This window comes from Tropicimonas sp. IMCC34043, from assembly GCF_003390845.1.
GTDB lineage: Bacteria > Pseudomonadota > Alphaproteobacteria > Rhodobacterales > Rhodobacteraceae > Tropicimonas.
The window spans coordinates 1,358,849-1,472,707 of sequence record NZ_QMEK01000001.1; the positions used below are offsets into that span (position 1 = coordinate 1,358,849).

A 113,859-nucleotide genomic window follows, 5' to 3' on the forward strand; every position below is an offset into this window, starting at 1 on the left:
GCAGCGCGCACCTGCCGCCGGGCAAGATGTCGTCCTACATCTTCAATCTGAAGCCCGGCGACAAGGTCACGATCTCGGGTCCGTTCGGCGAGTTCTTTGCCCGCGACACCGAGAAGGAAATGGTGTTCGTCGGCGGCGGTGCCGGCATGGCGCCGATGCGCAGCCACATCTTCGATCAGCTCAAGCGGCTGAATTCGAAGCGCAAGATCAGCTTCTGGTACGGCGCCCGGTCAAAGCGCGAGATGTTCTTTGTCGAGGATTTCGATTCGCTCGCGGCCGAAAACCCGAACTTCGACTGGCACGTCGCGCTGTCGGATGCGCAGCCCGACGACAACTGGACAGGCTACACCGGCTTCATCCACAACGTGCTCTACCAGCAATACCTAAAGGATCACCCGGCGCCGGAGGATTGCGAATATTACATGTGCGGCCCGCCGATCATGAACCAGTCGGTGATCAAGATGCTGCTCGATCTGGGCGTCGACCGCGAAGACATCATGCTGGACGATTTCGGCGGCTGAGCCGGCGGGACCGCAAGCAGATCCACGGGGGGCCGGTGCCGAAAGGTCCCGGCCCCTTTCCTTTGCAGGCCCGGCATCCCTGCCCTGCAGTCAGGGCCCGCGGCCTTCCGCCCAATCCGGAACGGAAACTGTTGCGGACACGGGGAATTGAACCGCGCTAGAATGGATCGAAGCTCCGGCAGGCGGCACGACCCACCGCCCCGGAATAGAGGAGAAAGAGTGGACCAATGCACCGCAAGACCGAACATCCGATCAGCCACGAGAACCCGCATACGCACAGCCAGTCGCTCGAATCGAACATGATGCCGAGCGGGACCTCGGCCACGGCCCAGATGGTGCTGGACGACAAGGGGGGAGAAATCTACTCGGTCCGTCCCGCCGATTCGGTCCATCATGCCTCGGAGGTGCTGAAGGCCCACAACATCGGCGCGGTGCTGGTACGCGACCAGAACGGCCATATGGTGGGGATCCTGACCGAACGCGACATCGTGCGCGGCTTTGCCGAACTGCCGGGCGAGACTTATAGCAAGCAGGTCGAGGATCTGATGACGAAGGATGTCATCACCTGCGCCGCCGGCGATCACGTGTTCGAATTGCTGCACGTGATGGTCAAGGGCAACTTCCGCCACCTGCCGGTGATGGATGGCGACCATGTGCTCGGCGTGATCTCGATCCGCGACGTGGTGAAGTTCCGCCTGCAGGAGCTGGAATACGAGGCGCTGAAGCTGAAACAGATGATCGTCGGCTGACCCCGCGATCCCGGTACCGTCGCGGCCCAGCCCAGAGTTCCGAACCGGCGCCGTACCAGCGACCCCTCGCCTCTATCGGCCTCGGGCGGGGGCGCAAACGCGCCCCAACCCTGTGGCCGCGCGCGTCCCTCCTAACTGACGCCATCCATCAGCACATAGACGTCGATTGGCGGGACGACCGTATGTTCCACCTGGGACCGGGTGGCGGCCTCGCTGCTGACCGCGGCCTTCATCCGGTCGAGGTCGACCCCCTCGCAGAGGAGTGCGACCCGATCCGCCTCGGCATGACGCAGCACGCGGTAGCTGTCGCAGAACTCCGCAAAGATCTTCTTGCGCATGTCGCCGCCCTTCAGCCAGGTGTCCATGTTCCCCACCGCGTGGCTCAGGATTACCGTTGTCATCCGCCGTCTCCTCCCCTGTTCTGCGCCGGCGATCCCGGCGCTGAAACCAAGGTTAACACAATGTGACGTCGATGGCTGTTACGTTCCGGGGATCGGCAAGGTGCGGGGCGCGGCGCCGTCAGCGCACGGCGGTCGCCGCGGCTGCGTTCGCGTGCTCGGCCAGATCCCGCGCGATGGCGAAGGCCCCCTTGATCTTGTCGGCGTTGCTGGCCCAGTCGCGGCGCACGATGATCTTGTTGTCCTTGATCTTTGCGGTTCCGCCCTGGTCCTGAACGAAGGCCACCAGCCCGGCGGGATTGGCGAACTTGTCGTTGTGGAACTGGATCGTCGCGCCTTTGGGTCCGCCGTCCAGCCGGGCGATGCCGGCGCGTTTGCACATCGCCTTGATCCGCACGATCAACAGCAGCGTATTGACCTCTTTCGGCAGCTTGCCGAAGCGGTCGATCAGTTCGGCCGCGAAGCCTTCGAGCTCGACCTTGGTGGTCAGCGCCGAGAGCCGCCGGTAAAGCCCGAGACGCACGTCGAGATCGGGCACATATTCCTCGGGGATCAGCACCGGCACGCCAAGGTTGATCTGCGGCGCCCACTGGCCGTCGTCGTCGGTCAGACCTTCGAAGTCGCCGGAGCGGATCCGGGAAATCGCCTCTTCCAGCATGGTCTGGTAAAGCTCGTATCCGACCTCGCGCATCTGGCCGGACTGCTCCTCGCCCACCAGATTGCCGGCCCCGCGAATATCGAGGTCCTGCGAGGCGAGCGTGAATCCCGCCCCGAGGCTGTCGAGCGAGCCGAGCACCCGCAGCCGCTTTTCCGCCGTCGCGGTCAGCTTGGCCCGCGGCTTGGTGGTCAGATAGGCATAGGCCCGCGTCTTGGCGCGCCCGACCCGGCCGCGAATCTGATAAAGCTGCGCCAGCCCGAACATGTCGGCCCGGTGCACGACCATGGTGTTGGCGGTCGGAATATCCAGACCCGATTCCACGATGGTGGTGGCCAGAAGCACATCGAACTTGCCGTCATAGAAGGCGTTCATCCGGTCATCGAGCTGCCCTGCCGCCATCTGGCCATGCGCCACCACATAGCTGACCTCGGGCACCTGTTCGCGCAGGAACGCCTCGATCTCGGGCAGGTCCGAGATGCGGGGGACGACATAGAAACTCTGCCCGCCGCGATAATGTTCGCGCAGCAGCGCCTCGCGGATGGTGATGGCGTCGAATTCGGACACGTAGGTGCGGATCGCCAGCCGGTCGACCGGCGGCGTGCCGATGATCGACAGATCGCGCACCCCCGACAGCGACATCTGCAGCGTCCGCGGGATCGGCGTCGCGGTCAGCGTCAGCACATGGACGTCCGAGCGCATCTCCTTCAGCCGTTCCTTGTGGGTGACGCCGAAGTGCTGTTCCTCGTCGATGATCAAGAGGCCGAGGTTCTTGAACTTCACCGCCTTGGCAAGCAGCGCATGGGTGCCGATGGCGATATCGACCGAGCCGTCGGTCAAACCCTTGCGGGTCTCGGCGGCCTCCTTCGAGGACACGAAGCGCGACAGCGGCCGCACCTTGAGCGGCAGGCCGCGGAACCGCTCGGCAAAGCTCTTGCCGTGCTGACGAGCGAGCAGCGTCGTCGGCGCGATCACCGCGACCTGCATCCCCGACATCGCGGCGACAAAGGCCGCGCGCATCGCCACCTCGGTCTTGCCGAAACCGACATCGCCGCAGATCAGACGATCCATCGGCATCCCCGATCCGAGGTCGGTCAGCACATCCTCGATCGCCTTCAGTTGGTCCTCGGTCTCCTGATAGGGGAAACGGGCCGAGAATTCCTCCCAGATGTGATGCTCGGGCTCCAGCACCGGCGCCTTGCGCAGCGCGCGTTCGGCGGCAATGCGCATCAGCTTGTCGGCGATCTGGCGGATCCGCTCCTTCAGCTTGGCCTTCTTGGCCTGCCAGGCGCCGCCGCCGAGCCTGTCGAGCAACCCCTCTTCATGGCCGAAGCGCGACAGCAGTTCGATATTCTCGACCGGCAGGTAAAGCCGCGCGCCTTCGGCATATTCGAGATGGATCATCTCGTGATCGGCGCCGAGCGCATTGACGATCTCGAGGCCCTTGTAGCGGCCGACACCGTGATCGACGTGCACGACCAGATCGCCGGGGCTGAGCGACTGCGCCTCGGTCAGGAAATTCTCCGCCCGGCGTTTGCTGCGCGGCTTGCGGATCAGCCGGTCGCCCAGAACATCCTGTTCCGAGATGACCGTCAGCCCCTTGCCCTCGAAGCCGTGTTCCAGCGCCCAGACCGCAAGGTAGAGCCCGCCCTTGCCCTCGGGGATGTCGCGGTCGTCGCGGATCTCGGTCAGGCCGAGGACGCCCTCGTCCTCCATCAACCCCTTCAGGCGTTCGCGCGCGCCCTCGGAATAGCTGGCGACAACGACATTGCCATGGTCGCGTTTTGCCCGAACATGATCGGCGAGGGCCGCAAAAAGATTGACGTTTTCCAGCTTTCGCTCGGGCGAGAAGTTGCGCCCGATGCGGCCGCCCGCGTCGATCACGCCCGGCCCGACGCCCTGCGGCAGCGCCGAAAGCCGCAGCATCCGGTGGTCTGCAATGGCCGCAGCCCAGGCCGCATCGTCAAGATACAGCCCCTGCGGCGGTGCGGGTTTATAGACGGAATCGAGCCGCGCCCGCGAAGTCATCGCCTCGCGCCGGTTGTCATAGCTGTCGGCAATCGAGTCCCAGCGCGCGATGCGGGCAGCCTCGCCCTGATCGTCGAGAATGATCGTGGCGCCGGGGAGATAGTCGAAGATGGTCTCGAGCCGGGTGTGGAAGAACGCCAGCCAATGTTCCATCCCGGCGTGTTTGCGCCCGGCGCTGACCGCCTCGTAAAGCGGATCGTCGCTGCCCGCGGCACCGAATTCGATGCGATAGGTCTGGCGGAACCGGGTGATCGACGCCTCGTCGAGGATGACCTCGGACACCGGCGCCAGATCGACCGAGTTGAGCTTTTCGATGGTGCGCTGGGTCGCGGCGTCAAAGCGGCGCGCGCCGTCGAGAACATCGCCGAACAGATCGAGCCGCACCGGACCCGCGTGTCCCGGCGGGAAGATGTCGATGATGCCGCCGCGCACGGCGTAATCGCCGGGTTCGGTTACTGTCGGGGCCTGCGAGAATCCCATGCGCGCCAGGAACTGGCGCAGGCCCGCCTCGTCGATCCGGTGGCCGACCCGGGCCGAGAACGCGGACTCGCGCAGCACTGCCCGCGCGGGCACGCGCTGGGTCGCGGCATTCAGCGTCGTCAGCAGGACGAAAGGGCCCGGCACGCCCGCGGCAAGGGCCGCAAGCGTCGCCATTCGCGCCGCCGAGACATCGGGGTTGGGCGAGACCCGGTCATAGGGCAGGCAGTCCCAGCCCGGAAAATCCAGCACCACGGCATTCGGCGCGAAGAACGCCAGCGCCTCGCGCATCGCCGCCAGCCGCTTGTCGTCGCGCGCCACGTGCACGACGGCCGCGCCCTTTTCCAGTTCGCGCGCCAGCAGCCAGCCGTCGAACCCCTCCGGCGCGCCGCCGGCGATGATATGTGCGCCCTTGCTCATGACCGATGTCACCTAGGCCAGCCGCGGCCGGTGTCAACCGCGAACCGTCCCGCCGACCCGGCCGTGTGGTGCCGGGCCGTCAATGCCGCCGCGACCGGCTCAGCAGAATTGGCACCAGAATCACGAGGATCACGATCCGGGCAAAGTGGTGCGTCGCGACGTATGCCGGATCGTAGCCGAGCGCGAGGCCGATGGCCGCCATCGCCTCGACCCCTCCCGGCGCATAGGCGATCCAGACCTGCCCCAATGGCAACCCGGTCAGGAACGCCGTCAGGCAGGCAAAGGCAATCGACATCGCAAGGGTCGTGCCAATCAGCACAGCCCCAGCGCGCCCCATGGCCAGCAGCTGCCGCCCCGAGATCGACGTCAGCCGCGTGCCAAGCACGGTTCCGGTGACCACGAAGCTTGCAAAGATGGCCCAGCTCGGCGCGGGGCCATTGGCCAGTCCGGCAACGTGGGCGCTGGCGCTGAGGATCATGCCGATCAGCAGCGACGCGGCCGGGATTCTCCACCGCGCCGCGGGGATGCTAAGGCCGAGCGTCAGCAGCAGAATCACGGTCAGCGCGAGAGGTTCCATCGCCGCCGAACGGACAAGCCCGACCGACGGTGCGTCCATTACCGTCGCCAGCGGCGGCACGACGGCCACAAGCACCAGAAGGCGAATGACCTGAAGGATGGTAATGGCCGTGACATCGCCGTGACCGTCAAGCGCAATGGCGATGGCGTTCGACATGGTGCCGGGCGCGCTGGCCAGCAGCGCGGTTTCGGCATCCAGACCGAACCAGTTGCGAAGGATCGCCGCCCCCGCCAGCAAGGTCGTCAGCAGCGACACCGCCAGCAGCAGCAGACTGATGGACCAGGAGCCGAGTTGGCTCAGCGCATCGGCCTGAACGCCGGCGCCGAGCGAGATGCCGATCATGCCAAAGGCCACGTCGCGCAGCCGACCCGGAACCGCCATGGCAAGACCCGCGGTTGCAGCAATGGCGACCGCGATGCTCGACCCGATCAGCGCGGCGGCCGGCAGACCCAGCAGGGTGGCGCAGACGGCGCCGGCCAGACCGATGGCACCGGCCAGAATGCCTTTGCGAACAGCGTCGTTCATCGTGTCGTTGTCTTCAGCAAGTCTGGCGACCTAGTCCTGTGCGCATTTCGGTTTGCCCGACTGTGGGGTCTTTCCAGACTCTTGCGGGGCGTGGCGAGGCGCAGGCAGTCAAAGCGCCGGGGCATGACCTTGCCCTCACTCTACGACCGGCACACCCGCACGCGCCGGCCTGACGACCCGTGGTCCCGGCCCGCCAGCGGCAGGCCGGTTCCCTGTTGCCTCAATCGTCGCTGTCGGGCAGCGTCCGCGCGCGTCGGCCGAGCCAGATCGGCAGCACGACGACGACCAGCGCGAGACCGTAGAGCATGACGCTTTTCCAGTTCTCGATCAGGATGCCCCAGTCGCCGCCCGAGATCGACAGCGCCCGGCGCAGGTTGTCTTCGAACAACCCGCCCAGAACGAAACCGAGGATCACCGGGGCGAGCGAGAAGTCGAGCTTGCGCAGGAACCAGCCAAAGATGCCGAGCCATGTGATCATGAACAGATCGAACGGGTTGCCGACGATGGAATAGATGCCGACGAAGGCCAGGATCGCGATCAGCGGCGTCAGGTAGTGCTGCGGAATGGTCAGCATCCGCGCGAACAGACCGACGAGCGGCAGGTTGATGATGAGAAGCGCGATATTGCCGACGTACATCGAGGCGATAAGGCCCCACGCAATCTCGGGCCGCTGCGCGAACATCAGCGGACCGGGCTGAATGTTGAACATCAACAGCGCCCCAAGCAGGATCGCTGTCGTTCCCGATCCCGGGATCCCCAGTGTCAGCATCGGCACCATGGCACCGCCGGCCGAGGCATTGTTGGCAGCCTCGGGCGCCGCAAGTCCGCGGATGTCGCCGGTGCCAAAATTCTTGCCGCCTTCGCCGGCGATCCGCTTTTCGGTGCCATAGGCGACAGCGGACGCCACCGACGCCCCGGTGCCCGGCAGCACGCCGATGAAAAAGCCGATCAGCGAGCAGCGCAGGATCGTCCACTTGGTCGCCATCAGGTCGGACCAGCGCACGAAGCTGTTGTCGACCGGAAGCGTCTTGAGCCGGCCCGTCACCTGCTGTTCGACCAGATGCAGCAGTTCCGCCATGCCAAAGAGGCCGACGACCACGATCAGGAAATCGATGCCGGCGAGGATATCGGGGATCCCGAAGGTAAATCGGGCGACACCCGTATTGCTGTCGATGCCGACGGTCGCCAGCATCAGGCCGATCAGGGCGCCGAGCAGCGTCTTGACCGTGCTCTTGCCGACCAGCGAGGCCAGCGAGGCAAAGGCGAAGACCATCAGCGCCACATAGTTCGCCGGCGAGAAGGTGACCGCGAATTTCGCCAGCAGCGGGCCGAACAAGGTCATCAGGATGACCGCGATGGTGCCGCCGACGAAACTGGCGACAGCGGACAGGGACAGGGCCCGCCCCGCCTCGCCCTTCAGCGCCATCGGGTGACCGTCGAGCGTTGTCATCACGGCACCGGAATCGCCTGGGACGTTCAGCAGGATCGACGAGATCCGCCCGCCGTATTCCGCGCCATAATAGATCCCGGCCAGCAGGATCAGCGCGCTTTCGGGCGGAAAGCCAAGGCCATAGGCAATGGGCAGCAGGATCGCGACGCCGTTGATCGGCCCAAGGCCGGGCAGCGCCCCGATCAGGGTGCCGGCAAAACAGCCCAGCAGCACCAGCATCAGGTTGAACGGCATCAGCGCGACGCCAAAGCCTGTCGTCAGGCCGGAAAGGACCTCTCCCATCAGGTTGCTCCTTCGCCGGATGTCGGACGTTGGGTGAAGACCTCGATCAGGTCCCCGCTGGGCAGGTTCAGATCCAGCAGGCTCACGCAAAGCAGATAGCCGAAGACCCCGGCGCAGACGCCAAAAATGGCCGACCGCCTCCAGGTGGCCCCCAGCATCCGCGCCACAATCAGACCGAACAGAATGGTCGAAACGATGAACCCCAGCGGCTCGTATAGCTCGGCATAGGCGACCAGCAGCACGATCATCGCCGCAAGGCGGAACCATGTCTGACGTGCGACGCCGATGCTGTCGGTGTCAGGCTTCCACAGGATGACCAGGATGCACAGTGTGGCCACGACAGACAGGATCCGCGGCCAGCTTTCCGGCCCGAGGGGGTCGTATTGAAACGGGGCCTTGATGATGGTGAACGCAATGAAACCATAGATCAGCGTCACGATCAGAAGGACCCCGGCGAAAATCCGGTCGGCCATGGGCACACCTTTGGAAAATGGGGGCAGAAATCGGCCCGGCGGACGGTGTCGCCGGGCCTTCGGTCACGACATTACTGGATCAGGCCCGCTTCGGACGCGATCGTCCGCAGGGCGTCCATGCGTGTCTTGATGGAGGCCTGAAGCTCCTCCCCCGCAAGGTTCAGCGGCAGCAGACCCTTGTCGTTCTGGATCTTGGCCCATTCCTCGGTGCCATAGGCGGTTTTGAAGGCGTCGACCCAGGAGTTGTAATCCGCGTCAGACACGTCCTTGCCCATGTAGAACCCGCGCAGGATCGTCCATTCGACGTCGAAGCCCTGTTCCTTTGCGGTGGGAATATCGGCGAACGGCACATCCAGACGCTCGGGGGCCAAAACCGCGAGAACGCGCATGGTGCCTGCTTCCAGATGCGGAACCATTTCGCCGACGTCGCCCATGTAGACGGCAATCGAACCGCCCAGCAGGCCGGCAATCGCATCGCCACCGCCGTCGAACGCGACGTATCGCATGGCCATCGGCGATGCACCGGTCTCGCGGATCAGCAATGCCGCCTTCATCCAGTCCTGCGACCCGACCGAGCCGCCGGCGCCGATCACCGTTCCGGCAGGGTCCGCACCAAGATCGGCCATAAGCTGGTCGAGCGAGGTGTATTTGCTGTCGTCCCGCACCACGACGGCGCCAAAGTCCGCACCGGCAGTGGCGACGAACCGCACGTCATCCTCGGTGAAGGCGCCATATTTGCCGGTGGCGATGTTCAGAAGCGATCCGGTCGAAAACGCCACGATGGCGTTCGGATCGTCCCTGCGGGTCGTGTTGAAGAGGTTGTAGGCCACAGCGCCGATGCCGCCGGGCATGAACGTGACCTGCATCGGTCCCCCGAAATGGTCGGCCAGACCGGCCTGGGCGACACGGCAGGTGACGTCAAAACCGCCACCGGGCTTTGCCGGCGCGATGCATTCGGGTTTGGTGACGTCGGCAAATACGACGGTGGGCAGGGTCAGGCTGGCGGCTACCAGCAGGCCGCCGCAGAAGCGGATCATCGTCATAGGGTCTCCTCCCATTGAGACTTTTGTTTTCGGTCGGGCAAGGCCCTGCACCAACGTTAACAATGATGCCTGTCGCGACGCTGTTGCATGGCTGTTGCGGACCTGACCTGAACCTGACCGGACCCTGACCTGCCCTTCCCGCCACGGGCATGTGGCTATACCGGCGCCACGCGGGTCTGTAGACTGGCCGCATGCGCATGCTTCTGGTGGAAGATAACGACGACCTGGCCGAGACGATCATCGATCGCCTTCGGTCCGAAGGTCATTCCATCGACCGCGAATCCGATGGCGACGAGGCGAACGCGCTGCTGCGCCACGCGCGGTTCGACATCATCCTGCTCGATGTGAACCTGCCGGGCCGCAGTGGCTATGAGACGTTGCGGTCGATGCGCGCGCGCGGCGACCAGACCCCGGTGCTGATCCTGACCGCGCGCAGCCAGATCGACGACCGGGTGATCGGGCTGGATGCAGGCGCCGATGACTACATGGTCAAGCCGGTCGATTTTCGCGAATTGTCGGCGCGCTGCCGCGTGCTGGCACGGCGGCGGGCGGGCAACGCCAGCAACGTGTTTTCCGCCGGCGATCTGACATTCGACCGGGCGGCCAAGCGGGCAACGGTGCGCGGACAGGATGCCGAACTGCGCGCCCGCGAGATCCAGTTGCTGGAAATCCTGATCGACAACCTCGGCCGGATGCTGACCAAGGAAGAGGTCGCCGACAAGCTCTACAGCTTCGACGAGGCCCCCAGCCTGAATGCCGTGGAACAGCTGGTCGCACGCCTGCGCAAGAAGCTCGATGGCACGCCGCTGGTCGTCAAGACCGCCCGAGGATTGGGGTACATGGCCTATGTGGCCGAGGATTGATCGCACCTTTTCACTGCAGAGACGTCTGCTGACGATGATGGCGCTGGGGTTCCTCGGCCTGCTGCTGATCATCTCGGCCCTGCTCTGGCGGTATTCGCGCGCAGCCTCGAACCACACCTACGACCTGCTTCTGGCAGGTGCGGCGCTGTCGGTACTGGAACGCGTGTCCTCCGGACCGAGCGGCATCACCGTCGATCTGCCCACATCCGCGATGGATATTCTGGCGCTCGCCCCCGATGATCGGGTCGTCTATCGCGTCTATTCCATGACCGGAGGCGAGATCACCGGAACACCGGCGTTGCCCGGACCGCGCGACGACAGCCCAAGTTCGCAGCCGGCGTTCTATGACGCGGAGTTTGGCGCGCCGTTCCGATTTGTGCAGCAGGGACGACAACTGATCACGCCCGGCGGTCAGGAATGGGTGGTCGTCCAGATCGGCCAGACGCGGGCGGCCAGAACGGCGCAGCAATGGTCGCTGTTCCTGAACAGCATGGCGGGGCTGGCGGCGGTTTCGCTGATCGGCCTCGGGTTTGTCTGGCTCGCGATCCGCACAGCGCTTGCCCCGCTGCGCGAGCTTGCCATGGACCTGCGCCGGCGCGATCCCGACGACCTGTCCCAGATCGAAGGCGACCCGCCGCGCGAGATCCGCAGCCTCTTTGATGCAATCAACGGCTTCATCGCGCGCCTGCACAGCAACCGAAGACTGACCGAAACCTTCATCGCCGACGTCGCCCACCAGACCCGCACGTCGCTGTCGGCGTTGCAGGGACAACTGGGGCTGGCAGCGGATGCGACGAGCTTCGAGCAGATGAAACGACGTGTCATCAAGGCAGAAAGCCACGGCAAACGCACGGTGCGCCTGACCAACCAGTTGCTTGCCCATGCGATGGTCATCCACCGCTCGGAAACCGGCACCCTTCGGCCCGTCGCGTTGAAACCGCTGGTGACCGAGCTTCTGACCGACATGCATCGCGACCTCGACATGCGCGGCGTGACCGTGACGCTCGACGCAGATGCGCTGGCCCCGGGCGAGGATCTGGTGCGCGGCGACGCGGTGTCGATCCGCGAGGCATTGTCGAACCTGCTGGAAAACGCCCGCCGCCACGGTCCGCCCGACAATACCATCGACATCATGCTGGAATCCTGCGGCCCCGACTGTCTGTCGCTGATTGTCGAGGACGCAGGGCCCGGCATCGCCCCCGCCGACCGCGGGCGCGCGACCGAACGGTTCACCTCGATTGCGCGCGACACCGCCGGATCGGGACTTGGGCTTTCCATCGTGCGCGCGGTCGCGGACAGCCACGATGCCCATCTGCTGCTCGGAACCTCCCGGCACGGCGGGCTGAGAGCGGAGATCAGGTTCCGCCGTCTCCTGACCGTGCAGACAGGAAGGGCCGTCCTTGCGGCAACCGCGACCTGCCTTGCGCTGTTGCTCTGCGCCCCCCCGGCACAGGCCGAGGCTCAGACGGTGCTCACGATTGCCAGCTCCACCGACGCCCCGACCATGGTCCCGCTGATTGCGGGCTTCGAGGCGCTGCATCCGGGCGTCGAGGTTGCCTACCTCGAATACCAGACCGTCGATCTGTATCAGGACATTCTGAACGCCGCCCCGGACGACATGCCTGATCTGGTCATCAGCTCCGCGATGGACCTTCAGGTCGATCTGGTGAACCGCGGCCTCGCGCGCCGACTTGCCATCCCCGAGGCGTTCAACCCGCCCGAATGGGCGGTCTGGCGGTCGGAGCTGTTCGGGTTCACGTTCGAGCCCGCGGCCATCATCTATAACCTCGAGGCGATCGAGGCCGGATCGCTGCCGCAGGAACACCGCGAACTGGCAAATTTCATCCGCGACAACGAGGATAGCCTTCAGGGCAAGATCGGCACCTACGATCTGCGCCGGTCCGGCATCGGCTATCTCTATGCAACACAGGACGTTGTGCAGGGTCTTCAGGCGCAGCGCATGACCGAGGTGATGGGCCGCGCCCATGTCAGGACCTATTGTTGCACGTCCGAGATGATCGAGGCGACCGCGCGCGGCGATCTCGCCATCGCGATCAATACCATCGGATCCTATGCGCTCGGCGCCGCCGCGTCGGATCCCCGTATCGGCGTTCACTTCATGAGCGACTACAATCTTGTCATGGCGCGCACGGTGTTTGTCCCGCAGTCCAGCCAGCACCCTGACCTGGCCCAGCAGTTCGTCGCGTTCATGTTGTCGGACGGGCAGAAGATCATGGCGGACCAATCCGATCTGATCCCGATTCAGCCATTCGTGGCGCGTGACAACGTGGCGCCGTCGGGCCTTGCCGACCTTCCCGGCAGCTTCCTGCCGATCCGCCTTGGCCCCGGCCTGCTGACCTATCTCGACGCCCGCAAGAAGGCAGAATTCCTGTCGAACTGGGATGCCGCCGTCGAGGAATGACGGATCCGGGACATCTCGTCGTTCCATTCACGCAGGACAGCGCCCGGCAGTGGTGACGGCAAGTTTCTCAGGCGCTGGCACCACTGCCGGGCGCTCTGGCGCGGGAAAGGACGCAAGTGACCCCGAGGCCGCCAGACCGTCGGATCTCTGTTCGGTCACATCGGGCTCGGCAGGTTCTGCAGCATGCCCCAGAACGCAGTGGCGAAGATCGCCGTCATGCCGATCACCTGATTGAGCAACCGCTGCCATGCCAGCATTTCATGCATCCCCTGCCCGTCGGCTGCCCGGATCCGCCGCGCCGTGCGCACCGACAACGCGAAGACGCAGCAAATCGGCAGCGCCAGCAGAAACACCGCCTGGGCCAGTTCGATCCCATAGAGGAACCCGAGCAGCGCCAGCGTTGTCAGTGCAAAGCAGGCAAGCCCCAGTATCCAGGCCCCGCCGCTGTCGGCTGCCCGCAACAGCCGGATCACCTGCACCCGCACCATGTCGACAAGCTCCGCCTCGGCCTCGGCGCCATCGCGACGGGCGCGCAGGATCATGCCGTAAGGCACACCGAGAACGTAATGGATGGCCAGCGACCAGGTTGCGACGACGACGATCCAGTACCAAAGGTTCGAGAACGACCGGGTGTCGATCATGTCGAAAGTCGTGTGGTACCAGTCCTGCACCTGCCCGCTCTCCTTCAGACCGTGCCCTCCCCCCTGCCGGCCAGTCAGGGTCCAGAGCCTGACCTACAAGCCCCGCCCATGTCACGCAAGTCCCGGTTTCCGCAGGCTTCCCCCGGGTGGCTTCCACTGCGTCCGACTGGCGCGCCTCAGGGCTGGCGCTTGTGGCTGCCGTGAAAAGGTGCAACCTGACCGCGACAGGCTCAGGCGCCGGGTGACCGGCGCCGCACTTTTGCCGAGACCGAAAGGAGCGCCCCGCCATGCATCCGATCCTCCCCGCCTTTCCCGCGAACCGCCCCCGGCGGCTGCGCCGCACCGAGCAGCTACGCGCGCTGGCGCGCGAGACATTGCTTGCCCCCGGCGATCTGATCTGGCCGATCTTCGTGCGCGACGGACAGGGCGTGGCCGAAGAGATCGCATCGATGCCCGGTGTGTTCCGCCGTTCGGTCGACCGGATTGTCGAGGCGGCGGCCGAGGCGGCCGAGCTGGGCGTCTCGGCGGTCTGTCTGTTTCCTTATACCGACCCGTCGCTGAAGACCGAGGATTGCGCCGAGGCGTGGAACCCCGACAACCTGTGCAACCGGGCCATCCGGGCGATCAAGGCCGAGGTGCCCGACATCGCCGTCATGACCGACATCGCGCTCGATCCCTACAACAGCAACGGCCACGACGGCCTTGTCGTCGACGGGATCATCATCAATGACGAGACGGTCGAGGCGCTGGTGAAGATGGCGCTGGCACAGGCCGAGGCCGGGGCCGATATCCTCGGGCCGTCCGACATGATGGACGGACGTATCGGGGCGATGCGCACGGCGCTCGAGGCGGCGGGCTATCGCGATGTCGCGATCATGTCCTATTCGGCAAAATACGCCAGCGCCTTCTATGGTCCGTTCCGCGATGCGGTCGGCGCCTCGGGGGCACTGAAGGGCGACAAGAAGACCTATCAGATGGATCCCGCCAACAGCGACGAGGCGATGCGGCTGATCGCGCGCGACCTGGCGGAAGGGGCCGACATGGTCATGGTCAAGCCCGGCCTGCCCTATCTCGACATCTGCAGGCGCGCCAAGGACATGTTCGGCGCCCCGGTCTTTGCCTATCAGGTGTCGGGCGAATATGCGATGATCGAGGCCGCGGCCGCGAATGGCTGGATCGACGGCGAGAAGGTGATGATCGAAAGCCTGCAGGCGTTCAAGCGCGCCGGCTGCGACGGCATCCTGACCTATTACGCCCCGCGGGTTGCCCGGCGTCTGCGCGCCGGATAGGCCACGCCGGCAACACCTCGCCGGTGCAAATGCCATTTGCCCGGCCGGCCGGGTGACAGATCGGCGCAGTTTGCCTATACTGCGCCGAAACCGGCCGTTCAGTGTCGGGCCAGAGGCACACAGGCAGACCCCGGAGAGAGTTTCCATGCAATCGTTTCTGCCACTATCCCGCCGACGTTTTCTGGCGGTTTCGGCCGCGGCCACGCTGGTTGCGGGCTGCGACAACTCGGTGGGCACGGACGGTGCGACCCGGATCGACAACCGTGTCAATGCCACACGCGATTTCCTGTTCCGCAGCTATCCCGGCACCCGCGAGCTTGAAACGAAGGCCGCGGGCGTTCTGTGGATGCCGCTGGTCACCAAGGCGGGGTTCTTTGTCGGCGGCGGCTATGGCACCGGCGCACTCAGGATCAGCAACATCACCGTCGATTATTACGAGGCGATCCAGGCCAGCGCCGGGTTGCAGATCGGCGCCCAGCAATATGCCCATGCATTGTTCTTCATGACGCCCGAGGCGCTGGTCGCCTTCCGGACCTCGCCGGGATGGTCGGCGGGGGCGGATGCCACCTATGCGCTGATCGATCAGGGCGGCAACCTGTCGGCCCAGACCCTTATCTCGCGCGATCCGGTGATTGCGCTGGTCTTCGGCCAGACCGGGCTGATCGTGGGCGCGACGCTCGAAGGCACCAAATACCGCCGCATCGTTCCCTGAGGCCTGCCTGCGTCAGGCCTGTTGGGCCTGTTCCGCATGATATCGCCTTGCCGCATCGAGCAGCGAGGCAAGGTCGGGGTCTGCAATGCCGATGGCGTCGAACTGCCGGGCCAGGGTCTCGATATAGGCAAGACTGGTGCCAATGATGCCCTTGCCGGTCGCGATATATCGGATCTGGTCCTCGCGCGGCAGGTCCGGCACGATCGAGGCGGCAGAGCGGTCGGCGACAAAGGCAAGCGCCTGCACGGTGCCGAAATCGGTCTCGGCCGCGACCATGGTGGCATGATATCCCGGCGCAATCCTCTCGCGGCGCCAAAGCCGGTCGGTTTCGGCCTCGCGATCTGCCTCGGCAATGCAGAACACCAGTCCGTGGCATTCCACCCCCACATCGAGCCCGGCCATCAGCCCCGGCACCTCGGCCGTGCCGCGCACGCCCAAAGTATCGAGCAGACAGAAGCGTCGGGCATACCCTTCGATCCGGGCGCGTCGCACATCGGTGAAGGCGATCGCGGGGTCCCACATCAGCGATCCATAGGCAAAGACCCACATGTCGCCCTTCGGCCAGCTGGCCAGCGTGTGCTTGCGGCAGGCCTCGCGATCGGCCTCGCTGTGACACCAGCCTGCCGGCACGCCGCGGGCCGCCAGTTTTGCCTCCATTTCCACAGGTTCGAAGTCCCGAAAAAAGGACTGCTCGGACGGGGTGACCAGCCCGCGAAGTTCGGGATGGTGGCGGAATGGATCGAGAGGCGCGTCGATGGCGGGGGCGAACATGGGCGGTTCCTGGCAAATACAGTCCCGATGCATGCAGCAGCGGGTGAACGGTATATAAGGCAAAACCGCGCCCGGGTCCTGTGCACTGAGCCACAGGGCCTGTGACCGCATCGCACCCAGACTGAATGAAAAAGGGCCCGGGGTGCGCGTCATGCGCCTCCCGGGCCCTGGCAGGCCGAACCGAAGCTCGGGCCTATTTCTCGACGGTCACGCTGACCATATAGTCGGGGTCCTTGACCGCGCCGTTGCCAGCCTGGCTGCCCTTCTTGATCGCGTCGACCACATCCATGCCCTCGATCACCTGTCCGACCACCGTGTACTGACCGTTCAGGTGCGAAGCCGCGTCGAACATGATGAAGAACTGGCTGTTGGCCGAATTCGGGCTTTGCGACCGCGCCATGCCGACGGTGCCGCGTTCGAACGGCAGCTTCGAGAATTCGGCCTTGAGGTCGGGCATGTCCGAGCCGCCGGTGCCGACACGAGACAGCTCGCCGCCCTTCTTGCCGAACTCGACATCGCCGGTCTGGGCCATGAAGCCGTCGATCACGCGGTGGAACACCACCCCGTCATAGGCGCCCGATTCTGCCAGCGCCTCGAGCCGCGCGACGTGTTCGGGCGCCACCGCGGGCAGCAGGTCGATGACGATGCGGCCTTCGGTCTGGCCGCCGACCTCGATCACCAGATTGGGCCCCGGCCCGTCCTGGGCCGCCGCCGCCGGACCATGGGCGCCCGAGCCGAAGATGAAGAAGGCGGCAAGAACGGCGAGCCCGATGGCAAAGAAGCCGCCCGCCAGAAGACGATTATTCCGCATCGGCCGCCACCTTGACGCTGATCATCACGTCGGGCTCGCGCGGCGGCTCGCCACGGGTGATGGCATCGACATGCTCCATGCCTTCGATCACCTGGCCATAGACGGTGTACTGGCCGTTCAGGAAATCGTTGTCGCCGAAGTTGATGAAGAACTGGCTGTTGGCCGAGTTCGGGTTCTGCGACCGGGCCGCACCAAGCGAGCCGCGCGCATGCGGCAGGCGGGAGAATTCGGCCGGAAGATCCGGCAGGTCCGACCCGCCGGTGCCCGCACGGCGCAGGTTGCCGCCGGTCTTGCCGTGTTCGACATCGCCGGTCTGAGCCATGAAGCCGTCGATCACGCGGTGGAACACAACCCCGTCATAGGCCCCTGCACGGGCAAGCGTCTTCATCCGCTCGGTGTGCTTCGGCGCCACGTCGGGCAACAGTTCGATCACCACAGTGCCACCCTTCAGTTCCATGAGGATGGTGTTCTCGGGATCCTTGATATCGGCCATCGGGCCCTCCTTACTGACAGCATGGCGGGTATGTTCCCCGCGCTTCGGCGCGACCCTAAACCGCGTGAGCGCAAACCGAAAGCCCATAGCTGGCGCCCAAGGGTTGCGATAGAGCTGCGCCGAACCTGACAAGGGAGCACGCATATGACCTGGAAGACCCTCGACGACATGGACCTGGCCGGAAAGACGGTTCTGATCCGCGTCGACATCAATGTGCCGGTCGAAGACGGCAAGGTGACGGACGCGACACGGATCGAACGGATCGTGCCGACGATCAAGGACGTGCTGGCAAAGGGCGGCAAACCGGTGTTGCTGGCCCACTTCGGCCGGCCCAAGGGCAAGGTTGTGCCCGAGATGAGCCTGAAGGTGACGGTGCCGACGCTGGAAGAAAAGCTCGGGATGCCGGTGACTTTCATCGAGACCCCGACCCGCGCGATCATCGACGCCGAGCCGCAGGACAAGGTGATCCTGCTGGAGAACACCCGCTTTGACGCCCGCGAGGAAAAGAACGACCCCGAGCTGGCCGATTTCTATGCCTCGCTTGGCGACATCTATTGCAACGACGCGTTTTCGGCCGCCCACCGGGCGCACGCCACGACCGAAGGCATCGCACGCCGCCTGCCCTCCTGCGCGGGGCGCCAGATGCAGGCCGAACTGACAGCGCTCGAGGCCGCACTCGGCAGCCCCAAGCGTCCGGTTTGCGCCGTCGTCGGCGGTGCCAAGGTTTCGACCAAGATCGACCTGCTGAGCAACCTGATCGAGAAAGTCGATCATCTGGTGATCGGCGGCGGAATGGCCAACACCTTCCTCGTCGCCCAGGGTGTCGAGGTCGGCAAGTCGCTGGCCGAACGCGACATGGCCGATACCGCCCGCGCGATCCTCGAGAAATCGAAGACCACGGGGTGCGCCATTCACCTGCCGATCGACATCGTGGTGGCCCGCGAGTTCAAGGCCGGTGCGGAACACGAGATCCTTCCCGTCGACGAATGCCCGGCCGACGCGATGATCCTCGATGCCGGGCCCGAGACTGTCGCGGAACTGAAGACGATCTTCGCCGATTGCAAGACCGTGGTCTGGAACGGCCCGCTTGGCGCCTTCGAGATCGAGCCCTTCAACATGGCGACCTTTGCAGCCGCCCGCGCCGCAGCCGAACTGACCGCGGTGGGCAAGCTGATCACCGTCGCGGGTGGCGGCGACACGGTGTCGGCGCTGAACCAGTCGGGGGCTGCCAAACACTTCACCTATATCTCGACCGCTGGCGGCGCCTTCCTCGAATGGATGGAAGGCAAGGTCCTGCCGGGGGTCGCCGCTCTCGGCTGAGGCGATTCCACAAACGTTTCAGGGGCCCGGCGGTTCAACCGCGGGGCCCCTTTTCATTCCGGGAAACCGCCCGACGGCCCGCGCCGGACATTCCCACCCCGCATGGCAGATTTGCGAAACATGGCTTCAAACGCGGTTTTCGGCCCAAAAAGCCCGACTTCTGGGCTGAAAGCTGCGACTTAGCGCCATCATTCCGGTATCGTGGTTGCGCTGCCGCCGCCATGCTCGTACCCCCCGATGGAATCCACAAACATGAGGGATCGGATCCATGAAATCCACCAGAGTTGTCAGCAAGATCCTCGCCAACTACGAAGGCGAGACCCCGGGCGTTAAGGCCAACCTGTGCCGGATGCTGATGGCCGGAAAACTGAGCGGCACCGGCAAGATGATCATCCTGCCCGTCGACCAGGGATTCGAGCATGGTGCAGTCCGTTCGTTCGGCCCGAACCCGGCCGGTTACGACCCGCACTACCACTACCAGCTGGCCATCGACGCCGGGCTGAACGCCTATGCCGCGCCGCTCGCCTCGCTCGAAGCCGGTGCCGACACCTTCGCAGGCCAGATCCCGACGATCCTCAAGGTCAACTCCGCCAACTCGCTGATGTCGGGTACGGCCGCCAAGGATCAGGCCGTGACCGCCTCGGTTGACGATGCGCTGCGCATCGGCGCCTCGGCCATCGGCTTTACCATCTATCCCGGCTCCGACGCGATGTTCGGCATGTTCGAAGAGATCGTCGAGATGCGCAAGGAAGCGGCCGCCAAGGGGATCGCGACCGTGATCTGGTCCTACCCGCGCGGCGAAGGCGTAACCAAGGACGGCGAAACCGCGATCGACGTCGGCTCCTATGCCGCCCACATCGCTGCCCTGCTTGGCGCCCATATCATCAAGATCAAGCTGACGACCGACCACATCATGCAGGACGAGGCCCGCAAGGTGTTCGACGAACAGCACATCGACATCTCGACCCTGACCGCGCGCGTCAAGCATTGCGTCGACGCCTGCTTTGCCGGCAAGCGGCTCGTCGTTTTCTCGGGCGGTGCCAAGAAGGGCGCCGACAGCGTCTATGACGACGCCCGCGCGATCCGCGATGGCGGCGGCAACGGCTCGATCATCGGCCGCAACTCGTTCCAGCGTCCGCGCGAGGAAGCGCTGGCACTGTTCCAGAACCTGGTCGACATCTACAAGGGCAAAGCCTGACCCCAGGTCTGAGCCACGACTTGTTCCGGCCCGGCGCGTCATCGCGCCGGGCCGTTTTCTTTGCGGCCCCGCATTTCGGCCTGCGCAAGTCAGAAATGGTTCCCGGCAACGCCAGTGCTGACAGCAGCCCCTCTGCTGTGGTGGCCATTCCGGGCGCGGACTTGGATGGAACATGCCCCGGTGCCGGACGTTGACCCGGTATCCCATCACACAAACCAGAGGTGCATTATGTCAGATCCGGGTGTCGATATCGAAGTCCAGAAAAAGCGTCACAAGGGGCCGCTGATCGGCATGGCCGCTGCGGTGGTCTTCGCATTGGCCGCGATCCTGTTCTGGGCGCTCGCCTCGGGCGGCGACAGCGACGACACCGAAATGCCGCCCACGGCCCCTGCCGCAGCCGAGTGATCGGAGCGGCCGTCTGAACGGCGCGGTGCCCCGTCCGAAATGTTGCCGAAAAGGCGCACAAATGGCCGAACAGTTGCCTTGCGGCAGGTTCGGCGGCCGCTTGAGATTACAGGGGATTTTCAGGGCGAATCGTCTGTGCGATTGTCACTGGACGGGTCGCCGTCAGAGCGGCCGATTGAGGCGACACAAGGCAGAACGGGCAATCAGATGGTCAGCAGTTCGGCGCGTCCGGCGGTGAAATCCGCGGTCTTCCTGACCCTCACCTTCTCGCTTGGGATGTATTTCACCTTTGCAGCGGTACAGGGCGATTACGGCCTGTTCCGCCGTATCGAGGTCGAGGCCGAGACCCGCGCGCTGCTGAAAGAGCGCGCCGACCTGCAGGCCCGCGTGGCCGAGATGCAGAACAAGACTCACCGTCTGTCCGAGGATTTCCTCGACCTCGACCTGCTGGACCAGCAGGCGCGCGACGTGCTGGGCCTGATCCGGCCCGACGAGATCGTGATCCGCTGACCCGGCGTCGCCAACCCGAACCAAGTCACGCATCGCACACCCGTCGGCACAGCATCGGTCGATCCTGATCTACCCTCGGTTGAAGCAATCGCCAGATTCCACGCGTCGCGTCGACAAAGACCCTGATTTGACCCGATATTCGGCGCCAGGCGACCAGCGTCCCGGCCAGCGCATGACGGGTTTTCCCCGTTGCGGACGCCGCGGCGATTTTTCAAATGCTTTGCCTCCGGGGCTCTGCTAGACCATAATTCAACATTAAACTATTTCCTGGCGAGGGAGGCCACGCGGATGGCAGTTCGACGGACCACCAAGAAGCCCAACGTCTCCAAAGAGGAGCTGCTCGGCTATTATCGTGACATGCTGTTGATCCGGCGCTTCGAAGAGAAGGCGGGTCAGCTCTATGGCATGGGACTGATTGGCGGCTTCTGCCACCTCTATATCGGCCAGGAGGCCGTGGTGGTGGGAATCGAGGCGGCAGCCGAAGAAGGCGACAAGCGCATTACCTCGTACCGCGACCATGGCCACATGCTGGCCTGCGGGATGGACCCCAAGGGGGTGATGGCCGAACTGACCGGACGGTCGGGCGGGTATTCCCGTGGCAAGGGCGGCTCGATGCACATGTTCTCGAAAGAGAAGCACTTCTACGGCGGCCACGGCATCGTTGCCGCCCAGGTGCCGCTTGGCGCCGGGCTTGCCTTTGCCGACAAGTACAAGGGCAACGGCCGGGTGAGCTTTGCCTATTTCGGGGATGGCGCAGCCAACCAGGGGCAGGTCTATGAAGCCTACAACATGGCCGAGCTTTGGGATCTGCCGGTGATCTTCGTGATCGAGAACAACCAGTATGCCATGGGCACTTCGGTCGCCCGCTCGACCAAATCCAAAAGCCTGAGCGACCGTGGCCTTGCCTATGGGATCGAGGGCGAGGAAGTCGACGGAATGGACGTGCTGGCGGTGAAGGCCGCGGCCGAAACTGCGGTCGCCTACTGCCGCTCCGGCAAGGGCCCCTATATCCTCGAGGTCAAGACCTATCGCTATCGCGGCCACTCGATGTCGGACCCGGCCAAGTACCGGACCCGCGAAGAGGTGCAGAAGATCCGCGAAGAACGTGACGCCATCGAATCGGTGCGCCAGCTTTTGCTGACCGGCAATCACGCGACCGAGGACGAGTTGAAGGCGATCGACAAGGAAACCAAGGACGTCGTCAACGAGGCGGCCGAGTTCGCCAAGGAAAGCCCGGAACCGGCGCTCGACGAGCTCTGGACCGATATCTACGCCGACGAAGTACCGCAGCACGCCTGATCCGCGACCGGGAGAAAAACACACATGGCAACCGAAGTACTGATGCCCGCCCTGTCGCCGACCATGGAGGAAGGCACGCTGGCAAAATGGCTGGTCAAGGAGGGCGACGCCGTCTCCTCCGGTGACATTCTGGCCGAGATCGAAACCGACAAGGCGACGATGGAATTCGAAGCGGTCGACGAGGGGATCGTCGGCAAGATTCTGGTGGCGGCCGGCACCGAGGGCGTGAAGGTCAACACGCCGATCGCCGTGATGGTGGAAGAAGGCGAGGACGCCGACGCCGCGGTGGCCAGCGCCCCCGCCAAGGCCGAGGCCGAGGCCGATACCCCCGCCCCCGCCGCAAAGGCCCCCGCCGCCGCAGCAGAGGCTCCGGCCGCCGCCGCGCTGGCAGGCAAGGTGCCCGACCCCGATTTCCCCGCCGGCACGCCGACAAAGTCGATGACCGTGCGCGAGGCCCTGCGCGACGCCATGGCCGAGGAAATGACCCGCGACGAAAACGTCTATCTGATGGGCGAGGAAGTTGCCGAGTATCAGGGCGCCTACAAGATCAGCCAGGGACTGCTGGACAAGTTCGGCGCCAAGCGGGTGATCGACACGCCCATCACCGAACACGGCTTCACCGGCATCGCGGTCGGCTCGGCCTTTGCCGGCCTGCGCCCCATTGTCGAGTTCATGACCTTCAACTTTGCCATGCAGGCGATGGACCAGATCATCAACTCGGCCGCCAAGACGCTGTACATGTCCGGCGGCCAGATGGGTTGCCCGATCGTGTTCCGCGGCCCGAACGGGGCCGCCGCCCGCGTCGGCGCCCAGCACAGCCAGGACTATGCTGCCTGGTATGCCATGGTTCCGGGCCTGAAGGTCGTCATGCCCTATTCGGCCGCCGACGCGAAGGGCCTGCTGAAAACTGCGATCCGCGACCCGAACCCGGTGATCTTCCTCGAGAACGAAATCCTCTATGGCCGCAGCTTCGAGGTGCCGGTGCTGGAGGATTTCACCATTCCCTTCGGCAAGGCACGGATCTGGCGCGAGGGCAGCGATGTCACCATCGTGTCGTTCGGCATCGGCATGCACTTCGCGCTTGAAGCCGCCGAAAAGCTGGCGGCCGACGGTATTTCGGCCGAGGTGATCGACCTGCGCACGCTGCGCCCCATCGACTATGACACGGTGCTTGCCTCGGTGATGAAGACCAACCGCTGCGTCACCGTCGAGGAAGGCTGGCCCGTGGGCGCCATCGGCAACCACCTGTCGGCCTATATCATGACCCATGCCTTCGATTACCTCGATGCGCCGGTCCTGAACTGCACCGGCAGGGACGTGCCGATGCCCTATGCCGCCAATCTGGAAAAACTGGCGCTGGTGACCACCGATGATGTGATCGCCGCCGTCAAATCCGTGACCTACCGCTGAGGAACGCGCCATGCCCACCGAAGTTCTGATGCCCGCCCTGTCTCCGACTATGGAAGAAGGCAAGCTGGCGAAATGGCTGGTCAAGGAAGGTGATACCGTCGCCTCGGGCGACATCCTGGCCGAGATCGAAACCGACAAGGCCACGATGGAGTTCGAGGCGGTCGACGAAGGCATCGTCGGCAAGATCCTTGTCTCCGAGGGGACCGAAGGCGTGCCGGTCAACACGCCCATCGCCGTCATGCTGGCCGAGGGCGAGACCGCCGCCGACATCGGCGCGGCCTCGACACCCGCCCCCGCGGCCGCCGCGGGCAACGAGGCGGCCCCAGAAGGGGCCTCCGAGGCGCCCGCCACCCCGGCACCGGCAGCCCCCGCCGCCAGTGACGGCAGCCGCATCTTCGCCTCGCCGCTTGCCCGCCGGATCGCTGAATCGAAGGGCATCGACCTTGCCACCGTCGCCGGGTCCGGCCCGCACGGACGCATCGTCAAGGCCGATGTCGAAAACGCGAGCCCTGCCGCCGCCAAACCGGCACCTGCCGCCGCCGCGGCCGCACCCGCGCCTGCGGCGCCTGCCGCAGCAGCGGCCCCCGCCGGCCCATCGACCGCCACCGTGCTGAAGATGTACGAGGGCCGTCCCTATCAGGAAATCGCGCTCGACGGGATGCGCAAGACCATCGCCGCGCGGCTGACCGAAGCCAAGCAGACGATCCCGCATTTCTATCTGCGCCGCGATATCCGGCTCGACGCGCTGCTGAAGTTCCGCGGCACGTTGAACAAGCAGCTCGAGGCGCGGGGCGTGAAGCTGTCGGTCAACGACTTCATCATCAAGGCCTGCGCGCTGGCGCTGCAACAGGTGCCGACCGCGAACGCGGTCTGGGCCGGCGACCGGGTGCTGCAACTCAAACCCTCGGATGTGGCGGTTGCCGTCGCCATCGAGGGCGGGCTGTTCACCCCGGTTCTGAAGGACGCCGAGATGAAGTCGCTGTCGGCGCTGTCGGCCGAGATGAAGGATCTGGCGAAGCGTGCCCGCGACCGCAAGCTTGCGCCGCATGAATACCAGGGCGGAACCTTCGCGATCTCGAACCTCGGGATGTTCGGGATCGACAATTTCGATGCCGTGATCAACCCGCCGCACGGCGGCATCCTGGCCGTGGGTGCCGGCGTGAAAAAACCCGTTGTCGGCGCGGATGGCGAGGTGACCGTGGCCACGGTCATGTCGGTCACCCTGTCCGTCGATCACCGGGTGATCGACGGCGCGCTTGGCGCGGAACTACTGAAGGCAATTGTCGAGAATCTGGAGAATCCGCTCGGCATGCTCGCCTGACCGACCCTGTGTGGGGCTGGCGGCAAGGCGAAAAGCTGCGCTCAAGGTCCACATGACCGAAGCGCCCGACCATGACGTGAGGGAAAATGAAAACAGGTTCCCTTCGCCAGGCCGGGCGCCGCGCGGTCGATAGGGTTTCGGCCCTCTTCCGCAGGTTTCTGGCCCTGCCCGCCCCCTGGCCGCCGGTCATTGCGACGGTTCTGGTCATTTTGCTTGTCTGGGCGATCCCGGCCAGCAACGTCGGCGTCGGCGATCTGACCCAGAACGACGAGTTCCTGACGCTCGACCGTTCAACGTCCTTTGTCCGGCATCACGACTGGATGAACGTCTATTCGCTGAACGCGGTCTCGTTCCGCAAGCCGCCGCTGCAATACTGGATGAGCGCGCTTCTGATCGAGAACGGGATGGATCTGGTCCCGGCGCTGCGCTGGCCGTCGGTCCTGTTCGGTCTGGCGACGCTGGTTGCAACAGCGCTTCTGGCCGCGGCGGTGATGCCCGCGAACCTCTGGGCGATGCCCGCCGCGGTGCTGCTGACGGCCAGTTCCGACCGCTTCTGGAAAGGGTCCGTTTCGGCGATCCTCGATTCGGGCGCGATCTTTTTCTCGGTGCTTGCAGTCGCCGCCACGATTCTGGCGCTGCGCCGACCGGGCTGGTGGTATGTCGCGGCGGCGGCCATCGGACTGGGGGCGTTGCAGAAGGCGCCGGTCGCGCTGGCGTTCGTGGCTCTCTACCTTGTGTTCCTGTGGCTCACCGCGCGCTGGCACCCCTGCGGGTTTCGCAAGATCACGGGCGACAGGCACTTTCGGCGTAGCCTCGGTCTGGCGCTGGTCCTGGCGCTGTCCTGGCATGTGTTCCAGCTTGCCCAACACGGAATGGTTGCCATCACGGAGAGTTTCGGCGACCAGATGATCGGGCGGTTTTCCCCCTCGGCCGAAGCCGGTCTGATCCGCACCCCGGGCGAGGTCCTGAACCACCTTCTGGGAAGCGAGGATGTGCTGCGCGGCCTCGGCCTGCTGGCCCTGATTGTGCTTCCCTGGCGATTGAAGCGGTTCGAGCTGCTGCCGCTGCCGCTGATCGTGCTCTGCTATGCCACGGCGATCGCCTTCGCGACGGGCTTCATCTCGTATCGATACTCGATCTTCTTCGTGCCGTTCCTGTCGGTCGCGCTGGCGGCCGTGCTGCTGACGCTGCCTTTGGCGCCACGGTGGCTGACGGCTATCGTGATCGTGATCTCTCTTGCAGCCGGCGGACCGTTCAAGACCCGCGGCAGGCTCAGCGTCGATCCTGCCGCCGATACCCGCGCACAGATCGCCATCCTGGCCAGCGCCGGGCACAGCAATCGCCCCGACGACTCGCTGGTGATCTGCGGTTGGGGGGATGGCGATCATCTGCCGCCGGGCGCGATCAGCTACTACGCCTCGGAAGGTCGCCCTTTCATCCGCTTGTCCGACCCGGCGGAACTTGCGCGGCTCGCCGCCGCTGGCAACATTCCGGGCGGGATCCACGGCGTCTGCACCGCAGACCAGCTCGCACAACTCAAGGACGATCTCGTCGGGCTGGAAATTCTCGACACGCAGGAAGATTTTCGCCACTGGGCCGCTGCGGGGGCCATCGCGGGGGGCGGGTGACAGGTGTTGCCCTCGGGCGCCTGACCCCGGGTCCGGGTTTGTATCCCACCGCCCATCGAGCCGCCGATGCCGCGCCCGCCGTGCGCAACGGCCCGTTTGGGTGTGGCGGATTGTTTGCCCCGCTGAACCGGACCAATGTTCAACTTATGTTTCCCTTCGCGGGCTTGTCCTTTCCGCAGCGGCCAGCTAGCCCTGTTGCGGTGCTGCGGTCGGCGAGAAGGCCCCGAAGAAGACCCGGCAAAGGGATATGGAATGGGTGATTTCGGCAAGAGTTTCGAATTGCTGCGCGATGTGGCGGCACCGCAGTGGCAGGCGCTGACAGGGCATGCCTTCTTCGAAGAGCTGGCGCTTGGTACCCTGCCCGAGCCCGCCTTTGCCCGCCATCTGGCGCTGGAATACCACCGGCTGGTGCATCTGGCCCGCGGCTGGGCGATTGCCGTCTCGCGCAGCGAATCCGCCGAGGAAATGCAGATCGCGACTCTCGTGCTCTCGGGTCTGGTTCTGGACGAGATCGACCTGCAGGCCGCGGCCTGCCTGGCCTGCGGGCTCGACGATGACGATCTGGTCGAGGCAGCGGCGGCGCCCGCCACCTGTGCGGCAAGCCAGCCGGTGCTGGAGGCGGCGATGACCGGCGATCTGGCGGATATCCTGGCCGCAATCGTGCCCGGCATGTTCGCCCGCGCCGAGGTCGGCCGCTGCCTTGTCGAGGCGGGTGCCGAAACGCCCTTTGCCGGCTGGATCGAAACGTTCGCAAGCCCCGAATACCGCGCCACCTGCAATGACATCGGCACGCTGCTGGACGCAGCCCTGGAATGGCGACTCGGGGCCGACCCGACGGCAAGCCCGCGCTGGAACGCCGTCTGCGCCCGTTTTGCCGCCGCCGCCGCCGGCGACCGGCTGTTGTGGGACAGTGCACTGCGGGGCTGATCCGCTGCCTGCGCGTACGGGCCGGGCGCGCGGGAGTGCGGGCTTCCGCGGCTCCCGGGACACCCCGACGCTTGCGGCCTCGCGCCCTACCGCTCATAAGGTCAGGGAAATTCCCTAACGAGCCGGGCCATGGACAGCGCCTCCCCCCTTCTTGACATCACCTTCTGGTTAACCGCGGCAGCCATCCTGTGTCTGCTGGTCTTTTCTGCCTTCTTTTCGGGGACCGAAACCGCCCTGACCGCCGCCTCGCGCGGCAAGCTGCGCAGCATGGCCGACAAGGGAAACCAGGGCGCTCAGGCCGCCCTTGACCTCAAGGAGGACAACGAACGCCTGATCGGCGGCATCCTGCTTGGCAACAACCTGACCAACATCCTGGCGACGTCGCTGGCCACCGCCATCTTTACCCGCGCCTTTGGCGACAGCGGCGTGGCGCTGGCGACGCTCGTAATGACGGTGCTGGTGCTGGTGTTCTCCGAGGTACTGCCCAAGACCTATTCGATCATCGACCCGGAAAGAGCGGCGACCCGGACCGCACCGCTGATCGGCCCGGTGATCGTGGTGCTGTCGCCGCTGGTCGCCGCGGTGCGGCTGATCGTGCGCACGGTGCTGCGGATCTTCGGCATGAACGTCGATCCCGATTCCATGCTGAGCGTCAGGGAAGAGATCGTCGGCGCGCTGCAGATCGGCCATTCCGAAGGCGTGGTCGAGAAGGAAGACCGCGACCGGCTGCTTGGCGCGCTCGATCTGAGCGAGCGTATGGTCGAAGAGATCATGTTGCACCGCAGCCAGATCGAGATGGTCGACGCCGATGCCGACCCGCAGGCGATCTTCAGCCAGTTGCTGGCCTCGTCCTTCACAAGGCTTCCGGTGTACCAGGGCGAGCAGGAAAACATCGTCGGCGTGGTGCATGCCAAGGACTTGCTGCGCGAGGTCGACAAGCTTCTGCGCGAACCCGGCGACAGCGCGAGCGCGCTTGGCAACCTGAAGATCATGGAGATTGCCAAGGAACCCTATTTCGTCCCCGAGACCACGACGCTCGACGATCAGATGCGCGAGTTCCTGCGCCGGCACACGCATTTCGCGCTGGTCGTCGACGAATACGGTGTGCTCGAGGGGCTGATCACGCTCGAGGACATCCTCGAGGAGATCGTCGGCGAGATCACCGACGAATTCGACCTCGACGCCGCACACCCGCTGCGGCGGAGCGAGAGCGGCGACTATCTGATCGACGGGGCGATGACGATCCGCGACCTGAACCGCGCGACAGACTGGCAGTTGCCCGACGACGAAGCCAACACCATCGCGGGTCTGGTGATCCACGAGGCCCAGACCATCCCGACCGCGGGCCAGGTGTTCTCGTTCCACGGTTTCCGGTTCGAGGTGGTGGCGCGCGAAGACAACCGCCTGACCCGGCTGAAGATCCGCCCGCTCTGAACGATCCGGGGCGCTATTTGCCCCGGAACAGCCCGCCCATGATACCGCGCACCACCGCCCTGCCCGCCTGCGTGCCGACCTGACGGGCAAAGGATTTGGCAAAGGCCTCGGCCGTGCTGTCGCTGCGCGAACCGCTGCGCCGGCTGACGGGCTTGGCGGTCGATTGTTCGACACGGGTTCCGGTATAGCGCCGGCCGGCGCGGTATTCGCGGTCGGCGGGCGGCGCATCCTGCTCGGCCGCCTCGTGGCGTTCGGCCTCGGCCGCGGCCGTGGCGGCGCGGGCTGTCAGGATCTCGTGCGCGCTTTCGCGGTCGATGGCCGTGTCGTACTTGCCGGCCAGCGGCGATCCGGCGACCAGTACGGCCCGCGAACCGACATCGATTGCGCCAAGCCGGCTGGAAGGCGGGCGGATCAGGGTGCGTTCGGCCACCCCCGGCGCGCCCTTCGGTTCCAGGAACGAGGTCACCGCCTCGCCGGTGCCGACCTCGCGAATCGCTGCTTCGATGTCAAAGGCGGGGTTGTCGCGATAGGTCTCGGCCGCCTGCTTCAGCGCCCGGCGGTCCTGCGCGGTAAAGGCGCGCAGCGCGTGCTGCACCCGGTTGCCAAGCTGGCCGAGGATGTCGCCCGGCACGTCATCCGGGTTCTGGGTGACGAAATAGACCCCGACGCCCTTCGAGCGGATCAGCCGCGCGACCTGTTCGACCTTGTCGACCAGCGCCTTAGGGGCGTCCTCGAACAACAGATGCGCCTCGTCGAAGAACAGCACGAGGCAGGGCTTTTCGGGGTCGCCGACCTCGGGCAGGGTCTCGAACAGCTCGCTCAGCAGCCACAGCAGGAACGTCGCATAGAGCCGGGGCGCCGTCATCAGCCGGTCGGCGGCAAGGATGCTGATCCGGCCGCGGCCCTCGGCATCGGTCAGCATCAGATCGGAAAGCGCCAGCGCCGGTTCCCCGAAAAAGCTCGCCCCGCCCTCGCCCTCCAGCACCAGCAGACGACGCTGGATCGCACCGACCGAGGCGGTCGAGATCGCGCCATAACGCAGCTCCAGCGCCTTGCGGTTCTCGCCGAGCCAGACCAGCAGCGAGCGCAGGTCGGGAAGATCGAGAAGCGGCCAGCCCTCCTCGTCCGCGATACGGAAGGCGATGTTCAGGATCCCTTCCTGCGCCTCGGACAGGTCGAGCAACCGCGCCAGCAGCAATGGTCCCATCTCGGCCAGCGTGGTGCGCACCGGATGGCCCTGCTGTCCGAAGATGTCCCAGAAGGTGACGGGGAACGACCGATAGGCATAGTCGGTCAGACCGATCTTCGTTGCGCGCTCGGTAAAGCTCGCATGGGTCTTGGCCTGCGGGTCGCCCGGCAGGCTAAGCCCTGCCAGATCGCCCTTCACGTCGGACAGGAACACCGGCACCCCCGCGGCCGAAAACCCCTCGGCCAGGATCTGCAGGGTCACGGTCTTACCGGTGCCGGTCGCGCCCGCGATCAGGCCGTGCCGATTGCCCAGTCGCAACAGGATGTTCTGCGCCGCGCCATATGCCGCGCCACCGCCCCCAACGAAGATCCCGTCCATTGCCGTCTCCTGCCCCTGCGCGTCCTCTATCGCGCGATCCTAGCCGCCGCGCCGGCTTTTTCCAGCCCCGCCGCTGGCTCGCCCCAAGGGAAAGCAGTCTGGATTGGCTTGTTCCCGGATACCCCCGATCTGGATAAAGAAAATGCAAAGGATGGCCAAATGTGAGTTGACGGAAATGTGTCTTGGACATAGCTTTTGACGCGTCAAGTCGGCCCGTCCGACAGGGAGTCAAGATAAGGCGCACAAGCGCCGTGGGGTCACCCCACAGAAAAGGGTCCCTTCGGGCCCTTTTTTCGCCGTATCCGTGCCGCTTGAACAGCTTTCCGCCAGTGCCCGCGCGCCAGGTAGGCGCCGACGATATCGCCAAATGGTGATGATATCGCCCGTTTCTTCACTGACACCTGACGGCTCGCGTGGTACACGCGCAGCCAGAGCAACAAAAGCCGTGAAGCGATCAGAAAATGACGACACACCTGACCAACCCCCTTTCCATTCTGGCGCTGGCAGCGATGCTGGCGGCCGCCCCCGCATTGGCACAGGAGACGGCGACGACGCCACCGCCGGCCGCGCCCGCCACCGCCCCGGCCGAGGCGCCAGCCGAAAGCGATCTTGGCAAACCCTATGTCAAGGATGTCTCGGGCGATTGGGAGATCCACTGCGTCCACACCGATCTGGACGCAGATCCCTGCACGCTGCATCAGGTGCTGCGCGACGACAATGGCTCGCCGGTCGCGACGATGGAGATCGTCAACATCCCCGGCAACCCGCAACTGGTCGCCGGTCTGACCATTGTCACCCCGCTCGACACTCTGCTGACCGAACAGGTCGCATTTTCGATCGACGGCGGCCAGGCGGCGAAATATCCGTTCTCGTTCTGCACGCCGCGTGGCTGCGTCTCGCGCGTCGCGGTGACCAATGCCGAACTTGACGCCATCAAGCGCGGCAACCAGGGCAAACTGCAGATCGTGCCGCTGGCGGCGCCGGACCAGAAAGTGGACCTGGCAATTTCGCTGGCCGGTGTCACCTCGGGGTTCGATACCCTGACCGAACTGAACGCTGCCTATTCCAAGGTGGCGCAAGAGGCCGCGGCCGCCAAGCAGGCGACCGGCAACTGACGCCGACCGAGGCTTGGGACGATAAAAGCGAACGCCGCCCTTCGGGGCGGCGTTATGCGTTTCCGGAACGGAACGACGGGGCGAACCGGACACCGGGGCCAGAGCTTCGATGTGCCCGCCCGGCTCGCGCCTCAGACCCGGCGCAACGCCAGCACCGCGTTGAGGCCGCCGAAGGCGAAGGCGTTCGACAACACCACCTCGACCCGCACCTCGCGCGCCACATTCGGAACCACGTCGAGCGCGCATTCCGGGTCCGGTTCTTCATAACCGATGGTGGGGGCGATCACGCCCTGCCGCAGGGCCAGCGTGCAGGCCAGCAGCTCGACCGCGCCGGTGCCGCCGATCAGGTGGCCGTGCATCGATTTGGTCGACGAAATCATCAGATTGTCGGCGTGATGGCCGAAGGCATCGGCCACGGCGGCACATTCGGTCTTGTCGTTGGCGGCCGTCCCGGTGCCATGGGCGTTGATATAGCCGACCTCCTCGGGGTTGAGGCCGGCATCCTTCAGCGCCTCGGCAATGGCCCGCGCGGCACCCTGTTTCGAGGGCATCACGATGTCCGAGGCATCCGAGGTCATGGCAAAGCCGATCACCTCGGCAATGATGTCGGCGCCACGGGCGCGGGCATGTTCATATTCCTCGAAGACGAAGATCGCGGCCCCCTCACCCTGGACCATGCCGTTGCGGTTGGCCGAGAACGGACGGCAGGCGTCCTTGGACATCACCCGCAGCCCTTCCCAGGCCTTGACCCCGCCGAAACAGAGCATGGATTCCGAACCGCCGGTGATCATCGCCTCGGCCATGCCGGCGCGGATGAACTGGAACGCGAGCCCCATCGCATGGTTCGACGAGGCGCAGGCGGTGGCGACCGTGAAGGTCGGTCCCTTGAGGTTGAATTCCATCGAGACATGGCTCGCCGCGGCGTTGTTCATCAGCTTTGGCACCACAAAGGGATGAACGCGGTTCTTTCCCTCCTCGTAGACCGAGCGATAATTCTCGTCGAGCGTGTTCATGCCGCCGCCCGAGTTGCCCAGAACCACCCCCGAGCGCGCCGCAAGATCGCCCACAAAGCTGAGCCCGGACTGGGCGATCGCTTCGCGCGCGGACAGCAGCGTGAACTGCGTGAAGCGGTCATAAAGCGAGATCTGCTGGCGGTTGAACACCGCTTCGGGATCATAGCCGCGAACCTGACCGCCGATCTGGATCGACAGCCGCTCGACATCGCGCAGATCCAGCGGTCCGATGCCACAGCGGCCCTCGCGCATGGCCTCCCATGTCTCGGCCGCCGAGGCGCCGATCGAATTGATCGACCCCTGCCCGGTAATGACTACGCGTCTCACGAGTGGGTCTGTTCTGCGACCAGCGACGAGACCGCATCAACGATGGCAGCGACCGAGGAAATGTCGAACTCGCTGTTCTCGGGCTCGTTGGCATTGAACGGCACCTGGATATCGAAGGCCTCCTCGATCGCGAAGATGCTTTCGACCAGACCGAGGCTGTCGATCCCGAGGTCTTCCAGCGTCGATTCCATCTTCACGTCGCCTGGCTCCAGCACGGCCTGCTCGGCGATAATAGTGATCACCCTGTCCCTGACGCTCTCGGTCATGCTGTCAGTTCTCCCGATCTTGATGTTCGGCTCATTTAGTCCTTGAGGTCTGCCTTGGAAAGCAGATTTCGCAACTTCTCGACCTCGCGGATCAGCCGCGGCAGTCGGCGCAGCGCCTTGTAGCTTTCGACCTGCGTCGACATCCTGGTGGCGGGATAGCCCATCATGACCCGCCCCGCCGGCACGTTCGAAAGAACCTTGGTGCCGGCCGAGATCACCACGTCGCTGCCGATGGTGATATTGTCGACAAGACCCGACTGGCCAGCCATAACCACCCGGTCGCCGATCACGGTCGATCCCGCGACACCGGCCTGACCGCAGAACAGGCAATCGCGCCCCGCGACGACATTATGCGCAATGGTCACCAGATTGTCGATCTTGGTGCCGCTGCCGATGCGGGTGGCGCGGATCGTGCCGGCATCGATTGCAGAATTCGAGCCGATCTCGACATCGTCGCCGATCTCGACCCCGCCGAGCGAGTGGATCTTGACCCAGTTGTGAGCGGTCGCTGCGACCTCGTCGCGCATGGTTCCGCGGGCCTGTTCCATGCCCGACGCCTCGGGCGTGACAAAGGAAAACCCGTCGCCACCGACGACCGCGCCCGGCTGGGCCGTGAACCGGTCGCCGATCTTCGCGTTGGCGCATATCCGAACCCCGGCGTGGATCAGCGCGTCGTCACCCAGGCGGGCGCCGGCGGCGATGCTGACATGGGGGCCGATCCTTGCGTTGCGGCCGATCTGAACCCCGCGCGCAATTACCGCATAGGGCCCGATCGCAGCGCCTGGCCCGACCGTGGCGGAAGGATCGAGAACGGCCGTGGGATGAATGCCCTCGGGCAGATCGAGGCCCTGGTCGAGCAGCCGGGTGAGACCCGACAGCGCATAGCGCGGCCGCCCGACGAGGATCGCCGCCTCGAGCCCCAGCGCCTGCCAATCGGCATCCGCCCAGAGGATCGCCGCCCGCGCGGCCCCTTTTGTCAGCGCCTCGGCATAGCGTGGCGCCATTGCGATGGCGAGCGCGTCGGGCCCGGCGTCGCCCGGTTCGGCGGCACCGGTGACAACGAGCGCCGTATTCCCCGCCGCCGTCGCGCCCAGTGCCTCGGCAATCTCGGCAATGCTGTGACCCATGATCCGCCCTCTCCCAGCCCGTGGCATGTTCGGGCGCGAGACTTAGCCCTCGGCGGCGCGCAAGGAAACCCCGGCCTTCTGCATCGCGGTCCAAAGCCTGGCGTCGCGGCCATAGACGTCGTCGCGATAATTCATCCGCTGCTTCGGCACCGCCCAGGCGGTGCGATAGATCAGGTGCACCGGCACCGGCGGCGTGATGTTGATGCGGGATTCCTTGCCACCGTCCAGCTTGCTCTGGAACAGGGCCTTGGGGTCCGAGGTCTGCGGCGCCAGCAGGACATAGGCAAAGCCGAAAGGATCGCTCAGTCGCACACACCCGTGGCTGAAGTCGCGACGGTCACGGGCGAACAGGCTTTTGGACGGCGTATCATGGAGATAGATGTTGTAGGGGTTCGGGAACATGAACTTCACCTGACCGAGCGCGTTGCCGTCGGAGGGCGGCTCCTGCAGCCGGTAGGGGAAGGTGGCGGCGGTGTACTGCGAGAAGTTCACGCTGGCGCGGCTGACCCGGCGACCGTTCGAATCGACAAGCTGCAGCTGGCTGGCGGCGTTGGGGTTCTTCTGCAACTGCGGCAGGTATTCCTTGATCGTGATAGACCGCGGCACATTCCAGCTCGGGTTGATGATCATGAACTCCATCAGGTCCGAGAATTCCGGCGTGCGGCGGTCGGCACTATTGGAGCCGACGACGGCGCGGGTCACGAAGGTCTCCTTGCCGTTGTCGATCACCCGTGCCGTGTAGTCGGGGATATTGACCAGGATATGGCGGCGGCCAAGCGGCATGTTGAGCCAGCGTTCGCGCTCCATCCCGACCAGAATCTGGCCGAGCCGGTCTTCTGGCTGGATGTTGACCGCTTTCAGCGTGTCGGGCCCGGCGACACCGTCAGTGCTGAGCCCGTGGTCGCTCTGGAATTGCTGGACTGCCTTCTGCAGCGCCCCGTCATAGGTCGAGGACGCGCTGCGCCTGAGATATTCCATGGCGATCAGACGATTGCGCAATGCGACGACCTGCGCGCCCGACTGACCGACGGTCAGCGACTTGGCACTGACCTGCGGACCCCAGCCGCCCCGGCCAAGCACCTTTTCAAGCCGCTGCTTCTCGGCCATCAGGCTCGCATATTGCGGGGTTGCCGGCGGCAACGCGCGCAGGAAACCGGCCGGCGAGGACTTGGAGAACGCCTGCAACTGCTGCAGCGGGTCGCGTCGCGGCAGCGTGCGGACGATGCCGCTGTCGACGGAACGCGGATTGAGCATGCCGGACTGAACGTCATGCGCATATTGCAGGAACATCTTGGCCGCGAGCACCTCGGCCTGGCCAAGCGCGCGTTCGCTCGTCGCCGACTTGAGGGCCGTCTGAAGCGCTGCCGCATCATAGCGGCTGGCGGGCAGACCCTGAGCGCCTGCATTGTCGAGCGCCGTCAGCAGCGCGGCGCGGCGCTTGCCGTCGCCGCGGCCGGTGAACAACGGTTTGTAGTCCCGCCCAGCGTAAAATGTGGCGATGGCCTGATCGCCCTGCGCGGCCTCTGCGACCGCCTGTTTGAAGGCAATTCCTTGGGCATGCACCGGCGCCAGCCATGCGAACAACCAGATCAGGAGGGTCGCAAGAAGCCCCGTCGCGACGCGCTGCGGCCGGAGCCGGCGGAAATCCGTGGTCGACATAGCCAAATCCTCGATGCCCATACCCTATGATCGATCCCACGCCGGGACCGGGCAAGTCCATGCGGTTATGGCCCGAGAAGGTTACCAAATCTGGCTGTGTGGCCCCGAAACATCGCTTCGCTTGCGGTGCCACCGGGGGTGTTACCGTTGCGCGTTTAACGCTTTTTCAGCAGGTTTCTGCCTATTTCCGGTTATCCGCATAGGTTGTGGGAACAGAAGTCTTGGACGGTGGAACATTTTGTGGCATCAAGATTCTGCACCTGGGGATGAGGTGTAAAAAAGACCGCAAAGAAAAAAGCGGACGTGAAAAGAGCAACGGGACAGGCAAGAACCGATGACAGAAGTTTCGGCGACCCTTAGGGGTCTCTCTCGGCGTGGCATTCTACGTGCTTTCGCCGCAACGGCGGTTGCGGCCGCCCCTACCTTTAGCAATGCCGCGGGCTTCCTGCGGGGAGGCGGCGATATCCGGCGCCTCAAGATGTACAACGGTCGTACCGGCGAGTCACTCGACACGATCTACTGGATCGAAGGCAACTACATCAAGGACGCCAAGAAGGAGATCGACCTGTTCTTCCGCGACTGGCGCCGCAACGAAGTCAAGACCATCGATTTCCGCACCCTGGACATCATGGCGGCTTCGCACAACCTGATGGATACCAGCGAACCCTACATGCTGCTGTCTGGCTACCGCTCGCCGCAGACCAATGCGATGCTGCGGGCGCGATCGGGTGGCGTTGCCAAGAATTCGTTGCACATGAAGGGTCAGGCCGGCGATCTGCGCATGAGCAGCAGGACGATCTATCAGATGGCGAAAGCGGCGCAATCCTGCCAGGCCGGCGGAGTGGGCACCTATCGCGGTTCGAATTTCGTTCACATGGACTGCGGCGATACGCGGACCTGGAACGGCTGAGCCAACCTCTGGGACCTCACCGGTCCTGGGCACGAAGAGCGCAATGGGACACGGCTGCGGCCGTGTGCATTGTCTAGTATTGTTTTCACGTATCAGCGTTTGTTTGTGGGGCTCCGTCTGGTCTGGACGGGGGCTTTTGGGTTTTTTTGAGCTGATCGCGTGGCTGGTTCCTGCGCTCCAACCGACAAGACACGCCGCTGCCGTCGCGGCTGTTGCGATTGCGTCTCAACACGCTGACCGTGCGGCGTCCGAGTGTTGGGGCCGTGCAACCCTTGCCCTTGCGCAGTCTCGACCACTTTGTCGAAAAAGGTCTCGGCGCGGGCCTTGCAGTGCCAACGCTGCGGATCTGGCCTGCATCGCGCCGCTCCTGCCCGCCATGGGTCGAACTTCCCGCCGCGGCCCCCTCTCAGCGATCACCAATCCGGTCTTCGTCCTCGTCTTGCGACGACGATCCGGACTTGATGGCTTCCCATTCCGTATCGCAAACCTCCGGCGAACCGGCGCGCCGCAGCGAGCAGGCGCGAATCGTCGGGGTCGATGACTGCACCCGGTCCGGGCATCGCCCGCGGAAAGAGATTGCCGCATCGGCGCCGGCGACACCCTGGGCCACACCGCTCCGAAACCGCGAGCGAGGGATGGATCCCTCCGGCCCCGCAACCCTCCGGTCAAGGCGCTATGCGCGTTAACCTTTCTCCCGGAAAATCGATGCTAACAGAGTCTTAACGGCGTAGCCTCGGCGCCATGAAAACGCTCCTGTACCTATACCTCCCCCTCGCCCTCGCACTTGCCGCATGTTCCGGCGACAAGACCGATACGCCCATGCAGGTGACATCCCGCGCCGCGACCGCGACCCATGACTGCGTCGAACAGCGGCTCGGGCGGCTGCCGGTTCGCACCCTATCCCAGATGACGGGCGACGGCTGGCGGATCGATGTGCAGGTCTATGGGACACCGCCGGCCGGATGGTACCGAAAAGGGACGATCGAGCATTCCCACGGGCTGGTGTTTTTCCTTCCCGACAGCGCCAGCGACGGGATCGGTCTGCGCGAGATCGAGGACAGGATCGATCCGATCCTGCGCCGCTGTGCGGGCCATTGAACGCGCATCCCCTCAGAACGCCTCGTCCTTGACTGCCTGCATCGCGACATAGGTCGAGGTTGCGCCCACATGCGGCAGCGCCGAAAGCCGTTCGGCCAGGACCCGACGGTAGCTCTGGATATCGGCGGTGCGCACCTTGAGCAGATAGTCGAAGCTGCCGGCGATCATGTGGCAGGATTCGACCTCGGCAACCGCCTGCACCGCGCGGTTGAACGCGGAGAGCGCGGCCTCGCGGGTGTCGGTCAGCCTGACCTCGACAAAGGCGACATGGGCGAGCCCGAGCTTGATCGGGTCGAGCAGCGCGCGATAGCCGGTGATGACGCCCTCTGCCTCCAGCCGCTTCAACCGCGCCTGGGTCGGGGACTTCGACAGGCCGATGCGGCGGGCAAGCTCGGTGACCGGCATCCGGCCATCGCCCGCCAGCAGGTTCAGAATCGCCCTGTCGAAAGGGTCCAGATCGCTGCGGTTCGGGGGCATCGCGGGCGCCTTTCCTGAGAAGTCATCGAAATTCGATCCTATGGCCTGGCAATCGGCAAAAGAAGGGCGAACTGCCTGGGGCTGACGGATTAGAATGAGCCATTCTCCCCCTGCCCCGCGATGGAACCCCAGATGTCCGACCGTCCTGCTCCTGCCCGTCTCGATCCACGCCGCCTGTCCACCGAAGCCGAGGCCGACTGGCTGCCCCGCCTGAAGGAGCGCGCGGCGCTGAGCGACGCCGACCGCGCTGCCATCGTGACAAGCGCCACAGCGCTCGTCGAGGCGATCCGCGCCTCGGACGATCCCGGAATGATGGAGCTGTTTCTGGCCGAATACGGGCTTTCGACCTCGGAAGGCATCGCCTTGATGTGCCTTGCAGAAGCGCTGCTGCGGGTGCCCGATGCGCCCACCATCGACGCGCTGATCGAGGACAAGATCGCGCCCTCGGACTGGGGGCTGCACATGCGCAAGTCGGCCTCGATGATGGTCAACGCCTCGACCTGGGCCTTGATGCTGACCGGCAAGGTGCTCGACAGCGACCATCCGGGGGTGGCGGGCGTGCTGCGCGGCGCGGTCAGGCGGCTCGGCGAGCCGGTGATTCGCGCCGCCGTCGCCCGCGCCATGCGCGAGATGGGCAACCAGTTCGTGCTGGGCGAGACAATCGAGGCAGCATTGAAGCGCGCGGAAAAACGCGAGGCGCAGGGCTACAGCTATTCCTATGACATGCTGGGCGAAGCCGCGCGCACCGGGGCCGATGCGCTGCGCTATCATCAGGACTATGTGCGCGCGATTGCCGCCATCGCGACCCGCTGCAAGGGCCGGGACATCCGCGCCAACCCCGGCATCTCGGTCAAGCTTTCCGCGATCCACCCCCGGTTCGAGGTTGCCCAACGCGCGCGGGTCATGGACGAACTGGTGCCGCGGGTGCTGGAACTGGCGCGCGCCTGTGCAAAGGCCGGCATGGGCCTGACCATCGACGCCGAGGAAGCCGACCGGCTGGAACTGACACTCGATGTCTTCGCGGCCGTTGCCGCCGACCCCAAGCTTGCGGGTTGGGACGGCTTCGGGACCGTGGTGCAGGCCTATGGCCCACGCGCGGCCGCGACGATTGACTGGCTGGTGGCGCTGGCGCATCGGCTTGGCCGCCGTTTTACCGTTCGGCTGGTCAAAGGCGCCTATTGGGATGCCGAGATCAAGCGCGCGCAGGTCATGGGGCTGGACGGTTTCCCCGTCTTCACCCGCAAGTCGATGACCGATGCGAGCTATATCTCCTGCGCCCGCCAGCTGCTGCTGGCCTCGGACGCGATCTATCCGCAGTTCGCCACCCACAATGCCCATTCGGCGGCGGCAATCCTGCATATGGCGCCCTCGGTTGCGGCCTTTGAATTCCAGCGCCTGCACGGCATGGGCGAACGGCTGCACCAGATCGTCATGGACCAGAACCGTACCCGCTGCCGGATCTATGCCCCGGTCGGCGCCCATCGCGACCTGCTGGCCTATCTGGTGCGGCGGCTGCTGGAGAATGGCGCCAACAGTTCGTTCGTGCATCAGATCGTCGACAAATCCTATCCGGCCGCAAAGGTCGCCCGCGACCCGTTCGACGAAGCCGCCACAGCGCTGCAACGGCCAACGCCGGTGAAGCCCGCGTCGGCGCTGTTTGGGGCGGCGCGGCAGAACTCCCGCGGCTGGGACCTGGCCGATGCCGAGGACAGCGCCGAGATCGAGGCGGCGCGCGCGCCGTTCCGCACCGCACAGTTCCACGCGGGCGCGATCCTTGCGGGTGCCGAGGCGACTGTGGGCGGCGTTGCCGTCGTCAACCCGGCCGATCCGGGCGATATCGTCGGGCATGTGGCCGAGGCGACGCCGGACCAGATCGCGACAGCCCTGTCGGCTGCCGCCCCCTGGCAGGCGAGCCCGGAGGACCGCGCCGCAGTGCTGCGCCGCGCCGCGGATCTGTACGAGCAGAACTTCGGTCGGTTCTTTGCACTTGCCGCGCGCGAGGCTGGCAAGTCGCTGCCCGACGCGGTGGGCGAGCTGCGCGAGGCGGTGGATTTCCTGCGCTATTACGCGGCCCGCATCGACAGGCTCGACCGGCCGGCGCGCGGGGTATTCGCCTGCATTTCGCCCTGGAACTTCCCGCTTGCCATTTTCACCGGCCAGATCGCCGCGGCGCTTGCGGCCGGCAACGGGGTGATCGCAAAGCCCGCCGAACAGACGCCGCTGATCGCCGCCACTGCCGTCCGGCTGTTGCACGAGGCCGGCGTGCCGCGCGAGGCGCTGCAGCTTTTGCCCGGGCGGGGCGAGACGGTCGGTGCGGCGCTGACCTCGGATCCGCGCATCGCCGGGGTCTGCTTTACCGGCGGCACCGACACCGCACAGGCGATCCATCGCGCGATGGCCGATCACCTCGACCCCGCCGCGCCGCTGATCGCGGAAACCGGCGGGCTGAACGCCATGATCGTTGACAGCACCGCGCTGCCCGAACAGGCGGTGCGCGACGTTATCGCCTCGGCGTTTCAAAGCGCGGGTCAGCGCTGTTCGGCGCTGCGTTGCCTCTATCTCCAGGAGGATGTCGCCGAAGGCATGTTGAAGATGCTGGAAGGCGCGATGGACGAACTGCAGCTTGGCAATCCCTGGGATCTGTCCACCGACATCGGCCCGGTGATCGACGCCGAGGCGCAATCTGCGATCGAGGCGCATGTGGCAAAGGCCGCGGCCGAGGGCCGGTTGCTGCACCGCCTCGACGCCCCTGAATCCGGGTTGTTCTGCGGCCCTGCGGTCATCCGGGTGACGGGGATCGGCGATCTGCAACGCGAGGTCTTCGGCCCCGTCCTGCATGTCGCGACCTTCCGGGCGGCGGATCTGGAACAGGTGGTCGCGCGCATCAACGCCACTGGCTTTGGCCTGACCTTCGGGCTGCACAGCCGCATCGACGACCGGGTGCAGACCGTGGTCGAACGGGTTGCGGCCGGCAACATCTATGTTAACCGCAACCAGATCGGCGCCGTGGTGGGAAGCCAGCCTTTCGGCGGCGAGGGCCTGTCGGGCACCGGCCCCAAGGCCGGGGGGCCTGCCTATCTGCCCCGCTTCACCGGTGACGGGCCGGTTGCCGAGGCCCTGGACTGGACCACGCCCGCCGATCCCCCCGCGGTCGAGTCCGCGCTGCGCGAGGCGCTTCGGTCCGCCGATGCCAACCCGGTGCTGGCGCGCGAGGAGATGCCGGGGCCGACGGGGGAATCGAACGGCCTGATCACCCGGGCGCGCGGCCCGGTTCTGTGCCTTGGCCCGGGCGCCGAGGCGGTGGCCGAGCAGGTTGCCGCGGTTCGACGTGCGGGTGGCATGTCGGTTGCAGTCGAGGGCGCGCTGGCACCCGAAGCGCTGCGCGGGATGCCCGAGGGCCTTGCCGCTGTGCTGTGGTGCGGCCGTGCCGAGACTGCGCGCGCCTATCGCCAGGCACTGGCGGCGCGGTCGGGGCCGATCCTGCCGCTGCTGAGCTCTGCCAGCGACCCGGCGGTGTTTCACATCGAACGTCATCTCTGCATCGACACCACCGCCTCGGGAGGCAACGCAGCACTGCTGGCCGCCGCCGCGGGGTAAGCCACGCGGCTGGCGTGATTCTTTGTATACGCTTGCATACCGGCGGCTAACATGGCAAAGCGCAGGGAGGATGACTCTTGCATGACCCTGCGTTTCCCTCCGACGTCCCGGGCGCTGATGACCCTGCTGGCGGCCGCAATCGGCATCGCCTCGGGGCTTCTGGCGTCGCGGATCTCCATGCCGCTCCCATGGATGCTGGGGCCGATGCTGGGATGCTGCCTCGCCGCGATCATGGGCGCCCCTGTCTTTGGCCCGAACAGCCTGCGCCCGGCGGTGATCCCGGTGATCGGGGTCATGCTTGGCTCGGGCTTTCACCCCGGACTCCTCGGCCATGCGAGCGAATGGACCGGCACGTTGCTGTTGCTGCCGGCATTTCTGGTGACGGCCACGGCGACGGGCTTTGCCTTTTACCGCTATGTGGGCGGATACAAACCGGTCGATGCGTTCTTCTGCGCAGCCCCGGGCGGGCTTAACGAGATGATCATTCTGGGCACGGCCGCCGGTGGCGACGAGACGCGGATCGCGCTGGCCCATGCGCTGCGGGTGTTTCTGGTCGTGTCGGCTGTCGTTTTCAGCTTTGCGCTGGGGCTGAACATCCGCTCGGCGGGCGGCCCGGGCGCCTGGATCGGCCTCTCAGATCTGACGCTTTTCGACTATGCGGTCCTGACGGCATCGGGACTTGCCGGCGTCGTGCTCGGCCGCAGGCTGCGCCTGCCCGCGCCGCAGCTGTTCGGCCCCATGGTGCTGAGCGCCGCGGCCCACATGACCGAGGTCATCACCGTACCGCCGCCGACGATTTTCGTGGTGGCAAGCCAGATCACCATCGGCACGATCCTCGGCTGTCGCTTTGTCGGGCTCGACGCCCGGCGGATGCGGCGCGACATGGCGCTGGGGTTTGGGGCGACGCTGGTCCTTCTGTGCGTGACCTTGCTGTTCGCGGCCCTGCTCGGCCCGCTGACCGGAACGCCGCTCAGCCAGGGGGTGCTTGCCTTCTCGCCCGGCGGATTGACCGAGATGAGCCTGCTTGCCCTGACCATGGGCCAGGACGTTGCCTATGTCTCGACCATGCACGTGGCGCGGATCGTGCTGGTGATCCTTGGCATGTCGCTGGTGTTTCGCTGGATCGGCCACCGTCTGGTGGCGACAGAAACCCGCTCGACCGAGCGTTGACACGACTGTGATCGTTGCATTTTTGGCGTCCAGCCGCGGAATTTCCCGACATCACATCCTTTTTGCTGTCAACTTCCTGCGCGCTGCGGTTGTCATTGTAGTTACAACGAGCATCCGGGCCCGAGTCGAGGCCCCCGCCAAAAAAAGTCGATCAACCAAGGCCAGTGAAATGCGTGACCAGCAAACCCAGCCCGTGAAATCCCGCGTCAGCGACAAGGCTCAAAAGCAGCAGCCGCAATCCAACCCGAAAAAGAAGCAGCCTCCGCATGGCGAGCCCAAACGGCGTCCGCCCAGCATCACCGATTACGCCAGCATCTGAAGCCGGGGCTTGCGCAAGCGCTGCAGGCGGCTAGCCTCTGCGCCATGTCGACTCCCGTATCCTCGATCCGAAACCTCGGTCCGGCCATGGAGGCCGCCTGTCGCCGCGCCGGCATCGGCTCGGCCGAAGAGGTGCGCGCGCTTGGCACCGACGCCGTCTATCGCCGGCTGCTCGAAACCGGAGGGCAGCCGCATTTCATCGGTTATTACGTGATCGAAATGGGGTTGCAGGGCCGTCCCTGGAACGACTGCCACGGGGCCGAAAAGGAAGCGCTGCGCCGTCGGTTCGACGTCATCGTGGCCGCGGTCAAGGGCACCGGCCTGAGCGGAATAGAACGCCAGCTCGACCAGATCGGCACCGGCCTGCGCCGCTGAGCGCCAAAAAGCAGCGCCGCCGCGGGGATCCCGGGGCGGCGCTCTTGTCTCTATCGTGGCGCGGCTGGCCACCGACGAAGGGCTGGAATCACGCCGTCGCCGAAGACCTGGCGCAGTCTTCAGCCGACCAGTTCGAGGCCCGAGAAGTAGAACGCGATCTCGACCGCTGCAGTCTCCGGTGCGTCCGACCCGTGGACCGAGTTCTCACCCACCGACTCGGCGAATTCGGCGCGGATCGTGCCCGGCGCCGCATCGGCGGGGTTGGTCGCGCCCATCACTTCGCGGTTCTTGGCAATCGCGCCCTCACCTTCCAGCACCTGCACGACCACGGGCTCCGAGGCCATGAAGGTTGTCAGTTCGTCGAAGAACGGCCGTTCCTTGTGGACGGCATAGAACTCGCCGGCCTGGGCCTTGGTCAGGTGGATCCGCTTTTGCGCGATGATGCGCAGGCCCGCATCCTCGAACTTGGCGTTGATCTTGCCGGTCAGGTTGCGCTTGGTGGCGTCGGGCTTGATGATGGAAAGCGTGCGTTCGATGGCCATGTTTGGTGCCTCTTGTTCTGTCCGCGACCGGCCCTTTGCCAGCCGCGCAAATCCGGCGCCGCCCTAACACGGGATCTTCGGCGGGGAAAGAGCAAGCCGGGGTTTACCGCCCCGCGATCTGACGCTAGACATCCCGCAGGGTCCGCAGTTCACCCAGGCGTCGCCGGTCATGTACCATGCTAAACCTGCCTTCTGGTCGACGTTTGCGCATGAGGAACTTCTCCACGCGCGCCGGTGACAAGGGCGACCCTCCTCCGGGCTTCGGATTGCGAACGACGGACAGGCGCGCGGCAGGGTGAGGATACCTCCCATGGCACGTGAAGACATGCCTCTTTATATCGCCGATGTTTCGGCGTTTTCCCGAAACCTGCGGGCCGGGCTGGAACGTCTTGGCCAGCTTCCCGGACATCTCGAAATGCTGGGGCTGATCGCCGCTTCGGCCGGGCATCGCAACTATCAGCTTCTGAAGGCACGCACACCGGCCGCGCCGGCGCTCGACGGTCCGGCGGAAAAGGCGCTGCGCGTATTCGACGCCGAGGGCCGCATGCGCCGCTGGCCGGCCCAGACCCAGGTTCAGGCGCTGTGCCTGTGGGTCCTGTGGCACCGCCTGCCCGCGGGCTGCGAGATGACCGAGCCCGAGGTCAACGCGATCCTGCGCGCTGCCGACGGATTCGGTGACCATGTGCTGCTGCGCCGGTCGCTGGTCGACCACAAGCTTGTCACCCGCAGCCGCGACGGCCGGATCTATCGCCGGATCGAGCAGCGGCCGCCCGAAGCAGCGCGTGCCGTGCTGCGGGCGATGCTGGGGCGACCGGCACGGACCGTCTGATCGGGGTCTGCCGCCGCCGCCCGCGCGGCGGCGGCAGCGCCGCTGCGGGGTCCCGCGCCCCGGATCGGTTCGCCCGGCAAGGCGGGATGGCCGAGAACGTCACGGCCGCCGTTGACAGTCCGCCTCACCTCGGGCAGTGCCAGCCCATGCTGAAGCTCAATGATATCTCCTATTCGGTCGACGGCCGCCTCCTGCTCGATCACACCTCGGCGGTCATTCCGACCGGCCACAAGGTCGGCGTGGTCGGGCGAAATGGCACCGGCAAGACCACGCTGTTCCGGCTGATCCGCGGCGAGCTCGCGCTCGAAACCGGTTCGATCGAAGTGCCGCGTGGCGCCAAGATCGGCGGCGTGGCGCAGGAGGTCCCCGGCAACGAGGTCTCGCTGCTGGACACGGTTCTTGCGGCCGATGTCGAACGCGCTGCACTGATGGCCGAGTCCGAGACCGCGCACGACCCGCACCGGATTGCCGATATCCATACCCGGCTGAACGACATCGACGCCTGGTCGGCCGAGGCGCGGGCCAGTTCGATCCTGCGTGGCCTTGGCTTTGAACCCGACCAGCAGTCCCTGCCCTGCTCGGCGTTCTCGGGCGGCTGGCGGATGCGGGTGGCGCTAGCGGGCGTGCTGTTTGCCGAGCCCGACCTGCTGCTGCTTGACGAACCGACGAACTACCTCGACCTCGAGGGCGCGCTCTGGCTCGAAACCTACCTCACCCGCTATCCGCACACCGTGCTGATCGTCAGCCACGACCGGGCGCTGCTGAACCGGTCGGTCGGCGCGATCCTGCATCTCGAGGATCGCAAGCTGACGCTCTATTCCGGCGGCTATGACACTTTCGCCGAGACGCGCGCGGCGCGGCTTGCCTCGGCCGACGCCGAGTCGCGAAAGCAGGAGACCCGGCGCGCGCACCTGCAAAGCTACGTGGATCGTTTCCGCTACAAGGCGAGCAAGGCCAAGCAGGCGCAATCGCGGCTGAAGATGATCGAACGGCTGAAGCCGATCAGCACCCCGCAAGAGGCAGCGCTGCGCCGCTTCACCTTCCCGGTGCCAGAGGAACTGAGCCCGCCGATCATCGCGACCGAGGGCGCCGCGATCGGCTATGGCGAAACCACAGTGTTGTCGCGGCTGAACCTCAGGATCGACCAGGACGACCGTATCGCGCTGCTTGGCCGCAACGGCGAGGGCAAGTCGACGCTGTCGAAGTTTCTGGCCGGACGGCTCGAGGTGCAGAAGGGCCGGATCACCCGGGCCAACAAGCTGCGCGTCGGCTATTTCGCCCAGCATCAGGTCGACGAGTTGTTCATCGACGAGACCCCTCTCGATCACATCCGCCGGTTGCGGCCGGACGAGACGCCGTCAAAGCTGCGGGCACGGCTTGGCGGCTTCGGGATCGGGGCCGAGCAGGCCGAGACGATTGTGGCGCGACTGTCGGGCGGCCAGAAGGCGCGGCTGAGCCTGATGCTGGCCACCAACGACGCGCCGCATCTGCTGATCCTCGACGAACCGACCAACCACCTCGACATCGAGAGCCGCGAGGCTCTGGTCGAGGCGCTGACCGATTATTCCGGCGCGGTGATCCTCGTCAGCCACGACATGCACCTGCTGAGCCTTGTCGCCGACCGGCTGTGGCTGGTCTCGGGCGGGCAGGTGAAGCCGTTCGAGGACGATCTGGAAGGCTATCGCAAGCTGCTGCTGGAAAAAGACCGCGGCGACGGCCCGGCCAAGCCTGCGGCGCCCGCGCCAAAACGTGCCTCGCAATCCGAGATTCAGGATCTTCGGACAGAGGTTCGGAAATGCGAGCAACGGATGGAAAAGCTGGAAGCGATGCGCGGCACGCTTGCCACGAAACTGGCCGACCCCGCGATCTATGAAGACGAGAACCGCGGCAAGCTGGACATCTGGCAGGCGAAATATGCCGAAGTGATGGAGGCGCTCGGGCGGGCCGAGGCGCTGTGGATTGCGGCCGAGGAGAAACTGGAGGCGGCGCGGGCCAGCTGAACCGCACGCCTTACCCTGCACCATGGATCTGACATTCATCATCAGTGCCTTCGTCACGCTGTTCGTGATCATCGACCCGATCGGGATGGCGCCGCTGTTTCTGGCGCTGACGCAGGACAACACGCAGTCCGAGCGGCATGCCATCGGGTTGCGCGCCTGCGTGCTGGCCTTCGGCATCCTGACGCTGTTCGGTCTGGCCGGTGAGGCGGTTCTGAACTTCGTCGGGATCTCGTTCCCGGCGTTCCGGATCGCGGGCGGCATACTTCTGTTTCTGACCGCCCTCGACATGCTGTTCGAACGCCGCACCCAGCGGCGCGACCAGCAGGCGGGCGAAGAGACACGGGCCGACCCATCGGTCTTTCCGCTGGCAATCCCGCTGATCGCGGGGCCGGGTGCCATCACCACGATGATCCTGCTGGTCGGTCAGAGCCGGGGTCTGGACCAGCAGATCGGCGTTTTCGTGGCGATGACGCTGGTTCTGGGCGTGGTCGCGGCGCTCTACCGGGCCTCGGGGCTGCTGGAACGGGTGCTGGGGCGAACCGGCACGGTGGTGGCGACACGGCTGCTTGGCATGTTGCTGGCCGCACTTTCGGTGCAGTTCGTGCTCGATGGGTTGCGCGGCGCCGGGTTGATGGCGCTCTAGGCAGTCGCGGGTCACGGGCTGGCGCCTCGTCTGCGCCAAGGCAGGCCTTCCGGCCAGATGCCGACCGAATGGCCCCCCAAGAGACGCCTCCCGGGTCGTAACGTCTTGCGGCTACGACCGGCTCCGCTCCGGCCAAAATGCCCGCCATGAGACGCCCGGGCACTGGCGAGAGCGGACCTCCAGCCCTACATGTTCCAGACAGAAGCCGCACCGGCCGCCGTTCCGGGCGCGGTTTGGCCCGCAGGAGAGCCTGAGAATACGCCGATGACCGCCGACCAGACCGCCTCGTTCATCTATCTGAGCCTGCTTGTCGTTCTGATAGGCAGCTATTTCTTTCTGGCGCAGCGCCGCGATCTTGGCCGCAGCCTGCGGCATGCCGGGCTTTGGGCGCTGATCTTTGTCGGCGTGATTGTGGCCTACGGGCTGTGGGACGACGTGAGCAACACGGTGATGCCGCGCCAGTCGGTCTATGCCGAACAGGGCCGGATCGAGGTGCCCATGGGCCGCGACGGCCATTATCACATGGTGCTCGGGATCAACGGCACCCCGGTCCAGTTCATCGTCGACACCGGCGCCTCGGACATGGTGCTGTCGCGCGAGGATGCGAGCCGGGCCGGGATAGACCTCGATGGGCTGCCCTTTGGCGGCATGGCCAATACCGCAAACGGGCCGGTGCGGACGGCCTTTGTGCGCGTGAACGAGGTGTCGCTCGGCGGCGGCATTGTCGACCGCAACGTTCCGGCACTGGTCAGTGGCGGCGACATGCCGGGCTCGCTGCTGGGGATGGGTTATCTCAACCGGTTCTCGCAGGTCAGCTTCGGCAACGGGCGGATGGTTCTGACGCGCTAGCGTCGGGCGCCATCTGCCGCCCGACGCCTGCAGCCCTTCGTCAGCTGCGCGACGGATAGATCCCTTGCAGGACCACGCAGAACTTGAGCCCGAGGTAGGGGTTCGTGATGTCAAAGGGCTGGCCGCCACCGGCATTGTCGACCGTGACCGCAACCGAACCCGGCGCCATGTCGACAACCGTGCCGCCCGGCGTGGCATAGGCCGGGGCCGTTGGCGTCAACGCCGGAAGGCCACCAGCCGGGCTGGGCGAGTTGCCGGGCGTCGGCACCCCGCTTGGCGTGCCCTTGGCGCCGTGGCTGTGGGCCGGCATCTGCGCCACGGCGAGTGTCTGGCTGGTTCTGCCGCCCGCCTGTCCCTGAGTGACCGGCCCAAGGCCGGGGCCCTGACCGCTGTGCATCGCGATCCGGCCGCGCAGGTCCGGCAGCGCGAAGGTCGTGCGCCCGTCGCCGCCATACATGGTGCCGACGAGCGAGAACAACGCCTGGTTTTCGGCGATCGGCAGGATCTGACCGTTGGCTTCGGCCGTGAGGCGCGGGCAGAAGTTGGCCCCGGTCATGAATATCTGGCCGATGTACATTTCCTGGGCCTGAACCGCGGGGGCGGCAAGCCCGCAGGCCAGCGTCAGCACGGCAAGAGTCGTTTTCATGGCAATCTCCTTTGGTCTGATGGATCAGCGACGGGCGCGGCGGCGCGCGGCGGCGACGGCAAGGGCCAGGGCGGCCGCGCCAAGCAGCGGGGCCGAGGCCGGAAGCGGGACTGGCGCGGTCGTGTCGGCGGTCACGACCGTCAGGCTCGCATAGTCGATCGCATAGGACTCGTACTGGGCGAGGCCAAAGTCGCTTTCAGGCGAGATCGCCAACACATTGCCGGAGCCGAAGTTCAGATCGCCCAGGTCGATCGAAAAGGTCAGTGTCGTGATCGCACGCTGGTTGATCGTGCTGCCGATCACCACCGGCTCGTGATAGGTGCCGATCAGGGTGCCGTTCAGGGCGAATGTCGCCCCGACGTTGGCATCGCCGCCACCCGAGGGCTCGATGTAGATGTCGATGCCCGCCACGCGGATCTCGACACTGGCCGAGGTGGCCGTCAGCCCGCCAAGATCGAGCGGGCCGAAGGCGAGCGTGACCGTGCCGAGCGTGCCGAGGACATCGGTGCCGGCCGGATCGCCCGGGCTGGAGTTGTCAAAGCTCGGGATCGTCGCAAAGGCGCCAGCGGCGCATTCGCTGGCCCCCGCGCCCAGCCCGAAGCAATCGGCATCGCCGACGGTCTGGGTCACGGTGGTGGCGCTGGCGGACGATGCCGCAAGCGTCGACAGAAAAGCGGCAAGGCCTGCGAGCGAAAGAACTGATTTCATATCGTATCCTCCTGAACCGATGCTGCGCCCGCCGCAGTGACGGGGCGAGCGGCCATGGTTCATTGGTGGAACGTCCCTGCAAAGCCTGCGCAATTTCGCGCAGGGCGCGAGCACCCCGGGCCGTCAAAAGCCCGCAAGTTCGCCTCAATGCGTCAGGATTCGGCCTTCATCTGCCAGCGGCCCGCATCCTCGGACCAGTATTGCGCCGATACCCCGGCGCCGGTCAGCGCTTTCCACTGGCCGCGGGCGTGCTGGACCGCGGCCGGATCGTGGCCGTCGAAAAGGATGCAGACACGTTCAAGGCGCGCGGCCTCGGCGGCCGCGACGGCGGCTCCGTCGATCGCGATGAGGCAGGCCGCGCCGTTCGGTGGAGGCGCTTCGCCCGCCTCGCCCAGGGTGCCGAGCAGCACGGGCTGGTCCTCATCGTGCGGCCCGCCCTCCAGCCCGTGAGGCAGGAACTCTTCCTCGGGCCCGAGCCACAGCTTCTGGTCGAGCCAGTCAAGCCGCGCCGCGTCGCTGCTGCGCACCATGACACGCCAGCCGCGTTGCAGCGACCGGTCGAGCAGCAGGTGCAGGGTCGCCTCAAGGGGTTGGCGCGTCAGGTGATAGAACAGCACCTGCCCCGTGTGTTTTTCCAATGCCTTACTCATGCAACTTCGACCTTGTTGCGCCCATCGGCCGGGATATCCGCATACATATGGCCTAGAGGATCGCCTCAGGCCGCGCAATGCCGGTGTCCGGGCGCACCTTCGGCGACAAGCGGCTGTCGGCCCTGCGCTTTGGCTTCGCTGGCCATGTCGAGGCGCCGAAGCTGCGCCGGCTCAGCCGCGCCGGCCCGATCCGCCCAGCCGGGCCGTCGACCCCCGTACCACCAGCTCGTTCGGCAGCACGGTCTGCCGGCTTGGCAGATCGAGCCCGAGGATCAGTGGCAGCAGCATGTTGACCGCCGAGCGCCCCATCTCCTGCAGGGGCTGCCGAACCGTCGTCAGTGGCGGATGCATCTGATGGGCCAGCGGAATGTCGTCGAAACCGACGACCGAGATATCCTGCGGCACTTGCAGCCCGGCCTCGCGGATCGCCGCCATGGCGCCAAGCGCGCTGAGATCGTTTGCGGCAAAGATCGCCGTCGGCCTTTGCGGCAGCGCCAGCAACTGGTTGGCCGCATCGAATCCGCCCCTCTGGGCAAAGTTGCCCTCGGTGACCAGCCATGGATCGGGATCGAGCGACATCTGCGCGACGCTGTCGCGACAGGCCTGCAGCCGGGCGCGGGCCGAGCTTAACCGCATGTTGCCGGTAATGAAGCCGATCCGATGGTGGCCAAGCTCGGCCAGATGCCGAACCGCCAGCAGCCCGCCCTGATAGCTGTCCGAGATCACCGAAGGATAAGGCGAATCATCGGTCTGGGTATCGACCGTGACCACCGGCACCGCGGCACCGGCCAGCGTATCGAGATACTCGGACGTGTAGGGCAGGATCGCGATCACCCCGTCGGTGATCTGCTGCAGCAGGCTGACGACTTTGCCGGGAGGGGCGCTGTCGTCGGCGGGCAGCGAATAGGCCAGCATCTCGTAGCCGGCATTCCGCGCCGTGCTGCCAATGCCCAACACCAGATCGGCCGCGAAGGGCGTGTGAAGCTGCACCACCACGCCAATGATCCGGGTGCGCCCCGTCGACAGTTTTTGCGCCAGCGGATTGACGACATAGCCCATTTCGTCGGCAATGCGCAGGATGTCCTCGCGCGTCTTCGCCGAAACACCGGGCTGATTGTTGATCGCACGCGAGGCGGTCATCCGCGAGACGCCGGCGACCTTCGAGACCTCTGCGAGCGTTGCGGGTCGTTTTTTCACGCTCTGCCCTCCCCTCACCTGACCATCTCACCCAACCGCACCTGAAACCCGATCCCGGGCTGCGGTGCCACTCTTCTGCAGCGCGAACCGCGCGCCCAGCCCACAGAGGTGCCAGACCGCCCTGGCCGCGCCGCTCGCCCGCGATAGCATCGGAAAGCGCGCAGTTCCTCCTGTTTCGCGTGCAGCTGGCAGAAACTTTCCCGCCTGCAGTTCTGCGGCATCGAGCGCGCTGCCCCGCGTTTTTCTTCCACTGCTGATCGGCAATCGGTGCTGCTGCGTGGCTTGACACACCGTAACGTTACCGATACCGTAGCACATGTGACCCAAAGACTCAAGTCACCGCATGGGAGGAAGACATGCAATCCAGAGATACCGCCAAGCGCGCAAAGCTGCTGTGCAGCGCCCTTGTCGCCGGGCTGCTGCCGCTTGCAGGCAACGCCCAGGACACCAAGGAAATCACGTCGTGGGACTTGCAGACCCAGGACCGTACCGTCGCGAATATCCGCGCCGGGATGGACCGGTTCGAGGCCGCGAACCCCGGCTACAAGGTCGTCGATTCCCACTTTGCCAACGATGCCTACAAGACCAAGCTGAAGATCGCCTTTGGCGCCAACCAGCCGCCGTGCGTCTTTGCCTCCTGGGGCGGCGGACCGCTGCGGGAATACATCAGGGCCGGCGAGGTCGTGGATCTGTCGCCCTACCTCGACGCGAATCCGGCGGTTAAGGGCTATTTCATGCCGGCCAGCTATACGCCGGTGACCTTCGAGGGCGACATCTATGGCCTTCCGGCACGCGGCACCTCGATCGGCGTCATCCTCTACAACAAGGAAATCTTCGAGAAACTCGGCCTGACCCCGCCCGCGACCTGGGGCGAGCTGATGAATGTTTCCAAGGTCCTGAACGAGAATGGCATCGCCCCCTTCGCGCTGGCCAACAAGTCCAAATGGCCCGGCTCGATGTTCTATGTCTATCTCGTCGACCGCATCGGCGGACCCGAGGTGTTCCTGGCCGCAGCCGACCGCCAGCCCGGCGGCAGCTTCGAGGACCCGGCCTTTATCCAGGCAGGCGAGATGCTGCAGGATCTGGTCAAGGCCGACGGCTTTGCCCGCGGCTTCAACGGCCTCGACTATGACATCGGCGGCTCGCGCCGGCTGCTCTACTCCGGCCGCGCGGCCATGGAGCTGATGGGCAACTGGGAGATTGGCACGATCGCCAATGAAAACCCCGAATTCCTGGGCAAGCTCGGCTTCTTCCCCTTCCCCGCAGTCGAAGGCGGCAAGGGCGATCCCGCCAATGTCGTCGGCACCCTCGGCGACAACTACATCAGCATTTCAACGCAATGCCCCTATCCGGATGCGGCCTTCGACCTGCTGGTGAAGCTCACCGACCAGACCTCGACCGAGGAACAGCTTCTGGACAACATCGTCTCGCCGGTTCTCGGGATCGAGGTCGGGGATCCGACCCTGCAGGGTGTAATCGACCTTGTCGGCAAGGCGCCGAGCGTCCAGCTCTGGTACGATCAGGAACTGCCGCCGACCCTGGCCGAGGTCCACAAGGACACGACCCAGCAATTGTTCGGCCTGTCGATCACCCCCGAGGAAGCGGCTGCCACGATGGAAGCCGCGGCCAAGGCGGAAGCGAACTGATCCTTCCCTGAGCGGGTGCGGGGCCATGCCCTGTGCCCATTCCCCCCTCCCCTCCCTGCCGGTCGCCGTTCGAACAGAGCGGCGACCGGACCCCTCACCATGGAAAGGCGGTTCCGATGTCTGTCGGTGAAGCGGTTACGGCAGCCGAGAAGTTACGCCGGTCGCGCGCCGGATCGCGGCGGCTGCACAAGGCGGCTCCGACGATCTTCCTCGCCCCTGCAATCCTGCTGCTTATGGTTTTCCTGCTCTATCCGCTGCTTTCGAGCTTCCGGCTGTCGCTGCTGGACTGGAACGGCCTGGGCGACGGTGCAAGATTCATCGGCCTGCAGAACTGGGTGCGGCTGGCGCATGATACGGTGTTCTGGAATTCGGCCTGGAACAACATCCTGCTCGCGTTCTTTTCGGTCGTGGTCCAGTTGCCCATCGCCGTCGTGCTGGCGGTCGTGCTCGATGAGGCATCCAAGGGCTCACGCCTGCTCAAGATACTGTATTTCCTGCCGCTTCTGATGTCGAGCGTGGCGCTAGGCGTGCTTTTCAAGAACGTCTATGACCCGAACTTCGGTCCGATCAACGGCATCCTCGGTGCGATGGGCCTCTATTCCTGGACCCAGGACTGGCTGGGCGATCCCAACTTCGCGCTCGGGTCGGTGATCGCGGTGGTCTGCTGGCAGAACATCCCGTTCTACATGGTGCTGTTTCTGGCCGCACTGTCGTCCTTCCCGCGCGAGATCACCGAGGCCGCGCGGCTCGACGGCGCCACGGGGCGCACGATCTTCTGGCGGCTCAAGCTGCCGCACCTTCAGGGCACGTTCCGGACCGCTGTCCTGCTCGCCGTGATCGGGTCGATGCGCTACTTCGACCTGATCTATGTGATGACCGGCGGCGGACCCGAGAATGCCTCGGAGGTCATGGCGACCTACATGTATCGCACGGTCTTCAACTCGTTCGAGCTCGGCTATGGCAGCACGGTCGCCTCGGCCATGTTCCTGATCATCATGGTCATCGCCGCAGTGTCGCTGCGCATCTCCAAACGCTTCGAGACGGAGGTCTAGACCATGGCAAACCGCAATTTCCAGCCTGCCCGCGTCGCGATCCCGGTCCTCGGACTGTTCTGGCTCGCGGTCACGACCCTGCCCTTCATCTTCGTGGTCTTCACCAGCATGAAGACCCTGCAGGAGACCTATACCAACCCGGTCTGGGCAATGCCCGAACAGCTCAACCTGTCGAACTATATTCAGGTGCTGCAGGGATCGTTCCTGATCTACCTGCGCAACAGCCTGTTCGTGATTTCAGTCTCGGTGGTGCTGATCGTTCTGGTCAGTTCCATGGCGGCCTTTGCGCTGGCGCGGCTGAAGTTCCGCCTGAACGGCCCGCTGTTCGGCCTGATCGTCGCCGGCATGATCGTACCGCTTCATGTCACGCTGGTGCCGGTCTATCTGATGATCCGCACCGCCGGGCTTTATGACACGCTGTTTGCGCTGATCGGCCCCTATGTGGCGACCAGCCTGCCGATATCCGTCTTCATCCTGACCGAGTTCATGCGCCAGGTCCCGAAGGAACTTGAAGAGGCGGCGCGGCTCGACGGCTGCGGGCCATTCAAGATCTTTGCCCGCATCTTCTTCCCGCTGTCGGGTCCCGGCATCGCGACCGTCGCGATCTACAACGGGATCATGCTCTGGAACGAATTCGTCTTCGCCTATGTGCTGACCTCGTCGCCCGACAAGCGCACGCTGCCACTCGCGGTCTGGGACTTCCAGGGCCAGTACGCATCCGACATCCCGGCGGTTCTTGCCGTCGTCACCCTCAGCACCCTCCCGCTGATCATCGTCTACGCGATCGGTCAGGAGCGCATCGTCAACGGCATGATGGCCGGATCGCTCAAGGGCTAGGGAGGAACACATATGACCAGTATCACCTTGAAGAACGTCGCGAAACGCTTTGGCCAGGTCTCGGTCCTGCAAGACATCGACCTCGACATCGCCGAGGGAGAATTCTGCGTGTTCCTCGGGCCCTCGGGCTGCGGGAAATCCACCCTGCTGCGCATGATCGCGGGGATCGAGGCCACCTCGGCGGGCGAGCTTCGGATCGCCGGCGAGTTGATGAACGACGTCGAACCCGCCGACCGGCGCGTTGCGATGGTGTTCCAGAACTATGCGCTTTATCCCCACATGAGCGTCTACGAGAACATGGCCTTCGGCCTGCGTCAGGCCAAGACGCCCAAGCCCGAGATCGACGCCCGCGTGCGGGCCGCCGCCCAGACGCTTCAGATCGAGCCGCTGCTCGACCGCCGGCCAAAGGAACTGTCCGGCGGCCAGCGTCAGCGCGTTGCCATCGGCCGCGCCATCGTCCGCCATCCGGCCGTGTTCCTGTTCGACGAACCGCTCAGCAACCTCGATGCGGCGCTGCGTGTGCACATGCGCACCGAGATCGCCAATCTTCACCGCGATTTCCCCGAAGCAAGCATGGTCTATGTGACTCACGACCAGACCGAGGCCATGGCGCTGGCCGACAAGATCGTGTTGCTGCGGGCCGGCCCCGAGGTCAGGACCAGAGGCTCCATCGCCCAGGTCGGCGCGCCGCTGGAGCTGTACCATCGCCCGGCCAATCTGTTCGTCGCAGGCTTCCTTGGCTCGCCCTCGATGAACTTCCTGCCGGCCGAGCTGGTGGGCGCCGACGCCGATGGCGCCAATGTCCGGCTTGCCAGCGGCGAAACCCTGCGGGTGGCGGTCGATGCGGGTGGCCTTGCCACCGGCACCGCCCTGACGCTTGGCCTGCGACCCGAACACATGCGCCTTGCCGAAGGCTCCGACAGCCAGGCGATCCGCCGCCGCGTCCGGGCGGTCGAGAACTTTGGCGAATACAGCTACCTGTTTCTATCGGAAAGCAGCGACGAGCCGCTGATTGCCAAGATCTCTGGGGACATGCTCGACATCCCCGACGCGCCGATCGCGCTGCACGTCGATCCCGCCGAATGCCACCTCTTCGACACCAAGGGCGATGCGCTGCCTCACACCACCGCTGCGGCACCCCAAGCCGCCCGAATGGACTGATCCACATGACCGACCTTTACAAAGATCCCGCACAACCCGTCTCCGCCCGTGTCGAAGACCTGCTGGGGCGCATGACGCTGGCCGAAAAGATCGGCCAGATGCATGCGCTGTGGCTGATCCTCGAGGCCGACGGCCGCCACCAGATCCGCTCCGACCAGTTCACCGGCGCAGCCGACCCCGAAACGCTGCGCGAGGTGCTCGCCGCCGGACTTGGCCAGATCACCCGCCCGCTTGGCACTCGCAGCATCGACGCCGCCGAAGGCGTTCGGGCGCTGAACCATCTGCAGAAGTTCATGGTCGAGCAGACCCGGCTTGGCATCCCGGTGATGTCGCACGAGGAATGCCTGTCGGGGATGATGGCCGCAGGCGCAACGCTGTTTCCCTCGGCGCTTGCCTTCGGCGCCACCTGGAACCCCGAGCTGATCGAACGCGTTGGCGAAGCCATCGGCGCCGAGGCCCGTTCGGTCGGTTGTCATCAGGGTCTTGCGCCGGTGCTCGACGTCGCCCGCGACGCCCGCTGGGGTCGCACCGAGGAGACCTTTGGCGAGGATCCCTATCTGGTCGGAACCCTTGCCAGCGCCTATGTCCGCGGCCTGCAGGGCGAAAAGCGCGACCTGCTGGCGACGCTGAAACACTATGCCGGCCATTCCTCCAGCGAGGGCGGTCGCAACCATGCCCCGGTCCACATGGGCTGGCGCGAATTGAACGACACCTTCCTGCTGCCCTTCGAGATGGCGGTAAAGCTGGCGAATGCGGGATCGGTGATGCCCGCCTACCATGACATCGACGGCGAACCGAGCCACGCCTCGCACCACCTGCTGACCGAGGTGCTGCGCGACGCCTGGGGGTTCGACGGGCTGATCGTCGCCGATTATGTCGGCGTCAGCCTGCTGTACCAGCACCACGCGCTGGCCGCCGACGCGGCCGAAGCGGCGGCGCTGTCGTTCAACGCCGGGCTCGACATCGAACTGCCGGGCAACGACTGCGCCCGCGACCTGGCCGACGCGGTCGATCGCGGACTGATTTCCATCGACAAGATCGACGAGATCGTGCGCCGTGTCCTGACCGAGAAATTCCGCATCGGCCTGTTCGAAAACCCCTATGCCGATCCCGATGCGGTCGCGCTGCAGACGCCCGAGGCCGTCGCCATCGCCCGCGAGGTTGCCGAACAATCGGTGGTGATCCTCGACAACAACGGCATCCTGCCGCTGAAACCGCAGGCCAATGTGGCGGTGATCGGCCCGACTGCGGACGATCCGCTGGCGATGCTGGGCGACTACAGCTTTCCGGTGCATCTGATCACGAACGACCTGACCGGAGACGCCTCAAGCGTCATCACACCGCTGAAGGGGCTGCAGGCAGCGCTCGGGGCGGATCGCGTCCGCTATGCCCGCGGCTGCAATATCCTTGACGCACGCCGCGCCGGGGCGCCGGTCTTCCCGGGCGATGTTGACGACGCCACCAGCCTTGAGCAGGCCTCGTCGCTTTCGACCCGGCTCGACATGATCCCCGAGGCGGTCGCCGCGGCCGAGGCCGCCGATGTGGCAATCGTCTGTGTCGGCGATCTTTCGGGCATCTTCCAGACCGGAACGGTGGGCGAGGGTTCGGATGTCGACAGCCTCGTTCTGCCCGGCGTCCAGCAACAGCTGCTCGACGCGGTGGTGGCCACCGGCACGCCCGTCGTCGTCGTGCTGACCAGCGGCAGACCCTATAACCTCGGCGGGCTCGAAGAGGTCGTCGCGGCCCAGGTCATGGCCTTCTTCGGCGGCCAGCAGGGCGGGCCCGCGCTTGCCTCGGTGTTGACGGGCGCGGTCGAGCCCTCGGGCCGGCTGACGCTGTCGATCCCGAAAAACGTTGGCGCCGTGCCCTATTTCTACAACCACAGCTTCAAAAGCTCGGGCACGCCCGTCGCCCAGCATTTCGGCAGCCGCTATCCCTTTGGCCACGGCTTGTCCTATACCGACTTTGCGTTTTCCGATCTGGCGCTCGACGCCGACACGGTCGATCTTGCCACCGGCGAGGTGCGGGTATCGTTCAGTGTCCGCAACACCGGGACCCGCGCAGGCGTCGCCGTACCGCAGCTTTATGTCCGCGACATGGTGGCGAGCTTCGTTCGGCCGGTGAAAGAACTGAAGGCCTTCGGCAAGGTCGCCCTCGCCGCAGGCGACGAGGCGCGTGTCACGTTTGCGGTGCCGACCGACATGCTCGGCTTCACCGGGTCGCAGGGCGCGCGGCTTGTCGAACCGGGCAGTTTCGAGTTGATGATCGGCGCATCGAGCGGCGACATCCGGCTGCGCACGCAGGTCGAGCTGACCGGCGCGACCCGCGAGCTGCCAAGGGACTGGCGGATGCAGAGCCGGTTCGAAACCCTACCCGCCGACGCCCCCGCCGGGGCCGTCGCGATCACAGGAGAGTGACCCATGACAACCGACTTCTTCGCAGGGATCGAGCCCGTCCGCTATGCCGGACCCGACAGCACCGATCCGCTCACCTTCCGTTATTATGACAAGGACCGGATGGTGGCGGGACGGCGGATGGAGGACCATCTGCGGTTCTCGATCGCCTACTGGCATTCCTTCACCTGGCCCGGCACCGACCCGTTCGGCGGCGAAACCCTGCTGCGTCCCTGGATGTCGGGCGCCGATCCGATGACGCTGGCGCGCCAGAAGGCCGATGTCGCCTTCAGGATGTTCGAACTGCTCGATGCGCCCTACTTTGCCTTCCACGACCGCGACGTGGCGCCCGAAGGCGAGTCTCTGTCCGGCTCGATTGCCAATCTGAACGCCATCGCCGACATCTTCGAGGCCAAGATGGAAACCGCCAAGGTGCGGCTGCTGTGGGGCACCTCGAACCTGTTCTCGCACCGCCGCTTCATGTCGGGTGCGGCCACGAACCCCGACCCCGAGGTCTTCAGCTATGCCTGCGGTCTGGTGAAAGCGGCGCTTGACGTCACTCACCGGCTTGGCGGCGAAAACTATGTCTGCTGGGGCGGTCGCGAGGGCTATGAGACGCTGCTCAACACCAACATCGGGCAGGAACTCGACCAGCTCGGCTGTTTCCTGTCGATGCTTGTCGACTACAAGCACAAGATCGGCTTCGCCGGCCCGATCCTGATCGAACCGAAACCCAAGGAACCGACCAAGCATCAGTACGACTTCGATGTGGCGACCGTCTATGGCTTCCTGCAGCGCTATGACCTGCTGGGCGACGTGAAGGTGAATATCGAACAGAACCATGCGGTTCTGGCCGGCCACAGCTTTGACCACGAGGTCCGGCTTGCCTATGCCACCGACATCTTCGGCTCGATCGACATCAACCGCGGCGACGACCTGCTGGGCTGGGATACCGACCAGTTCGGCATGAACGTGCCCGAGATCACGCTCCTGATGCACGAGATCCTCAAGCATGGCGGCTTCAAGACCGGCGGGCTGAACTTCGACGCCAAGATCCGCCGTCAGTCGATCGACCCGGCGGACCCGCTGATCGCCCATGTCGCCTCGATGGATGCCTGCGCCCGCGGGCTGCTTGCCGCCGAGAAGATGCTGGAGGACCGCGCGCTCGAAGGCCCGCTGGCCGACCGTTATGCCGGCTGGAAGACGCCAGAGGCGAAGGCGATCCTTGCTGGCGAGCGCAGCCTCGAACAGGTCGCCGAAGCGGCGCTTTCGCTCGACCCGCAGCCGCGGTCGGGACGGCAGGAATACCTCGAGGGCGTGCTCAACCGCTACGTCTGAGCCGCACCTCAAGCTGGCCGGACCGCCCTCCCACGGCCCGGCCAGCACCAGAATTCTGCAGCCTCCGGGAGTTTCCTCGGGGGTCCGCGCGGGATACTGCCCACGCCCGGCGCCGTTCCGCCACGCGCGCGTTCCGCGGCCAAACCTCGTTAGGCCAGGCTGCCGCCCTTGCCGGATCAGCAGCTGCCCGATGGCGCGATCAGCCCTTGAGGCCCTCGAAACGGTCGCGGATCATCCGGTCGAGCGCCAGAACTCCCCAGCCCGAAGCGCCCTTCGGCGCAAGATCGGGGGCCGAGTTCGGCTGCGCCACGCCGGCGATGTCGAGGTGTATCCAGGGCGTGCCGTCCTTCACGAAGCGGTGCAGGAACTCGGCCGCGGCGATGGCGCCGCCCCAGCGGTTGCCGACGTTCTTGACGTCGGCCTTGTCGGATTTCAGTGCCTTGGCATAGGCGGGCGCCAGCGGCATTCGCCAGGCGCCCTCGCCCTCGGCTGCGGCCGCCTTGAGGAACCCGTCGCAGAAGCCGTCGTCGTTCGAGAACACGCCTGCGTTCTCGTGGCCGAGCGCGACAATGATGGCGCCGGTCAGCGTCGCCAGATCGACCATGCCTATGGGCTTGAAACGTTCCTGCGCGTACCACATCACGTCGCCCAGCACGAGCCGGCCCTCGGCATCGGTGTTGATGATCTCGACCGTGTCGCCCTTCATCGAGGTGACGATGTCGCCCGGACGCTGGGCGCGGCCGTCGGGCATGTTCTCGACCAGACCGACAAGTCCGACGACATTGGCCGCGGCCTTGCGCAGCGCGAGGGTCTTCATGACCCCGGCAACGACGCCGGCGCCGCCCATGTCCATGGTCATGTCTTCCATGCCACCCGCAGCCTTGATCGAAATGCCGCCGGTGTCGAACACGACCCCCTTGCCGATCAGCGCCAGCGGCGCCTCGGCGCCACCGCCGGCCCAGCGCATGACGACAACCTTGGTCGGGCTGTCAGATCCCTGCCCGACCCCCAGCAGCATCCTCATGCCCAGTTCGGCAAGCTCGGGTTCGTCCAGCACTTCGACCTCGAGCCCGATCTCGCGAAGCGCCACCAGCCTGTCGGCGAAGTTTTCGGTGGTCAGCAGGTTCGACGGCAGGTTCACCAGATTGCGGGTAAAGAAGACCCCTTCGGCCAGCGCCTGCACTGCCACCATTTTGCGCGTCAGTGCGACCGGATCGCTGACCATGACGACGGTGCGGCCCGGGGCGGGCGCCTTGCCTTCGCCGGTCTTGCAGGCATCAAAGGTATAGCCGCGCAGCAGGATGCCCAGCACCAGTTCAGACAGACGCGAGCGCGTGCCGCCAAGCACCAGCACATCGGCCTTGCCGCGCGCCTTGCCGATTGCAGCCCCCGCTCGCCGGACCTCGATCACAGTCGCGGTCTTGTCGAGCCGGACCACCTGGATCGCCGCCGCGGCCATGCCGGAGGGACAGGCAAGATCGGCCGACTGTCCGGATTTGAGATCCGAGAAGCCGTCGCTCTCGACAAACCGCCCGACCATCCCCTTGCAAAGCCGGTTGACCCGGCGGGTCGCAGCATCGAGCCGTCCCTCGCCAGAGACGAGAACGACGATGCGGCCCTCGAAGTCCTTGAGCGGCTCGAGGTCGGTAGCGACGATTTCGACCGGAGGTAGATCTGTCATTGCGGTACCTTCGCTTTCTCGTTGCTACCTTCCTAGCCCGGCTTGTTCTCCGGCGCCAGCAGCCCGCGGCGTCTTTACCTGCATCATTCAGTCCCGCCGAATGCCGGTTTCCGCAACGGCACAGCTTGGATAGGCTGGCGGCCAGGGCCCGGCGCGGGGAGGCGCCGGCCGAACACCGAGGTCCGTGATATCCGGGGAGGGATCATGTCCGACAGCGTCAGCGAGACAAAGCGCGAATTCACCCAGGCCGAGATTGGCGCGCTCGCGCATCTCTATCGCGGCGAGGTCTATCGCAGCACGATCTGGCGCACCCGGCTCGACACAACCACCAACTGGTCCGTGGTCTCGCTCGGCGCCGCATTCTCGATCTCGTTCTCCAGCCCCGAGGCCTCGGCGCTGCCGATCCTTCTGGTCGGCGTTCTGATCTTCACGCTGATGCTGCTCGAGGCGCGGCGCTATCGCTATTTCAACGTCTGGCGGGCGCGGGCGCGCTATATGGAGGTTCACTTCTATGCCCCTCTCCTCGACGACGGCAACCTGCACACCGAAGACGACTGGCAGAAGGTTCTGGCCAAGGATTACTGGCGGCCCGACTATCACATCAGCCTGCTGACGGCGATGGGGCGGCGGATCCGGCGCAACTATCTCTGGATCCTGACCATCCAGATCATGGCCTATGTCGGCAAGCTGGTGATCCATCCGACCTCGGCCACAAGCCTGCACGAGGTCATCCGCCGGGCCGATACCGGGCCCATCCCGGGCGAGGTCATTCTGGGGATCGGTGTGCTCTATCTCGGCAGCTTCCTGGCGATTGCGCAGATCACCGGATGGCGCGATGCGCAACGCTCGGTGAAGCGAAATCGCGGCCGTCCTCTGGGCTGAACGCCGGGCGCCGCGGCCCGGCCGGATCCCCCCGGTGCGGCATGGCGGCATCGTACCGCCGGACGCTGCGTGTGCGGGTTTTACGTGCCCCGGAAATTCGGTTACTCCAAAGAACCGATACCCAATCAATGCAGCGGTGGCATGGCCAGATTCGACCGATATTTCCTCTACCAGCTGATGGTGCTTTTCGGCTTCTTCTCGCTGGTTCTGGTATCGGTCTACTGGATCAACCGTGCGGTGACGCTTTTCGACGAATTGCTGTCGGACGGGCAGTCGGCCGGAACCTTCTTTACCCTCACGCTCTTTACCCTGCCGAACGTGGTGCGCATGGTGCTGCCGATCTCGGCCTTTGTCGCGGCGGTCTATGTCACCAACCGCCTTACCACGGAAAGCGAACTGGTGGTGGCGCAGGCCACCGGCATGTCGCCCTGGCGGCTGGCGCGGCCGGTCATGGTGTTCGGATTGCTGATCGCGTTGCTTATGGGGCTGCTCGTGCACGTGCTGGTGCCGGTCAGTCGCACGCTGCTTGCCGAGCAGACCAGGGCAATCGAACAGAACCTGGCGGCGCGGCTGCTGAACGAGGGGCAGTTCCTGCACCCGTCGAGCGGGCTGACCTTCTATGTCCGCGAGATCACCGCGGATAACGAGATGCTCGACGTCTTCCTGTCCGACGCACGATCGAACCGCACCCGCACCGATTATCTGGCCCGCAGCGCCTATCTGGTCCGCGACGCGCAGGACCGGCCGACCCTGGTGATGATCGACGGCACCGCACAGACGCTCAATCTGACCGACACACGTCTGACCGTCACCACCTTCGACAGCTTCAGCTATAACCTCGATTCGATGATGGAGGCGACCGGGCGCGGTCGGCGCGACGTGCGCGAATTCGGCACTCCGACCCTGTTCCGCCCGGACGCCGCGGCGCTGGAGGCGACACGCAGGGACCCGGCGGTGTTCCTATACGAGGCGCATCTGCGGCTGGCGCAGCCTTTCAATCCTCTGGTCGCGGCGTTGCTGGGGTTCTCCACCCTGATGCTTGGCGGCTACAGCCGGTTCGGGGTCTGGTGGCAGATCGCGCTGGCAATCGCGCTGATCATCTCGCTGCAGGCGATCGAGAACGTGACCGCCGACATCGCCCGTCGCGACACATCGCTCTGGCCGCTGGTCTATGTGCCGACGCTGCTGGGGTTCGGGGTGATTGCCGGGCTGCTGTCGGCAGCCGGCCGGCCCTCGATATTTTCCCGGCGCCGCCGGCAGAGGGCGGCCGCATGAAACTGCAGCTCTACTTCGCGCGCAAGTTCCTGAAGATAACGCTCGGGATCTTCCTCGGGTTTGCAGCGTTCCTGGTGATGCTCGACATGGTCGAACAGGTGCGGCGCTTCGATTCGTTCCAGATCACGCTGTTTGACGCCTTCCGTCTGTCGCTGCTGTCGGTGCCCGAGACCTTGTATTCGATCCTGCCGCTGGTGATCATGCTGGCAACGCTGGCACTGTTTTTGTCGCTGTCGCGCACGTCGGAACTGGTGGTCACCCGCGCGGCCGGCCGCTCCGCGATCCGGGCGATGTTCGCGCCGGCCTTTGCCGCGGCGGCGGTGGGCGTGCTGGCGGTCACCGTGTTCAACCCGATCGTCGCGGCAACCAAGAAGGTCTACGACCAGCGTGCCACCCAGTTTGCCGGTCAGGACGCCAGTGCCCTGTCGGTCAGCCGCGAGGGGCTGTGGTTGCGGCAGGGCAGCGACGACGGCCAGACCGTGATCCGTGCGGCCCGCTCCAACCCCGACGGATCGACGCTCTACGACGTTTCTTTCGTCGCCATGGCGCCGCACGACAGCGACGGGCCGGCAGCGATCAGCCGGATCCAGGCCAGCAGCGCGACCCTGACACCGGGGTCCTGGAAGCTGACCGACGCCAAGATCTGGCCGCTCGACGTGTCGAACCCCGAGACCGCCGCGACCTTTCGCGCCGAGTATGAGGTGCCCTCACCGCTGACCCTGGAACGGATCCGCGACAGTTTCGGCGAACCCGCGGCCATCCCGATCTGGGAATTGCCTGCGTTCATCCGGGCGCTCGACGCAGCCGGGTTTTCCGCCCGAAAACACAGGGTCTGGTTCCAGATGGAGCTTGCGCAGCCGCTGTTTCTGGCCGCTATGGTGATGATCGGTGCGGGGTTCACCATGCGCCACACGCGGTCGACCCGGACCGGATTGATGGTGATGTTCGCGCTGCTGTTCGGCTTTTCCGCCTTCTTCATCCGTAACATCGCCCAGGTTCTGGGCCAGAACGGCGACATCCCGGTCATTCTGGCCGCCTGGGCGCCGCCGATCGCGGCAGCGCTTCTGTCGCTCGGGCTGCTTTTGCATCTGGAGGACGGATGACCCGCCGCCACCGCCTTACCCTGCTTGCGGCAACACTCGCGCTTGCCCTGCCACTGCTGGCGCCAATCCCGGCTGCGGCGCAGTCGGACTCGGCGTTTTCAACGCTGATCGCCGACCAGGTCGAATTCAGCCAGGATGGCAAGCTTGTTGCCACTGGCAATGTCGAGGCGATCTATGGCGACAGCCGGCTGACCGCGAAGCGCATCACCTATGATCAGGAGGCCGACACGCTCCAGATCGAGGGGCCGATGGTCCTGACCCAGGGCGCGGATTCGATCGTGGTCGCCGACAGCGCCGATCTTTCGACCGATCTGCGCGAAGGCATATTGCAGTCGGCCCGCGTGGTGCTGAACCAGCAGTTGCAGATTGCAGCGGCCGAGGTCGACCGCACCGGCGGCCGCTATACCCAGCTCTACAATACCGTCGCCTCGTCCTGTCAGGTCTGCGCCAAACGGCCGATACCGCTGTGGCGGATTCGCGCGAAACGGGTGGTGCATGACGAGCTGGAGCATCAGATCTATTTCGACCAGGCCTGGTTCGACGTGATGGGGGTCCCGCTCGCCTATTTCCCGCAGTTGCGGATGCCCGACCCCAGCCTGAAACGCGCCACCGGCTTCCTGACGCCGAAACTCGTCTTTTCGGACCAGCTCGGCAACGGGATTAAGGTTCCCTATTTCATCGTCCTCGGCGACAGCCGCGACCTGACGGTGACGCCCTTTTTGGCCACCAATACCGCCACGCTGGAACTGCGCTATCGCCAGGCGTTCCGCAACGGGAAGGTCGAATTCAACGGCGCGATGACCGAGGACACGATCCTGCCCGGAAAATTTCGCGGATACCTTTTCGGCAAGGGCGAATTCGATCTGCCGCGCGACTTCAAGCTCGAGTTCGATCTGCAGACGGTGACCGACAAGACCTATCTGGAGGACTACGACTATTCCGACGACGACGTGCTGCAAAGCTCGGTGACCCTGAGCCGGGTAAAACGCGACCGACTGTTTTCGGCCGAGGCGATCCATTACTATTCTCTGCGCGAGGACGACAGCAACGAAACCGACCCCTATTTCGAAGGCGACCTGATCTGGGTGAACCGCAGCCACCCGGATCTGATAGGCGGCACGCTGACCACCGATCTGGTCGGCCACACGCACCTGCGCCATTCCGATCAGAATATCGTCGGCCGTGACGTCGCGCGCCTGTCCGGGCATGTCGGCTGGGAACGGGCCTGGACCCTGCCCGCCGGGCTGCGCTTTACCGGCGCGGCGGACGCCTACCTCGACTACGAGGTCGTGAGGAACGACAGCGACTATCCCGACCCGATCCAGAATTTCGTCCCCTATGGCGTGGCCGAACTGAGCTGGCCCTGGATGCGTCAGGGCGCGCGGGCGACGCATATCATCGAACCGATCGCCCAGGTGGTCTGGGCCCCGGACGACATTGAGCAGGGGCCCAACGACCAGAGCACCCAGGTCAACTTCGATCAGGGCAACCTGTGGTCGCTGTCTCGCTTTCCCGCGGGCGACGAACGCGAGCTCGGAACCCGCGCCAACATCGGGATGCGCTGGACGCGCTATGACCCCTCGGGCTGGACCGCGGCACTGACCGTCGGGCGGATCGTGCGCCAGGAGGATCTGGGACAGTTCGCCGGGATCGTGCCGCTGGAAGGCACCGTGTCCGACTGGATGTCCGCCATCACCCTGCGGCTGCCGGGAAGACTGACACTGATGAACCAGTCGCTGTTCGACGAGAGCTTCGCAGTGACGGGCAACGAGGCGCAATTGAACTGGAACATGCCGCACATGGGCCTTGGCGCCACCTATATCTGGCTGCAGCCCTATTCGGTGCCGAACCAGCCCGACGTGTCGAACGAATGGACGCTGAACGGCAACTGGAACTTTTCGGACCGCTGGGCGACACGGGTGAACTGGAACTATGACGTCGAACTCGACCGGTCTGCCTCGGCGCGCTGGGGGCTGACCTATACCACCAATTGTGCCAGCTTCGACGTCACGATGCGCCGCCGCTATACCTCGAACAATTCCGACGAGCAGGTCTTCGATTATACCTTCGCGATCGAACTGGCGGGCTTCGGTGCCTCGGGGGTCGAACGGAAATGGCCGACACGCGCGGGCTGCCGCGGTTAGAGCGGCTTGTCGTGCCGGGTCGGCTGGCATAGAACCCGAAGGACCGGCAGGCAGCAGGGCGAGGCAAGGATGCGACATTTGCGGCAGAGTCTTGGGACCGTTGTCCTTTTGGTCCTGGGCGCCGTTCTGAACGTCGCCCCGGCTCTGGCGCAGCAGGGCAGCCCTTTTGTGCCTGTCGTGATCGTCAACGACCGGCCGATTACCGAATACGAACTTGAGCAGCGGATCCTGATGCTGCAGCTGTTCCGCACCCCGGGCGATCTGAAGAAACAGGCGATGGACGGGCTGATCGACGACCGGCTGCGGCGCCAGGCCGCCGAGTCCATGAGCATCGAGATGACCGAGGAGCAGCTGACCGAGGGCATGACCGAATTCGCCTCCCGGGTGAATATGGACCTGCCCACTTTCCTCGACACGCTGTCGGCAAACGGCGTCGCGCCGGAAAGCTATCGCGACTTCGTGCAGGCGGGGATCGTCTGGCGCGAAGTGGTGGGAACCAAATTCGCTGCGCGCACCCAGGTCGGCGACACCGAGATCGACCGCGCGTTGGCGCTGTCGTCGCGCAAGGGCGGCGCCGAAGCGTTGCTGGCAGAAATCATCCTGCCGGCACGCGACGAGCAGGAAACCGCCAGCAGCAACGAGATCCTCCAGCAGATCCAGGACAATGTGAAAACCCGCGCCGAATTCGCCGCGGCGGCGCGCGAGTATTCTGCGGCCCCTTCGGCGCCCCGGGGCGGCCGGCTTGAAAAGTTCCTGCCGCTGTCGGACCTGCCGGCGCCGGTCCGCTCCCAGATCCTGACCATGGCGCCCGGGCAGATGACCGAGCCGCTGCCGGGCAACGGATTTATCGCGATCTTCCAGTTGCTGGAGCTGCGCGAGACCGGGACTGTCGAGTCCGGCAATGTGGCGCTCGAATACGCGATCTATCTGATCCCCGGCGGGCGCAGCCAGGCAGCATTGTCCGAGGCCGCCAAGGTCCGCGCGCGGGTCGATACCTGCAGCGACCTCTACGGCGTTGCCAAGGGTCAGCCCCCCGAGCGGCTGGTGATCGAGACCCGACCGCTTGACAAGATCCCCGCAAGCACCGCGATGGAACTTGCAAAGCTCGACCCGGGCGAAAGCTCGACGGCGCTGGTTTCGGGCCAGAACCTCGAATTCCTGATGCTCTGTGCCCGCACGCCGATCTTCGACGAGGAGCTCGACCGGGCAGTCGTCCGCAACAACCTGCGCAACCAGCGGATCGCCGCGTATGGCGACGGCTATCTGGCCCAGTTGAAGGCCGACGCGACGATCCGCTACCCATGACGGGCACAGGCGGAATCCTGGCCTCGGCCGCCAGCCTTCCACCGGTTCTGACCTGCGGCGAACCCGCAGGCATCGGTCCAGAGATCGCGGCCCGCGCCTGGGACAGGCTGCGGGGCACCCTGCCGTTTGCCTGGATCGGCGACCCAAGGCACCTGCCCGCCGGCACGCCGATCGCCGAGATCGCGACGCCGGCCGAGGCGGCACGCGCCGCGGAAACGGCACTTCCGGTGCTGCGCCACGATTTTCCGGCCGCGACTGTGCCCGGATGCCCCGATCCCGCCAACGCGGCCGGCGTAATTGCAGTGATCGCGCGCGCGGTCGCTTTGGTGCAAAGCGGTGCCGCCAGCGCCGTTGTAACCGCCCCGATCAACAAGAAGGCGCTGAAGGACGGTGCGGGTTTCGGCTATCCCGGCCACACCGAATACCTCGCGGCGCTCGGCGGCGTCGACCGGGTGGTGATGATGCTCGCCTGCGACACGCTGCGGGTGGTGCCGGTCACGATTCATGTGGCGCTGTCGGAGGTGCCAAAGCAGCTGACGCCGGAGCTGCTGGCCCGGACAATCCGGATCACCGCAGAGGCGCTGCGCAGCGACTTTGGCATCATGGCCCCACGGCTGGCGGTTGCGGGCCTCAACCCGCATGCCGGCGAGGGCGGCGTCATGGGAACGGAGGAACTTACCTGGATCGCACCGCTGATTGCCGATCTGCGGGCCGAGGGATTGTCGCTGCTCGGGCCGCTGCCGGCGGACACGATGTTTCACCCCGAGGCGCGGGCCCAATATGACGTCGCAATCTGCATGTATCACGATCAGGCGCTGATCCCGATCAAGACGCTCGATTTCTCTCGCGGGGTGAACGTGACGCTGGGCCTGCCGTTCGTGCGGACCTCGCCCGATCACGGCACCGCCCTTGATATCGCCGGGCAAGGCCTGGCCGATGTCCGCTCGACCGTCGAGGCGCTGTTGCTGGCCGGACGGATGGCGCGGGCGCGCGCCGCCACATGATCGGGACCGCTGCGGCAGTCGCTGCAGGGGGGCTGTCTGCCCCCCGCTTGCCTGCGGCAAGCCCCCCCGAGGATATTTTTCAACAGAAGAAGATGCCGCGATGAGTGCGATCGACGGGTTGCCGCCGCTGCGCGAGGTGATTGCGCAGCACGGGCTGGCGGCGAAGAAATCGCTCGGGCAGAACTTCCTGCTGGATCTGAACCTGACCGCGCGGATCGCGCGGATCCCCGGCGATCTGTCGGGCGCCTCGGTGCTGGAGGTCGGTCCGGGGCCCGGCGGGCTGACCCGGGGGCTGCTGTCGGAGGGCGCCGGCAAGGTTCTGGCGATCGAGAAGGACGCGCGCTGTCTGCCCGCACTGGCCGAGGTGGCCGCAGCCTGGCCCGGGCGGCTTCAGGTGATCGAGGGCGACGCGCTGGAGATCGACCCTCTGGAGCATCTCGGCCCGCCGATCCATGTGGTTGCGAACCTGCCCTATAATGTCGGCACCGAATTGCTGGTGCGCTGGCTGACGCCCGCGGTCTGGCCGCCCTACTGGTCGTCGCTGACGCTGATGTTCCAGAAGGAGGTGGCCGAGCGGATCGTGGCACAGCCGGGCGGCAAGGCCTATGGCCGGCTCGCGATTCTGGCGCAATGGCGCTGCGACGTGCGGATCGCGCTGCGCCTGCCGCCCGAGGCCTTCACCCCACCGCCGAAGGTGAGTTCGGCCGTCGTGCATTTTCGGCCACGGGACGAACCGCTCTATCCGGCCGATGCCGGGGTGCTGAGCCACGTCGTCGCCATGGCCTTCAACCAGCGGCGCAAGATGTTGCGGGCGGCCCTGAAAGGGCTTGGCGGCGATGTCGAGGCGCTGTTGGCGGAGGCGGGGCTGTTGCCGACCGAACGGGCCGAACAGGTGCCGATTTCGGGCTTTGCCGCGCTGGCGCGTGCGGTGGCCGCGCGGCCGAGTTCCTGAGGCCTCGATAACGAGGCCAAACGACCGGAGAGACCAAACAACCGGAGCGGGCCGGCGCAGGCCTATAAAAAAGCCTGCCCCCATGGGGCAGGCAGCGGTGTTGAGAAGGTCTTGCAGGGATCGGGCCGGCGCGGCTTACTCGGCGGCTTCGGTCGAGCCGTTGCTGCCGGAGTCGACGGCGGGTTCCGCCGGAGTGTCGGACGGCGTCGCGGCACCGGTTTCGGCCTCGGGCTTCGGAGCCTTGACGCGGGGCTTGCGCGGCCTTGGCGCGCGCGCCGGCTTCGGCTTGCTCTCGCCCGTATCCTTGCTTTCGGGGGTCTCCACGAGGCCGCTGTCGGCGGCGGGGGCCTCGCCGATCACCTCGGACGCCGCGCTGCGCCGCGGGGCCGCGTAATCGGACACGTGGGGTTGCGGGTCGGAATGGATCGGATCTTCGATCAGATCCGGCTGGTCATTGCCGCGCCTCTGGTTCGCATCGTTGTCGCGGCGGTTGTCGTTGCGATTACCGCGGGTGTCATTGCGATCACGGGTGTCGTTGCGGGTATCGCGATCGCGGTTGTCGTCGCGGCTGTCCCGATCGCGATTGTCGTCGCGGGTATCGCGGTTGTCGTCGCGGCTGTCATTGCCATCGTCGCCGTTGTCATAGCCGCCGTCCTGCCGGTCGCGGGGGCGGTTCTGCTGGCCATCCTGCTGGTCACGCCGGGCGTCCTGCTCGCGCTGCGCCTCGCCCAGCATCCGTGTGTAATGCTCTGAGTGCTGCTGGAAGTTTTCGGCCGCCACCCGGTCGTTCGAGACCATCGCATCGCGGGCGAGCTGGGTGTACTTTTCAATGATCTGCTGCGGGGTGCCACGCACCTTGCCCTCCGGGCCCGATGAATCGAAAACCCGGTTGACTATGTTTCCGATCGAGCGCGAGCGGTTCGACTTGGAACGCGAACGTGACTTTGATGATCTCATCTGTTTTCTGTTCCCGCCTTCTTGCGGTGAAACGGACCGTTGTCGTGCCTTGAGCAGGCGCTTTGCTGTCCTGCGGCGTGGTCCAACTTGTTATGGCTTTCGGGTACAGGGGGCAGTGCGCCCTTCGATCCGTACTGTGCCTGCTAATCATGGGACAGGTGCGCTGACAAGTCAAAAAGCGAAATTGGCCCGCGATCCAGCCGATTCACCGCCATGATGCCACATTCCGACTGCCTTTACCGCAATTGCCGGTCTGCAAGCACCACTCTGTCCCTGCCATCAAGGTCGGCGCGGACGCCGCGGATGTCAAGGCCCTGAGCGGCAAGCAGCGCCGCGACCGCCGCGCCCTGGGTCGGCCCGATCTCGACCAGAAGCCGTCCCCCGGGGGCGAGATGCGCCATCGCACCGGCGGCAATGGCGCGATAGGCGCCAAGCCCGTCGCCCTCGTCCGTCAACGCCATGCGCGGCTCCCAGAGCCGCGGCTCCGGGTCGAGGCCGGGCATCTCGTGGGCGGCTATATAGGGCGGGTTCGAGACGATCAGATCGAAGCTGCCCGAGACGGTCGAGAACCAGTCAGAAACACAAAAATCCGCCTTTATTCCAAGTGTTGCGGAATTTTCCTCGGCCACTGCAAGAGCTTTGGCCGAGAGATCGACGCCAAGCCCCGTGGCGCTGGGACGCTCCCCCAGCAGGCTCAGCAGCAGGCAACCGCTGCCGGTGCCGAGGTCGAGCACCCGCGAGAACGGTGCCTCAAGCGCCGCGGCAACCAGTTCCTCGGTTTCCGGGCGCGGGTCGAGCACGTCGGCGGTGACCCGGAACTGGCGGCCCCAGAACAGCCGCTGTCCGACGATCTGCGACACCGGGCGGCGGGCTTCGCGGGCGGCAAGCGCCGTTTCGAGCGCTTCGGGGCGGGTCAGCGGGTCGGGCAGGTGCAGGCTCAGGCGGTCGGCGGCGATGCCTTGCGAGAACGCAAGCAGCCGGCGGGCGTCACGCTCGGGGGTCTCGATCCCGGCCGCGCGCAGCCGCGCCGTCGCCAGGGCCAAGGCCCGGGCGAGCGTCGGAGCGGCCGCCCCGCTCATTCCGAAAGCTGCGCCAGCTTGCGGGCCTGATCGTCGGAAATCAGCGCGTCGATCACCTCGCCAAGGTCGCCCTGCATCACCTGATCGAGCTTGTAGAGCGTCAGGTTGATCCGGTGATCGGTCATGCGGCCCTGCGGGAAATTGTAGGTCCGGATCCGTTCCGACCGGTCGCCCGACCCGACCTGCGCCTTGCGGTCGGCGGCGCGTTCGGCGGCGACCTTGTGGCGCTCCAGATCGAACAGCCGCGCGCGCAGCACCTGCATGGCAATGGCGCGGTTCTGGTGCTGGGATTTCTCGGAACTGGTGACAACGATGCCCGAGGGCAAGTGCGTGACGCGCACCGCCGAATCGGTGGTGTTGACGTGCTGGCCGCCGGCGCCGCTCGCCCGCATGGTGTCGATGCGGATGTCCGTGGCGGGAATGTCGATATCGACCTCCTCGGCCTCGGGCAGCACCGCGACGGTGGCGGCCGAGGTGTGGATCCGCCCGCCGGATTCGGTTTCGGGCACGCGCTGTACCCGGTGGACGCCGGATTCGTATTTCAGCCGGGCAAAGACGCCCTCGCCCGTCACATGGGCAATCGCCTCCTTGACCCCGCCGAGTTCGGTCTCGGCCATCTCGATCAGGTCGAACCGCCAACCCAGGGATTCGGCATAGCGCTGGTACATCCGCAACAGATCGCCCGCGAACAGCGCCGCCTCCTCGCCCCCGGTGCCGGGCCGGATCTCGATGATCGCGGGGCGGGCGTCGGCAGCATCCTTCGGCAGCAACGCCAGTTGCAGCGCCTGTTCGTGCCGGGGCAGTCGGGCGCGCAGGGCGGGCAATTCCTCCTCGGCGAGGCCGCGCATTTCGGGGTCGGAAAGCAGCGCCTCGGCTTCGGCGATCTCGGCGCGACATTGGCGCCAGGCCTCGATCTCGGCCACCACGGGCCGCAACTCGGCATATTCGCGGGCCAGCGGCACGATCTGGCCCGAATCGACGCCACTGGCCATCTTCGCCTCGAGAAAGGCAAAGCGCGCGGCGATCTCGTCTAGTCTCTGCTCGGGAACCATGCCGCGGCCATTGCCGGATTGCCGCGCCCGGGTCAAGTGGCGGCCGCGGGGCGCGACCAGCCGTGCAATTGACAATCCCGTCGGTTCAGCGCCACTGAGGGGCATTCTCGGTTCCCCGGACGCTCAGCAGCCTGGGGATTCAAAAGGGAACACGGTGCGGCGTACCCATCAGGGACCAATTCCGTGGCTGCCCCCGCAACTGTAAGCGGCGAGCGCGACCGAACATGCCACTGGGGCCACTTGTACCCCGGGAAGGCCGGCCCGCGCAGTGACCCGCAAGCCAGGAGACCTGCCCAGAATCCGTGCCGGGAAACCGGTGCGGTGTTCCACCGGACGCCGGGGTGAGCGTCTGGCACGAAACGGCCAGGCGCAATCCGTCCGTTTCGGGCCTACTTCCCCGTCCGTCCTTTCAGCTCCGCCGCGATCCGCGGCCTGTTTGAGAGAGACGACACATGTTTGTACCTTCGCGACCCTTCCTTGCGGGAACCCTTCCGCTGGCGCTTGCCGCCGGGCTTTGCCTTGCCGGCCCTGCCGCTGCCCACTTCCAGCTGATCTATACCCCCGACCCGCTGATCGCGGCGCCCGGCGACGTGCCGGTCAAGCTGATCTTCTGGCACCCGTTCGAGAACGGCCATGCCATGGACATGGCGCCACCGCTCGAATTCTTTGCCGTGAACCGCGGCAACAGGACCGACCTGATGGACCGGCTGGTGCCCGCCACCTTCAAAGGGGCCGAGAACTCGGCCGAGGCCTTTGACGCCTCGATCCCGGTCACACGCGCCGGCGACTATGTCGTCGTTGTGGTCGCTGCGCCCTATTACGAGCAAAGCGAGGACATCTATATCCAGCAGATCGCCAAGTCCTATCTGAACCGCGCCGGCCTGCCGACCGACTGGATGGAGCCGCAGGGCCTGAAGACCGAAATTCTTCCGCTGAACAAACCGACCAACATTATTGCGGGCTCGACCTTCAGCGGGCGGGTTCTGAGAAACGGCGAACCGGTGCCGGGTGCCGAGGTCGAGATCGAATTCATGGCGGCCGAACCAGACATGGCCGCCGGCATCGCGGGCACGCCGCAGTCGGGGCCGATGCCGGGCGGCGCCGTGGTCGCCATCGCGGACGCGCAGGGAGAATTCACCTTTGGCGTTCCGAAGGCGGGCTATTGGGGCTTTGCCGCGCTCGGCTCGGGCCCCGACACCGATTTCGACGGCAAAGACCTCAGTCAGGATGCGGTGCTGTGGATCCGCGCCTGGGAGATGGAATGAGCCATGCATATCGTTGATGGAGCGCTGTCAAACCCGGTTGTGATCGCCGGCGCAGTGCTGGGGGCGGCCGGTGTCGCGCGGGGCCTGCGCGATCTGCCGATGGAAAAGATCCCTGCGGCGGGCGTGCTTTCGGCCACCTTCTTTGTCGCCTCGCTGGTCCATGTGCCGATCGGGCCATCCTCGGTGCATCTGATCATGAACGGGCTGGCCGGGCTGGTGCTGGGCTGGGCGGCGTTTCCGGCGCTGTTTGTGGGCCTCTTGTTGCAGGCGGTGTTCTTCGGCTTCGGCGGCATCACGGTCCTGGGGGTCAACACCTTCAACATCGCCGCACCGGCCGTGATCGTCTGGTGGCTCTGCGGTCGTCAGGTGCAGCGGTGCAGCCCCCGGACGGCCGCAATCTGGGCCGGGATCGGCGGGGCGCTGGCCATTGCGCTGACGACGCTGTTTGTGGCGCTGGCTCTTCGCCTGACGGGCGAGGCGTTTCTGCCGGCGGCAAAGCTGGTGTTTCTGGCCCATATCCCGATCATGGTGATCGAGGGGCTGTTGTCGGCCGCCGCGGTTTATCTCGCCAAACAGGTCAAGCCCGAGCTGTTCGGCAATGTCGCGGAGGCTGCATCATGATCCGCCCTGCCCTTTTGTCGCTGTGCCTTGTGCTGACGCCGCTGCCGGCGCTGGCACACAAGGTGATCGCATCGGTCTTTCCCAGCGGCGCCCGGATCGAAGGCGAGATCGGATTCTCCGACGGCGCCATGGCCAGGGACACGAAAGTCGAGGTCCTGGACGCGCAAGGCAACCGGATTGGCGAGGCCACAACCGATGGCGAAGGCTTCTTCACCTATGCGCCGACCGCGCCCGTGGCGCTGGTCTTTCGCGCCAACCTTGGCGCAGGCCACGTGGCCGAGGCGCGGATGAGCGCCGAGGCCGTGGCCACCATTGTCGCCAAACGCGGCGCTGCTGCCGCCCCCGCGGCCCAAGCCACCCCGGAGGCACCTGCCGCGCGCGCATCGCTCGCCGCGGCCGCCATCCCCGGCGCCAATCCCGGCCCCCTGCCGCTGCCGCAACAGAGCGGAGAGGTCACGCTCAGCCCGGCGGAACACGAGGCCATCGCCACCATCGTTCGGGACGAGATGCGCCCGCTGCGGCGCGAGATCGATGCCTACAAGGAGAAGAACGACCTGCAGTCGATCCTTGGCGGCATCGGCTATATCTTCGGTCTGGCGGGCGTCGGCTACTACCTTGCCGCCCGCCAGCGGTTGAGGCACGCCGCATGAGCGCGACGCTCTCGGGCGCCGCCGCAGGCAGATCGGATGCCTGCGGCGGCGGCTGGCTCGGTCGGGTCGATCCGCGGGTGCGGATCGTCGCGGCCACAGCCTTCGCCGTCGTGGTCGTCGCCTGCGACGCGCTGCCGGTGCTGGCGCTCGCGCTGCTGCCGGCGCTGGCGCTGCTGGCCGCGTCGGGCCTGCCACCCGGGCCAACCTTGCGGCGGATGGCGGCGATGGACAGCTTCATCCTGTTCATTCTGGTGCTGCTGCCCTTCACCGTGCCAGGCGAGCCGATCTTTACGATCTGGGGATTTCAGGCCTCGCACGAGGGCTTGGCACAGGCCGTCCGTATCGCGCTGACGGCCAATGCGGCGATCCTCGCGCTGATGGCGCTGGTCGGCACGATGGAGCCGGTGACCTTGGGCCATGCGCTGCACCGGCTGCGGGTGCCCGCGACGCTGGTGCATCTGCTGATGTTCACCGTCCGCTATATCGACGTGCTGCGCGAGGAATATCTGCGCCTGCGTCAGGCAATGAAGGCTCGCGGGTTTCGGCCCGCGACCGACCGGCATACCTATCGCAGCATCGGATTCCTGCTCGGCATGATGCTGGTGCGGGCGATGGAACGGTCAGAACGCATTCTTGGCGCCATGAAGTGCCGCGGCTTCACCGGGCAGATCCCGCTGGTGGCCGAGATGCGGGTCGGTGCTGCCGACATCGCCTTTGCCACCGGCTTTGCCGCCGTTCTGGCCGGGCTTCTTGCCGCGGAGCTTGCCCTTGCCGCTGTTTGAACTCTCGGACATCCGGTTTGCATTTCCCCACCGGCCGCCGGTTCTGCAGGGCGCCGATCTGGTGTTGCATCCGGGCGAGCGGCTGTCGATCGCCGGGCCGAACGGGGCCGGAAAATCGACGCTTCTGAAGATCATGGTCGGGCTTCTGATGCCCGCGTGCGGCCGCGTCGTGGCCTTTGGCGCCCCGCGGCGGGAGGAGAGCGATTTTCACGAGGTCCGGCGCCGCGCCGGTCTGGTGTTTCAGGACCCTGACGATCAGCTGTTCTGCCCGACCGTGGCCGAGGACATTGCCTTTGGCCCGCTGAACCTTGGCGCCAGCCGGGCCGAGGCGCTGGCGCGGGTCGATGCGGTGCTGGCCGAGCTGGAGCTGACGCATCTGCGCAACCGCATCACCCACAAGCTGTCGGGCGGTGAAAAACGGCTGGTGACACTTGCCACCGTGCTGGTCATGGACCCCGAGGTTCTGCTGCTCGACGAGCCGACCAATGCGCTCGACGAGGCGAACGAGGCGCGGCTGACCGGGATCCTCGAGGAATTGCCGCAGGCCATGGTGCTGGTCAGCCACGACGCCCGCTTTCGCCAACGGCTCGCAACCCGCGAACTGCGGCTTCGCGACGGCCGCCTCGGGCCCGCCTGACCGGGCGGGCCCGAAGCGCGCGAGGGCTAGTCGAGCAGCCAGGCGAACTGCGCCCGCAGCTCGGCCAGCGTTGCGGCGTCGCGGGCGGTGATCAGATAGCCCTCGTGAATCGTCGGGGCATAGTCGCGGCCGTCGAGCAAGCCAACGGCGCAACCCGCCTCCTGACAGGCAAGCACGCCCGCCGCATGGTCCCAGGGCATCAGCTTGAAATCCGTGCTGAACCGGCCGTGCCCGAACGCCATCTGGCGATAGGCGTGGCAGGCGCAGCGCAGGTCCGCCACCCGGCCGAACGGCAACAGTTCAAGCTGGAAGCGCTCGCGCTTCGCCGGCGGCAGCAGCCAGGGTGAGGAGAAGCCGGGAAACGACGTCTCGGCGCCCGCATCCGCGACCCGCAACTGCCGGCGCTGTCCGCCCGACGTGCAATACCACGTGCCGCCACCCCGTCGCGTCATCACCCAGTCGTCCACCACCGGATCGTAAAGCAGCCCGAACACCGTCTCGCCGCGGTCGGTCACCGCCAGCAGCACGCCAAAGGTCGAAAGCCCCATGGCATAGTTCCAGGTGCCGTCGATCGGGTCGATGATGACTGTGGTCTCGGACGCGGCGATGCGGTCCAGAATTGTCGCGTCCGCGGCCACGGCCTCTTCACCGACGATGGCGGCGCCGGGCAGGATCTGTGCCACCGCGGCCGAGATCGCGGCCTCGGACGCACGGTCGGCCACCGTCACCAGATCGTCGACCGCGGATTTCGAGGAGATTGCGCCTGCTTCGAGGTTGCGGAACCGCGGCAGGATCTCGCGCCGCGCCGCTGCGCGCACCGCGTCGATCAGGGCGGCCTCCTGGGTTTCGTCGGGGATCATCCGTGCCTGTCCTTTCGGTCTGTCTGTCGTCCTGCTTATGGGCGTCGGTATAGCCCCACGATCCCGCGGCGTCAGCGCACCGTTCCACAACCCGGCCGCGACACCTTAGGCCGAAACGTGGATGCGCGCGCCGACCAGCGCATGGTCCGACAGGATGTCGCCGCCGGGCGCCAGCGCCGGCACCATGAACGGCGCCGAGGCGACGGCCTTGCGCACCAGAATCCAGTCGAGCGGCAGAAGCGGCGCATCGGGCCCTGACGGGTCGGGCACCCGCGCCGTTCCCTGGAAACAGTTCGAGGTTTTCCAGCCGAACCCCTGGGCGGCGAAACGGCCAAAGGCATGTTCGATGCGCTCGGGCCGGGCCAGCGCCTCGGCCGCGGTCGTCCCACCCTGCAGCAATGCGCGCGTGTTGAGATCGCCGCCAATCACCGTCGGCCCGGACGGATAGGCGTTGAGCAGCCCGGCCAGCAGCGTCTCGGCCTGCGCGGCGCGCACCCTCGGGTCGCCGCGCACCTCGAAATGTGTCGACACCAGGGTCAGAGGCCCGGCCGCGGTCAGGATCCGCGCGGCCAGTGCCATCCGTCCGCCGATCCGGTGCGGACCGTTGCGCGCCGCAGCCGAGCCAAACCAGCCGCCGCCACTGTCGAGCGGGATCAGCGCCGCATCCTCGAGCGGCCAGCGCGACAGGATCGCGTTGCCGTGCAACCCATGACGGTTGCTCATGCCGACGCAAGCCCGGGCCTCGGCGGCATCGCCAAGCCCGAGTTCGACGAACTCGACCCCGAAGGCATAGCCAAAGCCAAGCTGTTCGGCGAGATCGTGTGCCGTATGGCGCTGCCCCGACCGCGCCATGCCGTGGTCCAGCTCGCTTGCCAGCACGACATCGGCCCCAGAGGCGCGGATCAGGTCTGCGGCGGCCTCGACCCGTTTGCAGCGTCCCATGTTCCAGGCGGCAACGACGATCTCGTTTCCCGGTGCCGCGGGACGATCTGGACCGACCAGTTCGATGGTGTTGAAGCAGGTCCATTCCGCAACGAAGCGGTCGTGGGCCACCAGATTTCCCAGCGCGACCGCGGCCATGCCGCGTTCCTCGCTCGCAGGCGCCGCCATCCGCGCCACCGTCTCGGTCACGATCTCACGCATCCAGCATCTCCCGCAGCGCATCATCTGTTCGGTGTCCCCTGCCCCATGGTCAGGTTCGGGCCGATGTTCGGGCCGGGATCCTTGCCCGCTGATGTCGTTCGGATGACACTTCGATGAAAACCACGCTATCGGCCGCCGCCGGAGTGCTGCGGCGGCGGCCAATTCGACAGGCAATCGATGCTGTCAGGCGGGCTCAGGCGACGCCGCTGCGGGCAGACCAGGGCCGCTTCGACCAGTCGACATCGCCAAGCTGGTACATGGTATAAATCGGCGCCAGCATGGCACGACGGAACCGGCCGAGCGGAAACCGCCCCATCGGCGCGCGCATGACGGTGGGATAGGGTCGCCGGGTCGGACGGCCAAGCACCAGATCGGCCAGAAGTCCGCCGGCATAGCTGCCCATTGCGACCCCGTTGCCGTGATAGGCAAGACCTGCAAAGGCCGTGGGCCCACCCGGAATCGGCCCGACATAGGGCGTGCGGTTGCGGGCAATCGCCACCATGCCCGACCAGGCATAGTCCATCTCGACCGCCTGCCAGGACGGGAACATGCGGGCGAAATCGCGCCGCCCGTCGGCAAAGATCGCCGCCTCGGCGGCGGCATCGGTGCGGATCGCGCCGCGCTGGCCGAACAGCATCCGGTTGTCCGGCATCAGCCGGAAATAATGCAGGAGCGTGCGGGTGTCATAGCACATCTGCCGCGAGGTCCAGCCCTGTTCGGCCAGTTCGTCGGGCTCGAGCGGCCGGGTGACCAGAATGTTGCTTTGCACCGGCATGAACCGCCCGGCCATCCAGGCTGGCACATCCTCGGCGCCATAGGCATTGGTCGCCATGACAAGGACCCGCGCCGTCACCTCGGCCCCGTTCAGACGCAGCCGCCAGCCCGCGCCATGGGGCGCGATGGCCTGCACCGGCGCCGAGGCAAAGATGCGCGCGCCCGCCGCGGCAGCCGCACTTGCAAGACCAAGCGCATAGGACAGCGGGTTCAGCGCAAAACCGACCGGAAGGGTCAGCGCACCATGGAACTCGGGGCTGGCCAAGCCTTCGGCCGCCAGATCGCCGGGCTCGGTCAGCCGCGGCTCGATCCCGAGCAGATCGCGCAGGACCGGCACGCTGGCGCGCAGCCCGGCCATTTCGGCCGCGCTATGGGCCAGTTGGGTCTCGCCCTCGGAATGGCAATCGGCGTCGATCGCAAGCCGGTCGAGGGTTTCGGCCACCAGAGACACGGCGTCGCGCTCGGCGGCGAAGAACTCGCGCATCGCGGTCTCGCCGTGGTGGCGGACGAACTGCTTGCGCGACAGCTTGGCGCCGCCAAGGCAACAGAAGCCGCCGTTGCGCCCCGAGGCTCCCCAGCCGGGCGCCTCGGCCTCGAGCAGCACCACGTCGGCGCCCGCCTCTGCCAGATCGAGCGCCGCGGTCAGGCCGGTATATCCGCCGCCCACAACGGCAATGTCACAGGTGATCGCGCCTTCGGGACGCATCCAGTTCGGCTGCTCTGACACGCTTGCGCGCCAGAAGCTGTTCTTGATGGGGTCGGGTCCATAGGCCCGCGCCCCGCAGATCCGTTGCATTTTAGTTTCCTTAACCCTGAATGGCGGCGCGTTCGTCGCGTGCCTGCCGCGTCGCGGACCGCTTGGTCATGATCGACACAGAAATGACGCCGACGGTCACGATCCCGATCATCAGCGTCGACAGCGCGTTGATCTCGGGGCTGACCCCCAGCCGCACCGAGCTGAAGATCTTGATCGGCAGGGTGGTCGAACTGGGTCCGGCGGTGAAGGACGCGATCACCAGATCGTCGAGCGACAGGGTAAAGGCCAGAAGCCAGCCCGAGATGACTGCAGGCGCAATGATCGGCAGCGTCACGCTGCGGAACGCATCGAAGGGCTCGGCGCCCAGATCGAGCGCCGCCTCCTCGACCGACCGGTCAAAGGTGGCAAGCCGGGACGAAACCACGACCGAGACATAGCACATCGAGAAGGTCGTGTGCGCCAGCACGATGGTAAAGATCCCCCGGTCGACCCCGACCGCGATGAACAGCAGCAGCAGCGACAGGCCGGTTATCACCTCGGGCATGACGAGCGGGGCATAGATCATGCCGGAAAACAGCGTCCGCCCCGCGAACCGCCCCTGACGGACAAGAACATAGGCCGCCATCGTGCCCAGCACCGTCGCGATGGTTGAGGAGAACACCGCGACGCGCAGCGTTACCCAGGCCGCATCGAGGAAGGCCTCGTTGTGCAGAAGGGAGACATACCACTTGGTCGAGAACCCGGCCCAGACCGTCACCAGCTTTGATTCGTTGAACGAGAAGATGATGAGGATCAGCATCGGAACATAGAGAAAGGCGAAACCGAGTGTCAGCGAAACCGCGCTGAAGAAGGAAAACCGCTTCATTGTTCGGCCTCCCGCTGGCGCTGTTCGTTGCGCTGGAACAGGATGATCGGGATCACCAGGATCAGCAGCAGCACGACCGCCACCGCCGAGGCCACCGGCCAGTCGCGGTTCGAGAAGAACTCCTCCCACAGCACCTTGCCGATCATCAGCGTCTGCGACCCGCCCAGCAGCGAGGGGATGACGAATTCACCGATCGCGGGGATGAAGACCAGAAAGCAGCCGGCGATCACGCCCGGCTTTGACAGTGGCGCGGTGACCAGCCAGAACGCCTGCCGCCGCGTGCAGCCCAGATCCTCGGCCGCCTCGAGAAGCGAGACGTCGAGCTTTTCGAGCGTCGCATAGATCGGCAGGATCATGAACGGCAGATAGGTATAGACGATGCCGATATAGACCGCGACGCGGGTATTGAGGATCGTCAGCGGCTCGGAGATCACGCCGGTCCACAGCAGGAACTGGTTCAGAAAACCCTCGGTCGACAGGATGCCCATCCAGGCATAGACGCGGATCAGGAAACTGGTCCAGAACGGCAGGATCACCAGCATCATCAACGTCGGTCGCCAGGCCTGTTCGGCATTGGCCATGGCAAGGGCTATCGGATAGCCGACCATCAGCGTCAGAGCGGTCGAGACAAGGGCGATCTGCAGGCTGGACAGATAGGCTTTCCAATAAAGCGAATCCTCGGTCAGGAACACGAAGTTCTCGAAATCGAGCTGCGAGAAGAAATCCCGGATCCCGGTCCAGCCGGCGGAAAATTCCAGCGTCGGCGTATAGGGCGGGATCGAAAGCTGCACGTCCGACAGCGAGATTTTCACCACGATCAGGAACGGCACCAGAAACAGCGCCACAAGCCAGGCGTAGGGAATGGCGATCAGCAGAAGGCGGCGCATCCCTCAGCGCTCCAGCAATATGGCGCAGCGCACCGTCCAGTTCACCCAGACGTCTTCTTCCCAGGTGAAACGGCGGCGCGTGTCGCGTTCGGTATTGAAGTTCTGGGCCTTGATGATCTGCCCGTTGGCAAGCTGGACGTGATAGGTCGAGAGGTTCCCCAGATAGCCGATGTCGACGATCTTGCCCTGCAATACGTTCTCGTCCTCGGGACGGTCGGCGTGGATCTCGACCTTCTCGGGGCGGACGGCGACAAAACAGGACTGGTCGGGTGCAAGTGTGAGCGGCGAGGCGCAGCGCAGCGGCGGCTGACCTTCGGCCCAGCTGACCTCATAGATGTCGCCGACGCGGTTTGCCCGCCCCTCGATCACCGTCACGTCGCCAAGGAAATCGGCGACATAGACCGATTTCGGCGCCTCGTAGATCACGGGCGGCGTATCGACCTGGATCAGCTTGCCATGATCCATCACCGCGATCCGGCTGGCGACGGTCATCGCCTCTTCCTGGTCGTGGGTGACGATGACAAAGGTCGTGCCGGTCTTTTCCTGGATCTCCATAAGTTCGAACTGGGTCTCTTCGCGCAGCTTCTTGTCGAGCGCCCCCAAAGGCTCGTCAAGCAACAGCAGCTTCGGTGCCTTGGCAAGGCTGCGCGCCAGAGCCACCCGCTGTCGCTGGCCGCCCGAGATCTGGTGCGGCTTGCGCTTGGCAAATTTCTGCATCTGGACCAGCCGCAGCATGTCCTCGACCCGGGCCGGGATCTGGTCTTTCGGCATGTCGGACCGCTTCAACCCGAAGGCGATGTTGTCCCAGACCGTCAGGTGCGGGAACAGCGCATAGGACTGGAACATCATGTTCACGGCGCGCTTGTTCGGCGGCACCGCGCCGATGTTCTGGCCCTCCAGAAGGATCGTGCCTTCGGTCGCGTTCTCGAACCCCGCGAGCATCCGCATCAACGTGGTCTTGCCGCAGCCCGAGGGACCGAGCAGCGCAAAGAACTCGCGCTGAAAGATATCGAGATACAGGTTATCGATGGCCGTGAAATCTCCGAACCGCTTGGTCACCCCGCGGAACGAGATCAGCGGCGCGGCCTTGGGATCGACCCAGGGGGCGAATTCGACGGGCTGTGCAGAGGGCTTGGGGTCTGGCATTGGCACTCTCGACTGCTCTCTCGGCTGCGATGAAAAGACCCCGCGCCATTGCGGACGCGGGGTCGTCAGACCTGGCGGATCAGGTGCCGGACTTGATCTTGGTCCAGAGCCGGGTGACCGTGCGCTGCACCTTGGGTTCGTAGGGCGTCACGGTATAGAGATTATCGAGCGTTTGGGCATCGGGATAGATCGCGGTGTCGTCGATCACATCCTCGGACAGGAACGCCTGGCTCGCCTTGTTGCCGTTCGCGTAATAAACATAGTTCGACGCGGCGGCCATGTTTTCGGGGTCCATGATGAAGTTCAGGAACACCAGCGCCGCCTCGGGATTCGGCGCATCGACCGGAATGGCCATCTGGTCGAACCACATCAGCGCGCCTTCCTTCGGCGCGTTATAGGCAATCTCGACGCCGTTGTCGGCCTCGACGGCGCGGTCGCGCGCCTGCAGGATGTCACCCGACCAGCCGAAGGCCACACAGATGTCGCCGTTCGCGAGCGCGTTGATGTATTCCGAGCTGTTGAATTTCTGGATGTAGGGCCGCACCGCCATCAGCACCGGCTCGACCTTGGCGATCACGTCGGGATCGTGGCTGTCCGGGTCCTCGCCGATGTATTTCAGCGCGGCCGGGATCATCTCGGTCGGGGCGTCCAGAACGAAGACGCCGCAGGCGGCAAGCTTCTCCATGTTGGCGGGGTCGAAGACCAGATCGAGAGAGTCGATCGGCGCGTCCTCGCCCAGCACTTCCTTGACCTTGGCGAGGTTCACGCCAAGCCCGGTGGTGCCCCACATGTAATTGATCGAATAGGCGTTGTCCGGATCGTATTGCGCGGTCCGCTTCTCGATCACGTCCCACATGTTGTCGATGTTCGGAAGCTTCGACCTGTCGAGCTTCTGGAACGCGCCGGCCTGGATCTGGCGCTGCAGGAAGGTGCCGGTCGGCACCACGACGTCATATCCCGAGCCGCCGGCGAGCATCTTGGTCTCGAGCACCTCGTTCGAATCGAAAACGTCATAGACAAGGTCAATTCCGGTGTCGGCCTCGAACTTGTCCAGCAATTCAGGTGCGATATAGTCCGACCAGTTGTAGACGTGGACTTCTTCTGCAGATGCCGCCGTGGTCATCGCCACTGACGCCAGAAGCAGTGTCCAGAGGTGTGGCTTGGCATGAGTCATTTTTGTCCTTCCCATGTTGCTTGTCGCGTCATTATTTGAAATGTTAATTTGATCAAACGCAAACCCCAAAATGCGGTTCACGCAGGATCCGCGGTATTTCTTGTGGCGAGCCGGACGATCTGCCGGTTCCTTACTCAAACAAAGGGCAGCCCCCGTGAACACGCAAGAGGGAAAGAAGCCTGAGCACGAGGCGATCTACCGTCGGCTTCGGGACATGATTCTGTTCGGCGAGGTCGAGCCGGGCCAGCCGGTCACGATCATGGGGCTGACCGAAAGCATCGGTGCCGGGATGACCCCGGTGCGCGAGGCGATCCGCCGGCTGACCGCCGAAGGGGCGCTGTCGGTGCTTGGCAACCGGCGGATCTGCGTGCCGATCCTGAGCGTCGCGGACCTGGAGGAGATCCGCTATGCCAGGCTGGCAATCGAACCGGAGCTGGCCTTTCAGGCCGCGAAAAACGTTGATTCTACGCTGATCCGCGACCTGACGGCGATCGACGACCAGGTCGATCTGGCGATCAAGCGTGGCAACGTCCGGACCTATCTGGAACAGAACCACCGCTTTCACTTCCGGCTCTATCGCGAGGCCCGCGCGCAGGTCCTGCAGGCACTGGCCGCCAGCCTCTGGCTGCGGGTCGGGCCATCGCTGCGGGTGGTCTGCGGGCTTTACGGTACGTCAAACCTGCCGGACGAACACAGCCGTGCAATCGATGCGCTGACATTGGGCGATCCGCTCAAGGTTCGGGCAGCAATGGAACAGGATATTTGCCAGGGACTCGATCAGATTCGCTCTACCCTGCCCGACTGATGGGCAGCGGCCCCGCGCGGCCGCGGTTCGGATTGACTCCTTCTTAAATTTGATCATAAACCGCTGACAACCTTCGCCGCCACCGCCGACGCTCCCCTTGCGGGCCGCCGCGCGCGCCTCGCCCCGGCACGGGACGGCTCAGACAAGGATGGACCCCGCGATGTCGCGCAACGACCAGAACTGGATCGAAAGCCTGCCCGAGGCCTTTTTGACCTACCTCGGCGACCGTCGCCTCGAGGAAGTCGAGTGCATCGTCCCCGACACCGTCGGCATGTCGCGCGGCAAGGCGATGCCGAGCCACAAGTTCTCGCCCGACGAGACCTTCTTCCTTCCGATCTCGCTGTTCTATCAAACGGTGTCCGGCGAATACGTCGATATGGAGGACATCACCGATCAGTGGCTTGAAAAGGACATCGTGCTGCGCCCCGACATGGGCACAGCGACCGCCGTTGCCTGGGCCGAAGATCCGACGCTGCAGGTGATCTGCGATCTGGAGACCCGCGAGGGCCAGCCGCTGGGCATTGCGCCCCGCAACGTGCTGAAACGCGTGCTCGGGCTCTATGCCGACCGCGGTTGGAAACCCGTCGTCGCGCCCGAGCTGGAATTCTATCTCACCAAGCCGAACCTCGACCCCAACGAACCGATCGAGCCGCCCACCGGACGGACCGGCCGCAAGGGCGCCAGCCGGCAGGCCTATTCGATGGTTGCGGTCGACGAATACGGCGTGGTGATCGACTTGATCTATGACTATGCCGAGGCTCAGGGGCTGGAGATCGACACCGTGATCCAGGAAGGCGGCGCCGGTCAGATCGAGATCAACCTGATGCACGACGACCCGCTGAAGCAGGCCGACCACGTGTTCTATTTCAAGCGCACGATCCGCGAGGCGGCGTTGAAGAACGGGGTTTTCGCCAGCTTCATGGCCAAGCCCATGCGCGACGAGCCGGGCAGCGCCATGCACCTGCATCAGAGCGTGGTCGACATCGCGACCGGCCAGAACATATTCACCGACGCCGAGGGCGGCGAGACCGACGCCTTCTTCCACTTCATCGGCGGCAGCCAGAAATACCTGATGTCGGTGCTGCCGCTGCTGGCGCCCTACGTCAATTCGTTCCGCCGATTCAGCGCGGCCGGGATGAGCGCGCCGACGAACCTCGAATGGGGCAGCGACAACCGCACCACCGGCCTTCGCATTCCCAATTCGCCCCCCGTCGCCCGGCGGGTCGAAAACCGGGTGATCGGGATCGACTGCAATCCCTATCTCGCCATCGCCGCCAGCCTCGCCTCGGGCTATCTCGGCATGGTCAACGCGATCTCGCCGCGCCCGATCGCGCTGCACGAGGTGTTCGAAAGCGAAACCAACCTGCCCTACAGCCTTTCGGCAGCACTGGCATTGTTCGACGAGGACAACGAGGTGCGCGAAGTGCTGGGCGAGGAATTCTGCAATGTCTACTCGGGCATCAAGCACGCCGAGCATGACGAATACCAGCGCGAGATCTCGCCCTGGGAACGCCAGCATCTGCTGCTGAACGTCTGAGCGCCCTGCCATGAAGGACCACCACGAAATGAACATGATCACCAACCACCTGCCCACCGCCGAATTGCAGGCACTGGATGCCGCCCACCACATGCACCCCTTCACCGCCGGCGCCGAACTGGCCGCAAAGGGCGCACGGGTGATCACGCGGGCCAAAGGGGTCTGGATCACGGATTCGGAGGGCGAGGAAATCCTCGACGCCATGGCAGGGCTGTGGTGCGTGAACATCGGCTATGGCCGCGAGGAACTGGCCGAGGCTGCGGCGCGCCAGATGCGCGAACTGCCCTTCTACAACACCTTCTTCCAGACCACCCACGTACCGGCCATCGCCCTGGCCCAGCGTCTGGCCGAGATGGCGCCGGGCGATCTGAACCACGTCTTCTTTGCCTCGGGCGGCTCGGACGCCAACGACACCAACCTGCGGCTGGTGCGCCATTACTGGGCCTCCAAGGGCAAGCCCGAGAAGTCGATCGTGATCGGCCGCAAGAACGGCTATCACGGCTCGTCGATGGGCAGCGGCTCGATGGGCGGGATGAAGGGGATCCACGCCCAGGGCGGCCTGCCGATCCCCGGCATCGTCCATATCAACCAGCCCGACTGGTGGTCCGAAGGCGGCGACATGACGCCCGAGGACTTCGGCCTCGCCCGCGCCCGCGAGCTTGAGGACAAGATCGCCGAACTCGGCGAAGACCGGGTCGCGGCCTTCATTGCCGAACCGATCCAGGGTGCGGGTGGCGTGATCGTCCCGCCCTCGACCTATTGGCCCGAGATCCAGCGGATCTGTGACGAACACGAGATCCTGCTGATCGCCGACGAGGTGATCTGCGGCTTTGGCCGGACCGGCAGCATGTTCGGCACCCAGACCTATCAGATCCGGCCCGACATCATGACGGTCGCAAAGGGGCTCAGCTCGGGCTATGCGCCGATCGGTGCCTCGATCGTCAGCGACGAGGTTGCCCGTACCATCGACGAGGCCGGCGAATTCGCGCATGGCTACACCTATTCCGGCCATCCGGTGTCCTGTGCCGTGGCGCTGGCCAACCTCGACATTCTCGTGGGCGAGGATCTGGTCGGCAACGTGGCCGACCGCACCGGCCCCTATCTGAAGGAAAAGTGGGAGCAACTGGTCGATCACCCGCTGGTCGGCGAGGCGAAGATCAAGGGCTTCATGGCTTCGGTCGCCATGACCCCCGACAAGGCGGCGCGCGCGCCGTTCCTGGCCAGCAAGGGCACCGTCGGCGCAATTGCCCGCGGCCACTGCTTTGACGGCAACCTTATCATGCGCCATGTCGGCGACCGGATGATCATTTCCCCGCCGCTGACGCTGTCGAAACCCGAAGTCGACGTGCTGATCGAACGGGCCGTGCGCGCGCTCGACCTGACGCTGGCCGAGATCAAGGACAAGGGTCTATACCGCTAGGAAAGGCGCCGTCCACCCGGACGCCCCCGATGACGGGGGCGATCCGGTGCCACCCGAGACGCGCCGACCGGGCAGCCCCCGCCCGGTATCCATGGCCTCATGCAAAAGGAGCCGGCATGGACCTGCTGACCGCCAACGACCGCCCGGGGGAATACCCCCGCTCCTTCTATGCCGAGACGGCACCGCCCCTGCCGCCCTTGCCGGTGGCCGAGGGCGCGTTGAAATGCGATGTCTGCGTCGTCGGCGGCGGCTATACCGGCCTTTCGACCGCGCTGCATCTGGCCGAGCGGGGATACGACGTGATCCTGCTCGAGGCGCAGCGGGTCGGGTTTGGCGCCTCCGGGCGCAACGGCGGTCAGGTCTGGCCCGGCCAGCGCATGGACCAGTACGATCTCGAGGCCCAGATGGGCGCGGACGACGCCAGAAAGCTCTGGCAGATCTCGCTCGATTCGGTGGCGCTGGTCCGCAAGATGTCCAACCGGCCCGAGATGGCCGATTGCACCTTTCACCCGGGCCTGATCCACGCCGATCACCGCGCCCGGTTCGTTCCCCAGACCCGGGCCTATGTCGACTTTTTGCGCGATCGCTACGGCTACAAGAAGATGCGCTTCGTCGACCGCGAAGAGATGCGCAACCTCGTCGGATCGCAGGCCTATCACGGTGGATTTCTCGACAGCAGCGCCGGCCACCTCGACCCGCTGCGCTTTGCCTTCGGGCTGGCGCGGATCGCCATGGCGGCTGGCGTGCGGATCTTTGAACGTTCGCGGGTCACGACGCTCGAACAGACCGCGCCGGCGCGGGTCACGACCGAGGCCGCGACCGTCACCGCCGATTTCGTCGTGCTGGGGTGCAATGGCTATATCGGCAAGCTGAACGGCGATGTCGCGGCCCATGTCATGCCGATCAACAACTACATGATCGCCACCGAACCGATGCACCCCGACCAGCAGGAAGCGATCATCCGCGGCAACCATGCCGTCGGCGACAGCAAGTTCGTCGTGAACTACTTCCGCTTCTCCGAGGATCACCGGCTGCTGTTCGGGGGCTCGGAAAGCTATGGCTATCACTTCCCCGCCGACATCGCCAAGGCGGTCCGCAAGCCGATGCTCGAGATCTTTCCGCAGCTCGACGATGTACGCATCGACTATGCCTGGGGCGGGACGCTCGGGATCACCATGAACCGGATGCCGCAGTTCACGCGGCTTGCCGGCAACGTCCTCAGCCTGTCGGGATATTCCGGCCACGGGCTTGCCATGGCGACGCTCGCCGGACAGATCGCGGCCGAGGCGCTGGCCGGTCAGGCCGAACGCTTCGACACCATGGCACGGGTGCCGACCCTGCGGTTTCCCGGCGGCCCCAACATGCGCAACGCGCTGCTGGTGCTGGCCATGCTGTGGTATTCGATGCGCGACCGGCTTTAGGCGGCAAGCGGCCCCAGGCAGCGCGGGTTCGCCACATTGTCTGACGACACTGCATCTTCAGGACTCGGGCCGGGATTGCCCCCGGTGCGCCGCATGGCCATTGGCACTGCGGCGGCCTACCGGCTGGCGTTCGGCGTCTCCTCGAGGCGCAGTGCATAGTCCTTGTCGAACAGCGACGAAGCGATCACGAAATCCGCCGTGGCAGCGTTGCAGGCCACCACAACCTGTTCCAGCGTCGAAATGCGGATCAGGGCCTTCACATCGACATCGTGCGGCATCGCGGTCAGCGGGTCGGAAAAGAAGATCAGAACGTCGAGCCGACCCTCGGCGATCATCGCACCAAGCTGCTGGTCGCCACCGAGCGGCCCGCTTTTCAGCCGCGTCACCGGCAAGCCTGTGCCTTCCGCGACCTTGCCGCCTGTGGTTCCGGTTCCGAACAGCTCGTGGCGTGCCAGCGCCTCGCGGTTGCGGGCGGCCCAGGCCACCATCGCCGGTTTCATCGCGTCGTGGGCGACAAGGGCGATCCGCTTGCGGGCGATCATTCGGGGCATTGCGCATTCCTTTCCAGGACAGGCTTTTGCCGTGGCGGTCTCGCGCAAATCCGCGCCGGTGACAAGCGGATCCCGCCGCAACTGTCCCAGGCCGCCTCAACCCGCCGCGCGGAACCGTGCCGTGGCCGGATCGCCAGTATAATTCGGCGCGACATCGTCGATCCGCCCCAGCAGATCCAGAACCGAGGCCGTGATGTGGCGCGCGGTGTCGTCGGTCATCAGCGGGCTGAAGTTCAGCCGCACCCAGCCGGGCTTGGCGATCTCGTCGCCCGCCGCGATCCGTGCCGCCATGTCCGCCGACGCCGCCGCACCAATCCCCAGCAGCCGGTGTCCATAGGGGCCCGCACAGGCACAGCCGCCACGCGCCTGAATGCCATAGATGTCGCTGAGAGCACGGGTGAAAAGCTGATGATGCACCGCCGCCCCCTGCCGGTCGCGTACGAGGAATGAAAAGATCGGCAGCCGATGCGCCGCCTCGCAGCCAAGCAGCGTCAGTTGCGGGTGCCCGTTCCACGCGGAAAGTGCCAGCCGGTTCAACGCCGCCTCGCGGGCCGCCAGCCGGTCGAGCCCGATCGCATCCTTGACGATCAGGGCAAGCGCGGCGCGGATGTCGCCGATCACGTTGGGCGTGCCCGCCTCTTCGCGCGCCGCAAGGTTGTCGGAATAACGATGCCCCCAGGGCGAGACGAAGGCGACCGTGCCGCCGCCGGGCCAACTCGGCCGCGCCAGCCGCACGGCCGAGCGGCGCAGGATCAGCAGACCCGAGGCACCGGGACCGCCGGCGAACTTGTGCGGCGACAGCGCGATGGCGTCCTTTGCCTCCTCCCCCCGGCCCATGTCGATGGGAAGGTAAGGTCCGCCGCCGGCATAGTCCCAGACCGCCAGTGCGCCGTGTGCCTTGAGCATCCGCGTCACTGCCCGGTCGTCGGTAATGATCCCGCTGACGTTCGAGGCGACCGAGAAGCTGCCGATCTTCAGATCCGCGTCGGCATGGGCCAGCAACGCCGCCTCGAGTGCAGCCAGATCCGGGCCGCCCCCGACTGCCTCGGGTATTTCCACGACCTCGGCGCCGCTTTCACGCCAGGGCAGGATGTTCGAGTGATGCTCGTAGGGGCCGATGAAGACGACAGGACGCCGCGCCCCCGCGACACCGAGCAGCGTCACCAGACGATTGAGCCCCGCCGTCGCCCCCGAGCCCGCGAAGATCACCGCACAATCGGCCCCCGCCCCGGTCAATCGCGCGATCTCGGCCCGCGCCGCCTCGCGCAGACCTGTGGTGTACTGGCCGCAAAAGGATGCCTCGGTATGGCTGTTGGCATAGAAGGGAAGCACCCGGGTCTGGACGAAATCCTCGACCTGCCGCAACGCCCGCCCCGAGGCGACGTAATCGGCATAGACCAGCGGCACGGGACCGTCGCGTCCGGGGATCATGACCCCCTCGCCGATCACGCCCTCGCGCAACGCTGCAAGCGGGTCCCCCGCCGCCAGATCGCGCCGAAATGCCTCGAATGCCTCATGTGTCATGTACGCGTCTCCGTTTTCAGGATATTGACCTGCCATGCGGCAAAATTTCCCCCCTATTTTTGGATGTTATTGTTATTCTTTGTGTCATATGATTGCTGAATGAGAGAAAAACTGGATCATATCGACCTCGCACTTCTGAACGAACTTCAGCGCGATTCATCGCTGTCGCAACGGGCGCTCGCCGACCGTGTCGGGCTGTCGCAAAATGCCTGTTGGCGCAGGCTTCGGACGCTGACCGATGCCGGGGTATTGAAGGGCAGCAGCGCCCGGCTCGACCGCTCGGCTCTCGGACTCGATCTCGTCGTTTTCGTGATGCTGCGGACCCGGCACCATTCGGCGGCATGGCTCGAAGCCTTCCGCCGCCATGTCCAGACCATTCCCGAGGTGGTCGATTTCTTCCGGATCGGCGGCGACTATGACTATCTGCTGAAGGTCGTGACCGGTTCGATGCAAAGCTACGATGCGGTCTATCTGCGGTTGATCTCAGGCGTAGAGCTCGATTCGGTCACCTCCTATTTCGCGATGGAAGCTATCGCTGAAAACCGCCCGCTGCCGCTCTAGGCGTCACCTCCCCGGAAAGATGATCGCCCTCGGCGCGAAACGCCGCAGTGCGGCGTTCCAGGGTGGATCCCGGATGAGCCCGGGTTCGGAATGGTCTAGACTGGGTGCGACCTGACCCGAAGGGGAGAGGAAGAATGGCACGCATCAGTTTTCTAGGCGATCTGCTCGGCACGCTTTATGATCGCAGCCGCCGTCCCGGCAACAGCCAGGACCGCCGACCGGTGGAGGACCTTTGCGACGCCCTTCTCGAGTCGACCAGCGAGGTTGCAGGCCTCCGGCTGGCCAATGGCATCCTGTCCAAATACCGGCATCTCTCACCCGAGGCAAAACTGGGGTTCTTCCGGTATCTGGCCGACACGCTCGATCTGGACGCGGCCGCGGTGGTGCGGCTTGCCGAAGCCTATGGCGCCGATCACAGCCCGGCGAATTTCGCAGCCCTCATGGCGGCGGCCGAACCCCGGCGGCGCATGCTTCTGCGGCGGCTGAACCAGGCGCCCGGCGCCACGGCCGAACTGGTCCGGATGCGGGTCGACCTGTTGGGACTGCTCAAGGACCACCCCGACTTCGCGACGATAGACCAGGACTTCGTGCACATGCTGCGCGGCTGGTTCAATCACGGCTTTCTGACCATGCGCCAGATCGACTGGGACACCTCGGCCAAGTTGCTGGAAAAGATCGTGGCCTATGAGGCGGTGCACCAGATCCACGGCTGGGACGATCTGCGCCGCAGGCTCTATCCGACGGACCGCCGGTGCTTTGCCTTCTTCCACCCGTCCATGCCCAGCGAGCCGCTGATCTTTGTCGAGGTTGCGCTGACCCGCGAGATCCCCGGATCGATCCAGGCGCTTCTGGCCGAGGATCGCGCGACGCTGCAGGCAGACGAGGCCCGCGTCGCCGTGTTCTATTCGATCTCGAACTGTCAGGGCGGGCTGCGCGGCGTCTCGTTCGGCAATTTCCTGATCAAGCAGGTGGTGAACGAACTGTCGCACGACTTGCCGAGGCTTGAGACTTTCGTGACGCTGTCGCCGATGCCCGGTCTTACCCGCTGGCTTCGGACCCAGCAGGGCGATCCCAGGGCAAAACGGGTGCTGGACGGCACGGCGACCGAGGCCGAAGCCGAATCGATGGCGGCGCGCTATCTGTTGGAGGCAAAACGCCCGAACGGGTCGCCGGCCGATCCGGTGGCGCGGTTCCATCTGGGCAATGGGGCCATCATCCACGACGTCCACGCCAACGCCGACACCAGCGCCAGCGGCCTCGAACAATCCTGCGGATTGATGGTGAACTATCTCTATGATTCGGCCCAGACCGAGCGCAATCACGAGGCCTTCAGCAGTGAAGGGAAGGTCGCGGCCAGTCGATCGGTGAAAGCTCGGTCACGCGCGGAAAGGGGCGTGGCTTTCACCACGCCCCCCGCACCTGCCGAAGCCGGAAAATAACCGGCCCAGCCACCTGGGACCCCGGCTGCGGAAGGATAAGACCGCGGTGCCAAGGCCACAAATTAGTTTCCTCCTGAGCGACCGATGCACCCCGGTCCGACTCAGATAGGTGAATGAACGTAGCTCTTGCGCGAAATTACGCAATCCCAAACTTGCCGTATGGGAAAGCAAGACCCCAAACATCTCCGTGCGTGACCGGCCCGTGGGTCGGAATTCACAGCGAAGAGGCCCGCCTGAGCGCCAGAAAATCGTACGTCGTTGACAAATCGAACGCTTCATCACCACCGGTTACACACCAAACCGGCCTGCCCTCGGCCGGCAACCTTTGATTAACCAAGGTTAACACCGCCGAACATCATTTCAATTACGAATTTCGCCATTGGGAGAAAAAATTTCGGATCCTGACGTCCTGACCTGTCCGAATCGGTCCGATTGCCCTTGGAATCGGCGGACCGCGCCTTGATCCGGTGCCGCGCGGCATGTCCGCTGAGGCCCCGGATCGCTGGCAAAGGTCATTGCTGCACGACGTGGAAAAATGTCGACGGTGCGACGCCCTCAGACCCCGGGCGGCGGGTGTTCCGGACACCTGGAACACCTCTTCACCTCACCCGCTGCAGATCGCCCGAAATTCGGTCTCAGGTCAGCTTTTTCGCGACGGCGCGCGCAATCACCCGCTCCTCGTCGGTCTTGACCACAAGAATCGGGGTGATGCCATGGCTGACAATCTCGGCATTGTGCACGTTCGCCGCCTTGTCGATGGACAGGCCGAGGAAGTTCAGCCCCTCGATCACGCGTTCACGGATCTGCCAGGCGTTTTCGCCGATGCCGCCGGCAAATACCACCGCGTCGAGCCCATGGACGGTTGCGGCCAGCGCGCCAAGCTCGCGCTTGACCCGGGCGACATAGTATTCGACCGCCTCGGCCGCATTCGGCTCGTTCGATTCGAGCAGGGTGCGCATGTCGTGGCTGATGCCCGACATTCCCAGCAGACCGGATTTCTTGAACAGGATGTCCGAAATCTCCTGCCGGTCCAACCCTTGCTCCAGCAGATAGAGGATCACGCCCGGATCGAGCTGACCGCAACGTGTGCCCATGGGCAGCCCGTCGACTGCCGAGAATCCCAGTGTCGAGGCGATTGCCTGACGGCCCTTGACCACGCACATCGACGAGCCGTTGCCAAGATGGGCGATCACGATCCGGCCGCCGTGCAGGATCGGATGATGCTTTTCGATATAACCGGTGATGTAGTCATAGCTGAGGCCGTGGAAGCCATAGCGGCGCACGCCCTTCTCGTAATATTCCCGCGGCAGCGCGTAGGTGTCGTTCACGAACGGGTGGCCGCGGTGGAATCCGGTGTCGAAACAGCCGACCTGCACCGCATCGGGGAATGCCTCGATCGCGGCACGGATTGCGGCAAGGTTATGCGGCTGGTGCAGCGGGGCAAGCGGGGTCAGGCGTTCGAGATCCTCGATGATATCGTCGGTCAGAACGACCGGATCGCCGTATTTGATGCCGCCATGCACGATCCGGTGGCCGACGCCTGCAACCCCCGCGGTGCCGAGGATCGGCGCCACAGCCTTCAGAATCGCGGCAACGCCCGAGTTGTGATCGGTCTCGCCCAGGTCCCGTCGGGTCTTTTCGCGGTTGTGTTCCAGTATCAGCTTCGCCGAAGGGCCAAGCCCGTCGATCTGGCCAACGGCGATTTCCGTCGGATCCTCGCCGGCAAGATAGACCGAGAATTTGATGGAACTCGACCCGGCGTTCAGAGTCAGGATTGCAGGCATTGAGGGATACTCCGAAGCTTCGCGAAATGGGCTCGAGGCGGCGTCGCAGATTTGCCGCAACGCAGCGCGCCTGATGAGGGGTTACTCCGCTGCGCCGACTGCCTCAAGTGCGCCAAGGCGGCCGTCGATGCGCTCCATCATCGCACGGGCCTCGGCCTGCATCTCGTGCGGGTCGCGGGCGGCCATGGCCAGGCGCATGGGCGAGACGCAGGGCGCAAAGAACGACACCGCCTGCCCCGCCGCGCATCGAACACGCCGGGGCAGATCGGTCGCAGCACCGGGGATCACCCCATGATCGAATAGCCGCCGTCGATCTTGATGATGGCGCCGGTCACATTGCGGGCCGCATCCGAGGCAAGGAAGGCGGCATAGGCCCCGATGGTTTCGATGGAGGCGAGTTGATGGGTCGGCGCCTTGCGGGCGGCATCGGCCAGCATCTCGTCGAAATGCGCGATGCCCGAGGCAGCGCGGGTGGCAAGCGGCCCCGGCGACAGCGCGTTGACCGAGATCATCTTTTCGCCAAGCTCTGCCGCGACATAGCGGGTGCAGCTTTCCAGCGCGGCCTTCACGGGGCCCATGATGTTGTAATCCTCGACCACCTTTTCGGAGCCATAGAACGAGACGGTCAGGCAGGTGCCGCCATTCTTCATCAAGGGCTCGGCGCGGCGGATCAGGCGCAGGAACGAATGGACCGACACATCCATCGCCATCTGAAAGCCTTCGGACGAGCAGTCGATGACCCGGCCGTGCAGGTCGTCCTTGGGGCAGAAGGCAATCGAATGAAGCAGGATGTCGAGCCCGCCCCAACGTTCGCGGATCACGTCGAACAGGGCTGCGTCCGCGCCCGGCACGCTGACATCGAGCGGCGCGATGATCTCGGCATCGAGCGCTTCGGCCAGCGGGCGCACGTGTTTTTCGGCCCGTTCGTTGAGATAGGTGATCGCCAGATCGGCGCCCTGGGCGCGCATGGCGGCGGCACAGCCATAGGCGATCGACTGGTCGTTGGCGACGCCGACGATCAGCGCCTTCTTGCCCTTGAGTGAGAACATTCTGTTACCCCGAGATGAGTCGCTAAGATGCTAGCGCGCCCTTTGTAACAATGCTGCACCGCCGCACCACACCCGCCGCGTCGCAGCGGCACGGACAGATATCCGTTGGGTCCGTCCCTGATGGGACGTGCAGCGCCGCGCCGGGGAACGGGCGGTTCAGCCGACGGCGGATCCGATGCCCGTCGCCGTCGAGGGATGGTCGAGTTCCAGGTTGAGCGCCCGGGATTCGCCCGTCAGCGGCCGGGCCCAGAGCGCGGCAAAGGTGGCACGCAGGTCGGCGCCCTCGTGCAGGATATCGTGCACCGCACGGCAAACCGGCATCTCGATGCCGATCCGGTCCGCCAGATCGATGACCGAGATCGCGTTGACCTCGCCCTCGACCACCACCGGATTGCCGCCAAACAGGTTTTCCCGCTCGATCCCGGCCCCAAGCTGCACGCCGAAATGCATGTTGCGCGAGGTCTTCGACGAACAGGTCAGCGTCAGATCGCCGACGCCCGACAGGCCCGCTACCGTTTCGCGGCTGCCCCCCAGCGCCTCGGCCAGCGCCATCATCTCGGCGATCCCCCAGGTGATCAGGGCCGCCCGGGTGTTTTCGGCGTATCCCGCCCCCGTCATCATGCCGCAGGCAATGGCCACCACGTTCTTGACCGCGCCGGCAACCTCGACGCCAACCAGATCGTCCGAGACATAGGGGCGGAACATCTCGGACCCGAGCGACAGTGCAAGGCGCGATGCGGTTGCGGCCTCAGGGTCGCGGCGGTGGGCCTGGGCGAAGGGGAAAGCAAGCGTGACCGCGGTCGGATAGTTCAGCGCCGTCTCGCGGGCGAATGTCGGCCCCGACAACGCCCCGATCGGATGCTCCGGCAGTTCCTCGCCCGCAACCTCGCTCAGCAGCTTGCCCGATCCGGTCTCGATCCCCTTGGCGCACAGGACCACCGGCACTCCCTCGCCCAGATGCGGCGCGCACTGGCGGCAAATTTCGCGCAACGTCACCGAGGGCGTGACCAGCAGCACGCAATCGGCGCCGGACAGAGCAGCCCCCATGTCAGCCGTGGCCTCGATCCCCTCCGGCAAGTGGATGCCGGGCAGATAGCGCATGTTCTGCCCGGTCTTGGTCATCGTCGCGATGTCTTCGTTGTTGCGGCCCCATAGCCGCACCTCGCGCCCGGCTTCGCGCGCAACCAGCGCCAGCGCCGTGCCCCAGGCACCGGCACCGACAACGGCGATGGTTTCAAAGGGGCCGCGGTCTGTTTCGGAGAGGGAGGTTCGGGAAATCGGGTCGGGGCTGGGCATATGTTCCTTGCGCCTTGTAGGGTCCGGCCGGAAATTCCGGCCGTCGCCTTGCGCACACGGCCTGCATTCCGGGGCCAGCCAGCGTCTGCCGGCCAGCACTCGCACAAATGGCGCCTTTAGCAACGGAGTTCAACCGCATCAGCGCCGGATTTCCGCCTTTCCACCCTGCCCGCCTGCACCCTATGGTGCCTGCGTCCGACCCCCGGTGCTGCAATGCCGCGATGCCGGGGCGGGCAAGGACGCGACTCGATCGGAGGTGGGGATGTTTGGCAGGGCTGGAGAGCTTTTGACACTGGTAGGAGCGATCATGCACACGATGAACCGTGCGCATCTGGGGCTGATCGCGGCCGGCGTCGCCTTTTACGGCCTGATGGCGGTTTTCCCGGCAATCACCGCCCTGGTCACGCTGTGGGGTCTGTTCGCCAACCCGGATCTGGTCGAAGTGCAACTGAACGAATACCGCTCGATGATACCCGATTCAGCCTTTGTCATGCTGCGCGATCAGGTGCATTCCATCGCCAGCGGTCCAAAGGACGTGCTGGGCTGGGCCGGCGCGCTTTCGCTCCTGACGGCCATCTGGGCGACCCGGGCCGGCGTCGCCGCCATGATCCGCGGGCTCGAGGCCGCCTATGGCACGCCCACGCGCAGCGGCCTGCACGGGATCGTTGTCGCGCTGCTGCTGACGATCGTTCTGGTCGGGGTTGCGCTGGTGTCGCTCGCCACCGTCGTCATCGCGCCGATCATTGTTTCGAGCCTGCCGCTTGGCCCTTATACCGGCTTTATCGTCAACACGTTGCGCTGGCTTGTCGCAATCACCGTGGTGCCGATCGGCATCGGCCTGCTCTATCGCATGGGACCGAACCATCAAAGCCACCACACCCGACTGTTCTCGCTCGGCTCGATCCTTGCCACGGTGTTCTGGGTCGTGGCCTCGCTGGCCTTCTCGGCCTATCTCGAACGCTTCGGACAATTCAACAAGACCTATGGCTCGCTCGGCGCGGTGATCGCGATGCTCATGTGGTTCTATATATCGGCCTTTGTCGTGCTGATTGGCGGCACCGTGAATTCCCACCGCGAGGCCATGGCATCGCCGCCGCACGACCGCGATCCCGAAGTGGATATCCCGTCCGGGCCCGATGCCGGCAAAACCGACCAGCTGGCCTGATCCGCGCGCCGGACGGCCGCGCACCCACCGCCGCACGCAGCCTTGCCGGGCCGAAATCGCAGGTTCCCGATGTTTCGCTATCGCCTTCTGTTGACGCTGCTCAGCCCGGTCCTTGCGCTCTGGCTCGCTCTCCGGCTGCTGCGCGGTCGCGAGGGTCTGACCGATCTTTACGAACGTCTGGGGGGCGGCGGGTCCGTTGCTCCGGCTGGGGGGCCGGTCCTGTGGTTGCACGGCGCCTCGAACGGAGAGCTGACCTCGGCGCGCACGCTGATCGAGACGCTGATCGCCCGCGATCACGCGCTGCGGCTCGTCATCACCGCCAACAACCCGACCGGGCGCGACATGGTCCGGGGCTGGGGCCTGCCGCGGGTCGCGGCCTGCCTCGCCCCGCTCGATTTCCGTGCCTGCCTGCGCCGCTTTCTGGCGCGCACCACGCCGCGGGCGCTGTTGCTGCTCGAAGGCGATCTCTGGCCCAACCGGATGGTGATGGCAGCGGCGCGCGGCCTTCCGGTTATCCTCGTCTCGGCGCGGATCTCGACCCGCAGCGCCGCGCAATGGCGTCACATGCCGGGCGCAATGCAGGCGATGCTCGGCGCTGTCACGCTGCTGTCGCCGCAGGATGCCGCCTCGGCCGAACGGTTCCGCGCGCTCGGCCTGCCTGACGCCTCGCTCGGCCCCCAGCTGTCGCTCAAGTCGACTGTCGCCCTGCCCGCGCCCGACGCAGCGGCCCTCGCCGATCTTGCCGCGCTGTTGCCGCGCGCCGATACGGTTCTTGCCGCCTCGACCCATGCCGGAGAAGAGGCGCAGGTGATCGCGGCCTTCCGCACGGCACAGGCCGAACGCCCGCGCCTGAAGCTGATCCTCGCGATCCGCCATCCCGCACGCAGCGACGAGGTCGCGGCGCTGCTGCGCGATGCCGGCCTTGGGTTCAGCACCCGGTCACGCGGCGAGGCGCCGGGTCCCGGGACGCCGGTCTATCTGGCCGACACGCTGGGCGAGATGCCGCTTTGGTACACGCTCGCCGGGCAGTGCTTTGTCGGCGGGTCGCTGGTGGACAAGGGCGGGCACACACCCTTCGAGCCTGCGCAATTCGGATGTGCCATCCTGCACGGACCCCATGTCGGCAATTTCACCGAGAGCTATGCCAGCCTCGATGCCATGGACGGCGCCATCGCGGTCGCAGACGCGGACGGCCTGGCGCGGGCGCTGGCTGCGCTCGACGCGCCCCGCCGTGGCCGGATGGCCGAGAATGCGACAGCCGCACTCGGCCTTGACGCAACCGGGCTCGATCCCCTGCTGTCCCGTCTCGCCGATGTCACAGGTCTGGTCTCGCTTCGTCCCGACGCCGCCGCTGCGACCACACAACCGGACATCCCGCCCACCTGACCCGGGCCGAGCCGCGCTCGGGCACGCGCGACACTCAATAGGCGCGCCTCGTGTCGATCAGGCTGATCGGGGTCAACAGCAGGATCCGCAGGTCGAGCCAGAGCGACCAGTTTTCGATATAGTAGAGATCGAGTGCGAAGCGCCGGCGCAGGCTTTCGGGATCGTCGATCTCGCCCCGCAGGCCGTGGATCTGGGCCCAGCCGGTGATCCCCGGTGGCAGCCTGTGGCGCGCGGAATAGCCGGAAACGATCTGGGTAAACCGCTCTTGCCGGCTCGAACGGGCATCGACCGCATGGGGGCGCGGCCCGACCAGCGACAGAGTGCCCTCGAGCACGTTGAACAGCTGCGGCAGTTCGTCGAGCGAGGACTTGCGCAGCAGCCGCCCCAGCCGGGTGACCCGCGGATCACCGCGGGTCACGACCCGCAGCGCGCGCGGGTCGCACTGGTCGGCATACATGGTGCGGAATTTCCACACCCGAATCGGGTGGTCGTTGAAACCGTGGCGCTCCTGCCGAAAAAAGACCGGACCGGGGCTGTCGCAGCGGATCATGACGGCGATCACCCCCATCAGCGGGGCAAGCAACAGCGTCAGCAGGCCGCCCGCGACCAGATCGAAGCTCCGCTTGGCCAGCCGCCGTTCTGCCCCGAAGCTCGCCTCGGTCAAGCTGCGTCCCTGCGCGTCTGAAAAGGCAAAGCCCGGATTGAACGCCGAGAGGTGTACCGGAACAGGCAGCACCCGGAACTGTTCCAGCAGCATGGCGATGCGGCGGTCTGCCTCGGGAGGCAGGCAGAGGATGATGAGGTCGATCTCGGCCATCCGGCAGAATGTCACCAGATCGTCGAAACGCCCGATCTTTGGCACATCGAGCACCGCATCGGGCACCCGCCCGGCGCCGCGGTCATCGAAAATTCCGCAGATCCGGATCTCGTTGCCGGGCCGGTCCGCCAATCCGCGCACCACCCGCTCTGCCTCTGCCCCGCCGCCGGCCAGCACCGCCCGGCGCGCGGTCAGACCGCTGGCCACGGCCCAGGCCGCTGCCGCGGACAGCGCCACGCGGAACGGCACCAGCGCCAGCACGGCGACCAGAACGGCTGATCGGGCCAGCGCGCCGAAAGACGCGGCCTGCCAATGGAGCGCCGCGAGCAACAGCGCGACCGCAATGGCGGCAAGTAGCGGGCCAAGCCCGCGTCGCACCTTTGTCAGCCGCTGAAGGCCATAGCCGCCCAGCGATGCAACGACCGCCACCGAGACAAGTGCCAGTGTGACCGCGGCCATCGACGCCGGGCCGATCGGGAACTGCGGGCCCGGCGTGGCCCCGAACAGCACGAACCAATAGCCGATCGCCAGCACGAGTGCCTCGGCCGCTGCGGCCAGAACCGCAACGCGAATGGGCGCCAGCGACGGCCGCGCGAGAAGCCGCGCCGCACGGGCTGCCGCCTCGCTCACCTCCGAATCGGCCGCGGGAAACCCCACGGTGATGGACTGGATCTGGGTCACGACGCCTCCCGCCTTGCCACTGCTCGCCGGCGCAAACCTAGGAGGCAAAGGTTACCGGATCCTCATCGCGAAAATTGGACGTGTCGCGGCGCGCCGGTGGGCGCGCGCGGCTGCGATCCTGTCGCTCGTTCATCCGATTGGAATTCGTGGTGCGGGTGAAGGGACTCGAACCCCCACGCCTTGCGGCGCTTGGACCTAAACCAAGTGCGTCTACCAGTTCCGCCACACCCGCAAAAGCCGGGAACGCCTGCGCGCCCCACCGGCTTCGCGCCGTTCTAGCAAGGCGTCACAACCGTGGCGAGAAGAAAAAAGCCGCCGCACATCCCCGGAGGATGGCGGCGGCAGAGTGACGATCCACTCGCCCGGCCCGGAAGAGACCCGAGGCACGGGACCCTCCGTCGAGGGACAGGCAGGAAACCAGGCGCTGCACGAAAACGGGGATGTGTCAGGCACCGCCGGGCGAGGGATCGCAGGCAAACGGAAAGGGTCAGAAAAGGCCCGGCAGATGCAGTCCGACAATCAAGGCCGTCATCAGCGAGAGGGCTCCGAAGGCATCCGTGATCAGAGTCGCGTTGTGGCGGGCGATGATGGATCGAAGCTCGGAGTACATGGAGGCGACCTCTTGGCTGGAGAATCTGTTGCCACTTTGTTCTCATATCTGGCCGCCGAAGTACAGAACTTTAATAGAACATTAGAGAACAAAACAAACTAATAGTTAACGAGACAACCTTAACGGGTGATTAACCAATTGAGATCAACCGGATGGCCCGATCCTGCTCCATCAGCCACAAAAGTACCCGTGCCGCCTGCCCGCGGGCGCTCTCGAGTGCTGGATCGACGGCCAGAAGCCGCCGCGCATCCTGTTGAGAAACCTGCATAAGTCCGGCCTGACGCTCCAGATCGGCGATGCGGAATCGGGGCAGGCCAGACTGCGCGGTGCCGATCAGGTCGCCCGCCCCGCGCATCGCCAGATCTTCCTCGGCGATGCGGAATCCGTCCTCTGTCTCGCGCAGAATCTCCAGCCGCTGCCGTGCCAGCTCGGTCAGCGGCGGGCGGTACATCAACAGGCAGGTCGAGGCCGCGTCCCCCCGCCCGACCCGGCCGCGCAGCTGGTGCAGTTGCGCGAGGCCAAAGCTCTCGGCCTGTTCGATCACCATGATCGAGGCATTGGGCACGTTCACGCCAACCTCGATCACCGTCGTCGCGACCAGAACCGCGGTTTCGCCGGCCACGAACCGCGCCATCGCGGCATCCTTCTCGGCGGCGGGCATCTGGCCATGCACCAGCCCGACCGTCCCCTCGCCAAGCGCCGCGCGCAGCAGGCGGAACCGTTCCTCGGCGGCGGTCATGTCGACCGCTTCGCTCTCTTCGACCAGCGGGCAGACCCAATAGGCCTGCCGACCCTCCGCGACCGCCTTGCGCAGGCGCGCAATCACCTCCTCGGTCCGGGCCACCGAGACGAGCGCGGTCTTGACCGGCATCCGCCCTGGCGGCTTCTCGTCCAGCATCGACAGATCCATGTCACCATATTGCGCCAGCGCCAGACTGCGCGGGATCGGCGTCGCCGTCATCACCAGCACGTCGACCGCATGCCCCTTGGCGCCCAGTTCCATCCTTTGTGCCACACCGAACCGGTGCTGTTCGTCGATCACGGCCAGCCGGAGGTCGTGGAAGGCCACATCCTTCTGGAACACCGCATGGGTGCCGACGAGGATATGGATGTCCCCCGCCGCCAGCGCCGCGAGCTTCGCCGCCCGCTCGCTGCCCTTGTCGCGGCCGGTCAGGATCTCGACCACCACGCCCGCGCTTTCGGCAAGCGGGCGGATCGAGGCCAGATGCTGGCGGGCGAGGATCTCGGTCGGAGCCATCATCACCCCCTGCCCGCCGGCCTCGACCGCAACCAGCAGCGCCTGCACCGCAACCAGCGTCTTGCCCGACCCGACATCGCCCTGCAGCAGCCGCGCCATGCGCTTCGGCCCGCCCATGTCTTCGGCAATCTCGGCAATCGCGCGTTCCTGTGCCGCGGTCGGACGATAGGGCAAGGCCGCCAGCACCTTCGACTGCAGGGCGCCGGTCGCGACCGAGGCGCGGCCCTTGCCGCGTCGCTCGACACTGCGGGCAAGCGCCAGCGTCAGTTGGTGGGCGAAAAGCTCGTCATAAGCGAGCCTGCGGCGGGCCGGGTTGTCGGGCGACAGATCGCGGGCGGTTTCGGGCGCATGGGCGGCCAGAACCGCGGCGTGCCAGTCGGGCCAGCCCTCGCGCAGTTTCAGGTCGGGGTCGATCCAATCGCTCAGCTCCGGCGCCCGGGCCAGTGTCGATCGCGCCGCCTTTGCCATGACCTTCTGTGTCACCCCGGCGGTCAGAGGGTAGACCGGCTCGTAGGCCGGGATCTCTGACGCCTCGTCGGGACGCAGGATGTGGTCGGGATGGACCATCTGCGCCACGCCATCGAACAATTCGAGCTTGCCCGAGACCAGGCGGCGTTGCCCGGTCGGCAGTTGCCGCATCAGGAAATCGTCGCGGGCATGGAAGAAGACGAGTTGGAAGCTGGTTGCCGCATCCTCGACCTCGACACGATAGGGGCCACCCTTGCGCAGCGCCTTGGTGTGGCGCCCGACGGTGACCTCGACCGTCGCCGTCGCGGGCAGTTCCAGACCCCGGATCGTATCGACGCGGCGGCGGTCGACGCCCGCATGGGGCAGCGTGAACAACAGATCTCGCGGCCGTTCGATGCCGGCCTGGGCCAGCAACTCGGCGGTCTTCGGCCCGACGCCCTCGAGCGATTCGAGCCCCGCGAACAGCGGAAACAGGATTGGCGGCCGCCCGCTCATGCCGGCCCCGTCACAGCCGTTCGATCAGCGCCAGCCAACCGTCCTCGTCCAGAGTTTCGATCCCCAACTCGGCGGCCTTCTTGCCCTTCGAGCCGGCGCCCGGACCTGCCACCACCAGATCGGTCTTGCTCGACACCGAGCCCGAGACCTTGGCCCCCAGCGCCTCGGCCCGGGCCTTGGCCTCGGCCCGGGTCATTTTTTCCAGCGAGCCGGTGAAGACGATGGTCTTGCCGGCAATCGGGCTGTCGCCGGTGTCGGGCCGGGTTGCCGCCTCGATCTGAAGATGCCGCGCCAGCCGGTCGATCGAGGCCCGCTCATGCGCCTGCCCGAAGGCAGCCACCAGCGAGGCGGCGGCAATGGCGCCGATGCCGTCGATGCCCACCAGATCTTCCCAGGCGCTGCGGGCCTGATCCGGGACCGCGGGTTCCTGTTCCCAGACCGCCTTGCGCGTGCCGGCGATATCCGCCCGTCGGCCCGTCTCGGCCGCGGCGCGGCGTTCGGCGACAATGGCCGCCTCCGCCTGCTGGTGGCGCCGTTCGGCCATGCGGGCTGCGTCAATCGCCTCGATCAGCGCCTCCCAGGTGCCGAAATGCCGGGCCAGGTCCTGCGATGCGACCTCGCCCACATGGCGGATGCCAAGCGCGAACAGCACCCGGCCGAGCGGGATGCGCCGCCGCTCCTCGATCGCCTCGAAAAGCTTGCCCGCGCTCTTCTCGCCCCAGCCCTTGATGCGCCCCAGCGGCTTTTCCGACAGAAAGCGGATTGCGCCTTCCAGCGCCCTGTCATCCGTCTCGTCCACCGGGATCTCGACCGAGCGCAGGAGTTCGGCATATTTCGCCCGCGTCTCCGCCGCCCGCTCCGGTCGCCCCAGCTGGCTTTGCAGAAAGCTCGCCAGCCCGTCCTTCAGCTTGCTGCCTTCGCGGTCCCGTGCCGGCAGCGTGAAGATGTCGGCGGGTTCTTCGATCCAGTGCAGGAAATAGAACAGCTCCACCTGCTTCGCCCCCAGACCTTCGATGTCGAAGGCCGCGCGGGACACGAAATGCTTCATTTTTTCAACCGCCTGCGCGGGGCAGATCAACCCGCCCGTGCAGCGGCGGATGGCATCCCCCTCCTCACGGATCGCCTCGGATCCGCATTCGGGACAGGTTTCGGGAAACCGATAGGCTTCGGTCGCCTCGGGGCGTCGCGACATGTCGACATCGGCGACCTTCGGGATGACGTCGCCGGCGCGATAGACCTCGACCCAGTCGCCGACACGGATGTCCTTTGGCTCGCCATGGTCATCGGGGCGGACCACATCGCCGCCGGCCGAGCGCCCGGCGATGTAATCCTCGTTGTGCAGCGTCGCGTTCGAGACAACGACCCCGCCCACGGTCACCGGCGTCAGCCGCGCCACCGGGCTCAGCGCGCCGGTGCGGCCGACCTGAATGTCGATCGCCTCAAGCCGGGTCCAGGCGCGTTCGGCCGGGAACTTGTGGGCAATCGCCCAGCGGGGCGTGGTCGAGCGAAACCCCAGCCGCTGCTGCAGCGCAAGGTTGTCAACCTTGTAGACCACCCCGTCGATGTCATAGCCGAGCGTCGCCCGCTGTGCCTCGATCTGGCGATAGTGGGCCAGCAGATCGTCGGGGCCGTGGCAAAGCTCGGTCAGCGGATTGGTGGAAAACCCCAGCGCCTTCAACCGGGCGATGGCTGCCATCTGGGTCTCGGCCAGCGGGTCGGACAGCGCACCCCAGGCATAGGCGAAGAACTTCAGCGGCCGGGCACGGGTGATCGCGGGATCAAGCTGGCGCAGCGATCCGGCGGCCGCGTTGCGCGGATTGGCAAAAGGCTTGCCACCGGCCCCGGACTGCCGGTCGTTCAGCGCCGCGAAATCGGCGTGGCTCATATAGACCTCGCCGCGCACCTCGAGCAGCGCGGGCGCGCCCGCGATCCGCTCGGGGATGTCGTCGATGGTGCGGGCGTTGGCAGTGACGTTCTCGCCCACTTCGCCGTCGCCCCGTGTTGCCGCCTGCACCAGCGCGCCGTCAACATAGCGCAGCGACAGCGACAGCCCGTCGATCTTTGGCTCGGCGGTATAGGAAAGCGCTCTGTCCTCGGGCAGGCCGAGGTACTTTTTCACTGAACGGTCGAACTCGACCACGTCTTCGTCTGCGAAGGCATTGCCAAGCGACATCATGCGCTGCGCATGGGTCACCTTTGCAAAGCCCTCGGCCGGTGCCGCCCCGACCTGGGTCGAAGGGCTGTCGTCCCGGACAAGCTGCGGGAAGCGGGCCTCGATCGCAGCGTTCCGACGCTTCAGCGCATCGAACTCCGCGTCGCTCATCACCGGCGTGTCTTGCTGGAAATAGGCGCGGCCTGCCTCGGTCAGCCGTCTGGCGAGCTGTTCCAGCTCTGCCCGCGCCTGATCCTCGTTCATCGCCTCGACTGGCAAATCCGCTGGAAATTCCCCGGCCATCGGCCCCTCCGCTCGCCTGTGCCTTCACGTGATAGGCGGCGACGCCGGGCCGGTCCAGTGCCGGCGCGATGCCGCGGCCAATCCCGCCGCAGGTCGTGGCCAGTGCCGCCACAGGTCGTCGCTGTCTTGTCGGCCGGAACGAAAAAGGGGCATGCCCATGTTTCCATGCGCATGCCCCGATATCTCGCCGACTTGAGGGAAAAGCCGTACGAACACCCGCCCTCGGTCGACCGGACCATGTCCGGCCGACCGTAGTGCCGCGAGTGGTAACTTGTCAGGCGCCCATGGCGACCCGTTGATCCATTTGATCCGGCTCGGGATCGCGCAGCACATAGCCGCGGCCCCAGACGGTTTCGATATAGTTCTCGCCGCCGGTCGCCTGGCTGAGCTTCTTGCGCAGCTTGCAGATGAAGACGTCGATGATCTTCAGCTCGGGCTCGTCCATGCCGCCATAGAGATGGTTGAGGAACATCTCCTTGGTCAGGGTCGTCCCCTTGCGAAGGCTCAGCAGCTCGAACATCTGATATTCCTTGCCGGTCAGATGCACGCCGCGATCGTCCACGGCAACGGTCTTGGCGTCGAGATTGACGGAGACCTTGCCAGTGCGGATGACCGACTGGGCGTGACCCTTGGAACGGCGGATGATCGCATGGATGCGAGCGACCAGTTCCTCGCGGTGGAACGGCTTTGTCAGATAGTCGTCGGCACCAAAGCCGAAACCCTTGATCTTGTTGTCTGTGTCATCGGCCCCCGAGAGAATCAGGATCGGGGTCTCGACGCGGGCCAGACGCAGCTGGCGCAGCACCTCGTGTCCGGTCATGTCGGGCAGACCGAGATCGAGAAGAATCAGGTCGTAGTCGTAGAGCTTGGCAAGGTCGATGGCCTCCTCGCCAAGATCGGTGCAATAAACGTTAAGATTGGCGTGCGTCAGCATCATTTCGATGCTTTTCGAAGTGGTCGGATCGTCTTCGACGAGCAGGACGCGCATGTTACTATTCTCCTACTATCCCTCATGGTCCAATGAGAACTTGGCCCGAATCGGTTAACCCCCGATTACCGCTTCCGCACATCAATGACCTCAACTGAAAGTTGCATACTTGGAAGATTTATTAACCTCGCTATTTTTGGGGAGAGCGGAACCGCTGAAGGCACGTCGTTTTTAACGCTGCCTCGCCATGATGCGCAATCGCGCTCATCCAGCTGTCAAATTCCTCATCGCTGAGGTGATAGCGGCCCTTCGCCTCGTCTCGAGTGATGAGACCTCCGGAAACCGCCTTCACGACCGCCGCCTTCCGGCTGGCAACCCAACGACTAGTCTCAACCGGGGGGAGATCGGCCCGGGTCATGGTTGTTCCATCGGTGAGAGTAACGGCCCGCGGGCCATTGATTTTCCTGATATACATCGGACACCTGTTTCGCTAGCGCGTTCTGGGGAGATTGCGGTGGCTCCAGGGACCCGGCCGTTCTTGGCCGTCCCGAGCGCGTGCTCTTGCCGCCGCTTTCCGCCAGCCTCGGCCGGTCCGGTTCAGAACAGGTTAATCGCGCGCCAGAGGAAACCGACAAGTCGAGCAAAGTTGTGCCGCTCGGTGCTTGCCGCGGTTCACCTTGAGGGGCGTCCAAGGCCTCCGGGCCTTGACGAGATCGGCGAGCGGGTCCATCTGAGCCATACTGCCGCAGGGATGCCCTCGGTCGCAAACGCCCTGCCCTGCGCATGAAGAAAACGGAGCCAGCCATGGCGCTCGACACCGATCTGACCCTGAACTCGCTCGGCTTTGCCAAGCCGCCGGCCGAAACCCGCGTGGTCGTCGCGATGTCGGGCGGGGTCGATTCCTCGGTCGTTGCCGCCGAACTGGCATCGCAGGGCTATGACGTCGTGGGGGTGACGCTGCAGCTTTACGACCACGGCGCGGCGCTTGCCAAGAAGGGCGCCTGCTGCGCCGGCATCGACATTCACGACGCCAGGCGGGTCGCCGAAAGCTTCGGTTTCCCGCACTATGTGCTCGACTACGAGAACATCTTCCGCGACGCGGTGATCGAGGAGTTCGCCGACAGCTATCTGGCCGGCGCCACGCCCGTGCCCTGCATCCGCTGCAACGAGAGGGTGAAGTTCAAGGACCTGCTGGAGACCGCAAGGGACCTCGATGCCGATTGCATGGCGACCGGACATTATATCCAGCGCAAGGATGGCCCCACCGGGCCAGAGCTGCACATGGCGGGCGACCCCCGCCGCGACCAGTCCTATTTCCTGTTCTCGACCACGCGCGAACAGCTCGCCTTCCTGCGGTTCCCGCTCGGCCACCTGACCAGCAAGGACGAAACCCGGGCGCTGGCCGCGAAACACGGACTTGCAGTCGCCGACAAGCCCGACAGCCAGGACATCTGCTTCGTGCCGAACGGCAACTATGCCTCGGTGATCGAAAAGCTGCGCCCCGGCGCGGGCGAGCCCGGAGAGATCGTCGATCTGGCGGGCAACGTGCTCGGGCTTCACGAGGGGGTCATCCACTATACCATCGGCCAGCGTCGCGGGCTTGGCATCGGCGGGCTTGCCGATCCGCTGTATGTGGTCCGGCTCGATCCCGACGCCCGCCGCGTTGTCGTCGGTCCGAAAGACGCGCTCTCGACCCGGATCGTGCCGGTGCGCGAGATCAACTGGCTGGGCGATGCGCCGCTCGACAGCCGCGCGGAATGGCAGGTCCTGACCCGGATCCGCTCGACCCGTCCGCCGCGCGAAGCGATCCTGCGACCGACCGGACCCGATACGGCAACGGTGGAACTTCTGAGCGCCGAGGAAGGTGTCTCGCCGGGCCAGGCCTGCGTGCTCTACGAGGCCGACACCACCCGGGTGCTGGGCGGCGGCTGGATCTGGCGCGGCTGAACGCCGGGGCTTTACCCCCCCTTAAGACCGATCGACCTAGGCTCTGTCCGATGACTGCCGGAGCCCGCACGTGTCGACCAGCCTCACCCACGCCTCCTCTGCCCTGCCCCCGACCCGCACCGAACCGCCGCGCCCCGCGACCGTTGCGCCGGCGGCCCCGGGCCGTCCGCCAAAGCTGCTGTCGCGCCGCCAGAAAGCGGCCGTGATCGTCCAGCTTCTGCTGAAAGAGGGTGACGCGCTGCCTTTGGGCGAGTTGCCCGAGGCGGCACAGGAGGCGCTGACCAACACCATCGGCGACATGCGCATCGTCGACCGTGGCACGCTTCTGGCCGTGGTTGCCGAATTCGTTGACGAAATGGAGGACATCGGTCTGACATTTCCCGGCGACATCGAAGGCGCGCTGGGGCTGCTCGACGGTCACATCAACGCCTCTACCGCAGCGCGGCTTCGGCGCGAGGCAGGCGTGGCGGCCCGCGGCGATCCATGGCTGCGGATTGCGGGGCTTCCGACCGAACGCCTGTTGCAGGTGCTGGAGGAGGAAAGCACCGAGGTCGGGGCGGTGATGCTGTCGAAGCTCTCGGTCTCGCAATCGGCCCAGTTGCTGGAACGGTTGCCGGGCAACCGGGCGCGCCAGCTTTCCTATGCCATCTCGCGCACCGGCCGGGTCAGCCCCGAAACCGTGCGCCGGGTCGGGCTGTCGCTGGCCGCACAACTCGATGCCGAACCGATCCTGGCCTTCGACACGGCACCCGTGGAACGTGTTGGCGCGATCCTGAACTTCAGCCGCTCGACAACCCGCGACGAGGTGCTGGCAGGACTGGACGAGACCGATGCCGAATTCGCGGCCGAGGTCCGGCGCACGATATTCACCTTCGAACACATTCCGATCCGGATCCTGCCGCGCGATGTGCCGCGGATCATCCGCGGGATCGATCAGGCGGTGCTGGTGACGGCCCTCGCCCACGCCGGGCGCAACCCGGCGCTTGAACCCGCGCGTGATCACATCCTTCTCAACATCTCCAAGCGGATGGCGGATACGCTGCGCGAAGAGATCGACGAGCGCGACAGGATCTCGGACGCCGAGGGCGAGGACGCCACCACCGCGATCGTTGCCGAGATCCGGCGCCTGGTGGACGCGGGCGAACTCGTACTGACCGCCGAAGACCCGGAAGCGGGCTGAGCCGCTCCGGCCACCGCCTCGCGGCAGCCCATGCCGCGGCTCCTGCATACCACCTCCGCGTAACTCGCCCGGGCGGCTTGTGCATCGTGGTTGGCCCGCCTATTGCTGGCGGCGGAGACCACCATGGACCAGACAGACAGCGACGAGCCCGAGGGCACATGGCGCGACTGGGCGCAGGACCGCGCCTTGCGCGCGGTGATCTGGGCTGCGCGCCGCCTGCCCTATGAGCGCCGCGTTCCGCTGTTCGGAGCGCTGGCGCGTCGGGTCATTGTGCCGCTTGCCGGGCAGTACCAGCGGATGGAAGAGAACCTCGACTATATCTTTCCCGCGATGCCACGGGCAGAGCGTCGGGCCATTGCCGAGGCCTCGGCGGACAGCACCGGGCGTGTTCTGATCGAGAATTACTCCTCGGCCGATCTGGCCCGGCGCATGGCGTCTGTGGAGCCGGTCGGCGCCGGGCTCGAGACGCTGGAGCGCGCACGCCGGGAGGGACGGCCGGCACTGCTGTTGTCTGGGCATTTCGGGAACTACGAGGCCGCGCGCGCCTCCCTGAATGCGCGCGGCTTCCACGTTGGCGGAATCTATCGGCCGATGTCGAACCCGTTCTTCAACCCGCACTACGTCGCCACGCTCGACGTTCCGGGCGGCGGTCCGGTGTTTCCCACCGGCCCTGCCGGGACCAAGGGGTTCCTCGGCTTCCTGCGCGGGGGCGGCACCGCAATGCTGCTGAACGACGTTTATATCGGCCGCGGGGTCGAGATCCCGTTTCTTGGAAAACCCGCGATGACCAGTCTGTCGGCGGCGCAGATGGCGCTGAAGTTCGGTGCCGCGTTGATCCCGGTCTTTGCCACCCGCCTGCCCGACGGTCTGGGATTTACCGTCGAGATCGACGCCGAGATCCCGCCGACCGACGCCGAAACCATGACCCGCGCCTATAACACGGCGCTCGAAAGCAGGGTTCTGGCCCATCCCGGGCAGTGGTTCTGGGTTCATCGCCGCTGGAAACGCAAATGGAACAAGGGCCGCGGTGCCGCGCCCGATCTGCACCCGGCCGAAATGCCGACGCGCCAGAAGCGATCCTAGACCGGAGTCCGCGGCCTTACTCGACCCGCTCCGCCGCCAGGATCCGCCCGTCAGACTCGTCCTGAAGGATCACGGCCGTCGCGTCACCACCCTTTATCGGCACTTCGAGATTGAGCGGAGCGTCCCCGTCCCACTGGGTCAGAACCTTCCAGTCCGTCACCACATTGGAATAGGTAATGGTCTTGCCGGCATTCTCGCCCTGATGGATCTCGACAATCTCCTCGGGCTGAAAGCGTACCAGCTGAACCAGAACCGGACCGACGACATCGGTCACGCCACTTGCCGAAATGGTCAGCGCATCGTCGTCGAGATCGACGTCGAGATCCGCCCCCGGCACCCAGCCGCGCTGTTCGGTCAGTTCGTCGGCAACCTCCATCGGCCTCGCGCCAACGATCTGCGCGATACCTCCGATCACCATCTGCGGGGTATAGATCGTGCGACT

Annotated in this window: 101 protein-coding genes, 1 tRNA gene and 1 riboswitch (2 of these 103 only partly in view); of the genes, 56 read left to right on the top strand and 46 right to left on the bottom strand. The window is 65.7% G+C overall.

Annotation, left to right across the window (positions count from 1 at the left end):
* Positions 1-521: the 3' end of an NADH:ubiquinone reductase (Na(+)-transporting) subunit F gene (gene nqrF, locus DQG17_RS06380; RefSeq protein WP_116131888.1), read on the top strand. The gene continues 700 nt to the left of window position 1, outside the view; the window shows 521 of its 1,221 coding nt (coding positions 701-1,221); the start codon falls outside the window, past its left edge; its stop codon occupies positions 519-521.
* Positions 522-748: 227 nt separating this feature from the next.
* Positions 749-1,270 carry a CBS domain-containing protein gene (locus DQG17_RS06385; RefSeq protein WP_116131889.1) on the top strand — a complete coding sequence of 174 codons (522 nt, stop codon included), beginning with the start codon at positions 749-751 and terminating at the stop codon, positions 1,268-1,270.
* A 131-nt stretch (positions 1,271-1,401) separates the two neighbouring features.
* On the opposite strand, the gene DQG17_RS06390 is transcribed toward DQG17_RS06385, so the two are convergent.
* The 6 genes from DQG17_RS06390 to DQG17_RS06415 all read right to left on the bottom strand — a co-directional run bounded on the left by DQG17_RS06390 (position 1,402) and on the right by DQG17_RS06415 (position 9,598).
* A complete protein-coding gene (locus tag DQG17_RS06390; protein ID WP_116131890.1) occupies positions 1,402-1,671 on the bottom strand; it encodes a hypothetical protein in 270 nt (89 codons plus the stop codon).
* Positions 1,672-1,789: 118 nt separating this feature from the next.
* Positions 1,790-5,248: a transcription-repair coupling factor gene (mfd, locus tag DQG17_RS06395; RefSeq protein WP_116131891.1), complete on the bottom strand. Its 3,459-nt coding sequence runs from the start codon at positions 5,246-5,248 to the stop codon at positions 1,790-1,792.
* A gap of 79 nt (positions 5,249-5,327) precedes the next feature.
* Complete coding sequence (locus tag DQG17_RS06400; RefSeq protein WP_116131892.1) at positions 5,328-6,350, bottom strand: AbrB family transcriptional regulator; 1,023 nt, start codon at positions 6,348-6,350, stop codon at positions 5,328-5,330.
* 220 nt (positions 6,351-6,570) lie between these two features.
* Positions 6,571-8,082 carry a tripartite tricarboxylate transporter permease gene (locus DQG17_RS06405; protein ID WP_116131893.1) on the bottom strand — a complete coding sequence of 504 codons (1,512 nt, stop codon included), beginning with the start codon at positions 8,080-8,082 and terminating at the stop codon, positions 6,571-6,573.
* Positions 8,082-8,555, bottom strand: a complete 474-nt coding sequence (locus DQG17_RS06410; RefSeq protein WP_116131894.1) for a tripartite tricarboxylate transporter TctB family protein — start codon at positions 8,553-8,555, stop codon at positions 8,082-8,084. The genes DQG17_RS06405 and DQG17_RS06410 overlap by 1 nt, the downstream gene beginning before the upstream one ends.
* Positions 8,556-8,626: 71 nt before the next feature.
* Positions 8,627-9,598 carry a tripartite tricarboxylate transporter substrate binding protein gene (locus DQG17_RS06415; protein ID WP_116131895.1) on the bottom strand — a complete coding sequence of 324 codons (972 nt, stop codon included), beginning with the start codon at positions 9,596-9,598 and terminating at the stop codon, positions 8,627-8,629.
* Between the two features lie 191 nt (positions 9,599-9,789).
* On the opposite strand from DQG17_RS06415, the gene DQG17_RS06420 reads away from it, so the two are divergent.
* Together DQG17_RS06420 and DQG17_RS06425 are read left to right on the top strand one after the other, a co-directional pair.
* Positions 9,790-10,461 (top strand): response regulator transcription factor, encoded by a 672-nt coding sequence (locus DQG17_RS06420; RefSeq protein WP_116131896.1) that lies wholly within the window; start codon positions 9,790-9,792, stop codon positions 10,459-10,461.
* Positions 10,462-10,495: 34 nt separating this feature from the next.
* Entirely contained in the window at positions 10,496-12,883 is a 2,388-nt protein-coding gene (locus tag DQG17_RS06425) for a sensor histidine kinase N-terminal domain-containing protein (protein ID WP_232829341.1), read from the top strand.
* 155 nt (positions 12,884-13,038) lie between these two features.
* Here DQG17_RS06425 and DQG17_RS06430 read toward each other — a convergent pair whose 3' ends face one another.
* Complete coding sequence (locus DQG17_RS06430; RefSeq protein ID WP_232829342.1) at positions 13,039-13,554, bottom strand: component of SufBCD complex; 516 nt, start codon at positions 13,552-13,554, stop codon at positions 13,039-13,041.
* Between the two features lie 257 nt (positions 13,555-13,811).
* On the opposite strand from DQG17_RS06430, the gene hemB reads away from it, so the two are divergent.
* Positions 13,812-14,813: a porphobilinogen synthase gene (hemB, locus tag DQG17_RS06435; RefSeq protein WP_116131898.1), complete on the top strand. Its 1,002-nt coding sequence runs from the start codon at positions 13,812-13,814 to the stop codon at positions 14,811-14,813.
* Between the two features lie 145 nt (positions 14,814-14,958).
* Positions 14,959-15,525, top strand: a complete 567-nt coding sequence (locus DQG17_RS06440; protein ID WP_116131899.1) for a YSC84-related protein — start codon at positions 14,959-14,961, stop codon at positions 15,523-15,525.
* Positions 15,526-15,537: 12 nt separating this feature from the next.
* Here DQG17_RS06440 and DQG17_RS06445 read toward each other — a convergent pair whose 3' ends face one another.
* From DQG17_RS06445 to DQG17_RS06455, 3 genes are all read right to left on the bottom strand, one after another.
* Positions 15,538-16,296, bottom strand: coding sequence for a gamma-glutamylcyclotransferase (locus tag DQG17_RS06445; protein WP_157973540.1), 759 nt, complete (start codon positions 16,294-16,296; stop codon positions 15,538-15,540).
* A gap of 193 nt (positions 16,297-16,489) precedes the next feature.
* Positions 16,490-17,107 carry a peptidylprolyl isomerase gene (locus DQG17_RS06450; RefSeq protein ID WP_116131901.1) on the bottom strand — a complete coding sequence of 206 codons (618 nt, stop codon included), beginning with the start codon at positions 17,105-17,107 and terminating at the stop codon, positions 16,490-16,492.
* Positions 17,097-17,600 carry a peptidylprolyl isomerase gene (locus tag DQG17_RS06455; RefSeq protein WP_116131902.1) on the bottom strand — a complete coding sequence of 168 codons (504 nt, stop codon included), beginning with the start codon at positions 17,598-17,600 and terminating at the stop codon, positions 17,097-17,099. Before DQG17_RS06455 ends, DQG17_RS06450 begins: the two co-directional genes overlap by 11 nt.
* 144 nt (positions 17,601-17,744) lie before the next feature.
* Between DQG17_RS06455 and pgk the strand changes: the two genes are divergently transcribed.
* From pgk to DQG17_RS06500, 10 genes are all read left to right on the top strand, one after another.
* Positions 17,745-18,920, top strand: coding sequence for a phosphoglycerate kinase (gene pgk / locus DQG17_RS06460; RefSeq protein ID WP_116131903.1), 1,176 nt, complete (start codon positions 17,745-17,747; stop codon positions 18,918-18,920).
* A gap of 268 nt (positions 18,921-19,188) precedes the next feature.
* Positions 19,189-20,118, top strand: a complete 930-nt coding sequence (locus DQG17_RS06465; protein WP_116131904.1) for a class I fructose-bisphosphate aldolase — start codon at positions 19,189-19,191, stop codon at positions 20,116-20,118.
* 228 nt (positions 20,119-20,346) lie between these two features.
* Positions 20,347-20,523, top strand: a complete 177-nt coding sequence (locus DQG17_RS21830; protein WP_198666036.1) for a hypothetical protein — start codon at positions 20,347-20,349, stop codon at positions 20,521-20,523.
* Between the two features lie 207 nt (positions 20,524-20,730).
* The gene (locus DQG17_RS06470) at positions 20,731-21,033 is read left to right on the top strand and encodes a septum formation initiator family protein (protein ID WP_116131905.1); all 303 of its coding nucleotides are present in this window, start codon (positions 20,731-20,733) and stop codon (positions 21,031-21,033) included.
* Between the two features lie 288 nt (positions 21,034-21,321).
* Complete coding sequence (gene pdhA / locus DQG17_RS06475; RefSeq protein ID WP_116131906.1) at positions 21,322-22,332, top strand: pyruvate dehydrogenase (acetyl-transferring) E1 component subunit alpha; 1,011 nt, start codon at positions 21,322-21,324, stop codon at positions 22,330-22,332.
* 24 nt (positions 22,333-22,356) lie between these two features.
* Positions 22,357-23,742, top strand: a complete 1,386-nt coding sequence (locus DQG17_RS06480; RefSeq protein WP_116131907.1) for a pyruvate dehydrogenase complex E1 component subunit beta — start codon at positions 22,357-22,359, stop codon at positions 23,740-23,742.
* Between the two features lie 10 nt (positions 23,743-23,752).
* Positions 23,753-25,063, top strand: a complete 1,311-nt coding sequence (locus DQG17_RS06485; protein ID WP_116131908.1) for a pyruvate dehydrogenase complex dihydrolipoamide acetyltransferase — start codon at positions 23,753-23,755, stop codon at positions 25,061-25,063.
* Between the two features lie 86 nt (positions 25,064-25,149).
* Entirely contained in the window at positions 25,150-26,691 is a 1,542-nt protein-coding gene (locus DQG17_RS06490) for a glycosyltransferase family 39 protein (protein WP_116131909.1), read from the top strand.
* A 252-nt stretch (positions 26,692-26,943) separates the two neighbouring features.
* Entirely contained in the window at positions 26,944-27,618 is a 675-nt protein-coding gene (locus DQG17_RS06495; protein ID WP_157973541.1) for a TenA family protein, read from the top strand.
* Positions 27,619-27,747: 129 nt separating this feature from the next.
* On the top strand, positions 27,748-29,052 hold the full coding sequence (locus tag DQG17_RS06500) for an HlyC/CorC family transporter (RefSeq protein WP_116131911.1): 1,305 nt from the start codon (positions 27,748-27,750) through the stop codon (positions 29,050-29,052).
* 13 nt (positions 29,053-29,065) lie between these two features.
* Here DQG17_RS06500 and DQG17_RS06505 read toward each other — a convergent pair whose 3' ends face one another.
* Entirely contained in the window at positions 29,066-30,619 is a 1,554-nt protein-coding gene (locus tag DQG17_RS06505; RefSeq protein ID WP_116131912.1) for a helicase HerA-like domain-containing protein, read from the bottom strand.
* A gap of 461 nt (positions 30,620-31,080) precedes the next feature.
* On the opposite strand from DQG17_RS06505, the gene DQG17_RS06510 reads away from it, so the two are divergent.
* Positions 31,081-31,734 carry an invasion associated locus B family protein gene (locus DQG17_RS06510; protein WP_116131913.1) on the top strand — a complete coding sequence of 218 codons (654 nt, stop codon included), beginning with the start codon at positions 31,081-31,083 and terminating at the stop codon, positions 31,732-31,734.
* Between the two features lie 131 nt (positions 31,735-31,865).
* Here DQG17_RS06510 and DQG17_RS06515 read toward each other — a convergent pair whose 3' ends face one another.
* Genes DQG17_RS06515 through DQG17_RS06530 form a run of 4 tightly spaced genes read right to left on the bottom strand, consistent with a single transcriptional unit; the run spans position 31,866 to position 36,126 of the window.
* Entirely contained in the window at positions 31,866-33,074 is a 1,209-nt protein-coding gene (locus DQG17_RS06515; RefSeq protein ID WP_116131914.1) for a beta-ketoacyl synthase, read from the bottom strand.
* A complete protein-coding gene (locus tag DQG17_RS06520) occupies positions 33,071-33,340 on the bottom strand; it encodes an acyl carrier protein (RefSeq protein WP_116131915.1) in 270 nt (89 codons plus the stop codon). The genes DQG17_RS06515 and DQG17_RS06520 overlap by 4 nt, the downstream gene beginning before the upstream one ends.
* A gap of 35 nt (positions 33,341-33,375) precedes the next feature.
* Positions 33,376-34,467, bottom strand: coding sequence for a UDP-3-O-(3-hydroxymyristoyl)glucosamine N-acyltransferase (locus tag DQG17_RS06525; RefSeq protein ID WP_116131916.1), 1,092 nt, complete (start codon positions 34,465-34,467; stop codon positions 33,376-33,378).
* Between the two features lie 42 nt (positions 34,468-34,509).
* A complete protein-coding gene (locus DQG17_RS06530) occupies positions 34,510-36,126 on the bottom strand; it encodes a murein L,D-transpeptidase (RefSeq protein ID WP_116131917.1) in 1,617 nt (538 codons plus the stop codon).
* A 334-nt stretch (positions 36,127-36,460) separates the two neighbouring features.
* Between DQG17_RS06530 and DQG17_RS06535 the strand changes: the two genes are divergently transcribed.
* Entirely contained in the window at positions 36,461-37,036 is a 576-nt protein-coding gene (locus tag DQG17_RS06535; RefSeq protein ID WP_116131918.1) for a DUF882 domain-containing protein, read from the top strand.
* Between the two features lie 741 nt (positions 37,037-37,777).
* On the top strand, positions 37,778-38,134 hold the full coding sequence (locus DQG17_RS06540) for a hypothetical protein (RefSeq protein ID WP_157973542.1): 357 nt from the start codon (positions 37,778-37,780) through the stop codon (positions 38,132-38,134).
* A 12-nt stretch (positions 38,135-38,146) separates the two neighbouring features.
* On the opposite strand, the gene DQG17_RS06545 is transcribed toward DQG17_RS06540, so the two are convergent.
* On the bottom strand, positions 38,147-38,611 hold the full coding sequence (locus DQG17_RS06545; protein ID WP_116131920.1) for an Lrp/AsnC family transcriptional regulator: 465 nt from the start codon (positions 38,609-38,611) through the stop codon (positions 38,147-38,149).
* Between the two features lie 132 nt (positions 38,612-38,743).
* Between DQG17_RS06545 and putA the strand changes: the two genes are divergently transcribed.
* The 4 genes from putA (at position 38,744) to DQG17_RS06560 (ending at position 44,071) form a co-directional block, all read left to right on the top strand.
* Positions 38,744-42,208, top strand: a complete 3,465-nt coding sequence (gene putA, locus DQG17_RS06550; protein WP_116132619.1) for a bifunctional proline dehydrogenase/L-glutamate gamma-semialdehyde dehydrogenase PutA — start codon at positions 38,744-38,746, stop codon at positions 42,206-42,208.
* 81 nt (positions 42,209-42,289) lie between these two features.
* Positions 42,290-43,378 (top strand): AbrB family transcriptional regulator, encoded by a 1,089-nt coding sequence (locus DQG17_RS06555; RefSeq protein WP_232829343.1) that lies wholly within the window; start codon positions 42,290-42,292, stop codon positions 43,376-43,378.
* 7 nt (positions 43,379-43,385) lie between these two features.
* Positions 43,386-43,697: a hypothetical protein gene (locus DQG17_RS21630; RefSeq protein WP_157973543.1), complete on the top strand. Its 312-nt coding sequence runs from the start codon at positions 43,386-43,388 to the stop codon at positions 43,695-43,697.
* A gap of 44 nt (positions 43,698-43,741) precedes the next feature.
* A complete protein-coding gene (locus DQG17_RS06560) occupies positions 43,742-44,071 on the top strand; it encodes a TfoX/Sxy family DNA transformation protein (RefSeq protein ID WP_116131921.1) in 330 nt (109 codons plus the stop codon).
* A 119-nt stretch (positions 44,072-44,190) separates the two neighbouring features.
* On the opposite strand, the gene ndk is transcribed toward DQG17_RS06560, so the two are convergent.
* On the bottom strand, positions 44,191-44,613 hold the full coding sequence (ndk, locus tag DQG17_RS06565) for a nucleoside-diphosphate kinase (protein ID WP_116131922.1): 423 nt from the start codon (positions 44,611-44,613) through the stop codon (positions 44,191-44,193).
* Between the two features lie 310 nt (positions 44,614-44,923).
* Between ndk and DQG17_RS06570 the strand changes: the two genes are divergently transcribed.
* The 4 genes from DQG17_RS06570 (at position 44,924) to DQG17_RS06585 (ending at position 48,934) form a co-directional block, all read left to right on the top strand.
* The gene (locus DQG17_RS06570; protein ID WP_116131923.1) at positions 44,924-45,442 is read left to right on the top strand and encodes a DUF2087 domain-containing protein; all 519 of its coding nucleotides are present in this window, start codon (positions 44,924-44,926) and stop codon (positions 45,440-45,442) included.
* A gap of 146 nt (positions 45,443-45,588) precedes the next feature.
* Complete coding sequence (locus DQG17_RS06575) at positions 45,589-47,442, top strand: ABC-F family ATP-binding cassette domain-containing protein (RefSeq protein ID WP_116132621.1); 1,854 nt, start codon at positions 45,589-45,591, stop codon at positions 47,440-47,442.
* 22 nt (positions 47,443-47,464) lie between these two features.
* Positions 47,465-48,085 (top strand): MarC family protein, encoded by a 621-nt coding sequence (locus DQG17_RS06580; RefSeq protein ID WP_116131924.1) that lies wholly within the window; start codon positions 47,465-47,467, stop codon positions 48,083-48,085.
* 264 nt (positions 48,086-48,349) lie between these two features.
* Positions 48,350-48,934 (top strand): TIGR02281 family clan AA aspartic protease, encoded by a 585-nt coding sequence (locus tag DQG17_RS06585; RefSeq protein ID WP_116131925.1) that lies wholly within the window; start codon positions 48,350-48,352, stop codon positions 48,932-48,934.
* Between the two features lie 40 nt (positions 48,935-48,974).
* On the opposite strand, the gene DQG17_RS06590 is transcribed toward DQG17_RS06585, so the two are convergent.
* From DQG17_RS06590 to DQG17_RS06605, 4 genes are all read right to left on the bottom strand, one after another.
* Positions 48,975-49,580 carry a phage tail protein gene (locus tag DQG17_RS06590; protein WP_116131926.1) on the bottom strand — a complete coding sequence of 202 codons (606 nt, stop codon included), beginning with the start codon at positions 49,578-49,580 and terminating at the stop codon, positions 48,975-48,977.
* Between the two features lie 24 nt (positions 49,581-49,604).
* A complete protein-coding gene (locus DQG17_RS06595; protein ID WP_116131927.1) occupies positions 49,605-50,288 on the bottom strand; it encodes a hypothetical protein in 684 nt (227 codons plus the stop codon).
* A 152-nt stretch (positions 50,289-50,440) separates the two neighbouring features.
* Entirely contained in the window at positions 50,441-50,938 is a 498-nt protein-coding gene (locus tag DQG17_RS06600; RefSeq protein ID WP_116131928.1) for a DNA polymerase III subunit chi, read from the bottom strand.
* 171 nt (positions 50,939-51,109) lie between these two features.
* Positions 51,110-52,135, bottom strand: a complete 1,026-nt coding sequence (locus DQG17_RS06605; RefSeq protein ID WP_116131929.1) for a LacI family DNA-binding transcriptional regulator — start codon at positions 52,133-52,135, stop codon at positions 51,110-51,112.
* 356 nt (positions 52,136-52,491) lie between these two features.
* On the opposite strand from DQG17_RS06605, the gene DQG17_RS06610 reads away from it, so the two are divergent.
* From DQG17_RS06610 to xylA, 6 genes are all read left to right on the top strand, one after another.
* Positions 52,492-53,781: an extracellular solute-binding protein gene (locus DQG17_RS06610; RefSeq protein WP_116131930.1), complete on the top strand. Its 1,290-nt coding sequence runs from the start codon at positions 52,492-52,494 to the stop codon at positions 53,779-53,781.
* 116 nt (positions 53,782-53,897) lie between these two features.
* On the top strand, positions 53,898-54,833 hold the full coding sequence (locus tag DQG17_RS06615; RefSeq protein ID WP_198666037.1) for a carbohydrate ABC transporter permease: 936 nt from the start codon (positions 53,898-53,900) through the stop codon (positions 54,831-54,833).
* 3 nt (positions 54,834-54,836) lie between these two features.
* The gene (locus tag DQG17_RS06620; protein WP_116131931.1) at positions 54,837-55,670 is read left to right on the top strand and encodes a carbohydrate ABC transporter permease; all 834 of its coding nucleotides are present in this window, start codon (positions 54,837-54,839) and stop codon (positions 55,668-55,670) included.
* 12 nt (positions 55,671-55,682) lie between these two features.
* A complete protein-coding gene (locus DQG17_RS06625; protein ID WP_116131932.1) occupies positions 55,683-56,831 on the top strand; it encodes an ABC transporter ATP-binding protein in 1,149 nt (382 codons plus the stop codon).
* A 5-nt stretch (positions 56,832-56,836) separates the two neighbouring features.
* Complete coding sequence (locus DQG17_RS06630) at positions 56,837-59,248, top strand: glycoside hydrolase family 3 N-terminal domain-containing protein (RefSeq protein WP_116131933.1); 2,412 nt, start codon at positions 56,837-56,839, stop codon at positions 59,246-59,248.
* Between the two features lie 3 nt (positions 59,249-59,251).
* Positions 59,252-60,562: a xylose isomerase gene (gene xylA, locus DQG17_RS06635; protein WP_116131934.1), complete on the top strand. Its 1,311-nt coding sequence runs from the start codon at positions 59,252-59,254 to the stop codon at positions 60,560-60,562.
* Positions 60,563-60,761: 199 nt separating this feature from the next.
* Here xylA and DQG17_RS06640 read toward each other — a convergent pair whose 3' ends face one another.
* Positions 60,762-62,243, bottom strand: a complete 1,482-nt coding sequence (locus DQG17_RS06640; protein WP_116131935.1) for a leucyl aminopeptidase — start codon at positions 62,241-62,243, stop codon at positions 60,762-60,764.
* A 204-nt stretch (positions 62,244-62,447) separates the two neighbouring features.
* Between DQG17_RS06640 and DQG17_RS06645 the strand changes: the two genes are divergently transcribed.
* The 7 genes from DQG17_RS06645 to rsmA all read left to right on the top strand — a co-directional run bounded on the left by DQG17_RS06645 (position 62,448) and on the right by rsmA (position 70,908).
* Entirely contained in the window at positions 62,448-63,125 is a 678-nt protein-coding gene (locus DQG17_RS06645; protein WP_116131936.1) for a DUF2270 domain-containing protein, read from the top strand.
* Between the two features lie 141 nt (positions 63,126-63,266).
* Positions 63,267-64,400, top strand: coding sequence for an LPS export ABC transporter permease LptF (lptF, locus tag DQG17_RS06650; RefSeq protein ID WP_116131937.1), 1,134 nt, complete (start codon positions 63,267-63,269; stop codon positions 64,398-64,400).
* Positions 64,397-65,503 carry an LPS export ABC transporter permease LptG gene (lptG, locus tag DQG17_RS06655; RefSeq protein ID WP_116131938.1) on the top strand — a complete coding sequence of 369 codons (1,107 nt, stop codon included), beginning with the start codon at positions 64,397-64,399 and terminating at the stop codon, positions 65,501-65,503. The genes lptF and lptG overlap by 4 nt, the downstream gene beginning before the upstream one ends.
* On the top strand, positions 65,500-67,647 hold the full coding sequence (locus DQG17_RS06660) for an LPS-assembly protein LptD (RefSeq protein WP_116131939.1): 2,148 nt from the start codon (positions 65,500-65,502) through the stop codon (positions 67,645-67,647). The genes lptG and DQG17_RS06660 overlap by 4 nt, the downstream gene beginning before the upstream one ends.
* Before the next feature lie 78 nt (positions 67,648-67,725).
* On the top strand, positions 67,726-68,952 hold the full coding sequence (locus DQG17_RS06665) for a peptidylprolyl isomerase (RefSeq protein WP_198666038.1): 1,227 nt from the start codon (positions 67,726-67,728) through the stop codon (positions 68,950-68,952).
* Complete coding sequence (pdxA, locus tag DQG17_RS06670) at positions 68,949-69,956, top strand: 4-hydroxythreonine-4-phosphate dehydrogenase PdxA (protein WP_116131941.1); 1,008 nt, start codon at positions 68,949-68,951, stop codon at positions 69,954-69,956. The genes DQG17_RS06665 and pdxA overlap by 4 nt, the downstream gene beginning before the upstream one ends.
* A gap of 100 nt (positions 69,957-70,056) precedes the next feature.
* Positions 70,057-70,908 (top strand): 16S rRNA (adenine(1518)-N(6)/adenine(1519)-N(6))-dimethyltransferase RsmA, encoded by an 852-nt coding sequence (rsmA, locus tag DQG17_RS06675; RefSeq protein WP_116131942.1) that lies wholly within the window; start codon positions 70,057-70,059, stop codon positions 70,906-70,908.
* Between the two features lie 135 nt (positions 70,909-71,043).
* On the opposite strand, the gene DQG17_RS06680 is transcribed toward rsmA, so the two are convergent.
* The 3 genes from DQG17_RS06680 to prfA all read right to left on the bottom strand — a co-directional run bounded on the left by DQG17_RS06680 (position 71,044) and on the right by prfA (position 73,996).
* A complete protein-coding gene (locus DQG17_RS06680) occupies positions 71,044-71,865 on the bottom strand; it encodes a DUF4167 domain-containing protein (protein ID WP_116131943.1) in 822 nt (273 codons plus the stop codon).
* Positions 71,866-72,101: 236 nt separating this feature from the next.
* Positions 72,102-72,944, bottom strand: a complete 843-nt coding sequence (gene prmC, locus DQG17_RS06685; protein WP_116131944.1) for a peptide chain release factor N(5)-glutamine methyltransferase — start codon at positions 72,942-72,944, stop codon at positions 72,102-72,104.
* The gene (gene prfA, locus DQG17_RS06690; protein ID WP_116132623.1) at positions 72,941-73,996 is read right to left on the bottom strand and encodes a peptide chain release factor 1; all 1,056 of its coding nucleotides are present in this window, start codon (positions 73,994-73,996) and stop codon (positions 72,941-72,943) included. The genes prmC and prfA overlap by 4 nt, the downstream gene beginning before the upstream one ends.
* A 91-nt stretch (positions 73,997-74,087) precedes the next feature.
* Positions 74,088-74,308: riboswitch (cobalamin riboswitch) on the top strand.
* 140 nt (positions 74,309-74,448) lie between these two features.
* On the opposite strand from prfA, the gene DQG17_RS06695 reads away from it, so the two are divergent.
* Genes DQG17_RS06695 through DQG17_RS06715 form a run of 5 tightly spaced genes read left to right on the top strand, consistent with a single transcriptional unit; the run spans position 74,449 to position 77,951 of the window.
* A complete protein-coding gene (locus DQG17_RS06695) occupies positions 74,449-75,261 on the top strand; it encodes a DUF4198 domain-containing protein (protein ID WP_116131945.1) in 813 nt (270 codons plus the stop codon).
* A gap of 3 nt (positions 75,262-75,264) precedes the next feature.
* Positions 75,265-75,882 carry a cobalt transporter CbiM gene (gene cbiM / locus DQG17_RS06700; protein WP_116131946.1) on the top strand — a complete coding sequence of 206 codons (618 nt, stop codon included), beginning with the start codon at positions 75,265-75,267 and terminating at the stop codon, positions 75,880-75,882.
* Entirely contained in the window at positions 75,879-76,532 is a 654-nt protein-coding gene (locus DQG17_RS06705; protein WP_116131947.1) for a cobalt ABC transporter permease, read from the top strand. The genes cbiM and DQG17_RS06705 overlap by 4 nt, the downstream gene beginning before the upstream one ends.
* On the top strand, positions 76,529-77,314 hold the full coding sequence (cbiQ, locus tag DQG17_RS06710; protein ID WP_116131948.1) for a cobalt ECF transporter T component CbiQ: 786 nt from the start codon (positions 76,529-76,531) through the stop codon (positions 77,312-77,314). The genes DQG17_RS06705 and cbiQ overlap by 4 nt, the downstream gene beginning before the upstream one ends.
* Positions 77,301-77,951 (top strand): energy-coupling factor ABC transporter ATP-binding protein, encoded by a 651-nt coding sequence (locus DQG17_RS06715; RefSeq protein ID WP_198666039.1) that lies wholly within the window; start codon positions 77,301-77,303, stop codon positions 77,949-77,951. Before cbiQ ends, DQG17_RS06715 begins: the two co-directional genes overlap by 14 nt.
* 26 nt (positions 77,952-77,977) lie before the next feature.
* On the opposite strand, the gene DQG17_RS06720 is transcribed toward DQG17_RS06715, so the two are convergent.
* From DQG17_RS06720 to DQG17_RS06750, 7 genes are all read right to left on the bottom strand, one after another.
* Complete coding sequence (locus DQG17_RS06720; RefSeq protein ID WP_116131949.1) at positions 77,978-78,811, bottom strand: inositol monophosphatase family protein; 834 nt, start codon at positions 78,809-78,811, stop codon at positions 77,978-77,980.
* 105 nt (positions 78,812-78,916) lie between these two features.
* Positions 78,917-79,954: an endonuclease/exonuclease/phosphatase family protein gene (locus tag DQG17_RS06725; RefSeq protein WP_157973544.1), complete on the bottom strand. Its 1,038-nt coding sequence runs from the start codon at positions 79,952-79,954 to the stop codon at positions 78,917-78,919.
* 193 nt (positions 79,955-80,147) lie between these two features.
* Positions 80,148-81,524, bottom strand: coding sequence for an FAD-binding oxidoreductase (locus DQG17_RS06730; protein WP_116131951.1), 1,377 nt, complete (start codon positions 81,522-81,524; stop codon positions 80,148-80,150).
* Between the two features lie 10 nt (positions 81,525-81,534).
* Complete coding sequence (locus DQG17_RS06735; RefSeq protein ID WP_116131952.1) at positions 81,535-82,350, bottom strand: ABC transporter permease subunit; 816 nt, start codon at positions 82,348-82,350, stop codon at positions 81,535-81,537.
* Positions 82,347-83,237 (bottom strand): ABC transporter permease subunit, encoded by an 891-nt coding sequence (locus tag DQG17_RS06740; RefSeq protein ID WP_116131953.1) that lies wholly within the window; start codon positions 83,235-83,237, stop codon positions 82,347-82,349. Before DQG17_RS06740 ends, DQG17_RS06735 begins: the two co-directional genes overlap by 4 nt.
* Before the next feature lie 3 nt (positions 83,238-83,240).
* On the bottom strand, positions 83,241-84,383 hold the full coding sequence (locus DQG17_RS06745) for an ABC transporter ATP-binding protein (protein ID WP_116131954.1): 1,143 nt from the start codon (positions 84,381-84,383) through the stop codon (positions 83,241-83,243).
* A gap of 79 nt (positions 84,384-84,462) precedes the next feature.
* Positions 84,463-85,557: a polyamine ABC transporter substrate-binding protein gene (locus DQG17_RS06750; RefSeq protein WP_116131955.1), complete on the bottom strand. Its 1,095-nt coding sequence runs from the start codon at positions 85,555-85,557 to the stop codon at positions 84,463-84,465.
* A gap of 154 nt (positions 85,558-85,711) precedes the next feature.
* Here DQG17_RS06750 and DQG17_RS06755 point away from each other — a divergent pair, with 154 nt between their 5' ends.
* The 4 genes from DQG17_RS06755 to DQG17_RS06770 all read left to right on the top strand — a co-directional run bounded on the left by DQG17_RS06755 (position 85,712) and on the right by DQG17_RS06770 (position 90,740).
* Entirely contained in the window at positions 85,712-86,362 is a 651-nt protein-coding gene (locus tag DQG17_RS06755; protein ID WP_232829344.1) for a GntR family transcriptional regulator, read from the top strand.
* 160 nt (positions 86,363-86,522) lie between these two features.
* Complete coding sequence (locus DQG17_RS06760) at positions 86,523-87,899, top strand: glutamine synthetase family protein (RefSeq protein ID WP_116131957.1); 1,377 nt, start codon at positions 86,523-86,525, stop codon at positions 87,897-87,899.
* 28 nt (positions 87,900-87,927) lie between these two features.
* Positions 87,928-89,319, top strand: coding sequence for an aspartate aminotransferase family protein (locus tag DQG17_RS06765; protein ID WP_116131958.1), 1,392 nt, complete (start codon positions 87,928-87,930; stop codon positions 89,317-89,319).
* A gap of 116 nt (positions 89,320-89,435) precedes the next feature.
* On the top strand, positions 89,436-90,740 hold the full coding sequence (locus DQG17_RS06770; RefSeq protein WP_116131959.1) for an FAD-binding oxidoreductase: 1,305 nt from the start codon (positions 89,436-89,438) through the stop codon (positions 90,738-90,740).
* Between the two features lie 116 nt (positions 90,741-90,856).
* Here the strand turns inward: DQG17_RS06770 and DQG17_RS06775 are convergent, their stop codons facing one another.
* Both DQG17_RS06775 and DQG17_RS06780 read right to left on the bottom strand, forming a co-directional pair.
* Positions 90,857-91,291: a methylglyoxal synthase gene (locus DQG17_RS06775; RefSeq protein WP_116131960.1), complete on the bottom strand. Its 435-nt coding sequence runs from the start codon at positions 91,289-91,291 to the stop codon at positions 90,857-90,859.
* Positions 91,292-91,387: 96 nt separating this feature from the next.
* Positions 91,388-92,815, bottom strand: a complete 1,428-nt coding sequence (locus DQG17_RS06780) for an aminotransferase class V-fold PLP-dependent enzyme (protein WP_116131961.1) — start codon at positions 92,813-92,815, stop codon at positions 91,388-91,390.
* Positions 92,816-92,914: 99 nt separating this feature from the next.
* Here DQG17_RS06780 and DQG17_RS06785 point away from each other — a divergent pair, with 99 nt between their 5' ends.
* Positions 92,915-93,376 carry an Lrp/AsnC family transcriptional regulator gene (locus tag DQG17_RS06785; RefSeq protein ID WP_116131962.1) on the top strand — a complete coding sequence of 154 codons (462 nt, stop codon included), beginning with the start codon at positions 92,915-92,917 and terminating at the stop codon, positions 93,374-93,376.
* 134 nt (positions 93,377-93,510) lie between these two features.
* Complete coding sequence (locus tag DQG17_RS06790; protein ID WP_369907993.1) at positions 93,511-94,815, top strand: malonyl-CoA decarboxylase domain-containing protein; 1,305 nt, start codon at positions 93,511-93,513, stop codon at positions 94,813-94,815.
* Positions 94,816-95,450: 635 nt separating this feature from the next.
* Here DQG17_RS06790 and DQG17_RS06795 read toward each other — a convergent pair.
* From DQG17_RS06795 to DQG17_RS06810, 4 genes are all read right to left on the bottom strand, one after another.
* Entirely contained in the window at positions 95,451-96,599 is a 1,149-nt protein-coding gene (locus tag DQG17_RS06795) for an acetate/propionate family kinase (protein WP_116131963.1), read from the bottom strand.
* 81 nt (positions 96,600-96,680) lie between these two features.
* Positions 96,681-96,827 (bottom strand): hypothetical protein, encoded by a 147-nt coding sequence (locus DQG17_RS06800; protein ID WP_157973545.1) that lies wholly within the window; start codon positions 96,825-96,827, stop codon positions 96,681-96,683.
* Between the two features lie 56 nt (positions 96,828-96,883).
* Positions 96,884-97,648, bottom strand: coding sequence for an enoyl-ACP reductase FabI (fabI, locus tag DQG17_RS06805; RefSeq protein ID WP_116131965.1), 765 nt, complete (start codon positions 97,646-97,648; stop codon positions 96,884-96,886).
* 156 nt (positions 97,649-97,804) lie between these two features.
* Positions 97,805-98,944, bottom strand: a complete 1,140-nt coding sequence (locus DQG17_RS06810) for an NAD(P)H-dependent glycerol-3-phosphate dehydrogenase (protein ID WP_116131966.1) — start codon at positions 98,942-98,944, stop codon at positions 97,805-97,807.
* Between the two features lie 307 nt (positions 98,945-99,251).
* Between DQG17_RS06810 and DQG17_RS21635 the strand changes: the two genes are divergently transcribed.
* Both DQG17_RS21635 and DQG17_RS06820 read left to right on the top strand, forming a co-directional pair.
* Positions 99,252-100,109 (top strand): YihY/virulence factor BrkB family protein, encoded by an 858-nt coding sequence (locus DQG17_RS21635; protein WP_157973546.1) that lies wholly within the window; start codon positions 99,252-99,254, stop codon positions 100,107-100,109.
* Between the two features lie 69 nt (positions 100,110-100,178).
* The gene (locus DQG17_RS06820; RefSeq protein ID WP_116131967.1) at positions 100,179-101,495 is read left to right on the top strand and encodes a 3-deoxy-D-manno-octulosonic acid transferase; all 1,317 of its coding nucleotides are present in this window, start codon (positions 100,179-100,181) and stop codon (positions 101,493-101,495) included.
* A 34-nt stretch (positions 101,496-101,529) separates the two neighbouring features.
* Here DQG17_RS06820 and DQG17_RS06825 read toward each other — a convergent pair whose 3' ends face one another.
* The 7 genes from DQG17_RS06825 to DQG17_RS06850 form a co-directional block, all read right to left on the bottom strand.
* Positions 101,530-102,993 carry an exopolysaccharide biosynthesis polyprenyl glycosylphosphotransferase gene (locus tag DQG17_RS06825; RefSeq protein ID WP_232829345.1) on the bottom strand — a complete coding sequence of 488 codons (1,464 nt, stop codon included), beginning with the start codon at positions 102,991-102,993 and terminating at the stop codon, positions 101,530-101,532.
* A gap of 147 nt (positions 102,994-103,140) precedes the next feature.
* Positions 103,141-103,225, bottom strand: a tRNA-Leu gene (locus DQG17_RS06830).
* Positions 103,226-103,480: 255 nt separating this feature from the next.
* A complete protein-coding gene (locus DQG17_RS22070; protein WP_255415645.1) occupies positions 103,481-103,603 on the bottom strand; it encodes a hypothetical protein in 123 nt (40 codons plus the stop codon).
* 130 nt (positions 103,604-103,733) lie between these two features.
* The gene (gene recG / locus DQG17_RS06835; protein ID WP_116131968.1) at positions 103,734-105,824 is read right to left on the bottom strand and encodes an ATP-dependent DNA helicase RecG; all 2,091 of its coding nucleotides are present in this window, start codon (positions 105,822-105,824) and stop codon (positions 103,734-103,736) included.
* A 10-nt stretch (positions 105,825-105,834) separates the two neighbouring features.
* Positions 105,835-108,279: an NAD-dependent DNA ligase LigA gene (gene ligA / locus DQG17_RS06840; RefSeq protein ID WP_232829346.1), complete on the bottom strand. Its 2,445-nt coding sequence runs from the start codon at positions 108,277-108,279 to the stop codon at positions 105,835-105,837.
* A 274-nt stretch (positions 108,280-108,553) separates the two neighbouring features.
* Positions 108,554-109,267, bottom strand: a complete 714-nt coding sequence (gene ctrA / locus DQG17_RS06845) for a response regulator transcription factor CtrA (RefSeq protein ID WP_116131969.1) — start codon at positions 109,265-109,267, stop codon at positions 108,554-108,556.
* 130 nt (positions 109,268-109,397) lie between these two features.
* Positions 109,398-109,682, bottom strand: coding sequence for a DUF1153 domain-containing protein (locus DQG17_RS06850; RefSeq protein WP_116131970.1), 285 nt, complete (start codon positions 109,680-109,682; stop codon positions 109,398-109,400).
* A gap of 329 nt (positions 109,683-110,011) precedes the next feature.
* Between DQG17_RS06850 and mnmA the strand changes: the two genes are divergently transcribed.
* The 3 genes from mnmA (at position 110,012) to DQG17_RS06865 (ending at position 113,417) form a co-directional block, all read left to right on the top strand.
* Positions 110,012-111,154, top strand: coding sequence for a tRNA 2-thiouridine(34) synthase MnmA (mnmA, locus tag DQG17_RS06855; RefSeq protein WP_116131971.1), 1,143 nt, complete (start codon positions 110,012-110,014; stop codon positions 111,152-111,154).
* 70 nt (positions 111,155-111,224) lie between these two features.
* A complete protein-coding gene (locus DQG17_RS06860) occupies positions 111,225-112,334 on the top strand; it encodes a flagellar motor switch protein FliG (protein ID WP_232829347.1) in 1,110 nt (369 codons plus the stop codon).
* A gap of 123 nt (positions 112,335-112,457) precedes the next feature.
* Complete coding sequence (locus tag DQG17_RS06865; RefSeq protein ID WP_116131972.1) at positions 112,458-113,417, top strand: lysophospholipid acyltransferase family protein; 960 nt, start codon at positions 112,458-112,460, stop codon at positions 113,415-113,417.
* 16 nt (positions 113,418-113,433) lie between these two features.
* Here the strand turns inward: DQG17_RS06865 and DQG17_RS06870 are convergent, their stop codons facing one another.
* Positions 113,434-113,859, bottom strand: the 3' portion of a protein-coding gene (locus DQG17_RS06870; protein WP_232829348.1) for a thioredoxin family protein. The gene runs 297 nt beyond the window's last position; 426 of the gene's 723 nt are visible here — the last part of the coding sequence; its start codon lies off the right edge, out of view; it ends in the stop codon at positions 113,434-113,436.

Excerpts from the sequence above, each read along its gene's own strand:
- DQG17_RS06385 (WP_116131889.1), top strand. The coding sequence starts at position 749 with ATGCACCGCAAGACCGAACATCCGATCAGCCACGAGAACCCGCATACG.
- DQG17_RS06390 (WP_116131890.1), bottom strand. The coding sequence starts at position 1,671 with ATGACAACGGTAATCCTGAGCCACGCGGTGGGGAACATGGACACCTGG.
- mfd (WP_116131891.1), bottom strand. The coding sequence starts at position 5,248 with ATGAGCAAGGGCGCACATATCATCGCCGGCGGCGCGCCGGAGGGGTTC.
- DQG17_RS06400 (WP_116131892.1), bottom strand. The coding sequence starts at position 6,350 with ATGAACGACGCTGTTCGCAAAGGCATTCTGGCCGGTGCCATCGGTCTG.
- DQG17_RS06405 (WP_116131893.1), bottom strand. The coding sequence starts at position 8,082 with ATGGGAGAGGTCCTTTCCGGCCTGACGACAGGCTTTGGCGTCGCGCTG.
- DQG17_RS06410 (WP_116131894.1), bottom strand. The coding sequence starts at position 8,555 with ATGGCCGACCGGATTTTCGCCGGGGTCCTTCTGATCGTGACGCTGATC.
- DQG17_RS06415 (WP_116131895.1), bottom strand. The coding sequence starts at position 9,598 with ATGACGATGATCCGCTTCTGCGGCGGCCTGCTGGTAGCCGCCAGCCTG.
- DQG17_RS06420 (WP_116131896.1), top strand. The coding sequence starts at position 9,790 with ATGCGCATGCTTCTGGTGGAAGATAACGACGACCTGGCCGAGACGATC.
- DQG17_RS06425 (WP_232829341.1), top strand. The coding sequence starts at position 10,496 with ATGATGGCGCTGGGGTTCCTCGGCCTGCTGCTGATCATCTCGGCCCTG.
- hemB (WP_116131898.1), top strand. The coding sequence starts at position 13,812 with ATGCATCCGATCCTCCCCGCCTTTCCCGCGAACCGCCCCCGGCGGCTG.
- DQG17_RS06440 (WP_116131899.1), top strand. The coding sequence starts at position 14,959 with ATGCAATCGTTTCTGCCACTATCCCGCCGACGTTTTCTGGCGGTTTCG.
- DQG17_RS06445 (WP_157973540.1), bottom strand. The coding sequence starts at position 16,296 with ATGTTCGCCCCCGCCATCGACGCGCCTCTCGATCCATTCCGCCACCAT.
- DQG17_RS06450 (WP_116131901.1), bottom strand. The coding sequence starts at position 17,107 with ATGCGGAATAATCGTCTTCTGGCGGGCGGCTTCTTTGCCATCGGGCTC.
- DQG17_RS06455 (WP_116131902.1), bottom strand. The coding sequence starts at position 17,600 with ATGGCCGATATCAAGGATCCCGAGAACACCATCCTCATGGAACTGAAG.
- pgk (WP_116131903.1), top strand. The coding sequence starts at position 17,745 with ATGACCTGGAAGACCCTCGACGACATGGACCTGGCCGGAAAGACGGTT.
- DQG17_RS06465 (WP_116131904.1), top strand. The coding sequence starts at position 19,189 with ATGAAATCCACCAGAGTTGTCAGCAAGATCCTCGCCAACTACGAAGGC.
- DQG17_RS21830 (WP_198666036.1), top strand. The coding sequence starts at position 20,347 with ATGTCAGATCCGGGTGTCGATATCGAAGTCCAGAAAAAGCGTCACAAG.
- DQG17_RS06470 (WP_116131905.1), top strand. The coding sequence starts at position 20,731 with ATGGTCAGCAGTTCGGCGCGTCCGGCGGTGAAATCCGCGGTCTTCCTG.
- pdhA (WP_116131906.1), top strand. The coding sequence starts at position 21,322 with ATGGCAGTTCGACGGACCACCAAGAAGCCCAACGTCTCCAAAGAGGAG.
- DQG17_RS06480 (WP_116131907.1), top strand. The coding sequence starts at position 22,357 with ATGGCAACCGAAGTACTGATGCCCGCCCTGTCGCCGACCATGGAGGAA.
- DQG17_RS06485 (WP_116131908.1), top strand. The coding sequence starts at position 23,753 with ATGCCCACCGAAGTTCTGATGCCCGCCCTGTCTCCGACTATGGAAGAA.
- DQG17_RS06490 (WP_116131909.1), top strand. The coding sequence starts at position 25,150 with ATGAAAACAGGTTCCCTTCGCCAGGCCGGGCGCCGCGCGGTCGATAGG.
- DQG17_RS06495 (WP_157973541.1), top strand. The coding sequence starts at position 26,944 with ATGGGTGATTTCGGCAAGAGTTTCGAATTGCTGCGCGATGTGGCGGCA.
- DQG17_RS06500 (WP_116131911.1), top strand. The coding sequence starts at position 27,748 with ATGGACAGCGCCTCCCCCCTTCTTGACATCACCTTCTGGTTAACCGCG.
- DQG17_RS06505 (WP_116131912.1), bottom strand. The coding sequence starts at position 30,619 with ATGGACGGGATCTTCGTTGGGGGCGGTGGCGCGGCATATGGCGCGGCG.
- DQG17_RS06510 (WP_116131913.1), top strand. The coding sequence starts at position 31,081 with ATGACGACACACCTGACCAACCCCCTTTCCATTCTGGCGCTGGCAGCG.
- DQG17_RS06520 (WP_116131915.1), bottom strand. The coding sequence starts at position 33,340 with ATGACCGAGAGCGTCAGGGACAGGGTGATCACTATTATCGCCGAGCAG.
- DQG17_RS06525 (WP_116131916.1), bottom strand. The coding sequence starts at position 34,467 with ATGGGTCACAGCATTGCCGAGATTGCCGAGGCACTGGGCGCGACGGCG.
- DQG17_RS06530 (WP_116131917.1), bottom strand. The coding sequence starts at position 36,126 with ATGTCGACCACGGATTTCCGCCGGCTCCGGCCGCAGCGCGTCGCGACG.
- DQG17_RS06535 (WP_116131918.1), top strand. The coding sequence starts at position 36,461 with ATGACAGAAGTTTCGGCGACCCTTAGGGGTCTCTCTCGGCGTGGCATT.
- DQG17_RS06540 (WP_157973542.1), top strand. The coding sequence starts at position 37,778 with ATGAAAACGCTCCTGTACCTATACCTCCCCCTCGCCCTCGCACTTGCC.
- DQG17_RS06545 (WP_116131920.1), bottom strand. The coding sequence starts at position 38,611 with ATGCCCCCGAACCGCAGCGATCTGGACCCTTTCGACAGGGCGATTCTG.
- putA (WP_116132619.1), top strand. The coding sequence starts at position 38,744 with ATGTCCGACCGTCCTGCTCCTGCCCGTCTCGATCCACGCCGCCTGTCC.
- DQG17_RS06555 (WP_232829343.1), top strand. The coding sequence starts at position 42,290 with ATGACCCTGCGTTTCCCTCCGACGTCCCGGGCGCTGATGACCCTGCTG.
- DQG17_RS06560 (WP_116131921.1), top strand. The coding sequence starts at position 43,742 with ATGTCGACTCCCGTATCCTCGATCCGAAACCTCGGTCCGGCCATGGAG.
- ndk (WP_116131922.1), bottom strand. The coding sequence starts at position 44,613 with ATGGCCATCGAACGCACGCTTTCCATCATCAAGCCCGACGCCACCAAG.
- DQG17_RS06570 (WP_116131923.1), top strand. The coding sequence starts at position 44,924 with ATGGCACGTGAAGACATGCCTCTTTATATCGCCGATGTTTCGGCGTTT.
- DQG17_RS06575 (WP_116132621.1), top strand. The coding sequence starts at position 45,589 with ATGCTGAAGCTCAATGATATCTCCTATTCGGTCGACGGCCGCCTCCTG.
- DQG17_RS06580 (WP_116131924.1), top strand. The coding sequence starts at position 47,465 with ATGGATCTGACATTCATCATCAGTGCCTTCGTCACGCTGTTCGTGATC.
- DQG17_RS06585 (WP_116131925.1), top strand. The coding sequence starts at position 48,350 with ATGACCGCCGACCAGACCGCCTCGTTCATCTATCTGAGCCTGCTTGTC.
- DQG17_RS06590 (WP_116131926.1), bottom strand. The coding sequence starts at position 49,580 with ATGAAAACGACTCTTGCCGTGCTGACGCTGGCCTGCGGGCTTGCCGCC.
- DQG17_RS06595 (WP_116131927.1), bottom strand. The coding sequence starts at position 50,288 with ATGAAATCAGTTCTTTCGCTCGCAGGCCTTGCCGCTTTTCTGTCGACG.
- DQG17_RS06600 (WP_116131928.1), bottom strand. The coding sequence starts at position 50,938 with ATGAGTAAGGCATTGGAAAAACACACGGGGCAGGTGCTGTTCTATCAC.
- DQG17_RS06610 (WP_116131930.1), top strand. The coding sequence starts at position 52,492 with ATGCAATCCAGAGATACCGCCAAGCGCGCAAAGCTGCTGTGCAGCGCC.
- DQG17_RS06615 (WP_198666037.1), top strand. The coding sequence starts at position 53,898 with ATGTCTGTCGGTGAAGCGGTTACGGCAGCCGAGAAGTTACGCCGGTCG.
- DQG17_RS06620 (WP_116131931.1), top strand. The coding sequence starts at position 54,837 with ATGGCAAACCGCAATTTCCAGCCTGCCCGCGTCGCGATCCCGGTCCTC.
- DQG17_RS06625 (WP_116131932.1), top strand. The coding sequence starts at position 55,683 with ATGACCAGTATCACCTTGAAGAACGTCGCGAAACGCTTTGGCCAGGTC.
- DQG17_RS06630 (WP_116131933.1), top strand. The coding sequence starts at position 56,837 with ATGACCGACCTTTACAAAGATCCCGCACAACCCGTCTCCGCCCGTGTC.
- xylA (WP_116131934.1), top strand. The coding sequence starts at position 59,252 with ATGACAACCGACTTCTTCGCAGGGATCGAGCCCGTCCGCTATGCCGGA.
- DQG17_RS06640 (WP_116131935.1), bottom strand. The coding sequence starts at position 62,243 with ATGACAGATCTACCTCCGGTCGAAATCGTCGCTACCGACCTCGAGCCG.
- DQG17_RS06645 (WP_116131936.1), top strand. The coding sequence starts at position 62,448 with ATGTCCGACAGCGTCAGCGAGACAAAGCGCGAATTCACCCAGGCCGAG.
- lptF (WP_116131937.1), top strand. The coding sequence starts at position 63,267 with ATGGCCAGATTCGACCGATATTTCCTCTACCAGCTGATGGTGCTTTTC.
- lptG (WP_116131938.1), top strand. The coding sequence starts at position 64,397 with ATGAAACTGCAGCTCTACTTCGCGCGCAAGTTCCTGAAGATAACGCTC.
- DQG17_RS06660 (WP_116131939.1), top strand. The coding sequence starts at position 65,500 with ATGACCCGCCGCCACCGCCTTACCCTGCTTGCGGCAACACTCGCGCTT.
- pdxA (WP_116131941.1), top strand. The coding sequence starts at position 68,949 with ATGACGGGCACAGGCGGAATCCTGGCCTCGGCCGCCAGCCTTCCACCG.
- rsmA (WP_116131942.1), top strand. The coding sequence starts at position 70,057 with ATGAGTGCGATCGACGGGTTGCCGCCGCTGCGCGAGGTGATTGCGCAG.
- DQG17_RS06680 (WP_116131943.1), bottom strand. The coding sequence starts at position 71,865 with ATGAGATCATCAAAGTCACGTTCGCGTTCCAAGTCGAACCGCTCGCGC.
- prmC (WP_116131944.1), bottom strand. The coding sequence starts at position 72,944 with ATGAGCGGGGCGGCCGCTCCGACGCTCGCCCGGGCCTTGGCCCTGGCG.
- prfA (WP_116132623.1), bottom strand. The coding sequence starts at position 73,996 with ATGGTTCCCGAGCAGAGACTAGACGAGATCGCCGCGCGCTTTGCCTTT.
- DQG17_RS06695 (WP_116131945.1), top strand. The coding sequence starts at position 74,449 with ATGTTTGTACCTTCGCGACCCTTCCTTGCGGGAACCCTTCCGCTGGCG.
- cbiM (WP_116131946.1), top strand. The coding sequence starts at position 75,265 with ATGCATATCGTTGATGGAGCGCTGTCAAACCCGGTTGTGATCGCCGGC.
- DQG17_RS06705 (WP_116131947.1), top strand. The coding sequence starts at position 75,879 with ATGATCCGCCCTGCCCTTTTGTCGCTGTGCCTTGTGCTGACGCCGCTG.
- cbiQ (WP_116131948.1), top strand. The coding sequence starts at position 76,529 with ATGAGCGCGACGCTCTCGGGCGCCGCCGCAGGCAGATCGGATGCCTGC.
- DQG17_RS06720 (WP_116131949.1), bottom strand. The coding sequence starts at position 78,811 with ATGATCCCCGACGAAACCCAGGAGGCCGCCCTGATCGACGCGGTGCGC.
- DQG17_RS06725 (WP_157973544.1), bottom strand. The coding sequence starts at position 79,954 with ATGCGTGAGATCGTGACCGAGACGGTGGCGCGGATGGCGGCGCCTGCG.
- DQG17_RS06730 (WP_116131951.1), bottom strand. The coding sequence starts at position 81,524 with ATGCAACGGATCTGCGGGGCGCGGGCCTATGGACCCGACCCCATCAAG.
- DQG17_RS06735 (WP_116131952.1), bottom strand. The coding sequence starts at position 82,350 with ATGAAGCGGTTTTCCTTCTTCAGCGCGGTTTCGCTGACACTCGGTTTC.
- DQG17_RS06740 (WP_116131953.1), bottom strand. The coding sequence starts at position 83,237 with ATGCGCCGCCTTCTGCTGATCGCCATTCCCTACGCCTGGCTTGTGGCG.
- DQG17_RS06745 (WP_116131954.1), bottom strand. The coding sequence starts at position 84,383 with ATGCCAGACCCCAAGCCCTCTGCACAGCCCGTCGAATTCGCCCCCTGG.
- DQG17_RS06750 (WP_116131955.1), bottom strand. The coding sequence starts at position 85,557 with ATGACTCATGCCAAGCCACACCTCTGGACACTGCTTCTGGCGTCAGTG.
- DQG17_RS06760 (WP_116131957.1), top strand. The coding sequence starts at position 86,523 with ATGTCGCGCAACGACCAGAACTGGATCGAAAGCCTGCCCGAGGCCTTT.
- DQG17_RS06765 (WP_116131958.1), top strand. The coding sequence starts at position 87,928 with ATGAACATGATCACCAACCACCTGCCCACCGCCGAATTGCAGGCACTG.
- DQG17_RS06770 (WP_116131959.1), top strand. The coding sequence starts at position 89,436 with ATGGACCTGCTGACCGCCAACGACCGCCCGGGGGAATACCCCCGCTCC.
- DQG17_RS06775 (WP_116131960.1), bottom strand. The coding sequence starts at position 91,291 with ATGCCCCGAATGATCGCCCGCAAGCGGATCGCCCTTGTCGCCCACGAC.
- DQG17_RS06780 (WP_116131961.1), bottom strand. The coding sequence starts at position 92,815 with ATGACACATGAGGCATTCGAGGCATTTCGGCGCGATCTGGCGGCGGGG.
- DQG17_RS06785 (WP_116131962.1), top strand. The coding sequence starts at position 92,915 with ATGAGAGAAAAACTGGATCATATCGACCTCGCACTTCTGAACGAACTT.
- DQG17_RS06790 (WP_369907993.1), top strand. The coding sequence starts at position 93,511 with ATGGCACGCATCAGTTTTCTAGGCGATCTGCTCGGCACGCTTTATGAT.
- DQG17_RS06795 (WP_116131963.1), bottom strand. The coding sequence starts at position 96,599 with ATGCCTGCAATCCTGACTCTGAACGCCGGGTCGAGTTCCATCAAATTC.
- fabI (WP_116131965.1), bottom strand. The coding sequence starts at position 97,648 with ATGTTCTCACTCAAGGGCAAGAAGGCGCTGATCGTCGGCGTCGCCAAC.
- DQG17_RS06810 (WP_116131966.1), bottom strand. The coding sequence starts at position 98,944 with ATGCCCAGCCCCGACCCGATTTCCCGAACCTCCCTCTCCGAAACAGAC.
- DQG17_RS21635 (WP_157973546.1), top strand. The coding sequence starts at position 99,252 with ATGCACACGATGAACCGTGCGCATCTGGGGCTGATCGCGGCCGGCGTC.
- DQG17_RS06820 (WP_116131967.1), top strand. The coding sequence starts at position 100,179 with ATGTTTCGCTATCGCCTTCTGTTGACGCTGCTCAGCCCGGTCCTTGCG.
- DQG17_RS22070 (WP_255415645.1), bottom strand. The coding sequence starts at position 103,603 with ATGTACTCCGAGCTTCGATCCATCATCGCCCGCCACAACGCGACTCTG.
- recG (WP_116131968.1), bottom strand. The coding sequence starts at position 105,824 with ATGAGCGGGCGGCCGCCAATCCTGTTTCCGCTGTTCGCGGGGCTCGAA.
- ligA (WP_232829346.1), bottom strand. The coding sequence starts at position 108,279 with ATGGCCGGGGAATTTCCAGCGGATTTGCCAGTCGAGGCGATGAACGAG.
- ctrA (WP_116131969.1), bottom strand. The coding sequence starts at position 109,267 with ATGCGCGTCCTGCTCGTCGAAGACGATCCGACCACTTCGAAAAGCATC.
- DQG17_RS06850 (WP_116131970.1), bottom strand. The coding sequence starts at position 109,682 with ATGTATATCAGGAAAATCAATGGCCCGCGGGCCGTTACTCTCACCGAT.
- mnmA (WP_116131971.1), top strand. The coding sequence starts at position 110,012 with ATGGCGCTCGACACCGATCTGACCCTGAACTCGCTCGGCTTTGCCAAG.
- DQG17_RS06865 (WP_116131972.1), top strand. The coding sequence starts at position 112,458 with ATGGACCAGACAGACAGCGACGAGCCCGAGGGCACATGGCGCGACTGG.